The sequence below is a fragment of the Streptomyces diversicolor genome (genome assembly GCF_057537855.1).
Genome location: NZ_BAAJXA010000006.1, coordinates 225,723 through 326,931, shown reverse-complemented (window position 1 = coordinate 326,931; position 101,209 = coordinate 225,723). Strand labels below are relative to the sequence as shown.

General features: G+C 73.6%; 96 protein-coding genes and 1 pseudogene (1 of these 97 running past the window's edge). 43 read left to right on the top strand and 54 right to left on the bottom strand.

The window, feature by feature from the left end; translation table 11 throughout:
- Nucleotides 1–3: 3 nt before the first annotated feature.
- The 7 genes from AC27LF_RS09870 (at nt 4) to AC27LF_RS09840 (ending at nt 8,575) form a co-directional block, all read left to right on the top strand.
- Nucleotides 4–351 carry a UBP-type zinc finger domain-containing protein gene (locus AC27LF_RS09870; protein WP_479664040.1) on the top strand — a complete coding sequence of 116 codons (348 nt, stop codon included), beginning with the start codon at nt 4–6 and terminating at the stop codon, nt 349–351.
- Nucleotides 352–1,371: 1,020 nt separating this feature from the next.
- The gene (locus tag AC27LF_RS09865; RefSeq protein ID WP_479663986.1) at nt 1,372–2,592 is read left to right on the top strand and encodes a serine hydrolase domain-containing protein; all 1,221 of its coding nucleotides are present in this window, start codon (nt 1,372–1,374) and stop codon (nt 2,590–2,592) included.
- Nucleotides 2,593–2,677: 85 nt separating this feature from the next.
- A complete protein-coding gene (locus AC27LF_RS09860) occupies nt 2,678–4,219 on the top strand; it encodes a CAP domain-containing protein (protein ID WP_479663987.1) in 1,542 nt (513 codons plus the stop codon).
- Nucleotides 4,220–4,434: 215 nt separating this feature from the next.
- Nucleotides 4,435–5,112: an AIM24 family protein gene (locus tag AC27LF_RS09855; RefSeq protein ID WP_479663988.1), complete on the top strand. Its 678-nt coding sequence runs from the start codon at nt 4,435–4,437 to the stop codon at nt 5,110–5,112.
- Between the two features lie 149 nt (nt 5,113–5,261).
- Complete coding sequence (locus tag AC27LF_RS09850; RefSeq protein ID WP_479663989.1) at nt 5,262–6,221, top strand: threonine/serine dehydratase family protein; 960 nt, start codon at nt 5,262–5,264, stop codon at nt 6,219–6,221.
- Between the two features lie 199 nt (nt 6,222–6,420).
- Entirely contained in the window at nt 6,421–7,998 is a 1,578-nt protein-coding gene (locus AC27LF_RS09845; RefSeq protein ID WP_479663990.1) for a serine/threonine protein kinase, read from the top strand.
- Between the two features lie 151 nt (nt 7,999–8,149).
- Nucleotides 8,150–8,575: an SsgA family sporulation/cell division regulator gene (locus AC27LF_RS09840; RefSeq protein WP_479663991.1), complete on the top strand. Its 426-nt coding sequence runs from the start codon at nt 8,150–8,152 to the stop codon at nt 8,573–8,575.
- A 22-nt stretch (nt 8,576–8,597) separates the two neighbouring features.
- On the opposite strand, the gene AC27LF_RS09835 is transcribed toward AC27LF_RS09840, so the two are convergent.
- The 3 genes from AC27LF_RS09835 to AC27LF_RS09825 all read right to left on the bottom strand — a co-directional run bounded on the left by AC27LF_RS09835 (nt 8,598) and on the right by AC27LF_RS09825 (nt 10,956).
- The gene (locus AC27LF_RS09835) at nt 8,598–9,086 is read right to left on the bottom strand and encodes a DUF6328 family protein (protein WP_479663992.1); all 489 of its coding nucleotides are present in this window, start codon (nt 9,084–9,086) and stop codon (nt 8,598–8,600) included.
- A gap of 46 nt (nt 9,087–9,132) precedes the next feature.
- A complete protein-coding gene (locus AC27LF_RS09830) occupies nt 9,133–10,116 on the bottom strand; it encodes an aldo/keto reductase (protein ID WP_479663993.1) in 984 nt (327 codons plus the stop codon).
- A 147-nt stretch (nt 10,117–10,263) separates the two neighbouring features.
- Nucleotides 10,264–10,956: a ribonuclease H family protein gene (locus AC27LF_RS09825; protein WP_479663994.1), complete on the bottom strand. Its 693-nt coding sequence runs from the start codon at nt 10,954–10,956 to the stop codon at nt 10,264–10,266.
- Between the two features lie 215 nt (nt 10,957–11,171).
- Here AC27LF_RS09825 and AC27LF_RS09820 point away from each other — a divergent pair, with 215 nt between their 5' ends.
- Nucleotides 11,172–12,179 (top strand): zinc-binding alcohol dehydrogenase family protein, encoded by a 1,008-nt coding sequence (locus AC27LF_RS09820; protein WP_479664041.1) that lies wholly within the window; start codon nt 11,172–11,174, stop codon nt 12,177–12,179.
- Between the two features lie 137 nt (nt 12,180–12,316).
- Here the strand turns inward: AC27LF_RS09820 and AC27LF_RS09815 are convergent, their stop codons facing one another.
- On the bottom strand, nt 12,317–12,799 hold the full coding sequence (locus tag AC27LF_RS09815) for a VOC family protein (RefSeq protein ID WP_479663995.1): 483 nt from the start codon (nt 12,797–12,799) through the stop codon (nt 12,317–12,319).
- 229 nt (nt 12,800–13,028) lie between these two features.
- Entirely contained in the window at nt 13,029–13,406 is a 378-nt protein-coding gene (locus tag AC27LF_RS09810; protein WP_479663996.1) for a helix-turn-helix domain-containing protein, read from the bottom strand.
- 40 nt (nt 13,407–13,446) lie between these two features.
- Here AC27LF_RS09810 and AC27LF_RS09805 point away from each other — a divergent pair, with 40 nt between their 5' ends.
- Together AC27LF_RS09805 and AC27LF_RS09800 are read left to right on the top strand one after the other, a co-directional pair.
- The gene (locus AC27LF_RS09805; protein WP_479663997.1) at nt 13,447–14,169 is read left to right on the top strand and encodes a class I SAM-dependent methyltransferase; all 723 of its coding nucleotides are present in this window, start codon (nt 13,447–13,449) and stop codon (nt 14,167–14,169) included.
- The gene (locus tag AC27LF_RS09800; RefSeq protein ID WP_479663998.1) at nt 14,054–14,941 is read left to right on the top strand and encodes an RNA polymerase sigma factor SigF; all 888 of its coding nucleotides are present in this window, start codon (nt 14,054–14,056) and stop codon (nt 14,939–14,941) included. Before AC27LF_RS09805 ends, AC27LF_RS09800 begins: the two co-directional genes overlap by 116 nt.
- 212 nt (nt 14,942–15,153) lie before the next feature.
- Here the strand turns inward: AC27LF_RS09800 and AC27LF_RS09795 are convergent, their stop codons facing one another.
- Nucleotides 15,154–15,606, bottom strand: a complete 453-nt coding sequence (locus AC27LF_RS09795; RefSeq protein WP_479663999.1) for an ATP-binding protein — start codon at nt 15,604–15,606, stop codon at nt 15,154–15,156.
- A gap of 316 nt (nt 15,607–15,922) precedes the next feature.
- Here AC27LF_RS09795 and AC27LF_RS09790 point away from each other — a divergent pair, with 316 nt between their 5' ends.
- Complete coding sequence (locus AC27LF_RS09790; protein ID WP_479664000.1) at nt 15,923–17,206, top strand: streptophobe family protein; 1,284 nt, start codon at nt 15,923–15,925, stop codon at nt 17,204–17,206.
- A gap of 253 nt (nt 17,207–17,459) precedes the next feature.
- On the opposite strand, the gene AC27LF_RS09785 is transcribed toward AC27LF_RS09790, so the two are convergent.
- Both AC27LF_RS09785 and AC27LF_RS09780 read right to left on the bottom strand, forming a co-directional pair.
- Nucleotides 17,460–18,005 (bottom strand): SH3 domain-containing protein, encoded by a 546-nt coding sequence (locus AC27LF_RS09785; protein ID WP_479664001.1) that lies wholly within the window; start codon nt 18,003–18,005, stop codon nt 17,460–17,462.
- 257 nt (nt 18,006–18,262) lie between these two features.
- Nucleotides 18,263–18,673, bottom strand: a complete 411-nt coding sequence (locus tag AC27LF_RS09780; protein ID WP_479664002.1) for a hypothetical protein — start codon at nt 18,671–18,673, stop codon at nt 18,263–18,265.
- A 312-nt stretch (nt 18,674–18,985) separates the two neighbouring features.
- Here AC27LF_RS09780 and AC27LF_RS09775 point away from each other — a divergent pair, with 312 nt between their 5' ends.
- A complete protein-coding gene (locus AC27LF_RS09775) occupies nt 18,986–19,369 on the top strand; it encodes a nuclear transport factor 2 family protein (protein WP_479664003.1) in 384 nt (127 codons plus the stop codon).
- A 275-nt stretch (nt 19,370–19,644) separates the two neighbouring features.
- Here AC27LF_RS09775 and AC27LF_RS09770 read toward each other — a convergent pair whose 3' ends face one another.
- On the bottom strand, nt 19,645–20,637 hold the full coding sequence (locus AC27LF_RS09770; protein ID WP_479664004.1) for an aldo/keto reductase: 993 nt from the start codon (nt 20,635–20,637) through the stop codon (nt 19,645–19,647).
- A 108-nt stretch (nt 20,638–20,745) separates the two neighbouring features.
- Between AC27LF_RS09770 and AC27LF_RS09765 the strand changes: the two genes are divergently transcribed.
- Together AC27LF_RS09765 and AC27LF_RS09760 are read left to right on the top strand one after the other, a co-directional pair.
- On the top strand, nt 20,746–21,660 hold the full coding sequence (locus AC27LF_RS09765; RefSeq protein ID WP_479664005.1) for a LysR family transcriptional regulator: 915 nt from the start codon (nt 20,746–20,748) through the stop codon (nt 21,658–21,660).
- 219 nt (nt 21,661–21,879) lie between these two features.
- The gene (locus AC27LF_RS09760; RefSeq protein ID WP_479664006.1) at nt 21,880–22,395 is read left to right on the top strand and encodes a mycothiol transferase; all 516 of its coding nucleotides are present in this window, start codon (nt 21,880–21,882) and stop codon (nt 22,393–22,395) included.
- A gap of 72 nt (nt 22,396–22,467) precedes the next feature.
- Here AC27LF_RS09760 and AC27LF_RS09755 read toward each other — a convergent pair whose 3' ends face one another.
- From AC27LF_RS09755 to AC27LF_RS09735, 5 genes are all read right to left on the bottom strand, one after another.
- Complete coding sequence (locus tag AC27LF_RS09755) at nt 22,468–22,878, bottom strand: VOC family protein (RefSeq protein ID WP_479664007.1); 411 nt, start codon at nt 22,876–22,878, stop codon at nt 22,468–22,470.
- Between the two features lie 128 nt (nt 22,879–23,006).
- Nucleotides 23,007–23,936, bottom strand: a complete 930-nt coding sequence (locus tag AC27LF_RS09750) for a M48 family metalloprotease (protein WP_479664008.1) — start codon at nt 23,934–23,936, stop codon at nt 23,007–23,009.
- Entirely contained in the window at nt 23,933–24,304 is a 372-nt protein-coding gene (locus AC27LF_RS09745; protein ID WP_479664009.1) for a BlaI/MecI/CopY family transcriptional regulator, read from the bottom strand. Before AC27LF_RS09745 ends, AC27LF_RS09750 begins: the two co-directional genes overlap by 4 nt.
- A 46-nt stretch (nt 24,305–24,350) precedes the next feature.
- Nucleotides 24,351–24,665 (bottom strand): aldo/keto reductase, encoded by a 315-nt coding sequence (locus AC27LF_RS09740; protein ID WP_479664010.1) that lies wholly within the window; start codon nt 24,663–24,665, stop codon nt 24,351–24,353.
- A 178-nt stretch (nt 24,666–24,843) separates the two neighbouring features.
- A complete protein-coding gene (locus AC27LF_RS09735) occupies nt 24,844–25,554 on the bottom strand; it encodes a chitinase (protein ID WP_479664011.1) in 711 nt (236 codons plus the stop codon).
- Nucleotides 25,555–25,820: 266 nt separating this feature from the next.
- Here AC27LF_RS09735 and AC27LF_RS09730 point away from each other — a divergent pair, with 266 nt between their 5' ends.
- Together AC27LF_RS09730 and AC27LF_RS09725 are read left to right on the top strand one after the other, a co-directional pair.
- Nucleotides 25,821–26,861 (top strand): acyl-CoA dehydrogenase family protein, encoded by a 1,041-nt coding sequence (locus AC27LF_RS09730; protein WP_479664012.1) that lies wholly within the window; start codon nt 25,821–25,823, stop codon nt 26,859–26,861.
- A gap of 178 nt (nt 26,862–27,039) precedes the next feature.
- Entirely contained in the window at nt 27,040–27,936 is an 897-nt protein-coding gene (locus AC27LF_RS09725; RefSeq protein WP_479664013.1) for an aminoglycoside phosphotransferase family protein, read from the top strand.
- Nucleotides 27,937–28,098: 162 nt separating this feature from the next.
- On the opposite strand, the gene AC27LF_RS09720 is transcribed toward AC27LF_RS09725, so the two are convergent.
- The 4 genes and pseudogenes from AC27LF_RS09720 to AC27LF_RS09705 form a co-directional block, all read right to left on the bottom strand.
- The gene (locus AC27LF_RS09720; RefSeq protein ID WP_479664014.1) at nt 28,099–29,241 is read right to left on the bottom strand and encodes an LLM class flavin-dependent oxidoreductase; all 1,143 of its coding nucleotides are present in this window, start codon (nt 29,239–29,241) and stop codon (nt 28,099–28,101) included.
- Nucleotides 29,242–29,286: 45 nt separating this feature from the next.
- Nucleotides 29,287–29,568 (bottom strand): annotated as a pseudogene (locus tag AC27LF_RS09715) (SfnB family sulfur acquisition oxidoreductase); the annotation flags it as partial.
- A gap of 68 nt (nt 29,569–29,636) precedes the next feature.
- Nucleotides 29,637–30,191 (bottom strand): NADPH-dependent FMN reductase, encoded by a 555-nt coding sequence (gene ssuE, locus AC27LF_RS09710; protein ID WP_479664015.1) that lies wholly within the window; start codon nt 30,189–30,191, stop codon nt 29,637–29,639.
- A 247-nt stretch (nt 30,192–30,438) separates the two neighbouring features.
- The gene (locus AC27LF_RS09705; RefSeq protein WP_351405193.1) at nt 30,439–30,516 is read right to left on the bottom strand and encodes a putative leader peptide; all 78 of its coding nucleotides are present in this window, start codon (nt 30,514–30,516) and stop codon (nt 30,439–30,441) included.
- Nucleotides 30,517–30,773: 257 nt separating this feature from the next.
- Here AC27LF_RS09705 and AC27LF_RS09700 point away from each other — a divergent pair, with 257 nt between their 5' ends.
- From AC27LF_RS09700 to AC27LF_RS09690, 3 genes are all read left to right on the top strand, one after another.
- Entirely contained in the window at nt 30,774–31,214 is a 441-nt protein-coding gene (locus AC27LF_RS09700; protein ID WP_479664016.1) for an SPW repeat protein, read from the top strand.
- A gap of 299 nt (nt 31,215–31,513) precedes the next feature.
- Nucleotides 31,514–34,264 (top strand): glycoside hydrolase family 2 protein, encoded by a 2,751-nt coding sequence (locus AC27LF_RS09695; RefSeq protein ID WP_479664017.1) that lies wholly within the window; start codon nt 31,514–31,516, stop codon nt 34,262–34,264.
- 179 nt (nt 34,265–34,443) lie between these two features.
- Entirely contained in the window at nt 34,444–34,707 is a 264-nt protein-coding gene (locus AC27LF_RS09690) for a GlsB/YeaQ/YmgE family stress response membrane protein (RefSeq protein ID WP_479664018.1), read from the top strand.
- A gap of 59 nt (nt 34,708–34,766) precedes the next feature.
- On the opposite strand, the gene AC27LF_RS09685 is transcribed toward AC27LF_RS09690, so the two are convergent.
- Both AC27LF_RS09685 and AC27LF_RS09680 read right to left on the bottom strand, forming a co-directional pair.
- The gene (locus AC27LF_RS09685) at nt 34,767–35,552 is read right to left on the bottom strand and encodes a GNAT family N-acetyltransferase (RefSeq protein WP_479664019.1); all 786 of its coding nucleotides are present in this window, start codon (nt 35,550–35,552) and stop codon (nt 34,767–34,769) included.
- 375 nt (nt 35,553–35,927) lie between these two features.
- Nucleotides 35,928–36,662: a chaplin gene (locus AC27LF_RS09680; protein WP_479664020.1), complete on the bottom strand. Its 735-nt coding sequence runs from the start codon at nt 36,660–36,662 to the stop codon at nt 35,928–35,930.
- 238 nt (nt 36,663–36,900) lie between these two features.
- Here AC27LF_RS09680 and AC27LF_RS09675 point away from each other — a divergent pair, with 238 nt between their 5' ends.
- Entirely contained in the window at nt 36,901–38,469 is a 1,569-nt protein-coding gene (locus AC27LF_RS09675) for an alpha/beta hydrolase (protein WP_479664021.1), read from the top strand.
- Nucleotides 38,470–38,672: 203 nt separating this feature from the next.
- On the opposite strand, the gene asnB is transcribed toward AC27LF_RS09675, so the two are convergent.
- Complete coding sequence (gene asnB / locus AC27LF_RS09670; protein WP_479664022.1) at nt 38,673–40,514, bottom strand: asparagine synthase (glutamine-hydrolyzing); 1,842 nt, start codon at nt 40,512–40,514, stop codon at nt 38,673–38,675.
- Between the two features lie 789 nt (nt 40,515–41,303).
- Here asnB and AC27LF_RS09665 point away from each other — a divergent pair.
- Together AC27LF_RS09665 and AC27LF_RS09660 are read left to right on the top strand one after the other, a co-directional pair.
- On the top strand, nt 41,304–42,398 hold the full coding sequence (locus AC27LF_RS09665) for a baeRF3 domain-containing protein (RefSeq protein ID WP_479664023.1): 1,095 nt from the start codon (nt 41,304–41,306) through the stop codon (nt 42,396–42,398).
- A 78-nt stretch (nt 42,399–42,476) separates the two neighbouring features.
- Nucleotides 42,477–43,502, top strand: coding sequence for a Gfo/Idh/MocA family protein (locus AC27LF_RS09660; RefSeq protein ID WP_479664024.1), 1,026 nt, complete (start codon nt 42,477–42,479; stop codon nt 43,500–43,502).
- A gap of 87 nt (nt 43,503–43,589) precedes the next feature.
- Here the strand turns inward: AC27LF_RS09660 and AC27LF_RS09655 are convergent, their stop codons facing one another.
- Nucleotides 43,590–44,003 carry an SsgA family sporulation/cell division regulator gene (locus AC27LF_RS09655; protein ID WP_479664025.1) on the bottom strand — a complete coding sequence of 138 codons (414 nt, stop codon included), beginning with the start codon at nt 44,001–44,003 and terminating at the stop codon, nt 43,590–43,592.
- A gap of 363 nt (nt 44,004–44,366) precedes the next feature.
- On the opposite strand from AC27LF_RS09655, the gene AC27LF_RS09650 reads away from it, so the two are divergent.
- Nucleotides 44,367–45,806, top strand: a complete 1,440-nt coding sequence (locus AC27LF_RS09650; RefSeq protein ID WP_479664026.1) for a PP2C family protein-serine/threonine phosphatase — start codon at nt 44,367–44,369, stop codon at nt 45,804–45,806.
- 43 nt (nt 45,807–45,849) lie between these two features.
- On the opposite strand, the gene AC27LF_RS09645 is transcribed toward AC27LF_RS09650, so the two are convergent.
- A complete protein-coding gene (locus tag AC27LF_RS09645) occupies nt 45,850–47,343 on the bottom strand; it encodes a DNA-binding protein NsdB (RefSeq protein ID WP_479664027.1) in 1,494 nt (497 codons plus the stop codon).
- Nucleotides 47,344–47,596: 253 nt separating this feature from the next.
- On the opposite strand from AC27LF_RS09645, the gene AC27LF_RS09640 reads away from it, so the two are divergent.
- Nucleotides 47,597–48,736, top strand: coding sequence for an aminoglycoside phosphotransferase family protein (locus tag AC27LF_RS09640; RefSeq protein ID WP_479664028.1), 1,140 nt, complete (start codon nt 47,597–47,599; stop codon nt 48,734–48,736).
- Between the two features lie 451 nt (nt 48,737–49,187).
- The gene (locus tag AC27LF_RS09635; RefSeq protein WP_479664029.1) at nt 49,188–51,152 is read left to right on the top strand and encodes an N-acetylmuramoyl-L-alanine amidase; all 1,965 of its coding nucleotides are present in this window, start codon (nt 49,188–49,190) and stop codon (nt 51,150–51,152) included.
- A 35-nt stretch (nt 51,153–51,187) separates the two neighbouring features.
- Here AC27LF_RS09635 and AC27LF_RS09630 read toward each other — a convergent pair whose 3' ends face one another.
- The 7 genes from AC27LF_RS09630 to AC27LF_RS09600 all read right to left on the bottom strand — a co-directional run bounded on the left by AC27LF_RS09630 (nt 51,188) and on the right by AC27LF_RS09600 (nt 57,339).
- Entirely contained in the window at nt 51,188–51,685 is a 498-nt protein-coding gene (locus tag AC27LF_RS09630; RefSeq protein ID WP_351740368.1) for a hypothetical protein, read from the bottom strand.
- A gap of 226 nt (nt 51,686–51,911) precedes the next feature.
- Nucleotides 51,912–52,874, bottom strand: a complete 963-nt coding sequence (locus AC27LF_RS09625; protein WP_479664030.1) for a universal stress protein — start codon at nt 52,872–52,874, stop codon at nt 51,912–51,914.
- A 125-nt stretch (nt 52,875–52,999) separates the two neighbouring features.
- Nucleotides 53,000–53,242, bottom strand: coding sequence for a DUF397 domain-containing protein (locus tag AC27LF_RS09620; protein WP_404026919.1), 243 nt, complete (start codon nt 53,240–53,242; stop codon nt 53,000–53,002).
- Between the two features lie 82 nt (nt 53,243–53,324).
- The gene (locus AC27LF_RS09615) at nt 53,325–54,491 is read right to left on the bottom strand and encodes a thiolase domain-containing protein (protein WP_479664031.1); all 1,167 of its coding nucleotides are present in this window, start codon (nt 54,489–54,491) and stop codon (nt 53,325–53,327) included.
- A complete protein-coding gene (locus tag AC27LF_RS09610) occupies nt 54,488–55,558 on the bottom strand; it encodes a thiolase domain-containing protein (RefSeq protein WP_479664032.1) in 1,071 nt (356 codons plus the stop codon). Before AC27LF_RS09610 ends, AC27LF_RS09615 begins: the two co-directional genes overlap by 4 nt.
- Complete coding sequence (locus AC27LF_RS09605; protein ID WP_479664033.1) at nt 55,555–56,496, bottom strand: Zn-ribbon domain-containing OB-fold protein; 942 nt, start codon at nt 56,494–56,496, stop codon at nt 55,555–55,557. The genes AC27LF_RS09610 and AC27LF_RS09605 overlap by 4 nt, the downstream gene beginning before the upstream one ends.
- 42 nt (nt 56,497–56,538) lie before the next feature.
- Nucleotides 56,539–57,339 (bottom strand): crotonase/enoyl-CoA hydratase family protein, encoded by an 801-nt coding sequence (locus AC27LF_RS09600; RefSeq protein ID WP_404026913.1) that lies wholly within the window; start codon nt 57,337–57,339, stop codon nt 56,539–56,541.
- Between the two features lie 175 nt (nt 57,340–57,514).
- On the opposite strand from AC27LF_RS09600, the gene AC27LF_RS09595 reads away from it, so the two are divergent.
- The gene (locus AC27LF_RS09595) at nt 57,515–59,134 is read left to right on the top strand and encodes an acyl-CoA synthetase (protein WP_479664034.1); all 1,620 of its coding nucleotides are present in this window, start codon (nt 57,515–57,517) and stop codon (nt 59,132–59,134) included.
- A 452-nt stretch (nt 59,135–59,586) separates the two neighbouring features.
- Nucleotides 59,587–60,882, top strand: a complete 1,296-nt coding sequence (paaK, locus tag AC27LF_RS09590) for a phenylacetate--CoA ligase PaaK (RefSeq protein ID WP_479664035.1) — start codon at nt 59,587–59,589, stop codon at nt 60,880–60,882.
- 290 nt (nt 60,883–61,172) lie between these two features.
- Here the strand turns inward: paaK and AC27LF_RS09585 are convergent, their stop codons facing one another.
- From AC27LF_RS09585 to AC27LF_RS09575, 3 genes are all read right to left on the bottom strand, one after another.
- Nucleotides 61,173–62,681, bottom strand: a complete 1,509-nt coding sequence (locus AC27LF_RS09585; protein ID WP_479664036.1) for an acyl-CoA synthetase — start codon at nt 62,679–62,681, stop codon at nt 61,173–61,175.
- A gap of 70 nt (nt 62,682–62,751) precedes the next feature.
- Entirely contained in the window at nt 62,752–64,302 is a 1,551-nt protein-coding gene (locus AC27LF_RS09580) for an acyl-CoA synthetase (protein ID WP_479664037.1), read from the bottom strand.
- Nucleotides 64,299–65,411 (bottom strand): nitronate monooxygenase, encoded by a 1,113-nt coding sequence (locus AC27LF_RS09575; protein ID WP_479664038.1) that lies wholly within the window; start codon nt 65,409–65,411, stop codon nt 64,299–64,301. Before AC27LF_RS09575 ends, AC27LF_RS09580 begins: the two co-directional genes overlap by 4 nt.
- A gap of 172 nt (nt 65,412–65,583) precedes the next feature.
- On the opposite strand from AC27LF_RS09575, the gene AC27LF_RS09570 reads away from it, so the two are divergent.
- A complete protein-coding gene (locus AC27LF_RS09570) occupies nt 65,584–67,368 on the top strand; it encodes a serine hydrolase domain-containing protein (RefSeq protein WP_479664039.1) in 1,785 nt (594 codons plus the stop codon).
- 81 nt (nt 67,369–67,449) lie between these two features.
- On the opposite strand, the gene AC27LF_RS09565 is transcribed toward AC27LF_RS09570, so the two are convergent.
- The 4 genes from AC27LF_RS09565 to AC27LF_RS09550 form a co-directional block, all read right to left on the bottom strand.
- Nucleotides 67,450–69,012 carry a phytoene desaturase family protein gene (locus AC27LF_RS09565; RefSeq protein ID WP_479663429.1) on the bottom strand — a complete coding sequence of 521 codons (1,563 nt, stop codon included), beginning with the start codon at nt 69,010–69,012 and terminating at the stop codon, nt 67,450–67,452.
- Between the two features lie 262 nt (nt 69,013–69,274).
- Nucleotides 69,275–70,336, bottom strand: a complete 1,062-nt coding sequence (locus tag AC27LF_RS09560) for a glycoside hydrolase family 25 protein (protein WP_479663428.1) — start codon at nt 70,334–70,336, stop codon at nt 69,275–69,277.
- A gap of 99 nt (nt 70,337–70,435) precedes the next feature.
- Entirely contained in the window at nt 70,436–71,614 is a 1,179-nt protein-coding gene (locus AC27LF_RS09555) for an acyl-CoA dehydrogenase family protein (RefSeq protein ID WP_479663427.1), read from the bottom strand.
- Nucleotides 71,615–71,879: 265 nt separating this feature from the next.
- Nucleotides 71,880–72,254 (bottom strand): four-helix bundle copper-binding protein, encoded by a 375-nt coding sequence (locus AC27LF_RS09550; RefSeq protein ID WP_479663426.1) that lies wholly within the window; start codon nt 72,252–72,254, stop codon nt 71,880–71,882.
- Nucleotides 72,255–72,429: 175 nt separating this feature from the next.
- Here AC27LF_RS09550 and AC27LF_RS09545 point away from each other — a divergent pair, with 175 nt between their 5' ends.
- A complete protein-coding gene (locus tag AC27LF_RS09545; RefSeq protein ID WP_479663425.1) occupies nt 72,430–72,795 on the top strand; it encodes a DUF6479 family protein in 366 nt (121 codons plus the stop codon).
- Between the two features lie 66 nt (nt 72,796–72,861).
- On the opposite strand, the gene AC27LF_RS09540 is transcribed toward AC27LF_RS09545, so the two are convergent.
- From AC27LF_RS09540 to AC27LF_RS09505, 8 genes are all read right to left on the bottom strand, one after another.
- Nucleotides 72,862–73,314, bottom strand: coding sequence for an RpiB/LacA/LacB family sugar-phosphate isomerase (locus tag AC27LF_RS09540; protein ID WP_479663424.1), 453 nt, complete (start codon nt 73,312–73,314; stop codon nt 72,862–72,864).
- A 184-nt stretch (nt 73,315–73,498) separates the two neighbouring features.
- Entirely contained in the window at nt 73,499–74,218 is a 720-nt protein-coding gene (locus tag AC27LF_RS09535; RefSeq protein WP_479663423.1) for a 3-keto-5-aminohexanoate cleavage protein, read from the bottom strand.
- 44 nt (nt 74,219–74,262) lie between these two features.
- Nucleotides 74,263–74,955, bottom strand: coding sequence for an RraA family protein (locus AC27LF_RS09530; protein WP_479663422.1), 693 nt, complete (start codon nt 74,953–74,955; stop codon nt 74,263–74,265).
- 5 nt (nt 74,956–74,960) lie between these two features.
- Nucleotides 74,961–75,752, bottom strand: a complete 792-nt coding sequence (locus AC27LF_RS09525; protein ID WP_404026880.1) for a carbon-nitrogen hydrolase family protein — start codon at nt 75,750–75,752, stop codon at nt 74,961–74,963.
- 52 nt (nt 75,753–75,804) lie between these two features.
- Entirely contained in the window at nt 75,805–76,899 is a 1,095-nt protein-coding gene (locus tag AC27LF_RS09520) for an ABC transporter ATP-binding protein (protein ID WP_479663421.1), read from the bottom strand.
- A gap of 1 nt (nt 76,900) precedes the next feature.
- Entirely contained in the window at nt 76,901–77,986 is a 1,086-nt protein-coding gene (locus AC27LF_RS09515) for an ABC transporter substrate-binding protein (RefSeq protein WP_479663420.1), read from the bottom strand.
- Between the two features lie 205 nt (nt 77,987–78,191).
- Entirely contained in the window at nt 78,192–79,007 is an 816-nt protein-coding gene (locus AC27LF_RS09510; RefSeq protein WP_479663419.1) for an ABC transporter permease, read from the bottom strand.
- Nucleotides 79,004–79,915 (bottom strand): ABC transporter permease, encoded by a 912-nt coding sequence (locus AC27LF_RS09505; RefSeq protein WP_479663418.1) that lies wholly within the window; start codon nt 79,913–79,915, stop codon nt 79,004–79,006. Before AC27LF_RS09505 ends, AC27LF_RS09510 begins: the two co-directional genes overlap by 4 nt.
- Before the next feature lie 251 nt (nt 79,916–80,166).
- On the opposite strand from AC27LF_RS09505, the gene AC27LF_RS09500 reads away from it, so the two are divergent.
- Complete coding sequence (locus AC27LF_RS09500; protein ID WP_479663417.1) at nt 80,167–80,652, top strand: Lrp/AsnC family transcriptional regulator; 486 nt, start codon at nt 80,167–80,169, stop codon at nt 80,650–80,652.
- A 26-nt stretch (nt 80,653–80,678) separates the two neighbouring features.
- Here the strand turns inward: AC27LF_RS09500 and AC27LF_RS09495 are convergent, their stop codons facing one another.
- Nucleotides 80,679–81,149, bottom strand: coding sequence for an Lrp/AsnC family transcriptional regulator (locus AC27LF_RS09495; protein ID WP_479663416.1), 471 nt, complete (start codon nt 81,147–81,149; stop codon nt 80,679–80,681).
- A 320-nt stretch (nt 81,150–81,469) separates the two neighbouring features.
- Nucleotides 81,470–82,393, bottom strand: coding sequence for an SDR family oxidoreductase (locus AC27LF_RS09490; protein ID WP_479663415.1), 924 nt, complete (start codon nt 82,391–82,393; stop codon nt 81,470–81,472).
- An 86-nt stretch (nt 82,394–82,479) separates the two neighbouring features.
- On the opposite strand from AC27LF_RS09490, the gene AC27LF_RS09485 reads away from it, so the two are divergent.
- From AC27LF_RS09485 to AC27LF_RS09470, 4 genes are all read left to right on the top strand, one after another.
- Nucleotides 82,480–83,085 (top strand): TetR/AcrR family transcriptional regulator, encoded by a 606-nt coding sequence (locus AC27LF_RS09485; protein ID WP_479663414.1) that lies wholly within the window; start codon nt 82,480–82,482, stop codon nt 83,083–83,085.
- 643 nt (nt 83,086–83,728) lie between these two features.
- The gene (dhaK, locus tag AC27LF_RS09480; RefSeq protein WP_479663413.1) at nt 83,729–84,721 is read left to right on the top strand and encodes a dihydroxyacetone kinase subunit DhaK; all 993 of its coding nucleotides are present in this window, start codon (nt 83,729–83,731) and stop codon (nt 84,719–84,721) included.
- Between the two features lie 46 nt (nt 84,722–84,767).
- A complete protein-coding gene (gene dhaL, locus AC27LF_RS09475; RefSeq protein WP_479663412.1) occupies nt 84,768–85,367 on the top strand; it encodes a dihydroxyacetone kinase subunit DhaL in 600 nt (199 codons plus the stop codon).
- Complete coding sequence (locus tag AC27LF_RS09470) at nt 85,360–85,770, top strand: PTS-dependent dihydroxyacetone kinase phosphotransferase subunit DhaM (RefSeq protein WP_479663411.1); 411 nt, start codon at nt 85,360–85,362, stop codon at nt 85,768–85,770. Before dhaL ends, AC27LF_RS09470 begins: the two co-directional genes overlap by 8 nt.
- A gap of 267 nt (nt 85,771–86,037) precedes the next feature.
- Here AC27LF_RS09470 and AC27LF_RS09465 read toward each other — a convergent pair whose 3' ends face one another.
- Nucleotides 86,038–86,676, bottom strand: coding sequence for a TetR/AcrR family transcriptional regulator (locus tag AC27LF_RS09465; RefSeq protein WP_479663410.1), 639 nt, complete (start codon nt 86,674–86,676; stop codon nt 86,038–86,040).
- Between the two features lie 152 nt (nt 86,677–86,828).
- On the opposite strand from AC27LF_RS09465, the gene AC27LF_RS09460 reads away from it, so the two are divergent.
- From AC27LF_RS09460 to AC27LF_RS09450, 3 genes are all read left to right on the top strand, one after another.
- Nucleotides 86,829–87,590, top strand: a complete 762-nt coding sequence (locus AC27LF_RS09460) for an SDR family NAD(P)-dependent oxidoreductase (protein ID WP_479663409.1) — start codon at nt 86,829–86,831, stop codon at nt 87,588–87,590.
- Between the two features lie 371 nt (nt 87,591–87,961).
- Nucleotides 87,962–88,954, top strand: coding sequence for a fibronectin type III domain-containing protein (locus tag AC27LF_RS09455; RefSeq protein WP_479663408.1), 993 nt, complete (start codon nt 87,962–87,964; stop codon nt 88,952–88,954).
- A gap of 224 nt (nt 88,955–89,178) precedes the next feature.
- Nucleotides 89,179–89,730, top strand: a complete 552-nt coding sequence (locus AC27LF_RS09450) for a hypothetical protein (RefSeq protein WP_479663407.1) — start codon at nt 89,179–89,181, stop codon at nt 89,728–89,730.
- A 151-nt stretch (nt 89,731–89,881) separates the two neighbouring features.
- Here the strand turns inward: AC27LF_RS09450 and AC27LF_RS09445 are convergent, their stop codons facing one another.
- Nucleotides 89,882–90,256: a hypothetical protein gene (locus AC27LF_RS09445; RefSeq protein ID WP_404026846.1), complete on the bottom strand. Its 375-nt coding sequence runs from the start codon at nt 90,254–90,256 to the stop codon at nt 89,882–89,884.
- A gap of 127 nt (nt 90,257–90,383) precedes the next feature.
- Entirely contained in the window at nt 90,384–91,265 is an 882-nt protein-coding gene (locus tag AC27LF_RS09440; protein WP_479663406.1) for a hypothetical protein, read from the bottom strand.
- A gap of 415 nt (nt 91,266–91,680) precedes the next feature.
- Here AC27LF_RS09440 and AC27LF_RS09435 point away from each other — a divergent pair, with 415 nt between their 5' ends.
- Entirely contained in the window at nt 91,681–93,756 is a 2,076-nt protein-coding gene (locus AC27LF_RS09435; protein ID WP_479663405.1) for a SpoIIE family protein phosphatase, read from the top strand.
- A 140-nt stretch (nt 93,757–93,896) separates the two neighbouring features.
- Here the strand turns inward: AC27LF_RS09435 and AC27LF_RS09430 are convergent, their stop codons facing one another.
- On the bottom strand, nt 93,897–94,673 hold the full coding sequence (locus AC27LF_RS09430) for a putative protein N(5)-glutamine methyltransferase (RefSeq protein WP_479663404.1): 777 nt from the start codon (nt 94,671–94,673) through the stop codon (nt 93,897–93,899).
- 485 nt (nt 94,674–95,158) lie between these two features.
- Here AC27LF_RS09430 and AC27LF_RS09425 point away from each other — a divergent pair, with 485 nt between their 5' ends.
- Nucleotides 95,159–95,560 (top strand): MarR family winged helix-turn-helix transcriptional regulator, encoded by a 402-nt coding sequence (locus AC27LF_RS09425; RefSeq protein WP_479663434.1) that lies wholly within the window; start codon nt 95,159–95,161, stop codon nt 95,558–95,560.
- Between the two features lie 11 nt (nt 95,561–95,571).
- Here AC27LF_RS09425 and AC27LF_RS09420 read toward each other — a convergent pair whose 3' ends face one another.
- Entirely contained in the window at nt 95,572–96,315 is a 744-nt protein-coding gene (locus AC27LF_RS09420) for a GNAT family N-acetyltransferase (RefSeq protein ID WP_479663403.1), read from the bottom strand.
- On the bottom strand, nt 96,312–97,235 hold the full coding sequence (locus tag AC27LF_RS09415) for an NADP-dependent oxidoreductase (RefSeq protein WP_479663402.1): 924 nt from the start codon (nt 97,233–97,235) through the stop codon (nt 96,312–96,314). Before AC27LF_RS09415 ends, AC27LF_RS09420 begins: the two co-directional genes overlap by 4 nt.
- 171 nt (nt 97,236–97,406) lie before the next feature.
- Here AC27LF_RS09415 and AC27LF_RS09410 point away from each other — a divergent pair, with 171 nt between their 5' ends.
- The 4 genes from AC27LF_RS09410 (at nt 97,407) to AC27LF_RS09395 (ending at nt 100,891) form a co-directional block, all read left to right on the top strand.
- Nucleotides 97,407–98,012 carry a sulfite oxidase-like oxidoreductase gene (locus tag AC27LF_RS09410; protein WP_479663401.1) on the top strand — a complete coding sequence of 202 codons (606 nt, stop codon included), beginning with the start codon at nt 97,407–97,409 and terminating at the stop codon, nt 98,010–98,012.
- Complete coding sequence (locus AC27LF_RS09405) at nt 98,005–98,760, top strand: ferredoxin reductase (protein WP_479663400.1); 756 nt, start codon at nt 98,005–98,007, stop codon at nt 98,758–98,760. The genes AC27LF_RS09410 and AC27LF_RS09405 overlap by 8 nt, the downstream gene beginning before the upstream one ends.
- A gap of 249 nt (nt 98,761–99,009) precedes the next feature.
- The gene (locus AC27LF_RS09400; RefSeq protein ID WP_479663399.1) at nt 99,010–99,594 is read left to right on the top strand and encodes an Rv1733c family protein; all 585 of its coding nucleotides are present in this window, start codon (nt 99,010–99,012) and stop codon (nt 99,592–99,594) included.
- A 328-nt stretch (nt 99,595–99,922) separates the two neighbouring features.
- Nucleotides 99,923–100,891 carry an acetylxylan esterase gene (locus AC27LF_RS09395; RefSeq protein WP_479663398.1) on the top strand — a complete coding sequence of 323 codons (969 nt, stop codon included), beginning with the start codon at nt 99,923–99,925 and terminating at the stop codon, nt 100,889–100,891.
- Between the two features lie 33 nt (nt 100,892–100,924).
- On the opposite strand, the gene AC27LF_RS09390 is transcribed toward AC27LF_RS09395, so the two are convergent.
- On the bottom strand, nt 100,925–101,209 hold the 3' portion of the coding sequence (locus AC27LF_RS09390; RefSeq protein ID WP_479663397.1) for a class I SAM-dependent methyltransferase. The gene runs 441 nt beyond the window's last position; 285 of the gene's 726 nt are visible here — the last part of the coding sequence; its start codon lies beyond the right edge, outside the window; it ends in the stop codon at nt 100,925–100,927.

The window sequence follows — 101,209 nt, the reverse complement described above, 5'->3', positions numbered from 1 at the left end:
AGCATGACCGACACCGCCATCGACCCCGCCGTCCCGCCGAGCGGCACCGGCTGCGTGGAGTGCGACGAGAGTGGCGGGTGGTGGTTCCACCTGCGGCGCTGCGCGGAGTGCGGGCACATCGGCTGCTGCGACGACTCGCCCTCCCGGCACGCCACCGCCCACTACGCGGCCACCGGCCACGCGGTGATCCGCAGCTTCGAGCCGGGCGAAGAGTGGTTCTGGAACTACGCCACGAACGAGCTGTACGAGAGCGGCCCCGAACTGGCGCCGCCGGCCGCCCACCCGGCCGACCAGCCCGTCCCCGGCCCCGCCGGCCGAGTCCCCGCCGACTGGGCCGAGACCCTGCGCTGACCCGGGCCCGCGCAGCCCCTGGGCGGCCTGCGTCCGGCCGTGTGCGTGGGGGCGGGCCCGGCCGCCACGACCGGTTCACCGAGGGGATCCGGGACTCTTCCGCCGCGGCGGTCTTCGGCTCCCTGACGCAGTGCGACGTACCGGCGGACCGGGCAAGGGCTGAGCCGCCCCGGCCCCGGGGGCAGGGCCCCTGCGGTCCCCCTCGTACTGCGTCCTGCCCGCACGCGGGCGCACAGCGGCCGTGGTCCACGCCCTCACCGCGGACCTCGCCACCGCCCTCGCGTCGGCACACGCCGCGCCGGCCACCGCCGCCCAGGCCACTTCCGCTCCTTGGGCCGCTCCCGCAGGGGCGGCCCCGGTCGGCGCGTCTTGCCGGCCGCCTTCACCGCACCCCCGGGCGCTGTGCCGTCCCACGCGGTGGTGCGCGCCCCGGCCCGGCCCATGCCCTTGGGGCGGGGCGGAGCAGACGTGCCTCGATCGCGATGCCGTGTCCGATGGCCTCGCCGGCCCGCGCGTAGACCTCACGGTCGCTGACGCCCTGGCGGGCGAGAGCGACGGCCCCCGCGGTACCGACCGCCGGACGGCCCGTCACCTCCCGCGTCCGGGCGCCGATCGCGACTGGCCGGCGATCGCCGCCACGCGGCCGCGGTTGTCCCAGTGGCACCCCGACCCAGCCGTGCCCGACGAGCCCGCAGCCGGTGCCGGTGGTCACCTCGGCGGAGTCGGACAGGCCCATCCCGGCACCGATCCTCCGCCCGGCGAGCGGCAGCGCACGGACGTCGGCCGGCTCCGCCGTCCATGAGGGAAACAGCGGCCGGCGAGCGGCAGTTGACGCGGTCTTCGGGCCGTCCGGCGACCTGGAACCCGGTGGGCCGCCGCGCCACCGGGTGAACGGCGGCCGACCGACTGTGTGTCAGCCGCGCGGAGGTGGCGGCGCGCGAGAAGGTGGCCTCGCCCGAACCCGGCGGCCCGAACCCGGGTGATTCACGCCGAACCGTCACAGAGGGGAGTGGAGATCGGATGATCTCAGCAACCGTGGGCAGGGGCGCGGTACTCGGAGCGGTGACGCTGTCGCTGCTCGGCGTGCCCGCACAGGCCGCGCCCGGCCAGGCCCGCGCCGAGCCGGCGGCCGCGCTGCCGACCCCGGACACCGCGGCGCTGCGCGAGGTGCTGCGCTCGGCGGTGGCGCAGGGTGCCCCCGGCGCCATGGCCCGCATCGACGACAGCGGAGCCCTGTACACGGCGGCGCGGGGCTACGCCGACCGGGCCGCCCAGCGGGCCATCGAGGCCACCGACCGCTTCCGCGTCGGCAGCGTCACCAAGACCTTCTCGGCCGTCGTGCTGCTGCAACTGATGGACGAGCGCAAGCTCAGCCTCGACGCGTCCGTCAACCGCTACCTGCCCGGCCTGCTGCCCGACGACCGGATCACGGTGCGGCACCTGCTGAGCCACCGCAGCGGCCTGTACGACTACACCAACGACCTGTTCGCGAGGACCGTCTCCGGCTTCGAGGCGGTGCGCAACAAGGTCTTCACCTACCGCCAGTTGGTGGACCTCTCCCTGAAGAAGCCGCGCACCGACGCGCCGGGCGCCGCCTACTCCTACTCGAACACCAACTTCGTGGTGGCCGGGATGCTGATCGAGAAGCTGACCGGGCACTCGGTGCGCTCCGCGTACGAGAACCGCATCTTCAAGCCGCTGAAGCTGAACGACACCTCGTACGTGCACCCCGACGTCAAGATCCCGGGCCGTTACGCCCGCGGCTATCTCACCCCCGACAGGGCCGGGGCCGCCCTGGTCGACTCGACCGAGCAGACCGCGTCCTGGGCGCAGAGCGCGGGCGCCATCATCTCCAGCCCCCGGGACCTCAACACCTTCCTGTCGGCGCTCGCCGGCGGCAAGCTGCTCTCGTCCGCCGCGCTCGCGGAGATGGAACGCTTCACGAAGGTGAACAGCACGACGGCGTACGGTCTTGGGCTGCGCCGCCGCGACCTGTCCTGCGGCGTCTCGGTCTACGGCCACACGGGTGTCGTCCAGGGCTACTACACGTACGCCTTCACCAGCGTGGACGGCCGGCGCAGCGTGACGGCGCTCGCCAACACCTCGAACAACACCACGGTGCTCAACACGATGGCGGGCACGCTGGAGTCGGCGTTCTGCGGCAAGCAGTCGAATCCGAAGCGGGTCAAGGCGGTCTTCGAGCGCACCGAGGACGTCGCTCCCGCGGTGGTGCGCCACTGAGCGACCCGGGAACCCTCGCGCGCCGTCCGGGCGTTGTCCCCAGGGACCCGCCGGGCCCGATCCTCCACTTCTCCTGGGCGGCGCGATGAGCGAGTTGGTACCCGGGGGCAATCTGCCCCTGCCGGGCGGCCCGCTGACCCTGCGGGTGCCCGGCCCCTTCGACGTGTCCGCCCTCGTCACCGGTGCGAGCGGGAAGGTCGGCGGCGACGCCGACTTCGTGTTCTACAACCAGCCGGCCGCCCCGGGCGTGCGGCTGCGCGGCGACACGCTGAGCGTGGACCCCGTCCGGCTGCGCGCGGGGGCGGTCCGGGTCACCGTGGCCGTCAGCGCCGCCGAGCCCGGCACGCCCCTCGGCCGGCTGCCCGCCGCCACCCTGCGGGTCAGCGACGGACAGGGCCGTACGCTCGCCCGGTTCGAGCCGCCGCGCCCCGGGCCCGAGACGGTGCTGCTGCTCGCCGAGCTGTACCGCCGGGGCGACGTCTGGAAGATCCGGGCGATCGGACAGGGGTACGCCGACGGACTGGCCGGACTCGCCCGGGACTTCGGAGTGGAGGTCGACGACGACACCCCACCCCCCGCCGCACCCGACCACACCACCTCCCGCACACCCGGCCCCGCCGTCTCCCGCACACCCGACCGCATCACCTCGCCCACACCCAGCTCCGCCGCCTCCCGCACTCCCGGCATCGGCCCCACACCCGTGTCCGGCCGCTCCCCCTCCCGCACACCCGACCCCGCCGCCTCCCGCACGCCCAGCTCCGCCGCCTCCCCCACACCCGGCATCGGCCCCACACCCGTGTCCGGCCGCTCCCCCTCCCGCACACCCGGCCCCGCCGTCTCCTCCGTGTCCGACCCGGAGGGCTATCTCGTCCTCGTCAATCCCGCTCGCGCCCGGGCCGGTGCGCCGCCCGTCGTCCTCGATGCCCGGCTGGCCGCCGCCGCGCACGCCCATGCGGTCTCGATGGCCGAGGCGGGCCGTCTCGGCACCGAGGGCCGGGACGGCACGTCGCTGCACCAGCGGATCACCGCGACCGGATTCGCGTACGCGACGGTCGGTGAGCACCTGGTCTCGGGACCGCGCACCCCCGCCGAGTTCGTCGCCTACTGCCTGCGCACCGAGCAGGCCCGGCGCACCCTCCAGGACCCGGCCCTCACCCACGCCGGACTCGCGTACGCCATCGGCCCTGGCACCGGCGACACCTACTGGACGGCGGTGTGGGCCAGGCCCCTCACCCCCGAGGACCTGGCGCGCACCCGGGCGGACGTGGTCGAGCTGACCAACCGCGCGCGCGGTCGGGCGGGGCTCGCGCCGCTGGCCGTGGACCGGTGGCTCACGGCCGCCGCGCAGGCGCACAGCGCGGACATGGTGGCCCGCGACTTCTATTCCCATACCTCGCCCGAGGGCACGCAGCCGTGGGACCGGGCCGCCGCCGCGGGCTCCCGGCGGCGCACGATCGGCGAGAACATCGCCTGCGGCCAGCGCTCCGCCGCCGAGGTGGTGGAGGGCTGGATGAACAGTCCGGGCCACCGTGCCAACATCCTGAAGCCGGACTTCACCCACATCGGCGTCGGCTTCGTCGGGGGCGGCCGTACGGGCACGTACTGGACGCAGCTCTTCGGCGCCTGAACGCTCCGCTGGAAATGCCGCGTCATGCCGTCGGTCGTCTGCGGCGCCGTCGTGGCTGGTCGCGCCCGCGCGGCGGAGCCGCATATCAATACAGCCCCGCGCCCCTTCGGGGCGCTGCAGTGGAATTCCCCGGATCTGCTACGCGCGACCGCGTAACCGTGCGGACACATTGCGCGACCTTGGCGGAACGGAGCCCTCCGGGACACCATGCGCGCATGAAGGGTGATCTCTTTTCCAGTGAGCACATGGTGCGCCCGGCCGTCGAGCCCGGCATGTCCGTCGAGAACGCCAAGTGCATCAGGTATGCGGTCCACGGCGAGATGCTGGCCCGTCAGGGCGCGATGATCGCGTACCGCGGCGGCCTCCAGTTCGAACGCAAGGGCCAGGGCGTGGGCGGCATGCTCAAGCGCGCGGTCACCGGGGAGGGACTGCCCCTGATGACGGTGCGCGGGCAGGGCGAGGCATGGTTCGCGCACGAGGCGCAGAACTGCTTCATCGTCGAAATCGAACCCGGCGACCAGTTCACCGTCAACGGCCGCAACGTACTGTGCTTCGACGCCTCGCTGTCCTACGAGATCAAGACCGTCAAGGGTGCGGGCATCACCGGGGGCGGCCTGTTCAACAGCGTCTTCAGCGGTCAGGGCCGGCTCGGCCTGGTCTGCGAGGGCACCCCGCTGGTCATCCCGGTCGCCCCGCAGTACCCGGTGTACGTGGACACGGACGCGGTGGTCGGCTGGACCGCCCGGCTGCAGACCTCGCTGCACCGGTCGCAGTCCATCGGCTCGATGCTGCGCGGCGGTTCCGGCGAGGCGGTGCAGCTGATGCTCCAGGGCGAGGGGTACGTCGTGGTGCGTCCGAGCGAGGCGACCCCGCAGAAGGCACAGCAGCACTGACGCGCCCGGCGCGGCGGGCCGCGCGGCCTGCGCCGGCCCCCTGGTGACCTTGATCCGTTCGAAGGGAGTTGACCCGCCCGGCGTCCCCGGGTGAGGGTGCCCATCGGCGCGGTTCTCCGCCCTCCACCGCGCCGGAAAGGGTGACAGCCTTGATCGGCATCCCGGACATCGAAGCCGCGGCGCGCGCCATCGCCCCGCATGTCGTACGCACCCCGACCGTGCCGAGTCCTGGTCTGTCCGCGCTGCTCGGCGCCCCGGTCACCGCGAAGCTCGAACTGCTCCAGCGCACCGGCTCGTTCAAGGCGCGCGGTGCCACGGCGAAGCTGCTGTCGCTGACCGAGGCCGAGCGCGCGGCCGGAGTGGTCGCGGTCAGCGGCGGCAACCACGGCGTGGCCCTCGCGGTGATGGCCGCCGCACTCGATGTGAAGGCGACGGTCGTCATGCCCAGGACGGCGCCCGCACGGTCGATCACGATCGCGCGGGAGGCCGGGGCGACGCTCCGGCTGACCGACGGCATGGACAGCGCGTTCGCGCTGGTGAAGGAGTTGCGGGACGAAGGTCTCACTCTGGTCCACCCGTTCGACGACCCCCTGGTGATCGCCGCGCAGGGCACGGTCGGGCTTGAGTTCGCGGACGACGCCGACGAGCTGACCGACGTGATCGTCAGCATCGGCGGCGGCGGGCTGATCGCCGGGGTGGCCGCGGCGCTGCGCGCCCGCCGGCCCGATGTGCGCGTGTGGGGCGTGGAGACCGAGGGCGCCCAGGCCATGTCCGAGGCGCTGGCCGCGGGCGGGCCGGTGCCGGTTCCGCTGTCCTCGGTGGTCACCACGCTGAGCGCCCCGTCGGTGTCGCGGCTGACCTACGACCATGTCGCCGCGCTGGTCGAGGAGGTCCTGGTGGTCCCCGACCGGGAGGCCGTGCGGGGCTGTCTCGACCTCGCCGAGCACGCCAAGGTGTGGGCCGAGCCGGCCGCCGGCTGCCTGCTGCCCGCGGCCCGGCAGGTGCTGGAGGGGGTGGGCGACGGCGCACGGCTCGGGCTGGTGGTGTGCGGCGGCAACACGACCCCCGGGGAACTCATGGCCCTGACGGAGCGGTTCGGGCTGCGCTGACGGGCGGCCCGACGCCGCGATCCCCGCCGCCTTCACCCGCCGGACAGCTCCCTGAAACCGCCCGTTCGACCGGAACGCGCCGACCACGTCGAGGGGTTGACCAAAGGACAGGAATCGCCCCCGAGTTGCGGCCGCGTTGAACACTCGGCGTCGCGCCCCGCGTACTCCTGGGAAAGACCACGCAGGGGTTCAGCGAGGGATGGCCATGGCCGAGACACACGTCCGCGCGCACGAGTGGCCGGACGGACGGTACCGGCTCGTGGAGGTCGTCCAGCGCGGCACCAACCGCGTCTGCTGGTACGCCGAGGACGTCGGGACGGGGCGGCCCCGCCTGGTGACCCGGGTGGAGCTCCCGGCGGACGGCACGGAGGAGACCGGGCGGCGGACCGCCGCCCGCGTCCTGCGCACCTGCGAGGTCATGGCGCGGCTGCGGCCCGGCCGGGTCGCCGCGGTCGTCGACGCGGTCGCGGAGGCGGGCGCGCTGTGGACGGTCGCCGAGTGGATCGACGGCACGCCCCTGGACGAACTCCTCGCTGGGCAGGGCGCGCTCCCCCACCCGCGGGCCGCCCGGATCGGCCTCGAACTGCTCGACGTGCTGGAGGCCGCGCACGACGCGGGCGTCACCCACGGTGAACTCAGCCCCGGCCAGGTCTTCGTCCGCGACGGGGGCCCGGTCGTGGTCACCGGGTTCGGCTGGGCGGGCACCACCCTCGCCCCCCGGGTCACCGCGCCGTCGTACGCCTCCCCCGAGCAGGCCCGCGACCAGCGGATCGGCCCCGCCGCCGACCTGTGGGCGCTCGGCGCCATCCTCTACACCATGACCGAGGGCCGGCCGCCGTTCCGCGACCGGGGCGGGCCCGAGGCCACGCTCAGGGGCGTGGACCGGCTGCCGCTGCGCACGCCGCTGCGCGCGGGCCCGCTGACGCCGGCGGTGCAGGGGCTGCTGCGCAAGGAGTCCTGGGAGCGGCTGCCGCGGACCCAGGTACGCGAGGTCCTGACCCGCGTGCTCGCCGAGGACGCGGGCGACGGTGGGCCGACCCGGCCGCGCGCCCGCCGGGGACTGGGCGGACGGGCCCTGGCCGCGGGGACCGCACTGGCCGTGGTCGCCGTGTCCGGCGCCGTCCTGTACGCCACCCGTGGCCTGCCGGCGACCGAGACGTCCGCGGCCGCCCCGCCGCCCGAGAAGTCCGCCGCGGCCAGCCCCACCGGCTCCTCCCCCGCGGCCACCCCCAGCCCGACCGCCCCGACCGTCCCGACCGTCCCGACCGCCTCCGCCGGCGCGCCCGCCCGTCCGGGACCGGGCGTCCTGCCGAACGGCTACCGCGGCCACACCGCCGCGGAGGGCTTCACCGTGGCCCTGCCCGACGGCTGGAAGCGGCTGCACACCACACGCGGCAGCGACCTCTCCTACCGCGTCACCTACGGACCGGGCGGCTCCGACCCGCGCACCCTGGCCGTCACCTACAGCCGGCGTCTCGGCCCGGACCCGGTCGCCGTCTGGCGGGACGACGTCCAGCCCGGCCTGGAGCGCACCGGTGGCTTCCGGCGGATCGGCGCCATCAGGGCGACCGTGTACCAGGGGTACGAGGCCGCCGACATGGAATGGCTCTCGGGTACCGGACGCGACCGGGTGCGCACCTTCGGCCGGGGCTTCCTGCTCGGCGACCACCACGGTTACTCCCTGCGCTTCACGACCGCGGCCGGCGCCTGGGACGCCGCGGACAGCCGGTCCGCCCTCGACACGTTCCTGCGCACGTTCCGCGCGCCGAAGCACTGAGCCGCCCCGCCGCGCCGCGTGAACACCCCTGGCAGGCGGCCGAGTCGGCGCGGGATGCGGGGCGCCGGGACATTCCGGCACCCGGCTGTGCAATGTGCGCTCCGCAGGGGTACCAGAAGGCACTACGTCGACCGTCCTGGGAGGTGCTGAGGTGAAACCCCGTGTGCACAAGACCCTGGTGGTGCACGTCAGGGCGGGCGGCACGGGCCGCTGTCCCGTGCTCGCCCATCTGACCTACGACGCCGGTGATCCGTTCGCCGTCACGGCGGTGTTCGCGCACGACGGCCATGTCCTCGCCCGCTGGCGGCTGGACCGCGAGATGCTGGCCGAGGGCCTGCGCGGGCCGGTCGGCATGGGCGACGTACGGCTGCGCCCGGTCGCCACCGGGGTGGGGCAGGAACTGCGCATCGACCTCCTCGGCGACGTCAGGTCCGACGGCGGCCGGCACCACGCGGTGGTGTTCGCGTGGGCGCCCACGCTCGCCGCGTTCCTGCGGGAGACCCGCGAGGTCGTGCCGCCCGGGCGGGAGGAGGTGCCGGTCGACGATGTCGTGGCGGAGATCCTGGCCGCGGGCTGAGCGGCGCGCCGCACGCGCGGGCTCAGCGCGAGGTGTGGTGGCGGCGCACCCACAGCGGCACCAGGTACCAGCACAGCACGTACCAGGCCACCACCGCGGCCACCAGCCACACCACGGCGGGGTGGTGCTTGGTGGCCACCCGCAGGATCAGCAGCAGCGAGGCGGACATGGTGGCCAGCAGCAGGAACAGGCCGACGAAGGTGAGCCGGGACGCCCAGTCGACCGCCCGGGGTTTGACGCGTCGCCCCGAGACGATGCGGTGCAGCGAGACCGGTCCGATGAGGGCGCCGGTGGCGCAGGCGCCGAGCACGACGGTCACCGTGTAGATGACCCGGTCGGCGTGGGCCAGGTGGTCGTACTTGCCGCTGAAGACAACGGTGAGCAGGAAGCCGAACAGGATCTGCACGCCCGTCTGGGCGACCCGGACCTCCTGGATGAGGTCGCCCCACATCCGGTCGGCCCGTTCCTCCGCGGTCTCGTCGCGCCCCGTCCGGCCACCCGCCTGCGTCATGCGATGCGGGTAACCGCACCGCCGGTCGTTCAAACGGCTGATGCCCCTACCAGCGGTCCTCCACCCGGGCCTTGATGCGGCGCTCGTACAGGGCCGTGATCGCCGCGAGGGTCTGCTCGGACAGGGGCGGCAGTTCGGCGGCGGCCGCGTTGGCACGGGCCTGCTCGGGCGTGCGGGCGCCCGGGATCACGGTGGTGACGCCGGGCTGTTCGACGATCCAGCGCAGGGCGAGCTGGGCCGGGGTGTATCCCTCGGGGGCGAGGGCGGCGAACTCGGCGGCGGCCTCGACGCCGGTGTCGTAGTCGACGCCGGAGAACGTCTCGCCCTGGTCGAAGGCTTCGCCGTGCCGGTTGAACGTGCGGTGGTCGTTGGCGGCGAAGACCGTGTCCTTGGTGTACTTGCCGGACAGCAGTCCGGAGGCCAGCGGCACCCGCGCGATGATGCCGACGCCGGCCTCCCGGGCGGCGGGGAGCACCTGGCGCAACGGCTTCATGCGGAACGGGTTGAGGATGATCTGCACGCTCGCCACGTTCGGCCGGGCGATCGCGGTCAGCGCCTCGGCGCAGGTCTCCACGCTGACGCCGTACGCGGCGATCCGCTCCTCGGCGACCAGGGTGTCCAGGGCGTCGAAGACCTCGTCGAAGGAGTACACGGGCGTCGGCGGGCAGTGCAGTTGCACCAGGTCGATGCGGTCGACGTCGAGGTTGCGCCGCGAACGGTCGTTCCACGCGCGGAAGTTGTCCAGGACGTAGTTCTGCGGGATCTGGTCGGCGCGGCGGCCCATCTTCGTGGCGACCAGCACGCGCAGGTCCGGCCTGCCGCGCAGGAAGCCGGCGATGGTCTGCTCGCTGCGTCCGTCCCCGTAGACGTCGGCCGTGTCGAAGAAGGTCACTTGCGACTCGGCCGCCGCCTCCAGCACGGCAAGGGCCTCCTTGTCGTCCACGTCGCCCCAGTCGGCGCCCAACTGCCATGTGCCGAGGCCGACGACCGATGCCCGCTGCCCCGACCTGCCGATTACGCGTTCGTCCATGCGGTCAGTCTGTCATCCGCCGCCGACCCGCACGGAACGGCCCGCTCCGCGACGCACCACGGCCGGCCGGCCAGGCGTGCGGTCACCCTGGCGCGGACCGTGGCGCGCAGTGGTCGCCGTTGCCGCCGGGCGGCTGCGTGCGGCCGGTCAGGCCCCGGTGGTGCGGCACTCCGGGTGGCCCCAGCCCTGGGGGTTCTTGGCGATGGGCTCGCCGGCCGCGTAGGGGCGGCCGCACACGCAGCGGCCGGCGAACTTGGCCTTGATGGTGCGGGCGGAGGAGCCGCCCCCGGACCGGCGGGGCGCCGCCTTGCGGCGGGGGGCCGCGGACGGGGTGTCGGGCGACGGCGGTGGCTGGGGCGAGCCGAGGTCGCTGCCCGCCGGCTCCTGGGCCAGGGCCGCCTGGCTGGCCGCACGGTCGGCGAAGTCGTTCAGCGGGTCGCCGTCGACCTGGTGGGCGGGTACGTAGCGGAACTCGACCACCCGGCCTTCCAGCAGCTCGTCGATGCGCACCACCAGGTCCTGGTTGGCGACGGGCTTGCCGGCCGCCGTACGCCAGCCGTTGCGCTTCCAGCCGGGCAGCCAGGTGGTGACGGCCTTCATCGCGTACTGCGAGTCCATCCGGACCTCAAGCGGGACGCCGGGGTCGGTCGCGGCCAGCAGGCGTTCCAGGGCGGTCAGTTCGGCGACGTTGTTGGTGGCCCTGCCGAGCCCTCCGGCCGCCCAGCGGGCCGGCGCCTCCGCCTCGTCGGACACCACCCAGGCCCAGCCGGCCGGGCCGGGGTTCCCCTTGCACGCCCCGTCGCACGCGGCCACCACACGTTCACGCATGGGCACGATCATGCCATGGCCGCGCGGGCGGTCCGTCCGGGCCCGGTCGCGGACGGCCGTGACCGGGCCGTAGGGAGCCCCGAGCCGCCCCTACGGTGGCCCGCGCGCCGAACCGGCCGGCCTGCCCGAGACTGGAAGCGGCGGGCGGGGAGCGGCGGGCCGCGACGGAACGGGGCGGGACGCGACGGGAGGGACACCGCATGACGGACTCGACGGCGGCAGGCACGATGCGGGCGTGGTCGGTGACCGCTCCGGGTCCGGTGGAGGGGGAACCCCTCCACCTCGTGACACGGCCCGTGCCGGTCCCCGGGGACGACGAGCTGCTGGTGCGGGTGCGTGCCTGCGGGGTGTGCCGCACCGACCTGCATGTCACCGAGGGTGACCTGCCGGTGCACCGGCCCGGCGTGACGCCCGGGCACGAGGTGGTCGGGGAGGTGGCCGGTACGGGCGCGGCCGTCCGGGGTTTCACCGTGGGCGACCGGGTCGGGGTGGCCTGGCTGCGGCGCACCGACGGCATCTGCGCCTACTGCCGGCGGGGCGCGGAGAACCTGTGCCCGCGGTCCGAGTACACCGGCTGGGACGCCGACGGCGGTTACGCCGAGTACACGACCGTGCCGGCCGCGTTCGCCTACCGGCTGCCGGGCGCCGTCGCGGACGTGGTGCTGGCGCCGCTGCTGTGCGCCGGGATCATCGGCTATCGCGCGCTGCGGCGGGCCGCGCTGCCACCGGACGGCCGGCTCGGGCTGTACGGCTTCGGGGGCAGCGCGCATCTGTGCGCGCAGGTGGCGCTCGCCGAGGGCGCCACGGTGCACGTCCTGACCCGCGGCGCGCGGTCCCGGCGGCTCGCCCTGGACCTGGGTGCCGCCTCGGCGCGCGACGCGTACGAGGCGCCGCCCGAGCCGCTGGACTCGGCCGTCCTGTTCGCGCCGGTGGGCGATCTGGTGCCGGTCGCCCTGCGGGCGCTCGACCGGGGCGGTGTGCTGTCCGTCGCGGGCATCCACCTCAGCGATGTGCCGGCGCTGCACTACGAGACCGACCTGTTCTACGAGAAGGAGTTGCGCAGCGTCACCTCCAACACCCGTGCGGACGGCCGGGAGTTCCTGGAGCTGGCCGCGCGGCACGCGGTCCACGCGACGACCCATCCCTATCCGCTCTCACGGGCCCCGCAGGCGCTCAGGGACCTCAAGGCCGGCCGCTTCGACGGCGCGGCGGTCCTGGTCAACGACTTCTCCTGAACCCGGACATCGGCCACGACCGCCGCGTTGGAGCCGCGGACGCGCGGGTCGTGCCCGGTCCGCTCCCCCGGCGTCCCGCGCCGCCGACGGGCGTCGGCGCGGGGCGCCCGGACCGGGCACGGGTGTGCGGGGGCGGGCTACTCGCCGGCGTGCACCTTCTTCAGCTCGGCGATGTCGAGCTTGCCCATCGCGTACATGGCCCGGGTGGTGCGGATCGCCTTCTCCTGGTCGGCGTCGTGCAGCATCTCGACGAGCCCGTCCGGGACGACCTGCCAGGAGACGCCGAACCTGTCCTTCAGCCAGCCGCAGGGGCCTGCCGAGCCGCCGTTCTCGGTGAGCCTGGCCCAGTAGTAGTCGATCTCCTCCTGGTCCGCGCAGAGGATCTGGAAGGAGACCGCCTCGTTGAAGGAGAACTCCGGGCCGCCGTTGAGCGCGACGAACTTCTGGCCGTTGGCCGTGAACTCCACGGTGACCACGGAGCCGGCCGGGCCGGGGCCGGCCTCGTTGTAGCGGCCGATCCGGCCGATGCTGGAGTTCTTGAAGACGGACACGTAGTGGTGGGCGGCCTCCTCGGCCTGCCCGTCGAACCAGAGACAGGTGGTGAATCCGTCGGCGGTCATGGGTACCTCCTGGGGCGTGGAACACGGTCACCCATACCGACCGTCCCGCCCCGCGAAACTCATCGGCCTGCGGCCCGGCCGCCCCCGAAGGGGCCGCGGGGCCGTGACACCACGCGGCTCCGCCGCGACGGGGTCCCCTGTTCGAGCCAAGCCGAGAACGCGGGGGAGCGACCCGCCACGACGGCGCCGCAGCCGGCCGACGACGCGTCCCGGCCCTTCCCGCGGGGCGTCAGGCGGCCAGGCACAGCCCCCGGGTGGGCGCGGCGGACGGGCGCCGGCCCGCGGCGGTCTGCCGGGCCAGCTCGCTGTGGGCCCGGGACAGCAGGTCACCGAGGCCCAGCCCGAGGGCCCGGGCCGCCGCCGCAAGGACCTCGGAGGACGCCTCCTTGCGGCCGCGTTCGACCTCGGAGAGGTACGGCACGGAGATCCGGGCCGTGTCGGCGACGTCCTTGAGCGTGCGCTCCTGCGCCCGGCGCTCGCGGCGCAGAACGTCCCCGACCAGGTCGCGCCACAGGGGCTCGCCGGGCGCGGGGGCCGGGGTGTCGGGGCGTCCGGCCCTGGGACGCAGGGGGACGACTCGGGCATCGTTCGGCATGTGGCTGCTCATTCGATCAGCTTAGAGTTCCCGGGGCGCCGGACAGGACCCGGTGTTGCGCCCTGGGCGGAATCGTGGACGGAAAGGGGTCGGAGAAAAGCTCACCGTCGACCTGGCCGAGTCGGGCTGCCGGATCACCGCCGTGGAACTGGGCCCTGCGCTCGCCGCCGACGCCCGGCACCGGCTGCGGGCCCACCCGACCGCGCGGGTCGTGATGGCCGGTTTCGAGCGGTGGGAGCTGCCGGCCGAGCCGTTCGACGCGGTGGTGTGCGCGACCGCGTTCCAGTGGATCGACCCGGCGCTGCGCGTGGTGAAGGCGGCTCGGGCGCCGCGCCCCGGCGGGTGTCTCGCCCTGGTCACGACCCACCATGTGGCGGGCGGCACCCAGGAGTTCTTCGAGCGGGCGCAGCGGTGCCACGAGCGCCGGGGCCCGACCGACCGGCCGGGCACCGGCGTGGCCTTCGGTGCGGCACCCATTTTGCGCCACGCCGTCGCACGGGGCGCATGCCCCGATGGGCCTCGGGTAGGCGAGTCGCGAACGAGGAGTGGCGGGCCGGCGAACGGGTACCGGAACCGGCACGACAGGGCACTTGGACCGCGGTCGCGGCGCACGCGCCGCGGATCCGGACAACGCACGCGACGTTCGTGGGGAGAGGGCAATGGACACCGCCGGGATCCGGTCGGAAGCAGTCGTCGTCGAGAAGACCGCCGAGGACGGAGCGGGCGAGCGGCCACTGCCGGGGATCGACGATCCGAAGTCGGTGGCGCCGCGTGACGCTCGGGAACTGTCACGCCAGTTCTTCCAGCGGCTGACGGAGCTGGAGGAGGGCACGCCGGAGTACCAGTACGCGCGCAACACGCTCATCGAGATGAACATGTCCCTGGTGCGGTTCGCGGCCGGCCGGTTCCGGGGCCGCGGCGACGACATGGAGGACATCGTCCAGACCGGGATGATCGGTCTGATCAAGGCGATCGACCGGTTCGAACTCTCCCGTGAGGTGGAGTTCACCTCGTTCGCGGTCCCGTACATCGTCGGCGAGATCAAGCGGTTCTTCCGCGACACCACCTGGGCGGTGCACGTACCGCGGCGGCTGCAGGAGCTGCGGGTCGAACTCGCCAAGGCCCGTGAGGAGTTGTCCAGCCGCCTGGACCGCGATCCGACGACCGCGGAGCTGGCCGCTCTGATGAACATCTCCGAGGACGAGGTGGTCGAGGGTCAACTGGCCGCCAACGGGTACAACTCCGCGTCCCTGGACGCGGCGCTCACCGGTGACGGTCCGGAGGACGGCGAGGCGGTCCTCGCCGACTTCATCGGCATCGAGGAGGAGGGGCTGCGGCTGGTCGAGGACTTCCAGTCCCTGGCCCCGCTGATCGAGGACCTCGGCGAACGCGACCGGCAGATCCTTCATCTGCGGTTCGTGGAGGAGGCCACCCAGGCGGAGATCGGCGAGCGGCTCGGGTGCTCGCAGATGCATGTCTCACGCCTGATCAAACGCGTCATCGCCCGGCTGCGCCGGGGCATGCTGGGCGAACTCGACTACGTCTGAGGCCGGGGCGCGGCGCCGCCGAGGCACGTGGCGGCGCCGCTGAAAGCCGGGACCGGCGCCGCTGAAGCCGGGACGGGCGCAGGGAAGCCGACGCCATTGAAGCCAAGACGAAGCCGAGACCGGACCGCTGACGCCGGGACCGGTGCCACTGAGGCCGGGACCGGCACGGCGCCCCGGCGGGCCGGTGTCCGCGCCACGGCGGGTTCGTGGGCTCAGCGGGCCAGGGTGAGCAGGGCGCGTACCCGTTTGCCGACGGGGACCCGTTCCGCGGTCACCTCGGCGGCCAGGGCGTGCACGATCTCCAGGCCGTGCCGCCCGACGCGTTCGGGGTCGCGCGGGTAGCGCCGGGGCAGTGCCACGCTGCTGTCGTACACGGAGACCGTGACCGCCGCGTCGGTGCCCTCCAGCTCCAGGATGTACGGACCGTTGCTGTGCCGGTCGGCGTTGGTGACCAACTCGCTGACCACCAGGAGCAGTTCCTCATCGGCACGGTCGTCGATGGTGTCCCGGCAGGCGGTCCTGAGCTGTCGGAGGAAGAGCGCGGCGAAGGACCGTGCCGCTGCGATGCATCCCGGCTCGCCGGTGTAGTGCGCCGCCCACCGAAGCGGTTCCACGGGCACGTCGAAACCAGTCGGTATCACTGCCCCGTCCAGGTGCTCGAACATCTGTGTCTCTTTCGGAGGCCGATCTGGCCGGTCGCTGCTGCTCCAGTGCTCGTACCCCGAGCGGGACGCCGCAGTCCCCGTCGCGCGTTCGCCCACCGCGCACAGCGGACCTCACGACGGCACTTCGGGAACACCTGGAGAGTATCCGGTCCGGGCGGACGGACCGGGCCCACCGGGAAACCCCGGCGCGATCCGGTCAGGCGGGGCCGCCGACCGGGCCGGGCGGGCCCTGGCCCGACGCCGCGGCACGGACGGCGCACCCCGCGGACGGACCACCGAGCGGGCGGCCGGCCCGGGTGCTGCTTAGCGTGGCAGCGTGCGCCCCACAACCGTCACCGACCGGGCCGTGAGCCGCCACGGCTGGGTCCAGGCCGTGGCCGCGGTGCTGGCGGGGCTTGCCGCCATGCTGGGGGTGGCGGCGCTGGGCCTGTGGGCGGCCGGGGCCACGCGGCTTCCGGACGGCGCGTTCGCCCGGGTCGTCGTGGCGACCGTGGTGACGGCGGTCGGCGGCAGCATCGAGCTGTCCGGGAACGCCGGGGTGTTCGCGCGGACCCGGGCGGGGCTCGCGGTGCTTCCGCTGTCGGTCACCCTGACCGGGGTGCTCGTGATCGCCCGGGCGTTTCTGCGTCCGCTGCGGCACCGGACACTCGCCGGCGCCGGGCAGCTGGCCGGGTGGGCCGCCCGGATCGCGGTGCTGTGGCTGTTCGCGCTGATCGCCCTGGCCCTGGCCGCCCGTCACACCTTCGCCGTCGACGTCCACAGCGGCACGCTCAGCGATCTCACCGGCCTGTTCGGCGTGACGCCGACGCTCGGGTTCACCACGAACGTGCCGCTGACGGTGCTGTTCGGTCTGCTGTGGCTGGCCGGTGTGCTGCTGCTGGCGCTGCTGGTGTCGCGGGCGCCGCCGCTGCCCGGCGGGCCGGCGCGGTTCCAGGAAGCGGCGCGCCCCGCCGGGTCCGCCGCCGTCGCGCTGCTGCTCGCGTACGTCGTGCTGGGTGCGGTGGCCGCCTTGGTGACGGCAGCCACGCGCGGGCACGCCGCGCAGACCTTCGCGGTGCTTGTGCTCGGTCTTCCGAACCTGGCCTGGCTCGCGCTGACCCTCGGTCTGGGTGCCACCTGGCACGGCCGGGTGGACGGCCCGTTCGGGCTGCCCCTGCCGCACGTCCTGGACGAGGTGCTGCGCACCCCCGACGTCTCCACGCTGAACCTGCGCACGCTCGCCGAGCACGACGGCAGGGCGTGGTGGCTGCTGGTCGCGGCCGTCGTGCTGGTGCCGGCCGCCGCGTTCGTGACGGCGGTGCGGTCACCGTTCGGCACCCCGCTGCGGCACGCGCTGTCCTTCGCCGTGGCGCTCGCCGCCGCGGTGTTGATGATCGGTCTCGTCGGCCGGATCTCGGCGCACTACGGCCTGTCGGTGCTGGGCATCGGCGATCTGGGCGGCGGGCTGTCCGGAGAACTGCTGCTGCGGCCCGAACTGGGGCCGGCGGTGGGCATCGCGGCGCTGTGGGGGCTGGCCGCCGGCTTCCTCGGCGCACTGCTGGCGCAACCGGTACGACGACGAACCGAAACCGCACGCAAGCCCGGCAGGCACGCGCGGTGACAGGGATCGGCGGGCGGCAGTGCCACGCGAACGCGAAGACCCGGACCAGCCGGGAGACAGCACCGCACGCGAGCGGGGGAACCACCCGGACCAGCACAGCGAGAGCACCGCGCGCGGACACGGTGGCCCGAACCGACCGCGCGACAGCACCACACGCGCACACGCTCAAACAGATTGCCCGGGCGGCGGGGCCGCACGCTCGCATGGTGTCCCCGGACCGGGCGGGCGCGGGGCGGCGGACGGTTTGGGGGGCTCATGTGGCGTCGTCGGGGGCCGCCGGACCGGGCGGGTCGTGGCCGGCCGGCGGGTGGTCCGGGTCGTCGCGGTCGGTGGCGTAGGTGCTCAGCCGCCTGCCGTCGCCGTACAGCCACTTGCCCTGGCCGGCGTCGTACAGCCACATCGACTCCCCGTCGATCACCACGCCGATCCGCAGGCCGCGGGTGCGCTCACGGAACGTCTCGCCGTCCAGGACACCGCCCGCGAGATCCGCGACGGCCGCCCGGTAGTCGGCGAGGGCCCGTTCGGCGCGGGCGAGCAGCGGGCGCGGGTCGGCCGTGTCGCCGGGCGGGCCGCCCTCGTCCGGCGGATCCTTCGGCAGGGCGAGGAGATGGCGGCCGTCGACCCAGGCGATCCAGTCGTTGGCGCACCGGATGTGCGCCCAGTCGCCGCGCCGTTCGACGAGCTGTACCGGCAGCAGCGGGTCGAGGAGCACCGTGGGCCGGGTGGGGTCGGGCGTCTCCCAGGCGGGGAGCCCGGAGCGGGGGACGACATGCGTCGGCCTGAAGCCGGAGCCGGTCATCGCGCACCGCCCGCGTCCCTGCCACGGCGGGCCCGTGCCACTGCCCGGTCACGGAACCGGGGACCCGCCCACCGCCCGCCCGGCCGCGGTACGCGCGCACACCTCGGCACGGGGCCCGGGTCGGTCTCCGGGACCGGTCCGGGCGCCGAAGGGGCGACCAGCCGCTCCGCCATGCCCCGAATTCTACCGATGCACCTGTATGCGCGTATATACGCGCCCGCTCGGTCGGGGCGGACGGGCCGGCTGCGCAGCTCGCGTCAGGCGACGGGCAGGACGAGCCCCGGCACGGTGCGCTGCATCCGCAGGGCGTCGACGGACTCGGCGAGCAGTTCGTACTCCGTGGTGTCGTCGCTCGCGGCGATCCGCACCAGCCGCCCGCCCGCCAACTCGTCGGCCACCAGCGCCTGTCGGACGTCGTCGGCACACCAGGCGCGGAGCAGCCCGGGCACGTCGGGCACGCTGTCCGCCACCGGGACGAGCGCGCCGGGCGGCACGTTGGGGTTCTCGGGGCTCGGGTCGAGGCGTTCGGCGATCCAGGAGGCCCGGTCGCGCAGCCACCACAGGGCGAGGGCCAGAGTGGGCGCACGGTAGGTGCCCAGGGGTACGCCGATGCGCTGTCCGTCGCACATCCCGTACGCCGTGACATGGCACAGGAATTCGTCGTGCACGCTCACTCCCCCGTCGCCTCGCTGGTCGTGCCGGCCGGTCCTCGCCTTCCGTGCGGCCCGAATGCGGTGAAGTGCCCCTGACCTTCGAGTATCTTCACTACTGAAACACTGTCACCATGGCTTTCCGGCCACTCTCCTGCCGTATTCGCGCTCTCGCCTGGCCGGAATACGCTCCCTGACGCGGTGCCCTCGTCATGACCCGAGAGGTAATCGACCCGGCCCGCGGCGGCGGGCAGGGTGGTCCCACCGGGTCGGCACTCCGTGATCCGGCTCCTGACCAGCAGGGACGACCTCGATGGAGGCTGATTCGCCATGTCCGTGAACACCGAACGTCACCGCGCCGCCGCCGCTCGCTACTTCGAGGCGTGGAACGCCACCGATCCCGAGGCCCGCGCGAAGGCGGTCGCGGCGGCCTGGGCCGTGCAGGGCGGCTACACCGATCCGCTCGCCGACGTCCGGGGGCACGAGGGGATCGCGGCCGTGATCGCGGCGGCGCAGGAGCGGTTCCCCGGCTTCGTCTTCCGCCCGCTGGGCGCCGTGGACGGACACCACGACACGGCGCGTTTCTCCTGGGAGCTGGTGAACGAGGCGGACGGCTCGGCCCCGGTGGCCGGCTCCGACGTGGTCACCCTGGACGAGGAGGGGCGGATCATCCGGGTCCTGGGTTTCCTGGACCGGGTGCCCGCCGGGGCCTGACGGGCCGGCCCGCGGGACGCACCCCCGTACGACGGCTCCACTCGTCGGCTCCACTCGACGGCTCCAGGCGACGGCTCCACGCGACGGTGGAGTCGGGAACCGGCGCTCGTCCGGCCGGGACGGATGAGCGCCGGGGACGCGGGTCAGGGCACTGTCCGCCGCCGGCGGCGGGCCGGCGGACGTACCGCCCGCGGCGGGGGCGGCGGCCGCATGTGCCGGAGCCCCGTCGGCCCGGCCGGCGCCGCACGGGGGTGGGCGCCGGCCGCACAGGGACCCTACGCGGTGACGAGCGCGTCGATCCGGGCCAGTTCCTCCGCGTCGAAGTCCAGGTTGCCGATGGTCGCGACGCTGTCCTCGATCTGCCGCGGGCTGCTCGCGCCGACGAGGGCCGAGGTCACCCGGCCGCCGCGCAGCACCCAGGCGAGGGCGAGCTGGGCGAGAGTCTGGCCGCGGCCCTTGGCGATCTCGTCCAGGGCACGCAGCTTGCCGACCAGTTCCTCGGTCACCGATTCGGCCGTCAGGAAGGGGCTGTCGCCGGCCGCCCGTGAGCCCTCGGGGATGCCGTCGAGGTAACGGGCGGTGAGCAGGCCCTGCTCCAGCGGCGAGTAGACGATCGAGCCGACCTCCAGCTCGTCCAGGGCGTCCAGCAGTCCCTCGTCCTCGGGACGGCGGTCGAGCATCGAGTACCGCGGCTGGTGGATGAGCAGCGGGGTGCCCAGCTCGCCCAGGATCCGGGCGGCCTCGCGGGTCTGCTCGGCCGAGTAGTTGGAGACGCCGACGTACAGGGCCTTGCCCTGCTGGACCGCCGAGTGCAGCGCGCCCAGCGTCTCCTCCAGCGGAGTCTCCGGGTCGAAGCGGTGCGAGTAGAAGATGTCGACGTACTCCAGGCCCATCCGCGCAAGGCTCTGGTCGAGCGAGGAGAGCAGGTATTTGCGCGAGCCCCACTCGCCGTACGGGCCGGGCCACATCAGATAGCCGGCCTTGGTGGAGATGACGAGTTCGTCGCGGTACGGCCGGAAATCCGCCGCCAGCGCCTCCCCGAGGGCCGACTCGGCGGCGCCGGCCGGCGGACCGTAGTTGTTCGCCAGGTCGAAGTGGGTGACGCCGAGGTCGAAGGCGCGGCGCAGGATGGCACGCTGGGTCTGCGCCGGACGGTCGGGGCCGAAGTTGTGCCACAGGCCGAGGGACAGGGCGGGGAGCTTCAGGCCGCTGCGTCCGGCGCGCCGGTGGGGCATGTCGGCGTAGCGGTCGGGATGTGCGGTGTACAACGCGACTCCAGAGGGGGTTGGCACACGGTCGCTCCCACTCTTGCCCGGCCCGCGGGCAGCGGTCCAACAGGCGAATCCGATGGAATTCAGCGACTAGGCTTCTCAGTCATGGAACTGCGTCATCTCCGGCACTTCGTCGCGGTCGCCGAGGACCAGCACTTCACCCGCGCCGCGGAGCGGCTGATGGTCTCCCAGTCGGGTCTTTCGGCGTCGGTACGGGCGCTGGAGCGGGAACTGCGGGCGCCGCTGTTCGTGCGCACCACCCGAAGGGTGACGCTGACCGAGGCGGGGCGCGCGCTGCTGGCCGAGGCGGAACGGATCCTGGCCCAGGTCAAGGCCGCGCACGAGGCGGTCGCCGCCGTACAGGGCGTGCTGCGCGGGACGCTGGCGCTGGGCACCGAGCAGTGCATCGCCGGGGTGCATGTGGCAGGTCTGCTGGCCGCGTTCCGGCGGCGCCACCCGGACGTGGAGATCCTGCTGCGGCAGGCGGGCTCCGGCGCGCTGGCCGAGGAGGTCGCGGCCGGCCGGCTCGACCTGGCCTTCGCCTACCGCACCCAGGACGACACGGACCAGTTGCGCTCGGTGGCGCTCACCAGCGAGCCGATGACCGTACTGTGCCATCCCGGGCACCGGCTGGCCACGACCGGTGCGGTGCTGGTCCCGGCCGACGTCGGCGGCGAGGTCTTCGTCGACTTCCACCCGGACTGGGGGCCGCGTCGCACCACCGACCAGGTGTTCGCCGCGGCCGGAGTGCGTCGTACGGTGTCGCTGGAGGTCAACGACGTGCACAGCCTCCTCGACCTGGTCGACGAGAACCTGGGGATCGCCGCCGTGCCCCGCCACTTCCGGCACAAGCGTCCCGCGCTCACGGCGCTGCCGCTGAAGGGCACCGGCGAGGCGGAGTACGAGACGGTCGCGCTGCTGCCGACGGAGCGGGCCACCAGTCCCGCGGCCCGGGCGCTGATGACCCTGCTGGAGGCGGGGCACCCGGCGGCGCGCGAGGGCGCGGCCCGCCCCTGCTGACCGTGCCGCCCTCCGCGGCGGCCTCCCCGTCCGTCCCGTACCACCACCACGGCCGGCACCGCGGACGATGACGGAACACACCCGCCGCACCGCACTGTTCGGCACGGGCGGCGGGTCCGCTCACCCAGGCGACGGACCGTCCGCCGAGGCGGGCCGCCGGGGCGCCGCGGAAGCCGGATTCCGGACGCAGGACTGCCGGCGATGCGCGATGGTGGACGTATGCATGCCAGGGACATCCTCATCGACGGCTACGGCCGCATCCAGGAAGAAGTCCACGCCGTCCTCGACGGCCTCGGACCGGACGGGCTGAACGCCCGCCCGGCCCCCGACGCCAACTCGGTCGCCTGGCTGGTCTGGCACCTCACCCGGGTCCAGGACGACCATGTCGCCGACGCCTTCGACCTCGACCAGGTGTGGCAGGACCAGGGCTGGGAGAAGCGTTTCGGCCTGGGCCTGCCGCGCCATGACACGGGCTACGGCCACAGCGCGGCGAAGGCCGCCAAGGTGCGCGTCGACGCGGCCGATCTGCTGACCGGGTACTACGACGCCGTGCACGAGCAGACCCTGGGGGTGCTGCGCGGGCTGCCCGCGGGGGACCTCGAACGGATCGTGGACGAGCGCTGGGACCCGCCGGTCACCCTGGGCGTCCGGCTGGTCAGCGTCCTGTCCGACGACCTCCAGCACGTCGGGCAGGCCGCCTATGTGCGGGGACTGCTGCGCGGCACCGCGGCGTGACCCGGCGGGACGACGCCTCCATGAGCGCCCTGCGGTGCGGGCGCGGGGTGTCCGTGCCGGCGTAGGCGACGCTCATGCCGGCGGGCTGGGCCGTGCGGCGGGCTGGAGCAGGTCCCAGCGGTTGCCGTACCGGTCCTGGAAGACGGCGACGGTGCCGTAGGGCTCGGTGCGCGGCTCCTCCAGGAAGGTCACGCCGCCGGCGCGCATCCGGGCGTGGTCGCGGGCGAAGTCGTCGGTGTGCAGGAAGAAGCCGACCCGGCCGCCGGTCTGGTCCCCGATCCGGGCGCGCTGCTGTGCGTCCTTCGCCCGGGCCAGCAGCAGGCCGGTGCCGTGCTGCTCCGGGCCCGGCGCGACGACGACCCAGCGCGAGCCGTCGGGCCGTGGGGTGTCCTCGACGAGCCGGAAGCCGAGGGCCCCGGTGTAGAAGCCGATCGCCTCGTCGTAGTCGTCGACGACGAGGGTGACCAGGGCGATATGTCTCATCGGGGCCTCTCGGTGGGGTGGAAGGCCGCCGAGGTTATACGTAAAACTGGAGGGGCGCCAGTCGTTCCCGGCCGCTCCGGCAGGGAGACCGGGCCGGGGCCGGGTCAGCGGCACCGGGCCGGGGCGGTTCAGCGGCCCTCCTCGCCCTGGGCGACCTCCACCCGGTGATGGAAGTCGATCATTCCGGTCCCCGCGGCGACGCAGGAGACGGCGGCGCAGCCGGCCAGCAGGACGGCGATCAAGGGGACGGCCCGGCGCGCGGCGTGCGGCGCGGACAGGAGGGCCTGGACGCGCCGCGGCACGGGCCCGGTCGTCGCGGCGGGCGCGAAGTCCGGGCGGGCGGAGCGGACGTCCTGGCCGGCGAGGGCGGCCCGGGCGATGGCGCGGGCGGTCAGCCGCCGGTCGCCGACGGCGCCGGCCGCGGCCTCGTCGGCGGCCCGTTCGGCCGCGAGCCGGATGCTCTCGCGGACCGGGCGCAGCGCGGGGTGGCAGTGCGCGGCGAGTTCGGCGGCGGCCAGGAAGAAGTGGTGGCCGGCCGCGTTGTGCGCCCGTTCGTGGGCGAACAGCGCCTCGCGTTCGGCGGCGTCCAGGCTGCGCAGCATGGCGGTCGTGACGACGATCCGGTGCGGCCTGCCGGGCAGCGCGTAGGCGTCCGGCCGCGGGGAGTCGACCACGCACAGGTCACCCGCGGCGGGCCCGTGCGCGGCCTCGGTGCGGGCGGTCCGGAAGGCGCGCGACTGGCGCAGCACCGAGCGCGCCAGCGTCCACGCGCACACGGCGAGCACACCGACCGAGGTCGCGGCGAGCGGCAAGACGAGGAGGTCGGAGGCGGTGCGCAGGGGGTGGACCAGCTCGCCGAGCGCGGCGAAGAGGGGCAGTTTGAGCAGTCCGGTCAGGACGAACGCGCCGAGGGCGGTGAGGGAACAGCCCGCGAGGACGACCGTCGGGACCGTGATCACCCAGAGCGCCACGGCGGGCGCGAGCCGGTCGAGGGCACGGCGGGCCAGCGCCGGCACGGCGAACGGCAGCAGCAACGGAAGCAGCAGCGCCTCGGTCATCGCTCACCGGGTTCGAGCAGGTCGCGCAGGACGCGCTCGTCGTCGGGGCTGAGCTGGGCGACGAAGCGGGCCAGCACCGTCTCCCGGTCGCTGTCGCGGTCGAGTTCGGTGTGCATACGGCGGGCGGTCAGGCCCTGCGCGTCCTGGACCGGGACGTACGCGTAGCCGCGGCCCTGGCGGTGCCGGTCCACGACGCCCTTCTCGTGCAGCCGGGACAGGATCGTCGTCACGGTGGTGCGGGCCAGGTCCGTGCCGAGGCTCCGCTGCACCTGGCCGGGCGTCTGCGGTCCGTCGGCGGCCCACAGGGCGGCCATGACGCTCGCTTCGAGCTCACCGGCCGGCCGGCGTTCGTCCTTCGAGTCGCCCATGGGAACGCCCCTCACCTCCGTCTTCGCCCACCGTCCAGCAGAACGTCTACACGATTGTAGTAAGCGGGCTTCCATGGTACGGCCGTGCCCGCGCGCCCATGACGACAGGCTCCGCGGCCGGGACGACGCAGCGCCCGGCCGGTCGGCCGGCCGCGCGGACCGCGTCCAGCCGCGCCAGTTCCCCCTCGGCCGGCCGCAGCGCGCCCGCGGCGACGTTCTCGACGAGATGGCCCGCGTCGCCGGTGCCGGGGACGGCGAGCACGTGCGGGCCCCGGCGCAGCGTCCAGGCGATGCGCACCTGTGCCGGGCTCACGCCGTGCGCCCGGGCGACGGCGCGCACCTCCTCGTGATGCGTCCCCACGGCACCACGCTCGCCGCCCGCTCCGGCCAGGCTGTGGAAGGGGACGAACGCGATGCCTCTCACCGCCGGCCCGCAGCAGCTTGTCGGCGGCCGGGCCGGGCCGGTCGGTGCGGAGGGCATCGGTGAGGTTTGGCACATGCCCCCGAGGCGGGCGGAGCGCTCGCCTCGGGGGCCGGTGTCAGCAGTAGAGGTTGGCGCCGGGAGTGACGCCGAGGATCTGGGTGAAGCGCTGGTAGGCGTCGACGCGGCTCTGGACCTGGGCGGGGTTGCGGCCGTCGCATTCGAGGGAGCCGTTGATGGAGCGGATGGTCTGGCCGAAGCCGGCGCCGCCGACCATGGCGTTGTGCGGCGTCATGGTGCCGGGGCCCGACTGGGTGTTCCAGTACCACAGGCCGGTCTTCCAGGCGACGGAGGCGTTGTTCTCGACCTGCCAGGGGTTGTTCAGCAGGTCGATGCCGAGGGCGTCGCCCGCGGCCTTGTAGTTGAAGTTCCAGCTGAGCTGGATGGGGCCGCGGCCGTAGTAGGCGGCCTGGCCTGCGGGGCAGCCGTAGGGCTGGTTCCCGTCACAGTAGTGGGGGTAGTTGGCGGTGTTCTGCTCGACGATGTGGACGAGGCCGCCGGTCTCGTGGTTGACGTTGGCGAGGAAGGCCGCGGCCTCCTGCTTCCTGACGGTGTCGCTGCCGGTGTTCGCGAAGCCGGGGTAGGCGCCGAGCGCGGCGGTCAGCCCGCTGTAGGTGTAGAACGGGTTCCGGCTCGGGAACATCTGGTTGAACTGCGCCTCGCTGACCACGAATCCGGCGGCGGAGGCGGTGGGGGCCGACTGGAACACCAGCGCGGCGCCTCCGAGGGCGAGTGAGGCCAGCCATGCGGCGATACGGCGCCTGAACATGCGTCAACTCCTCTGCGGGAGCACGGCCGTACCGGGTGGGGCACGGCCGTGGTGGGGGGTTGGGGCACACTCAACCGCGTTGGTCTGTACCAGTCAAGGGTGTAGACCAATAAAGCGCGACCGGGCACCCGTCCGCTCCGCCTCCGCCGGCCGGTCGGCAGCCGGTCTTCCTGAAGTGCCGCCGGGCGTCGGGACCGTCATCTCCTACACGAACGGCAGACCCCCCGGATCGACGCCTCGCTCCCCCGGACCGGGAGAATCGCCGCATGACCATCGCAGCGCACCCGCTCGTCGCCCGCGCCCGCCGTATCGCGGACGAGTTGCTCATCCCCGCGGCGGAACGCGTCGACCAGGAGGGCGTGCCCGCGGGTCACATCGAGGCGATCAAGGAGTCGGGCCTGCTCGGGGTGGGCGCGCCGGTGGCGTACGGCGGCTCGGCGGCACCCGCGGCCGTCGTCCGGCGGACCGCGGAGATCCTGGCCGGGGCGTGCTGCTCGACGTGGTTCGTGCAGACCCAGCACCACACGCCGGTGCTCACCCTGGCGAAGAGCGAACATCCGGTGCGTGAGCGGCTGTTGGGCCCGCTCTCCCGCGGTGAGCTGCTGTCCGGGGTGGCCTACGCCCATCTGCGGGCCCATCCGCGCACCCCGGTACGGGTGACACGGGAGCGGGGCGGCTGGCGGTTCACGGGCACGGTCCCCTGGTACACCGGGTGGGGGCTCAACGACGTCATGCTGCTGGCCGGGGTGACCGACGCCGACGAGGCGCTGTTCGCCTTCGCCGAGGCGCGGGAGCAGGCGGGGCTGCGGGCCTCACCGCCGATGCGTCTTGCGGCGCTCACCGCGTCCCGCACGGTGTCGCTGGAGCTGACGGGTCTGTGGCTGCCGGAGGAGTCGGTGGCGCTGCGGATGCCGTACCCGCGGTGGGCGGCGACCGACCGGCCGAAGACGCTGAACACCAGTCCGGCGGTGTTCGGCCTCGCTCAGGCGGCGCTCGCCCTGCTGGACGAACCCACCGCGGGGCCGCTGCGGGCCCGGCTCTCCGAGGTCCGCGGCCGGGCCTACGCCCTCGCTGACCGGCCCGTCGCGCACGGGGAGCCGAGGGAGCGGCTGGCGGTGCGCGCCGAGGCGTACGAGGTGCTGCGCACGGCCACCACCGCGGCGGTCGTCGCCGGCGGCGGCCGTGCGATGTCGCTCGCCTCACCCGCCCAACGACTCGCCCGCGAGGCCCTGTTCCTCCTGGTCCAGGGCCAGACGGCGGAATCCCGCCGAGCCCACCTGGACACCCTCACCACGACAACACCCTGACCCCGACCGCACGCCCCCGCGTCCCGACGTTCCTGTGGTCGCGCGCCCGGCGCGGCCCACCCAGGGGCGCGGGGAACCGCGCGCCCGGTCACCCGACCCACCCGCACCAATCCCCCACCGCACGGGCACGGCTCCCTTCTGTGAACGTTGCCGGTCTGTCTCAGTAGGGTGGCTTCGCATGACCGACACCGAGATCGAGATCACCGCAGACCTGGTCCGCGACCTGCTGCGGGAGCAACATCCAGACCTTGCGGGGCTGGCCATCCGCGAAGTGGCGGGCGGCTGGGGCAACCAGATGTGGCGTCTCGGGGACGAGTTGGCCGTGCGCATGCAGCGCATGGACCCCACGCCGGAGCTCCAGCTCAAGGAGCGGCGATGGCTCCCCGTGCTGGCTCCGCGCCTTCCGCTCCCGGTGCCGACGCCGGTGCGGTTCGGCGAACCGTCCGAGCGCTTCCCCAAGCACTGGACCGTGATGACGTGGGTTCCCGGCGAGCCGCTGGACCACGGCTCGATCAGCCGCGGCGCCCACGCGGCCGACACGCTGGCGGGCTTCCTCCGGGCACTCCATGGGGAGGCGCCCGCCGAGGCGCCGAGCGCTACGGACCGCGGTGGCCATCCCAAGAACTGCACGGAGGGCTTCGAGGCCCTTTTCCAGGCCGTTGTCCCCGACGACATCGCTGAAGATGTCCGGGCCGTCTGGGACGATGCCGTTGCGGCCCACGCGTGGGAGGGCCCGCGGGTGTGGGTGCATGGCGACCTCCATCCCGCGAACGTCGTCGTCTCGGACGGAACGCTGTCCGGCGTCGTCGACTTCGGTGCCATGTTCGCCGGCGATCCGGCGTGGGACCTCGCCGCCGCATGGGTGCTGCTGCCCGCGGGCACGGCATCTCGGTTCTTCGACATGTACGAGCGCGCAGACGAGGCGGCGGTCCGGCGTGCCCGCGGGCTGGCCGCCATGAAGAGCCTCTTCCTGATGCTCATGGGACAGAACGGAGTTCGGGGCCTTCCCGGCGGCAAGCCGCACTGGGGACCTCCAGGCCGGGCGGCACTCGATCGTGTTCTGACGGGCGTTTGACACACGCCGGAGCGGACAGCGAACGCGTCGACCGGCTCCACCACGGCCCCGTCCACGTCCAGCAGCACATACGGTCGGTCAACGGGACAATGACGCGGGAAACGGCACACCCCGACGGCGCCCCTCGTCGCCGCGCTGGCGCAGCCACCCAGCGGTGCGGGCTCAGCTCGCGAAGGGGGCCTGGAGCGGCGGGTCCGCGGGCTGGTGCGCCGGGTGGCGCCACAGGCCGCGGGCGGCCACGCGGGGAAGGACGCCCTCGCCGAACCAGTACGCCTCCTCCAGGTGCGGATAGCCGGACAGCACGAACTCGTCGATGCCGAGCGCGTGGTACTCCTCGATCCGGTCGGCGACCTCCTCGTGGCTGCCGACCAGAGCCGTGCCCGCCCCGCCCCGCACCAGCCCGATCCCGGCCCACAGGTTGGGGTGGATCTCCAGTCCGCCGCGGTCGCCGCCGTGCAGCGCGAGCATGCGCCGCTGGCCTTCGGACTCGCTGCGGGCGAGACCGGCCTGCACGGACCGCACGGTCTGTGGATCGAAGCCGGCGAGCAGCCGGTCCGCCTCGGCCCAGGCCAGCGCGGAGGTGTCCCGGGTGATCACATGCAGCCGGATACCGAAGCGGAGCGTGCGGCCCTCGGCGGCCGCAAGACCCCGGATCCAGTCGATCTTCTCGGCGACCTGACCGGGCGGCTCGCCCCACGTCAGATACACGTCGGCGTGCCGGGCCGCGACCTCGCCGGCAACCGGCGAGGACCCGCCGAAGTACACCTCGGGCACGGGGTCGGGCAGCCGGGCCAGCCGGGCGTCCTCGACCCGCAGGTGCTCACCGTGCAGGTCGACGGTTCTGCCCTGCCACAACTCCCGGACGATCCGCAGGAATTCGTCGGTACGGCGGTAGCGTGCGTCCTTGTCGAGGAAGTCGCCGTACGCCCGCTGCTCATGGCTCTCGCCGCCGGTGACGACGTTCAGCAGCAGCCGTCCGCCGGACTGCCGCTGGAAGGTGGACGCCATCTGCGCGGCGAGCGTCGGCGAGACGAACCCCGGCCGGAAGGCCACCAGGAACTTCAGCCGCTCGGTGTGCCGGCTGACCATCGCGGTGGTCAGCCATGCGTCCTCGCACCAGGCGCCGGTCGGGGTGAGCGCGCCGACGAAACCGAGGTCCTCGGCGGCGCGGGCGATCTGGCTCAGATAGGCGACCGTCGGCGGCCGGTCCCGGCCGGAGGCGGTGGCCGGGGTGCCGTGGCCGCCGCCGACGACATGCCGGCTGTCGCCGTTGGTGGGCAGGAACCAGTGGAAGGTGAGGGGCACTTGGGGGTCTCCGATCGCGAGGGGCCGTCAGAGCAGGCCGTGCCGGGGGACGTACGCCGCGTGCGGTCGGTCGTCCTCGGCGCGGGCCGGCACCGGGATCCAGTCGGCGAACAGCGCGCCGGTGCGGTGGTGCCCCACGCCGTCGGGGACGTACGAGCCGTCCGGCCCGGGCCGCAGCCGGGTGCGGATGTGCTGGACGTGCCGGGTGCCCGCCTCGGGCTGGGCGTTGCCGAAGCGGCGCCCGGCGAGCAGTTCGGCGAGGAAGAACTTCCGTCGGTCCGCGCTTCCCTGACGGTGTATCACCTGTAGGTACGCGAAGTGGCTATCCTCGGCCGGCGACGCGGCGACCGCGGCGGCCTCCGTGTCGTCGGCGATCACCTGGGCGGTCACCGTGCTCAGCTCGCGGCGGCCAGCAGCGGGGTGGGGCCGAGGGCGGCCGAGAACCGGTCGACCGCCTGTCCCAGGGCCTCGGCGGCGGCCGGTGCGACGGTCAGTGAGCCGTCCTCGTGCACGGTGATGTCCTTGTCGAGGGTGAACCAGCCCTGGACTATATGGTCGGCGCCCATGGAGGTCAGGACGGGGCGGAGCGCGTAGTCGATGGCCAGGACATGGGCGGTGGTGCCGCCGGTGGCGAGCGGCAGCACGGTCTTGCCGGCCAGCGCGTACTGCGGCAGCAGGTCCAGGAACGCCTTGAGGACGCCGGAGTACGCCGCCTTGTAGACGGGCGTGCCGACGACGACCCCGTCGACGCGGGCGAACAGCCCGGTGGCCGCGGCCAGGGCCGGGTGGCGCAGATCGGCGCCGAGCAGGGCCTCGGCGGGGAGGGTGCGGACGTCGAGCGGGATCACCTCGTGGCCGTGGGCGATCAGCCGCTGGTCGAGGTGGCGCAGCAGACGGCCGGTGCGGGAGGAGGCGGACGGGCTGCCGGAGACGGACAGAACGGTGGCCATGGGGTCCCTCTTTCTGGGGCCGGGCGCCCGCGCGGGACGGGCCTGCCGGGCGGGCGCGGTCAGGAGTACCAGGTGGTTTCCGGCAGTTCGCCGTCCGGGACCCGGCGGCCGGCCTTGCGCAGGGGTGTCGGGACGCCGGTCCGGCGGGCGGGAGACACGGGAGTTCAGGCGTGCGGTGCGGGCACGGCGCGGCGCCGCCGGCTAGGCCGGTGCGGTGCGGGAGACGTGCGGCGGATCGGTACGGGGATCAGGCCGCGGCGCGACAGGAGGCGCTGGAGACGCGCGCGAGGTCGACATGGCGTCGCCGCGTGAGGTCCAGTCGCATCTGCATGCCGTCGATCGTGACAGCCGCCCGCGAGGGCAGTCAAGGAATACCCGACCGGTCTCGCATCGCGGACCAGGGCTTCCGCACTGCGGGCTCGTCCCCTGCGTTCCGGCGCGTATCTGACGCCCAGTCGTACGGACCGCAGGGGACCGGCCACTACACATAAAGGAAAAATAAGAGCAGAATACAGATAAGCGGCTCTTACCGCATACCGCACAGGAAGCGGTCCAGCCTGCAAGTCAAGAAGGAGACGAGTCATGGCCGATGTCTCGCGCACCAGAGGTGACATGACGGGTCACCCTGATGTCTCCGAAATGCGGGAACGCTACGCCCGCATGCTCGGCGGTCGCGATGTGGCACTCGTGGACGGACCGGTGTTCCTGCTCGGTCTGTACTGCGCGGCGTCCCCGTGGATCCTGCACTACACGACCAGCCAGCCCGCGCTCATGGTGCACAACCTGATCATGGGCATCGCGATAGGGCTGCTGGCCCTGGGGTTCACCAGGGCACCGGAGCGGATGTACGGGCTCAGCTGGGCCATGTGCGCCCTGGGTGTCTGGATGATCATCGCGCCGTGGATCGTCGGCACCAGCCCCGACGCCGGCGTCATCGCCAGCAACGTCGTCATCGGCGCGCTGGCCCTGGTCCTCGGGCTGATCTGCGCCGGTACGGCGGCCAGGAGCAAACCCAAGCTGTAGCGGCACCGAAGCTCTCTTCCGAAGGGAGGACGCGGTGCCGGTCCGGGGCGGCCGGACCGGCACCGCCGGGCTGTTCACCGGCCCGGCACCGGCGGGCCCCCGCGGCAGCGGACTGCCGGTCCCGATCAGGGACTTGAGGTGGGACAGCACCACGGGCCGGCCGGCGGACACATCGCTCGGCTCACCCGCCCCGGTCCGGGGCGGCGGACACGGTCCGGACGGTGATTGACACCCCCGGCGGCGGACCCTAGCTTGACCGAATTAGTAAGGTTTCCTAACTTTGCGAGGCTGGAGACGCTGTGTCCCCTCTCCCCGCCCTCCCCGCTCTCCCCGCCCTCCCCGCCGCCCGGCACCGTCTCGCCGCCTCCGCCGTGGCCCTCGGCCTGCTCTGCCCGCTCGCCTCCGGTGCCTGGGCCGGGCCCCACGATGCGACGGCGGCGGCGCGGCACCGCCCGCCGGTGACCCGCCTCCCGGCGGCGGCGGGCACGGACACCCCGCTGTCCGGCTATGCGATCCAGTCGGCCGCGAAGGTGTCCGACTCCCCGGCGGCCGTGTCCTCCCCCGGCTATCACACGGCCGGCTGGTACCCCGCGGGCCCCCGCTCGACCGTGCTCGCCGCGCTGCTCGCCGCCGGCGTGTACGCCGACCCGTTCTTCTCCACCAACCAGCGGAAGATCCCCGCGGCGGACTTCCGCGTCCCGTGGTGGTACCGCACGGACTTCACGGTCACCGACACCTCCCGGCGCACCTACCTCGACTTCAGCGGCGTGATCTCGGCGGCCGACGTCTATGTGAACGGGCACCGGGTCGCCGCGGCGAAGGATGTCGCCGGCGCCTACACCCGCCATGAGCTGGACATCACCGCACTGGTGCGCACCGGCACCAACACGGTCGCCTTCCGCGTCCTGCCCAACGATCCGACCCGGCAGCTCACCATGGGCTGGCTGGACTGGCTGCAGCCGCCGCCGGACGCCAACATGGGCATCGTGCGCGACGTCCGGCTGCGCCGCGGCGGCCCGGTCGCGCTGCGCGACGCCCATGTGCTGACCCGGCTGGACGTGCCCTCGCTGGCCACCGCCGACCTCACCGTCGAGGCGCGGGTCCGCAACGACTCCGACGCGCCCGTCACCGCCGAGATCACCGGCAGCGTCGCGGGGATCACCCTGCGCAAGACCGTACAGCTCGCCCCGCACGAGACGACGACCCTCGCCCTCACCCCCGCGGACGTCCCCGGTCTGCACCTGGCCTCGCCCCGGGTGTGGTGGCCGGCCGGCCTCGGCGGTCAGCCCCTGTACGACCTCGATCTGACCGCGTCCGTCCTGGGCACCGTCTCGGACACCGCGCACGAGAGGTTCGGGATCCGTGACGTCCGCGCGCCCCTGAACGCCGACGGCGCCCGCGCGTACCGGATCAACGGGCGCGGGCTGCTCATCAAGGGCGGCGGCTGGTCGCCGGACGAGTTCCTGCGCTGGGACCGCACCTACGCCGAGGACCGCCTGAAGTACGCCCTCGACCTGGGACTGAACACCATCCGCCTGGAAGGCCACATCGAGCCCGACGAGTTCTTCGACCTCGCCGACCGGCACGGTCTGCTCACCCTGCCCGGCTGGGAGTGCTGCGACAAGTGGGAGGGGCAGGTCAACGGCGGCGAGCTGGGCGAGCGGTGGAACGCCGCCGACTACCCGGTCGCCAGGGCGTCGATGGCCGCCGAGGCCGCCCGGCTGCGCAACCACCCGAGCGTGCTCTCCTTCCTCATCGGCAGCGACTTCCCGCCCGACGCCACGATCGAGCGGATCTACCTGGACGCCCTCACGGCCGCCGACTGGCCGACCCCGGTGGTGCCCGCCGCCTCCGACAAGTCCTCCCCGTTGCTCGGCCGTTCGGGTATGAAGATGACCGGGCCCTACGACTGGGTGCCGCCGGCGTACTGGTACGCCAAGCGCGAGGGCGGGGCCACCGGCTTCAACTCCGAGACCAGCGCGGGCCCGGACATCCCCACCCTCGACACCCTGCGCCGGATGCTGACCCCCGCCGAACTGGACACCCTCTGGAAGGACCCCCGAGCCCGGCAGTACCACCGCTCCCCCTCGGCGACATTCGGCACGCTCGGCATCCACAACGCCGCACTCGCCGGCCGCTACGGTGCCCCGAGGGACCTCGCCGACTACGTGCGCAAGGCCCAGCTCCTGCAGTACGAGAACGTACGGGCCCAGTTCGAGGCGTACGGGCGGGCCGCCACGGACGCCTCGAAGCCCGCCACCGGGCTGGTCTACTGGATGCTCAACAGCGGCTGGACGTCCCTGCACTGGCAACTGACGGACCGTTACCTCGACCAGGGCGGCGCCTACTTCGGGGCAAAGAAGGCGAACGAACCGCTGCATGTGCAGTACTCGTACGACGACCGCTCGGTGGTCGTCGTCAACAACCGCCGCTCGACGGCCGGTCCGCTCACCGCGCGGGCCACGCTGTTCACCACCGACGGCACCCCGAGGTACGACCGGACCGTGTCCGGGGTGCGCGTACCCGGCGGCGGGGCGCACTCCTCGGTGCTCGCCCTGCCCGCTTCGGTGGACAAGCTGACGCCGACGTATCTGGCCCGGCTGGTCCTGTCCGACGCGACGGGCCGTGAGGTGAGCCGCAATGTGTACTGGCTCTCCACCCGGCCCGACACCCTCGACTGGGCCCGCACCGACTGGTACCACACGCCGACCACGAGCCACGCCGATCTGACCGGGCTCGGCCGGATGGCCCGGGTCCCGGTGGCGGCGACGGCGGCCACGGTGTCGGCGAACGGCACGTCGACGACGACGGTGACGCTGCGCAACGAGGGGCGCGGGCGGACGCCGTCGCTGCTGACGGACGTCCATGTCGTCGATGCCGCGGGTGTACCGGTGCTGCCGGTGCGCTGGTCGGACAACCAGGTCACGCTGTGGCCGGGCGAGACGGCGACGCTGACGGCCGTCTACCGGACGGCCGATCTGCGCGGCTCGGCGCCGCGGGTGCGGGTCTCGGGCTGGAACACGCCCGCGCGGACCGTGCCCGCGCGCTGACCGCGCGGCACACCCGGCGTCGCGCGGGGGAAGTCGCGTGGGGGAAAGCCCCTGGGGGAAAGGGTGCGGGGCGCGTCCGGCGGACGAACGGATGGCCGGGTCGTGAGCGGGGCGGACTGTCCGCGGATCCAGCGGGCACATTGCACAGCAGCGGGGGAACGCGACGAAGAGGGGTGGAGATGGAGATCTCAGGCATCATCAGTGCCATCGTCATCGGTGTCATCATCGGTGTGCTGGGACGGCTGGTGGTCCCGGGCCGGCAGCGCATCGGCGTCGTGCTGACGATCGTCGTCGGCATCGTGGCCGCGCTGCTGGGCTCGGCGATCGCCGCGGCGTTCGGGGTCGCCGACACCAAGGGGCCCGACTGGATCGAGTGGTTCATCCAGATCGGCCTCGCCGCGGTCGGCGTGGCGGCACTGGACCGGACGCGGGCGCGCCGCTGAACACCGGCGCCGGTGCCCGCGTACGGCCGTGACCTGGTCCGGCCCGGCGGCCGGGGGCGCTATCCCCCGTACGCGTAGGGCGTCGTGGTGGTCAGGGCGTGGAAGCCGAGGCGTTCGAGGACACGTCGGCTCGTCGGCAGGGCGTCGACCTGGAGAAAACGGTGGCCGCGGGCCTCGGCGGCCCGGGCGCGGTGGGCGACCAGGGTGCGGTAGAGGCCGCGGCCCCGCCAGTGTTCGAGGGTGCCGCCGCCCCACAGCCCGGCGAACGACGTCCCGGGCACCGGCTCCAGCCGGGCGGCGCTCACGGGTTCGTCCCCGGCGAGGGCGACGACCATGACGAGCGAGCCGGGGTCGGCGGCGAGCCGGGTCAGCAGCCGGTGGCGCAGCCCGCCGCCGTCCGCGCCGAACACCTTCTGGTGCACCTCGGCCATGAGCTCGACGCCGGCCGCGTCGTCGGCCGGCAGGATGCGGATGCCCTCGGGCGGTGCGGCGTCGGCGGTCAGCGCCACCACTTCGGCGGTCTCCGCGACCATCAGTGTCTCCTCGGGTTCGGGCGTGAACCCGGCGGACAGGAGCCGGGATCCGAGGTCGGCGGGGAGGTCGTGGCCGTACAGCTTCCACTCGAACGGGCGGCCCAGCGCGCCGTAGTACGCGATCTGCTCGGCGATCGCCGCGTCGGCGTCCGTCCCGTCAAGGCCGGACCACAGGATGCCGTTCCAGCCGTGGGCCGGGGCGATCTGCCGGACCACGGCCGCGGTGCGCTCGATCCGGGCGCCCGGTCCGTCGGGCCGTGCGTCCCTGCGCAGGTGCTGGTCGTATCGGGCGAGTACCGCGGCATGGTCCATGCGCCCACTTCAACATCCAAGCTGCCGGCACGGCAACGGAATTGATCGCGGTCAGCGTCCGGCGTGGGCGTCCGTCCGGGGGCGGACCGCCGCCGACGCGCTGGTCGCGGTGTCGTCCTCGTACGGCGGCGCGTGCCGGGGTCGGGCCCGGCCGGATCGGCTGTGCGGCGTCGTCCGGGCAAGTGGTCGGCCGACTGCCGCGGTTCCACGGGGCCGGGGCCTGACCGGCGTGTCGGCCGTGAGGACGCCGACCGGCTCGCGCCGGGTCCGGAAGGGCCGTGGGCCATGTCCTGACCCACCAGGTCCCGCCCTGCGCGGTGGTGGCCGGGGCCTCCGCCGGTCGGCGTCCGGCGGAGGCGGCGGTCCCGGTGCGGGTCAGCGCCGTGCGCCCGGGCGGTAGCGGCGGTACAGAGCGACGCCCGAGAGCAGCAGCGCCCCGCTCGCCGCGAGCGCGGGGGCGGTCAGGTCCGTGCCCGTGTGGGCGAGGGCGACGTCGGCCGTCTGGGCGGCGGCGCGGGGCTCCGGCGCGACGGAGTGGTGCGCCCGGGGCGGGACCGTCGTGGGCGGCTCGGCGGGCGGCTGCGGGGCGGGCTTCGCCGGGTGCCCGTTCACGGACTCGTTGCCGACGGCCGGGTTGCCGACGCCGACCACGTTCACGGTGTTGCCGCTGACGTTGACCGGGACGTGGACCGGCAGCTGGACGCTGTTGCCGGACAGCAGGCCCGGCGAGTCCGAGGCCCCGCCGTGGGCGCTCGCCCCGCCCGAGGAGGCCGCCCTGTCCGGGGAGGACCCCTTGTCCGAGGATGCCGCACGGCCGGACGTGCCCGCCGCGCCCGATCGGGTCGCCCCGCCGCTCTTCGCGCCGGTGCCGCCCTCGTTGGCGCACGTGTTGCCCGCGGCCGGGTTGAGGAGCCCCGCCACGTTCACGGTGTTCCCGCACACGTTCGCCGGGACGTGCACCGGGAGCTGGATGGTGTTGCCGGAGATCACGCCGGGCGAGCCGACCGCGGCGCCGTCCGCCGCGGAGTCCGCGTGCGCCGGCATCGTCACGGCCATCGCGCCGGAGGCGGCGGCGACGGCGATCACACCGTTTCGGGTAAGCCGTTTCATCGGCTCCCTGCCTTCCTGACATGGTCACGGGCGCTCGCCCGCATCGGATTAAACGCGGGTGAGCCATCCGAGTTATGGCTTGTCGGCCTTTCACCCCATCGAGCGACAGGGTTGTCGAACCCTTCGTGAAGCCCTCGAATGGGCCGTCCGCAGCGTCCGGAGGCGAGCGTTCCGCGGGCCGCCTATGGTGATCGGGAGCGCTGCCCCGGTCCGCAGCGGGGCACCCTTGGAGGCATCGATGCTGGCCAAGCTGTCCACGCGGCCCACGGTCCGCAGCTGTGCGGGTGCCGGAGCCGTCGCGCTCGCGCTGCTCGGCGCGGGGCTGCCCACGGGGACCACCGCCCCGCCCCAGCCCGACCTGACCCGGTTCTACCGTCAGAAAGTCACCTGGTCGGCCTGCGGGGGCACCGCGGGCACCAAGGGCCTGCGGTGCGCAAAGGTGACGGTCCCGCTCGACTACGCGCGGCCCGGCGCGGGCACGCTCGACCTGGCGCTGGCCCGCCGCCCGGCGACCGGCAGGTCGCAGGGCTCCCTGGTGCTGAACTTCGGCGGCCCGGGCGGCGCGGGCGTCAGCACGCTCGCCGCCTCCGGCAAGGACTACCTGGCCCTGACCGACGGCTACGACGTGGTCACCTTCGACCCGCGCGGCGTCGGCCGGTCCTCGCCCGTCAGCTGCGGCGACGGCACCGGTGAGGCCGCGTCCGCGGCGGGGAGCGGCGCCGGCCGGAGCGATCCCCAGGCGCTGCTCACGCTGCTGCGCAAGGCCGCGGCCGAGTGCGCCCGCTACTCCGGCCCCGTCCTGCCCCACATAGGCACCGTCAACGTCTCCCGGGACCTGGACGTCATCCGCCAGGCCCTCGGCGACGACAAGCTCAACTACCTCGGCTTCTCCTACGGCACCCGGATCGGCACGGTCTACGCCGCCCAGTTCCCGGACAAGGTGGGCCGGATGGCGCTGGACGGCGTGGACACCCTCACCGAACCCCTGTCCGAGCAGGGACTGGCGGGCGCCGAAGGACAGCAGACCGCGCTGGACGACTTCCTGGACTGGTGTGTGAAGGACCGCGGCTGCCCCTTCGGCAGGGACCGGCGCAGGGCCGGGGAGCAGGTCGTGAAGCTGGTGCGCTCGCTCGACGCGCGTCCGGTGCCGACCGGCTTCGGCGGCCGGTTCTCCGGCCAGGATCTGGTGGGCGCCCTGGGTCAGGGCCTGTACGGCAAGGAGCTGTGGCCCGCGCTCGAACGCGCCCTGCTCTCCCTGGTCGACAACGGCGACACGCGTGGGGTGCAGACCTTCGCGGCCGGCGGGGCGGCGCCCGTGCACCGTGCCGGCGGCGGACTCGTGGACGAGGCGGACGTCCCCGTGGACAACCTGTCCGCCGCGCTGATGGCCGTGAACTGCGCGGACGACCCGGACCGCCCCGGCGCCGGGCAGATCACCAAGGACATCGCGCGGCTGCGCGCCGACTACGAGAAGGCGTCACCGGTCTTCGGCCGGCACCGGCTGGCGGAGCTGCTGATGTGCTACGGGCGGCCCAAGGGCACGGACTTCATACGCGACCGGGTCAAGGACGTCGACACGCCGAAGATGCTCCTGGTGGGCACCCGCGGCGACCCGGCCACGCCGTACCGCTGGACTGTGGAGACCGCCCATAGGCTCGGCGCGTCGGCAGTGGTGCTCGACAACAAGGGCGAGGGCCACACCGGTTACTCGTCCTCCAAGTGCGTCCACCGCAAGGTCGACGACTTCCTGCTGTACGGCTCCCTGCCCGCCGACGGGAGTTCCTGCCCGGCGGACCGGGCCGAGTGACACGGCGCCCGGCGCCGGCCCGCGGTGACCCGGGCGGGTGACGGGCGCACGGTCCACCACCGCCTCCGGGCCAGCGGGCGGGTGCGACCCGTCCGTCGTGGCATCGCCTGCGGCACGGTCGTGGCTGGTCGCGCGATTCCCCACGCCGCTTCGGGGCGCTGTCGAACCGCGGCGTACTTCATCGGACCGCCGGGCGGGCGGGTTCAGCTGAGCGTCAGCTCGGGCGCGTACATGTCCAGCCAGAGCGCCAGGTCGAGGGTGCGCTCCAGGCCGCGCCGGGCCGCCTGGGAGCCCGCGGGCAGCTCCCGGTGGGCGGCCTGGTCGGCCTTGTCCCGGTCGACCAGTTCGAAGACCGGGTGGTCGGGCCGGGCCACCAGGTCCTTGGCCTGTTCCTGGAGGGCGAGGCCGTACTGGGGGTCCTGGGTGGACGGGTAGGGGCTCTTGACCCGCTCGTACACGGACCGCGGGATGACGTCGGCGCTCGCCTCCCGCAGCAGGCTCTTCTCGCGGCCGTCGAAGGACTTCAGGGACCAGGGCGTGTTGTAGACGTACTCGACGAGCCGGTGGTCGCAGAAGGGCACCCTGACCTCCAGGCCGACGGCCATGCTCATCCGGTCCTTCCGGTCGAGCAGGGCGCGTACGAAGCGGGTCAGGTGCAGATGGCAGACGCGGCGCATCCGGTACTCGAAGTCGCTCTCGCCGTCGAGGCGGCCGATGCCGGCGACGGCGGTGCGGTAGGCGTCGGCGATGTAGGTGTCCAGGTCCAGGTTCCGGGCCAGGTCGGAGCGCAGGACGTCGGTGTCCCGGCCGAAGTGCCGGTTCGTCATGGCCAGCCAGGGGAAGGTGTCGGCGTTGCGCGCCTCCTCGTCGAAGAACTGCTGGTAGCCGCCGAAGACCTCGTCGGCGGACTCACCGGACAGGGCGACCGTGGACTGGTCGCGGACGGCCCGGAAGAGCAGGTAGAGCGAGGAGTCCATGTCGCCGAAGCCCGCGGGCAGATCACGGGCGCGCAGCACCTTGGCCCGTACGGCGGGATCGGCCAGGGCCTCGGCGTCGAGGACGATGTCGTGGTGGTCGGTGCCGGCGAGGCGGGCCACGTCGTGCACGAACGGGGTGTCCGGGGTGGCGCGCAGTCCGTCGGGCACGAAGTGGTCGGTCTGTCCGACGAAGTCGACGGCGAAGCTGCGTACCTTCTCGCCCTGTTCGGCTAGTCGGCGTGCGGCGAGCGCGGTCATGGCGGAGGAGTCGAGGCCGCCCGAGAGCAGGGTGCAGCGCGGCACGTCGGCCACCAGCTGGCGGCGCACGATGTCGTCGAGGAGGTCGCGGACGTGGGCCACGGTGGCGGCCCGGTCGTCGGTGTGCGGCCGGGTCTCAAGCCGCCAGTAGGCGCGGGTGTGCAGTCCGGTGCGGTCGACGGTGACGACCGTGCCCGGCTCCACCTCGCGCATGCCCTCCCACACGGCGTGTCCGGGCGTCCTGACCATGGTGAACAGCTCGCGCAGCCCGTCCAAGCCGACCCGGGGCCTGACCAGCGGGTTGGCGAGGATCGCCTTGGGTTCGGAGCCGAACAGGACGCCGTCGGGGGTGGGGTGGCAGTAGAAGGGCTTGATGCCCATGCGGTCGCGGATCATGACGAGCTTGTCGTGGCGGCCGTCCCAGACGGCGAAGGCGAACATGCCGTTGAGCCGTTCGGCGAGTGAGTCGCCCCATTCGAGGTAGCCGCGCAGGACGACCTCGGTGTCGGAGTCGGTGCTGAAGCGGTGCCCGCGTCCGGCCAGTTGCCGCCGCAGTTCGGTGTAGTTGTACGCCTCACCCGAGTAGACCAGCGCCACGGTTCCCTCGGGTGTGGTGGCCTTCATGGGCTGCCGTCCGCCGGGCAGATCGATGATGGCGAGCCTGCGGTGGCCCAGGGCGGCGGGGCCGTCGATCCAGGTGCCGCGGTCGTCCGGGCCGCGGCAGGCCATCGTCTCGGTCATCGCATCCAATGTCGCGGCCTCGGTCTGCAGGTCGCGGTCGAAGGAAACCCAGCCGGTGATGCCGCACATGCCTTTCCTCCTGCCTCCGGACCGGCGTCGGCACCTCGCTCACCTGCGTTTTCGTAGGCGGGTTCCGTCGACCACCGAACCAGTTGTACGTAGCATCTATGTTACGAGCGTGGGTCCGCGGGGCCCGGTCGGTCAACGCGGCCGTAACATGCGCGGGCGCGTCGGGGCCGCGCTTTCGGACGCGGTTTACCCGGGCGAGGCCCGCGTTCGGGGGCCCTGCCGGGCCCGGCCCACCGGGAACCGGCCACAAGCAAAAACTTCCCCAAACCGCCCGGCACCCCCGCCCGGCACCCCATTGTTCGCCGATTCCGGTGACGCTGGGTTTCCACCTGGATGCGCCCGGTTCCGCTGCGGGCGCGCGGCGGTTTCGGCCGGGCGATCGCATCGCCCACGGCCTTGGGGGGACGCCACTCGCCCGTACGGAAGCGGCCGGGCCATCGGCGGAAGCGGGCAGGCCGCGCCGCGCGCGCCGCCGGTCGGGTTCGACCCTCGCGTCGTACACCGCCGCCGACAGATACCGGACCGCCCGCCCGCGCGCGCCGGGCCGGCAGCCGCTCCGGTTCACCGAGGGGGACGACCAGGCCCCGGCCGTCGAGGCCCGGCCGCGCCCTGCGTCCGACGCTTCGGCTGACGCAGGGCCCGCGACCGTCTTCCCGCTCGCGTTCCCCTCCCGATCGACCCGCGTCCGTCGGCCGTGCCGGACCGGCCGGACACGACGCGACGGGCACACCAGGCATGCCCATGAATACCCCAAATGCCCGAACCGGGAATCCGCCCTATCGTGCTCTTATGGAGCACGCACTCAGCCCCGCGATCCTCGCCGAACTGCGGCGTCCGCGCCCGTATCCGGCCGTGTCCGTGCTGACGCCGACGCACCGTCGCGAACCCGACAACACCCAGGATCCGGTCCGGCTGCGCAATGTGCTGGCCGAGGCCAAGAAGCAGCTGGAGTCGGACCCGGCGGTGACCCGGGAACGGCGTGCCGACGTCGTGGACCAGCTCGACCGGGCCCTCACCGAGATCGACCTGGCGCACTCCGAGGACGGCCTGGTGATCTTCGCCGCGCCGGGCGAGCACCAGGTGTGGTCGCTGGCCCGCAGCGTCCCGGAGCGGGTGGTGCTCTCGGACACCTTCCTGACCCGCAACCTCGTCTCGGCGCGCGCGGCCGAGCGGCCGTTCTGGGTGCTGTCCGTCTCCGCCGACCACGTCACGCTGTGGAACGGCGCGGGCGACCGGGTCGTAGAGGCCCGGTCCTGCGGTTTTCCGCTGTCCCGCGACCGGGAGAACTTCGACGCCGAACGCCAGGAGCGGATCGGCGACTTCCCGAGCACCTTCCGCGACGAGGACACCCGGCATTTCCTGCGGGAGGCCGACATCGCGATGACCGCGGTGCTGCGCGAGCACCCGAGGCCGCTGTACGTCACCGGCGAGCAGGCAGCGCTGTCCCTGCTGGACGAGGTGGGCGGCGTCGCGCGGGAGGCCGTGCACATCGCGCACGGCGGGCTGGCGAACAACACCCCCGAAGCCGTGTGGCAGGCGATCCGGCCGGTGGTCGACGCCGAGGCCGCGAAGGCCGCCGACCGCGTGGCGCGGGAGCTGGACGCGGCCCGGGGCCGCAAGGAATTCGCGGCCGGGGTCGACGAGGTCTGGCAGAACGCGCGCGAGGGCCGGGTCCGGCTGCTCGCCGTCGAGGAGAACTACCGGGTGACCGTCCGCGACGACGGCGACCATCTGATCCCCGCCGAGAGCGGCGACCTCGACGCCCGCGAGGACGTCGTGGACGAGATCGTCGAGCAGTGCCTGGAGACCGGCGCCGATGTGCGCTTCGTGCCGGACGGCACGCTGGACGACGCGCGGGGCATCGCGGGGGTGCTGCGCTACTGACGGCACGCCGCGGCCCTGCCGGCGGGCTCCCCTGCACGTACGCTACGGCGTGATCGTCGGCCGGGAGAGAGGGCGGGCATGGCTGAGGTGCTGGGCGTCGCGGTACTGGGTGCCGGACACATGGGGGCCGACCATATACGTCGTCTAGCTCACGTGGTGAGCGGCGCCAGGGTGGCCGCCGTGGCCGATCCCGACACCGGGCGGGCGACGGAGGCGGTGGCGGGCCTGGACGGCGTCTCGGTGCACGCGGAGGCGGTGGCCGCGCTGGACGCGCCCGGCGTGGACGCGGTCCTGATCGCCTCGCCCGGACCCGCGCACGAGGAGGCCCTGCTCGCCGCCTTCGACCGCGGGCTGCCGGTCCTGTGCGAGAAGCCCATGGTGCCCGACTCCACAGGGGCGCTGCGGGTGGTGGAGGCGGAGGCTGGGCTCGGCCGGCGGCTGGCGCAGATCGGGTTCATGCGGCGCTACGACGCGGAGTACCAGCGCCTGAAGTCCGTGCTGGACGGCGGCGGTCTGGGTCGTCCGCTGATGCTGCACTGCACCCACCGCAACGTCTCCTCGCCGCCCGGCTTCACCAGTGCCATGCTGATCGACAGCTCCGTGTCGCACGAGATCGACGCGGCCCGCTGGCTGCTCGGACAGGAGCTGACCGCGGTGACCGTGCTGCGTCCCGCGTCCTCCTCCGGTGCCCCCCAGGGTCTGGCCGACCCTCAGTTCGTGGTCTTCGAGAGCGAGCGGGGCGCCCTCGTGGACGTGGAGGTGTTCGTGAACTGCGGCTTCGGCTATCAGGTGCGCTGCGAGGCCGTCTGCGAGGCGGGCAGCGCCCGGATCGGCGAGGAGCACACCATGGTGGTCACCGCCCGGGGCGGCGCCCGCGAGGACGTGGCGCAGGACTACATCGTGCGGTTCGCCGACGCCTACGACCGTGAGCTGCTGGCCTGGGTCGACGCCACCCGCCGGGGACGGGTCACGGGCCCGAGCGCGTGGGACGGCTACGCCGCCTCCGCCGTCGCCGAGGCCGGGGTCCGGGCGCTGGAGACGGGCCGCCGCACGACCGTCGAACTCGCCCCACGACCCGGCCTGTACACCAACCCCCCTCACTGACCCCACGCCCCCGCCCGCCCGCGGCCGGGGGCAGGCCGTCACCTCGCGCCGCAGACCTCGGGCAACCGGTCGCGGGGCGACGTGTCGTCATACGCCGTCGAACAGCGTGCCGAGGCCGCGTTCGACGGCCGTCAGGACGTCCTCCTCCCCCGCCGCCACCACGGCGTAGCTGCGCCGCAAGAAGCGGCGCAGCGCGCCGGTGCCGAAGCGGAGCAGGGCGACGCCGTGCGGCGAGTGGAACTCCAGCAGCGTGCACGTGGCTCCGCACGGCCGCACCCGCACGTCCCCGTCCCCGGCGGGCGCGGCCAGCCCCGCGTCGAGCAGGGAACGGGCGAAGGTCCAGGTGACGCCTTCGCCGTCGAGGGCCGCCTCAGGCGGGAAGTCGACGAACACCGCGAGCGGGTCCTGCACGGTGTACCGCAGCGTGGCGGACACGGGAACCACCCGGTCCTCGGCCGTGATCAGTCGCGCGCGGGCGGGCTGCCGGATGCTGGTGTCCATGTAGGTACGAGCCCGACGGACCCGGCCGTATGACACGTTGCGGGGCAGCATGCGACGTGACGTGCATCACTGTGCGAAACAGGCATGAGCGCGACGGAAGGCTCCCAGGTCGAACACGTGGCCGGACGCCGCGCCGACACCCCCGAGGATCCGTCAACGCGCGTAGTCGGCCTACGACATGCCGCGCACCTTCGGGTACGCCGATGACACCGGCCGACCACGACATGAAGACTCTGGCATATGCCAGAAGCACCACCGTATCGTGTGTTGCCAAATCCCTTACAGGGCGTCGCGGGCTGTGCAACAGTCGTAACCGGTCCCCCGGCCCTCCTCGGCCGTACCGTCCCCGCATCGGAGTGCGTCATGCCGTCCCACCTCTCTGCGGACCGCCCAGCCGCCCAGCCGCCGGGGCGCGGCTCGGTCGAGGCGCTGATATCGCAGGCGCGGCGCCTGAAGGGCGAGGTGGACGCCGTACGCAGAGACACGCACGGCGACGGCACGGACCCGCATGAGCGCTGGCAGCGCGCGCTGTGCGACCTGGCGCTGCACCAACTCGACGACCTGGACGTGCACTTGGCGCAGTTGCGGGACGGCCCGCCGCCGGTGCCGCCCGCCCCCGCCGAGCCCGCGGCCCACCCCGCCGAACCGGCGGCGCCCGCCCAGGAGCCGACCGGCTCGCTGCTCAGCCGGGTCGGCAGCGCCGAGTGGAACCTGCTGACGGACGAGGTCAGTTGGTCCGAGGAGCTGTACCGGATCCTCGGCCGCGCCCCGTCCACGCCCGCGCCCACCCTGGACGAGCTGCCGTCCCTGGTCCTCGAAGAGGACCGGCCGAAGCTCACGGCGATGGTCACCGACTGCCTCGTCGACGCCAAGCCGATCGACGGGGAGTTCCGCGTCGTACGGCCCGACGGGTCCGAGCGGACCGTGCACATGATGGGCGAGCCCGTGCTGGACGCCGACGGCGGTACCACCTCGATGTGGGCCGTGGTGCGCGATGTCAGCGAACTGCGCCGCAGCCAGCGGACGGTGCGCGAGAGCCGGGACTCGTTGCAGCGCCACCGTCAGCGGGCGCGGACCGAGCACCGGCTCGCGGCCGAGTTGCAGGAGGCTGTGCTGCCCCCGTGGGAGGGCCTGCCGGGACCCGCGCGCCGAGGGCCGGGTTCCCTGGACGTCGCGGCCCGCCGGCTGCCCGCCGCGGCGACCGCGCCCACCGGCGGCGACTGGTACGACGCGCTCCGACTGCCGGACGGCGACACCGTGCTGGGCGTCGGCGACCTCACCGGACACGGCGTCACCGTCGGCTCGGGAAAGGCGATGCTGATGGGCGCCGTGCGCGGGATGGCGATGGCGGGCACCCGGCCGGGCCCGCTGATGAGCTGGCTGAACCAGTTGCTGGAGGCCACCGCGCAACCCGCGCTGGGCAGCGCCGTCTGCTGCCGCTACCGGCCCGCCGACCGCACCCTGGAATGGGCGCAGGCAGGACACCCCGCCCCGCTGCTGTACCGCGACGGGACGGGATGCCTGCTGGAGGCGCCCGAGGGAGTCCTGCTCGGCGCGACACCGACGGCCGCCTACGGACAGGCCGTCACGACCCTCGAACCGGGCGACCTGCTCCTGCTGCGGACCGACGGTCTGACCGGTGGGCACGGCGGAACGGACACCGTGGACCGCCTTCTCGGCCTGGCCCCGCGTCTCACCGCGGCGCCCACCGCACAAGACTGCGTACGGGTGGTCGTGGAGGAGTTGGGCGTGGCCGACCGCGAGGACGACGCCTGCCTGCTCATCGCCAAACTGTCTTCCTAGGCGAGAGCCGGCCGGAACGCCGCCGCGCGCGGGTGTCACATCCTCAGGCCTGCGCGCTGGTGCCACCTTTGTTCTTCTGCTTCGGCAGGGCCAGTCGGATCTCCTCCCGCAGTTGATCGATCTTCGGATAGTCGGCGTACTCGGCGGTCAGGCGGTACATCTGGCGCAGCCGGTCCCACGTGCGATGGGAGGAGTTGGCCCCCATCGACATCAGGGCCAACCTGGCGTAACGATCCGCCTGTTCGGGGTCGTCCGCGATGAAGCACGCGGACGCCATGGACAGGAAATCGAAGATCTTCGACCGCTGCCGGCCGTCGACCCGCAGGGCCAGGGCCTTCTCCGCGAAGTGCTGGGCATGCACGGCCGCGCCCGGCTCGAACTCGGCCAGGGTGCGGTAGGCCAGGGCCTGCATGCCGTACAGATCCTCCTCCTTGAACGTCTGCATCCAGCTCGGCGACGGCACATCGCCTCGGTCCGAGACGAAGAGGTCCTCCGCCTGGCCGAGGGTGCGGCGCATCGCCTGCCCCTTGCCCATCGACGCCTGTGCCCATGCCTCGATGGTGTGGAGCATGGCCCGGGTGCGCGGCAGCACCTCGGGGCCCGAGCCGGACCGGGCGAGCTTCATCAGATCGAGCGCGTCGTCGGGCCGGCCCAGATGCACCATCTGGCGAGCCGCTCGGGAGAGCGCCTCCCCGGCGCGGGGCCGGTCGCCGCCCTCCCGGGCCGCGTGGGCGGCGATGACGAAGTACTTCTGCGCCGTGGGCTCCAGGCCGACGTCGTGCGACATCCAGCCCGCGAGGACGGCGAGATTGGCGGCGACGCCCCACAGGCGCCGCTGGAGATGGTCGGGGTGGCGGTAGGCGAGCATGCCGCCCACCTCGTTGAGCTGGCCCACCACCGCCTTGCGTTGCAGCCCGCCGCCGCGGGCCGCGTCCCACGCCCGGAACACCTCGACCGAACGCTCCAGTTCCTCGATCTCCTGCGACCCGATGGGGGCGGCCTCGTAACGGTCGAACCCAGCGGGGTCGGCGTGCAGGGAGTCGTCGAAAGCAGGGGCGTCGGCCCTGAGTGTGGGGTCGGTGTGCAGCCAGTCGTGCATGGCACTGCTGAGTGCGGATCCCGCGGCGAGCGCTGCACCCGCGCCCACCAAGCCGCGTCGGTTGAGCATGAGGTCCATTCCCGTGAATTCGGTGAGGACCGCGGCAGTCCGTTCGGGCGCCCACGGCACACCGTCGGGATGTTGTGCCTTCCCGCCGTCGGGCCGTTTCCCCGTACGCCCGTGCCGCACCAGACCGAGGTCCTCGATGGTCACGACACGGCCGAGACGCTCGGTGAACAGGGCAGCCAGCACCCGCGGCACCGGATCGCGCGGGATCTCCCCCGTGTCGATCCACCGCCGCACCCGGGAGGTGTCGGTCGCCAGCTGGGGGTGGCCCATGGCCGCCGCCTGCCGGTTGACCAGCCTCGCGAGTTCGCCCTTGGACCAGCCGGCCAGGCCGAACAGGTCCGCGAGCCGGGTGTTGGGTTGTCCGCTCACGTCAAGCCCCCAGGTTCTCGGCTGAGTTGACAGTAGCCCGCGTGGGGTTGCCGGGCGACTATTCGCCAGGGTTCGCCAGGGTGCGCCAGATGGTGTGCCACAGGGCAGCGGGTGTCGGGTAGGAACGCGCCACCCCGACCCGGTGGCCGCTCGGCTGAAGGGGCGCATTCCCCAGGATGCGCCCGGGCGACCGGGCCGGGTGGCGCACGCACCAGGCAGACACCGCAGGTACACGAAGGGATCTGTATCGCCCATGTACGCAGCATCGTCCTCCGTGTCCGCCCCGCCCCGGCCACCGCGCCCCCGCCCGGCGGGCGGCGGCCCCTACCTCGCTCCCGCGCATCCGGGGGCCGCCGTACCGGGCATGGGGCGGCCACCGCGCGCCCCGGGCCCGGCCGGCCAACCGCTCAGCGGGAGACTCGACCTGTCCGGCCCCCAGGGCGCGCAGTTGCGCACGGCGATCGCCTCGGTGCACCGGATCTGCCCGGAGTTCGCTCCGGTGCAGGTGCTGCGCCGCAGTGGGCGGTCCGTGCTCCTCGTCGGCACGACGGGGCGCAGCACGGCCGTCGCCAAGTGTCTGCTGGACCACTCGCCGGCCTGGGCGGAGCGCACCCGCCATGAAATAGCGGCATACCGCTCGTTCGTCCGGCACCGGCCGCCGGTCCGGGTGCCCAGGCTGATCGCGGCGGACCCGGACAACTGCACCCTGGTGATCGAGCGGATGCCGGGCCGGGTGGCGGCGCTGCAACGGCATCCCGCTCAGGCCCCGCCCCGGGCCGACATCCGCGCGGCGCTCGGCGCGATCTGCCGGCTCAACGCCTGGCGGCCCCCGGCGGGCACGTTCGACGCGCCCCTCGACTACGCGGCCCGTATCTCCCGTGACCACGAGCTGGGGCTGCTCACCGACCGGGACCTGGGCGACCTGCAGAAGCTGCTGCACGGCATCGCGCAGGCGGCGGGCCGGCAGGGCATGGGCCAGTTCTGCCACGGCGACGCCCTGCTCTCCAACATCCTGCTGTCGCCCGCGGGTCCCGTGCTGGTGGACTGGGAGCACGCGGGCTGGTACCTGCCGGGGTACGACCTGGCCGTGCTCTGGTCGGTGCTCGGTGACGCCCCGGCGGCCCGGCGGCAGATCAGCCAGATCGCCCAGTCGGCGGGCCCCGTCTCGCGGGACGCGTTCCTGGTGAACCTGATGCTCGTGCTGACCCGGGAGATCCGTACGTACGAGACGGCCGTGCAGCGCTCGATCAACGACGCGGCCCCGGTGCCGGCGGGCCCGGCCCAGCCCGGTGGCACCCCGTGCGGCGAGGAACAGCGGCTGCTCCTGCGGAGACTGCACGACGACTGCCAGATGGCCCGCCGGGCCGTGCGCGCGGCGGTCGGCACCCGCTGACGCGGCAGGGGTACGCGGACGGCATCGACGGACGGGGGCCGCCGCGGCGGGCGAACTCGGGCCGCCCGGCGTGCGGTTCCGCAAGGCCGTGGGCTGGAGGCCGTGGGCCGAGCCGACCGTGTGCGTCGGTTCGGCCCGCGGCGTCCGATGCCGTGCGTCGCGGGGCCAGAGGGCCGTCCCGGGCACCGGACGTACCGTGGCGGGCCCGCCGACGCGACGCGAGGTGCGTCGGGCGGCGCGGGCCTTCCCGCCGTGCGGGGCCGGGTCATTGGTGTATGCCACTGACGCCCAGCAGGCCCGCGCACCACCGACACGAAAGTCCCGCGCGCCCCGTCTGACGTGGGAATTCGCGCCTTCCTGGGCATCATTGACGGATCGTCGGCAAGCCGGTACCACTGAGCAACGCTCAGCCCCGCACGCCCCACGCGCTCGACCGTCCTTGGAGGCCGCATTGCGAGGATCCACCACCGACCCCACGTCCGTGCCCGGCAGCAGACGCACGCGCAGGGCGGCCGGAGGCATCGCCGCAGCGGCGCTGCTGCTGCCGCTGCTCGGCGCCGCCCCGCCCCCGGCCGGCTCCGCCACGGACGGACTCCAGCGCGCCTTCGCCTCGGCCGCCGCCGAGTACCACGTCCCGCAGAGCGTCCTGCTGGCCGTCTCCTACCTCCAGTCCCGCTGGGACACGCACGCCGGGGCGCCGAGCGTGACCGGCGGCTACGGCCCGATGCACCTCACCGACGCGCGCACCGCGCTCACCGCCGTGAGCCACCACAGCGAGGGCACCGAGGACGCCCGCGGCGACAGCGCCCGCCCCGCCCGGCACCCGGAGGCGGGCCTGCCCGACGCGTCCGCGCTTCCGGCCCGTCTCGAAACGCTGCCGCGTGCGGCCCGGCTGACCGGGCTCCCGGCGGCCGAGCTGCGCGGCGACCCGGCCGCCAACGTGGCCGGCGGCGCCGCGCTGCTCGCCGCCGCCCAGCAGGAGCTGCACCGGCCCCTCAGCCCGGACCCGGCCGACTGGTACGGTGCGGTGGCCCGGTTCTCCGGCGCCGACGACACCGCGACCGCCGCGGCGTACGCGAACGACGTGTACGACGTGCTGCGCGCCGGCGCGCGGCGCACCACGGACGACGGGCAGACGGTCTCGCTGACCGCGCGGCCGGGCCTGGCCGCGGACACCGGGCAGCTGGAGCGGGCCGGTCTGGCCCCGGCCGCCGAGGACGGCACGGAGTGCCCCGCGTCGGTGTCCTGCACCTGGGTGCCGGCGCCGTACGAGGAGTTCGGGGACGACGACTACGGCAACCACGACCTGGGGGACCGGCCGGCCTCGCAGAGCATCAAGTACATCGTCATCCATGACACCGAGGGCGCCTGGGACGGCGTCCTCGACCTGATCAAGGACCCGACCTATGTGTCGTGGAACTACACCATCCGCTCCACGGACGGGCTGATCGCCCAGCACGTCAAGGCCAAGGACGTGGCGTGGCACGCGGGCAACTGGTACGTCAACGCCAAGTCGATCGGCATCGAGCACGAGGGGTTCCTCGCCTCGCCGGACGCCTGGTACACGGAGGCGATGTACCGGTCCTCGGCCCGGCTGGTGGGGTACCTCGCCGCGCGGTACGGCATCCCGCTGGACCGGCAGCACATCCTCGGCCATGACAACGTGCCCGGTCCCACCGCCTCCACCGTGCCGGGCATGCACACGGACCCGGGTCCGTACTGGGACTGGCGGCACTACTTCGAGCTGCTGGACCGGCCGTTCAAGCGCACGGCCGGCTCCAAGGGCGGTCTCGTCACGATCCTGCCCGACTACGCGCGCAACCGGCCCGTGTACACGGGCTGCGCCACCGCGGGCACGCCCTGCGCGGCGCACGGGTCCAGCGAGGTGCGGCTGTACTCCGACCACACCGAGAACTCCCCGCTGATCAGGGACATCGGGCTCGGTACGGCGCCGACCACCGATGTGAACGACCTGTCCTCGCGGGTCTCGACCGGGCAGCAGTACGCGGTGGCCGGCCGCTGGGGCGAGTGGACGGCGATCTGGTACCTGGGTCAGAAGGCGTGGTTCAGGAACCCGGCCGGGCAGCCTACGGCCGTGGCCGCCGGCGGACGTGTGATCACGCCGAGGGCGGGGCTCGCGAGCGTTCCGGTGTACGGCAGGGCGTACCCGGAGAAGGACGCCTATCCGGCGGAGGTGCCCGCGCAGGCGGTGTCCCCGTTGCCGTACACGATCCCGGCGGGCCAGAGGTACGTCGTCGGTGACGAACTGCCCGGCGAGTACTACTACGCGGTCACGTTCACCGCCGACTCGCACCGGGTCGTGGCCGGCAAGGACATGTACTACCAGATCCAGTACGGCCACCGGGTGGCGTATGTGCGGGCCGCCGACGTGGAGGTGCGGTCGTCGGCCGGATAGCGGCTCCGCGGGCCGGGGCCGCTCGTCAGCCCTGCTCAGCCCTGCTGGAAAAGCTCCGCCGGGAGCGGCTTCAGCAGGGCGTACAGGTCGTCGGTGATGGGGCGGTCCCAGGCGGCGATGGTGACCAGGACGCCGTCGCTGCGGTCGAACTGGACGCACGAGATGCGGGTCTCGGACAGCTTCAGCCGGCGCACGATCAGCAGGTTGTCGCCCTGGAGCACCGGCATGTCCTCGCTGCCGGTGACGGTGACCTCCTCGTCGTTCTCCAGCGCCAGCAGCAGCTGGGCGACCTCGAAGGGGATCTCCCCGTCGGCGGTGTCGCGGGCCGGTGAGCCCTCCGGGAGATTGCCGATGATCATGGCGGGGCCGCGGCCGCCGAACAGGTCGTAGCGCAGGAAGACGCCCTGGCAGGTGCCGTCGGGGGCGGGCAGCAGGCCCGCGCCCAGATTGCCGGGCCAGTCGCCCGGGTCCATGGCCAGCACGTCGAAGTCGGGCCCGGCGGGAGTGGCGCTGCGGCGGCGGAGGAACGACATGCCGCCATGGTACGTGCCCGGCCCCGGTCGACGGCGCCCGGGCGGCGTCCCCTCAGGGGAGCCGAGCCCTCAGCGAACCGGCCCGGCCGACGCCCGACCGGGCGGACGGGACGCGGGCCCGGGTCACTCCTGCGGTGGGGGCGCGTTCTCCTGCGGAGACGGTGCACATGACCGCGGCCCAGCGCCTCCCGAGCCACGGCAAGGCGGCGCCCGACCGGGCGGGGGGTCACTCCTCCGGTGGGGGTGTGTTCTCCTGTTGGGTCGGTGCCACGACCGCGATCGGGCAGGCCGCGTGCAACAGCACCGCATGCGTCACCGAACCCATCATCCGAGCCGGCGCCAGCAACCGCCGCCGATGCCGCCCCACAACCACCAGCCCAGCACCTCCGGACGCCGTGACGAGGTTGCCCGCGGCGTCTCCGGGCAGTGCCTGGGCCTCGGCGCGGACGTCCGGGTGCCGGGCGCGGTGCGGGGCGAGGAATCCCTCGGCGAGGGCCCGGGTCTCGTTCTCCACGGCGTTCTGGTCGATGACGGGCGGCACGAGTTCGCCGGGCGCCATCAGCGGTTGTGCGGGCCACCGGTAGGCGGCGATCACCTGGAGGAGCGCACCGCGCAGACCGGCCTCGGTGAAGGCGAACGCGAGCGTGACGTCGTCGGGGTTGTCGACGTCCACGCCGACGACCACCCGGGACCCCGGCCCGGCCGGCGGCTCACCGAGGTCTCCCGCTGCCGCGGCGGCCTGGGAGGTGTCCCGGCCGCGGCCGGGCCGGGGCACGACGACGACCGGGCACGCCGCGTCGCGTGCGGCGGCCATGCCGTTGGAGCCGAGCAGCAGGCTGGCGAAGCCGCCCCGGCCCCGGGAGCCGAGCACCAGCAGTTGTGCCTCGGCGCCCTGCGCGGGCAGCACCGCGGCGGGCGCGCCCCGCAGGGTGGCGTACTCGACGGGCTGTGCCGCCGCGGGCCCGCGCAGCCGGGTGCGCACCTCGTCGAGGACCCGGTCGTCGTCCGGTTCGGGCGGGCCCGCGGCCGGGGCCTCGGGCCGGCCCCACGGCGCGTACTGCCGCACGTGCACCACGCGCAGGGGTGCCGCGCGCCGCCGGGCGGCGTCGAGGGCCCAGTCCAGGGCGCGCAGGCTGTCCTGCGAGCCGTCGACCGCGGCGATGACCGGCTGGGTGTTCGTCGTCCTCACCTCCGGGATGCGACCTTGCCTTCCGGGGTCAGCCTCGCTCAGGCCCCGGTCCCGGAAGGGTCCTGTCGGTCGCGTGTCCGCGAATCGGCGCGGAACACCCCCGGATCGGCTCGCCGCCGCGCGGCTCAGGTCAGGTCGAACTCGCCTTCCCGCGCGCCGGACACGAAGGCCCCCCACTCGGCGGGCGTGAAGATCAGGGAAGGGCTCCCGGGGCGGCCGCTGTTGCGCATCGCGATGAACCCCTCGACGAAGGCGATCTGGACATCGCCGAGACCTCGGCTGCTGGACTGCCACTGCGCCTTGCTGAGGTCCAGTTCCGGCTTGTCCCAGCCCATGCGCGGCTGCTGCTGGATGGTGCTCTCGGCCACGTCCGTGCTCCTCCCGGTTCGTCGTCCGCGGCCAGCCTAGCGACCGGTTCCGACCGCCAACAGGCCACGTCCGGGGGACCTTTCAGGAGTCGGGGGGCCGCGACCCCACGAGCCACATGGAGAAGAACTGCGAGCCGCCGCCGTAGGCGTGTCCGAGCACTCTCCTGGCCCGCTCCACCTGGTGTTCGCCGGCCTGTCCGCGTACCTGGAGCGCGGCCTCGGCGAAGCGGATCATGCCGGAGGCGCCGATCGGGTTGGTGGACAGCACACCGCCCGACATGTTGACGGGCAGATCGCCGTCGAGTCCGGTCACGCCGGACTCGGTGAGCTTCCAGCCCTCGCCCTCCTCGGCGAAGCCCAGGTTCTCCAGCCACATGGGCTCGTACCAGGAGAACGGCACGTACATCTCGACGGCGTCGATGTCCCGGCGCGGGTCGGCGATGCCGGCCTGCCGGTAGACGTCGGCGGCGCAGTCCTTGCCGGCCCGCGGGGAGACGAAGTCCTTGCCGGCGAAGAGGGTGGGTTCGCTGCGCATGGCGCCGCCGAGCATCCAGGCGGGCGGCCGGGGCGCGCGGGCCGCTCCGGCCCGGTCGGTGAGGACCATCGCGCAGGCGCCGTCGGAGGAGGGGCAGGTCTCCGAGTAGCGGATGGGGTCCCACAGCATCGGGGACGCCTGGACCTTCTCCAGGGTGATGTCGTGTTCGTGCAGATGCGCGTAGGGGTTCTTCAGCGCGTTGCGCCGGTCCTTGTAGGCGACCAGGGAGCCGACGGTGTCGGGGGCGCCGGTGCGCCGCATGTAGGCGCGTACGTGCGGGGCGAAGAAGCCGCCCGCGCCGGCCAGCAGCGGCTGCTGGAAGGGGATCGGCAGGGACAGGCCCCACATGGCGTTGGACTCGGACTGTTTCTCGAAGGCGAGGGTGAGCACGGTGGTGTGCACGCGTGCGGCGACGAGGCCGGCCGCGACCAGGGCGGTGGAGCCGCCGACGGAGCCCGCGGTGTGCACCCGCAGCAGCGGCTTGCCCACGGCGCCGAGCGCGTCGGCCAGGTACAGCTCGGGCATCATCACGCCCTCGAAGAAGTCCGGCGCCTTGCCGATGACCACGGCGTCGATGTCGGACCAGGTCAGTTCGGCGTCGTCCAGGGCGCGGCGGGCCGCCTCGCGGACCAGTCCGGCGATGGACACGTCCCGGCGGGCCGCCACGTGCTTGGTCTGGCCGATCCCTACGACGGCCACGGGCTCCTTGCTCATCGGGGATCCCCTTCGAGGACGGCGACCAGGTTCTGTTGCAGGCAGGGGCCGGACGTGGCGTGGGCGAGCGCACGGTCGGACGCCCCGCGCCCGATGCGGTCGGCGGCTTCGCCGATGCGGATGAGCCCGGCGGCCATGACGGAGTTGGCGGCGAGCGCCCCGCCGGACGGGTTGACGCACACGTCGTCGCCGAGTCGCAGCGCCTTGCGCAGCACGACCTCCTGCGCGCTGAACGGTGCGTGCAACTCGGCGGTGTCGACGGGCCGTTCGAAGGCTCCGGCGCGCTCGGCGGCGAGCCGGGCGGACGGCGAGTCGGTCAGGTCGCGCAGGCCGAGCGCGTGGGCCTCGACGCGGTGGTCGATGCCCCGGATCCAGGCGGGCCGCGGGCACAGCCGGCGGGCCGCCTCGCCCGCGGCGAGGATCACGGCGGCGGCGCCGTCCGTGACGGGCGGGCAGTCGCCGGTGCGCAGCGGCTGTACGACGTAGTCGCCGTGGGGCACGGAACCCCGTAGCCTGGCGTGCGGGTTGGCGGTGGCGGCGGCCCGGTTGCGGGCGGCGATCGCGGCCAGCGCCTCCTCGTCCGTCTCGCCAGCGTCGATGAGCGCCTGTGCCTGGAGCGCGGCGAGGGCCACGGCGTCCGGCCACAGCGGGGCGAGGTAGTACGGGTCGAGCTGGCGGGTCAGTACGTCCCGGACGGAGCCGGGCGAGGACTTCCCGTAGGAGTAGACGAGGGCGGTGTCGGCCTCGCCGGTGAGCAGTTTGGTCCATGCCTCGTACAGCGCCCAGGCGCCGTCCGTCTCGACGTGCGACTCGGAGATCGGCGGCCAGGCGCCGACGCCGTCCAGGGCGAGGGTGAAGGAGAAGGCGCGGCCGGCCAGGTAGTCGCTGGATCCGGAGCAGGTGAAGCCGATGTCGGCGGTTTTCAGGCCGGTGCGGTCCAGCACCTCGTGCAGTACCGGCATGAGCATTTCCACCTCGGAGTTCTCCTCGTCGGCGGCGCGGTGGTCGGTCTGGGCGAAGGCGACGACGGCGATCCGGCCGGGGTCCGGCAGGTGTGCGCGGGTCACAGCAGCTCCTTGTAGGTGTCGTAGTCCGCGTCGGGTTCGCCGGTCGGCCGGTAGTGGTCGGGGTGGCGGGCGCCCTCGGTCCACACCGGTTCGACGCGCAGGCCCATGCGCACCTGGTCGTAGGGGATGCCGCCGATGCGGCCGTGCAGGGCGAGGCCGGCGCCGTCGAGGGCGATGTGCGCGTACACATAGGGCACGTCGATGTCGAGGTTCTTGGCCTTGATGTTGACGATGCAGAAGGTGGTGACCGTGCCCCGGGGCCCCACCTCGACCTGTTCGGCGGTGGCCACGCCGCAGGTGGGGCAGGCGCCGCGGGGCGGCACGTACACCATGTGGCAGGACGGGCAGCGTTCGCCGACGGTGCGTCGTTCGGCGAGCGCCCGGAGGTGGGCGGACTGGGCGCGGCCGGGCGTGTAGGTGTAGTCGAGGCGGGCGGGCGCGACGATGCCGGTGACGGGGTCGGCGAACGCGCCGCTGTGCCCGGCTGCTTCGGCGGCGGGGCCGTCGTACGGTTCGAAGCAGGCGATGTCCGTGATGGCGCCGGTGCGTTCGTCCGCCCAGCGGATGCGGACCCGCAGGCCGGTGTGCACGGCATCGGGGCCGGGCACGTCCAGGGCGTGCAGCAGGGCGGTGTCGGCGCCGTCGAGGCGGACCAGGGCCCAGGCGAAGGGGGTACGAAGGGGCTGGCCGGGCCGGGGCCGGTGGTTGTAGGCCCAGGTGGTGACCGTGCCGGTGGGGGCGACCTCGACGAGGTCGCGGATCTCCTCGGCGGTCACGGGGTCGTACTCGACGGGCGGGACGAGGACACGGCCGTCGTCGGTGCGCACCCCGAGCACGACGCGGTCGCGCAGGCCGGTCAGGAAGGCGCTCTGGACGGGGCCGAGGGAGCGGGTGAAGGGGAACTCCAGGACGAGGGGAGCCTTGAGGACGTCGGGCATCGGCGGCTGTCTCCTTCGCGGGTCGGGCGGGCCGGCACAAGGTCAGGCGCGCTTGTAGACGGGGGGCCGTTTCTCGGCGAAGGCGCGGGCGCCCTCCTTGGCGTCGGCGGTCTCGAAGAGCGGCCGGCCGCGTTCGAGTTCGGCGGCGAGTCCGTCGGTCTCGGTCATCTCGGCGGTCTCGTACACGGACGCCTTGACGGCCTCGACGGCGAGCGGTCCGCAGGCGTTGATGCGTTCGGCGATCTCCAGGGCGCGGGCGAGCGCGGTGCCGTCGGGGACGACATGTCCGACGAGCCCGATGCCGGCGGCCTCGCGGGCGCTGTAGGGCCGTCCGGTGAGCAGCATCTCCAGGGCGTGGGTGCGCGGGATCTGGCGTTGCAGCCGCACGGTGGAGCCGCCGATGGGGAACAGGGCGCGCCTGACCTCGAACAGTCCGAAGGTCGCGGACTCGCCTGCCACCCGGATGTCGGTGCCCTGGAGGATCTCCGTGCCGCCGGCGACGCAGTGTCCCTCGACGGCGGCGATCACCGGTTTGCGCGGCCGGTGATGGCGCAGCATCGCCTTCCAGTGCAGATCGGGGTCGGCCTTGAGCCGGTCCCGGTAGTGCTCCCCCGCCATGCCCCGGCCGGCCAGGGCCTTGAGGTCCATTCCGGCGCAGAAGGCGCCGCCGGCCCCGGTGAGCACGATCGAGCGGACGGTGTCGTCGGCGTCGGCCTGGAGCCAGCCGTCGTACAGGCCGACGAGCATCGGCAGCGAGAGCGCGTTCTTCGCCTCGGGCCGGTTGAGCGTGAGCACCAGCGTGGCGCCTTCGCGCCGCACGGTGAGGTGTTCCGTGCCAGCCATGACCCATCTCCCCTCTGACGGAACGAGAACAGGTTGCAGTAGGCGGGAGGGCACTTCAAGGGTTTTCTGACAGTCAGTCAGATTTCTTCGCGCGAAGCCTTCACAGTTGCGGCGCCCTTTGCTCTGATGACCGGCGAACCGTCGGATGCCAGGTACGCCCGGGTCAGGAGGAACCGTGGAGTACAACCTTGCCGACCTGTTCGAGTCGGTCGTCGACACGGTCGCCGACCGCGAGGCGCTCGTGTACGTCGACCATCCGGGCACGGGCGCGGAGCGCCGTCTGACGTACGCGGAACTGGACGCGGCGGCGAACCGCATCGGGCACCATCTGCTCGACAGCGGGATACGTCCGGGCGAGCATCTGGGCCTGCACCTCTACAACGGCGTCGAATACCTCCAGACGGTGCTCGGCTGCCTGAAGGCCCGGATCGTCCCGGTCAACGTCAACTACCGTTACATCGAGGATGAGTTGGTCTATCTCTACCGGGACGCCGACCTGGTGGCGCTGGTCTTCGACTCGGAGTTCACGGGCCGGGTGGCGGCGGCGCTGCCCCGGGCCGCGGGGCTGCGGCATCTGGTGCGGGTGGGCGAGCCGGCGCCGGGCAGCGCCGACGTGCCCGCCGTCGCGTTCGCGGACGCGGAGGCCGCCGGTTCCCCGGAGCGCGGCTTTACGGCGCGCTCGGGCGACGACCAGTTCATCATCTACACGGGCGGCACGACGGGGATGCCCAAAGGTGTGATGTGGCGTCAGGAGGACCTGTTCTTCGCGGGTCTTGGGGGTGGCGCGCCGACCGGGGAGCCGGTGGGGGCACCGGAGGAACTGGCGCGGCGGGTCGCGGCCGGCGGTGCGGGGATCACTTTCTTCCCCACTCCCCCGCTGATGCACGGCACCTCCACCCTCACGGCGTTCATCGGCTTCAACTTCGGGCAGCGGGTGGTGATCCACCGCAAGTTCGTGCCCGAGGAGGTGCTGCGGACCATCGAGCGGGAGAAGGTCACCAGCGTGTCGCTGGTCGGGGACGCGATGCTGCGGCCGTTGATCGACGCGTTGCGGGGCCCCATGAAGGGCACGGACTGCTCCTCGGTGTTCAGCGTCTCCTCGTCGGGGGCGATCATGTCGGAGACGGTGCGCCGGCAGTTCTGCGAACTCGTCCCGAACGCCGTGCTGTTGAACAACTTCGGGTCCTCCGAGTCCGGGTTCAACGGCACGGCGACCGAGGACTCGGGTCAGCGGCGCGGGTTTCGCATCCAGGTCAACTCCCGTACCCGGGTGGTGGATCCGGCGACGCATGAGCCGGTGGCTGCCGGTGCCGTGGGGCGGGTGGCGCAGTGCGGACACGTACCGCTCGGCTACTACAACGACCCGGTGAAAACCGCCGAGACCTTCTTCGAGAGGGACGGTGTGCGCTGGGTGCTGCTGGGCGACATGGCGACCGTGGACGAGGACGGCGTCGTCACCGTGCTCGGCCGCGGCTCGCAGTGCATCAACACGGGCGGCGAGAAGGTCTACCCGGAGGAGGTCGAGCAGGCGCTCAAGTCGCATCCCGACGTGTACGACGTGCTCGTGGCCGGGGTGCCGGACGCCACCTGGGGCAACCATGTGGCGGCGGTGGTGCAGCTGCGGGAGGGCGCCGACGCGTTGTCCCTGGCGGATGTGCAGCGGCACTGCCGTGCCCAGCTGGCCGGCTACAAGATCCCCCGCCAGCTCGTGCTCACGGAGGCCATCCAGCGGTCCCCGAGCGGCAAGGCGGACTACCGCTGGGCCCGGCAGGTGGCCACGACCGCGAACCAGTAGCCGACACCGAGGCCCACACCGCCGCGACAGCCGCCGGCGGCGCAGACCGGTGAACCGGCACGCGAACGCCCGGAGCGCGACAGCCGCCGGCGGCGCAGCACCACGGCCCGGCCGCGGGCGGCCGGGCCGCCGAGGACCGCCTGTCGGCGGCGGCCCACAGGCCGACGGGTAGGCGGTGCCCGGCGCGAGCCGCCACACCCGGTGCGGACACCGGGCCGCGCACAGCCCGGCAGTCTCCCGCCCACCGCGCGCGCACCCAGAGCCATGGGTGCGGGCCCCATGTGGTCCCGCAACACCTCCACATCGCCGACCGTCCGGTCGCGTCCGAGGGCGTGAGAAAACGCCGGCAGACCTCTTGTCGGGGGTCGGGGTGGGCTGACTTACTGATCTCGGACTCGGCAACCGAATGATCGGTCGTCCGGATCGGTGTGATCGGTGAGCGGGAGGTCCCCATGACGGAGGCGAGGGAGCTGTTCGACGCGGGGGAACGGCTCGACGCGACGGCCCTGCGGGCGCTTCAGCTGGAGCGGCTGCGGACCACACTGCGGCGCGCCTACGACAACGTGCCCTTCTACCGCCGGGCCTTCGACAAGGCCGGCGTCCGCCCGGAGGACTGCCGGTCCCTGGCCGACCTGGCCCGCTTCCCCCTCACCACCAAGGCGGACCTGCGCGAGAACTACCCGTACGGGATGTTCGCCGTGCCGCGCGACCGGATCCGCCGGATCCATGCGTCGAGCGGCACCACCGGACGCCCCACGGTGGTCGGCTATACCGACAACGATCTTTCCCTGTGGGCCGACATGGTGGCCCGTGCCATCCGTGCGGCCGGCGGCCGGCCCGGGGACACGATCCATGTGGCGTACGGCTACGGTCTGTTCACCGGCGGTCTCGGCGCCCACTACGGCGCGGAGCGGCTGGGGTGCACGGTCGTCCCCGCCTCCGGCGGGATGACCGCACGGCAGGTCCAGCTGATCCGGGACCTGGAGCCGCGGATCATCATGGTCACGCCCTCGTACATGCTCACCCTGCTCGACGAGTTCGAACGGCAGGGTGTGGACCCGCGCGGCACGTCGCTCCGGGTCGGCATCTTCGGTGCCGAGCCGTGGACGGAGCGGATGCGCGGGGAGATCGAGGAGCGCTTCGGGATCGACGCCGTCGACATCTACGGGCTGTCCGAGGTGATCGGACCGGGCGTCGCCCAGGAGTGCGTGGAGACCAAGGACGGCCTGCACATCTGGGAGGACCACTTCTATCCCGAGGTCGTCGACCCCCTCACCGGGGAGGTGCTGCCCGAGGGCGCGGAGGGCGAGCTGGTCTTCACCTCGCTCACCAAGGAGGCCATGCCGGTGATCCGGTACCGGACCCGTGATCTGACCCGGCTGCTGCCGGGCACCGCCCGGGTGTTCCGGCGGATGCAGAAGATCACCGGCCGCAGCGACGACATGGTGATCCTGCGCGGGGTCAATCTGTTCCCGACGCAGGTTGAGGAGATCGTGCTGCGCACCCCGGGCGTCGCCCCGCACTTCCAGCTCCGCCTCACCCGCGAGGGCCGCCTCGACGCCCTCACCGTGCGGGCCGAGGCGCGGCCCGGCGCGACGCCCGAGGCGCGCCGTGAGGCGGCCCGGGTCATCGCGGCGGCCGTCAAGGACGGCATCGGCGTGTCGGTCGCCGTGGAGATCGTCGAACCGGAATCGCTGGAGCGGTCGGTGGGCAAGATCCGCCGGATCGTGGACCTGCGCCCGCGCTGACCGCTGCGCCGGCCCGGCCGTGCCGCGCCGTCGGGCGCCCGCGGCGGCACCGTGGCCGGCCACGCCGCTCCCCACGCCCCTGCGGGGCGCTGCCGGGCGATGGCGGACCGCGCCCGGCCCGGGGCCCGTCGTCGGACTCCCTCCTTCAGCCGCCGGCTCGGGAGGTGCCCCCGGCCCCGCGCCGCCATGCACGATCCCCCAGGCGCTCGGCCCCGCTCGACCAGGGGGACGACCCCACGACGCCGCAGGGCCCGCCCTGCGGGCGAACAACGCGAGTGTGACGACAGGACCTAGCCCGGCTGCCCGTCGCCGAACCGCTCCCGCAGCTCCCGCTTGAGGATCTTGCCGCTGGCGTTGCGCGGCAGTCGGGTCACGAACAGCACCCGCTTCGGCGCCTTGAAGGGGGTGAGCCTGGTGCGGACGTGGGCGATCAGTTCGGCCTCGGTGACCTCGCCGCGCGGCACGACCACCGCCGTGACGGCCTCGACCCAGCGCTCGTCGGGCAGCCCGATCACGGCGGCCTCGGCGACCGCCTCGTGGGTGTACAGGGCGTCCTCGACCTGCCGCGAAGCGATCAGCACACCACCGGAGTCGATGACGTCCTTCAGCCGGTCGACGATCGTGAGGTATCCGTCGGCGTCCCGCACCGCGAGGTCGCCGGAGTGGAACCAGCCGTCGCGGAAGGCCGCGGCGGTCTCCTCGGGCTTGTCCCAGTAGCCCTCGCACAACTGCGGCGAGCGGTAGACGATCTCGCCGGGCGTGCCGTCGGGCACGTCCGCGCCGTCCTCGTCCACGACGCGCGCGTCCACGAACAGCACGCTGCGGCCGCAGGAGTCGAGCCTGCCCTTGTGTTCGTCCGGGCCGAGCACGGTGGCGAGGGGGCCGATCTCGCTCTGCCCGAAGCAGTTGTAGAAGGCGAGGTCCGGCAGCCGTTCGCGCAGCCGCTCCAGGACCGGCACGGGCATGATCGACGCCCCGTAGTACGCCTTGCGCAGACCGCCGAGGTCCCGGGTCGCGAAGTCGGGCCGGTTCGCCAGCGCGATCCACACGGTGGGCGGCGCGAACAGGCTGTCCACGCGGCCCGCCTCGATCAGGTCGAAGAGGGTGTCGCCGTCGGGCTCGTCGAGGACGATGCCGCTCGCGCCGACCGCGAGGTAGGGCAGCAGGAAGACATGCAGCTGGGCCGAGTGGTAGAGCGGCAGGGCGTGCACGGGCCGGTCGCCGGCGCTCAGGTCGAGGGCGGTGATCGCGCTCAGGTAGGCGTGGACCAGGGCCCGGTGGGTCATCATCGCGCCCTTGGGCAGGGCGGTGGTGCCGGAGGTGTACAGCAGTTGCACCAGGTCCTCGGCGCGCGGTTCGGGGCCGTCGTACGGGGGTGCCGTCGCGAGCGAGGCGAGGAGCGAGTCGTCGGTGTCGCGCAGCGGCAGCGCGGGGACGCCGTCCGGGAGCCGTCCGGCCAGGGCCGGGTCGGCGAGCACCAGGGAACTGCCCGACTGACGGACGATGTAGGCGAGGTCGTCGCCGGTCAGATGGTGGTTGACCGGCACATGGACCAGTCCGGCGCGGGCGCAGGCGAGGAAGGCGATGACATAGGCGTCGGAGTTGTGGCCGTAGGCGCCGACCCGGTCGCCGGGGGCCAGGCCCCGGGCGCGCAGCAGGCCGGCGGCGCGGGAGACGGCGGCGTCGAGTTCCGCGTAGGTCCAGCGGCGCTCGCGGTACTCCACCGCGATCCGGGCGGGTGTGCGCCGGGCGCTGCGGCGCAGCACCCCGTCGACCGTGCTGCCGTGTCCCTGCGTCATGGCACCCGATCCTCGGGCCGGCGCGCGGGCAGGTCAAGAATCCGCGGCCCGCTGCCCGGGCCGCGCGTGGTCACACCGGGCGGCCCCGGCCCTGCCAGTAGGGGTCACGCAGCCGTCGCTTGTACAGCTTGCCGTTGGGGTCGCGGGGCAGTTCGGCGACGAAGTCGACGCTCTTCGGCCGTTTGTAGCCGGCGAGCCGTTCGGCGCAGTGGGCGAGCAGGGCGGCGGCCAGTTCCGGCCCCGGCTCGTGCCCGGGGGCCGGTTCCACCACGGCCTTGACCTCCTCGCCCCAGTCGTCGTGCGGGATGCCGAAGGCGGCGGCGTCGGCGACGGCGGGGTGGGCGAGCAGCACGGACTCGATCTCGGCCGGGTAGATGTTGACGCCGCCTGAGATGATCAGGTCGATCTTGCGGTCGCGCAGGAAGAGATAGCCGTCCGCGTCGAGGTGGCCGAGGTCGCCGACGGTGAAGAAGTCGCCGATGCGGTTCTTGCGGGTCTTGGCCTCGTCCTTGTGGTAGGCGAAGCCGCCGGTGTTCATCTTCATGTAGACGGTGCCGAGTTCGCCGGGCGGCAGCCGGTTGCCGTCGTCGTCGAAGATCGCGAGTTCGCTGATCGGCCAGGCCCGGCCGACCGTGCCGGGCTTCTTCAGCCAGTCCTCGGCGGTCGCGAAGGCGCCGCCGCCCTCGCTGGCCGCGTAGTACTCCTCGACGGCGTGCCCCCACCAGTCGATCATGGCCCGTTTCACATGGTCGGGGCAGGGTGCGGCGCCGTGGATGGCGTGCCGCATGGAGGAGACGTCGTACGACTGCCGTATGTGCTCGGGGAGCGACAGGAGGCGGTGGAACTGTGTGGGGACCATATGGGTGTGGGTGCACCGGTGGGTGTCGATGAGGCGCAGCATCTCCTCGGGTGTCCACTTGTCCATCAGCACCAGTTGGTGCCCTATGTGCAGGGACGCGCCGGCGAACTGGAGCACGGCCGTGTGGTAGAGCGGCGAGCAGACCAGGTGGACGTTGTCGTCGAACGGCTTGATGCCGAAGATGCCGAGGAACCCGCCGAGGTAGGCCGCCTCGGGGGGCTTGCCGACCAGCGGGCGCCGGATGCCGCGGGGCCGGCCCGTGGTGCCCGAGGTGTAGTTCATCACCCACCCGAGGGTGCGCTCGGCGGGCGGCGACTCGCTGTGTCCGTCGAGGAGTTCGGCGTACGGCCTGAAGCCCTCGACGGTGCCGACCGCGTACCGGTGGGTCGCCGGGAGGCCGGCCTCGTCGGCGGCGCGGCGGGCGGGTTCTGCGAACCGCTCGTGCGTGATGAGCACCTTGGCGCCCGAGTCGGCGACGATCCAGGCGATCTCGGGGCCGACGAGGTGGTGGTTGACGGGCACGAGGTAGAACCCGGCCTGGGTGGCGGCCAGATAGGCGGTGAGGAATTCGACGCCGTTGGGCAGCACGACGGCGAGGGCGTCGCCGCGCTCCAGGCCCGCGGCGCGCAGGCCGTGCACGAGCCGGTTGGCGGCGGCGTGCAGCCGTCCGGCCCGCCAGTGCTCGCCGTCGGGGGCGACGAGGACGGTGCGGTCGGGCTGCTGGGCGGCCTGGGCCCAGAAGCCGGTGGGGGGTGTGGTCACGACTGGCCGCTCCTTCCGGCGATGCGGTTGATGCGGTCGACGGCCCGCTCGAAGCCGCGGGTGAGGTCGTCGAGGACGGCCCGGACGTCGCGCCTTTCGGTCATCCGGCCGACGATCTGGCCGACGGGCGTGCCGAGCAGCGGCTCGACCTCGTACTTCTGGATGCGGGAGACCGCCTCGGCGACCAGCAGGCCCTGCAGCGGCATGGGCAGGGTGCCGGGCCCGTCCGCATCGTCCCAGGCGTCGGTCCACTCGGTGCGCAGCTGGCGTGCGGGTTTGCCGGTGAGGGCGCGCGAGCGGACGGTGTCGCCGGACCCGGCGGCGAGGAGCTTGCGGGTGAGGGCGGGGGATGGCAGCTCCGCCTCTGTGGTGGTCAGCCATATGGAGCCCAGCCATACTCCTTGGGCGCCCAGGCTCAGTGCCGCCGCCACCTGCTGGCCGCTGCCGATGCCGCCGGCCGCCAGCACGGGCAGCGGGTCGACGGCGTCGACCACTTCGGGGGTCAGCACCATGGAGGCGATCTCCCCGGTGTGACCGCCCGCCTCGTAGCCCTGTGCCACGACGATGTCGATGCCCGCGTCGCGGTGCTTGCGGGCGTGCCGGGCGCTGCCGGCGAGCGCGGCGACGAGCACGCCCCGGTCGTGGGCGCGGGCCACGACGTCGGCGGGCGGGGAGCCGAGGGCGTTGGCGAGGAGCCGGATCGGGTAGTCGAAGGCGACGTCGAGCTGGCTGCGGGCGACCTGTTCCATCCAGCCGGTGATGCGCCAGCCGGACGGCTCTCCCGCGGCGAGTTCGGGCACACCGTACTTGGCGAGGGTGTCCGCGACGAACCGGCGGTGTCCCTCGGGGATCATCGCCTCGACGTCGGCCTCGGTGACGCCCTCGACCTTCTTGGCGGGCATGACGACGTCGAGGCCGTAGGGCCGGCCGTCGGTGTGCGCCTCGATCCAGTCGAGGTCGCGTTTGAGGTCGTCGGGTGCGGTGTAGCGGACCGCGCCGAGCACGCCGAATCCGCCGGCCCGGCTGATGGCCGCGGCGACGGCGGGGAACGGCGTGAAGCCGAAGACGGCGTGCTCGACTCCCAGTTGCTTGCTCAGCTCCGTCTGCATGGGCGCAGGATGCCGCAGTCGCCGGTACGACGGAAGCCCTTTTCTGATACAGCGTCAGATTCTTCGGGGACCGCGCCGGAACGCGCGCACCGTTGACACACTCCGCGCCTGACAGGAAAGTTTCACCGCGCACAGCAAACCCCGAAAGATACTTTCAGACGGGAGGCCCCACATGACCGACGACGTGCCGGGCACAACGGCGGCCGGGCTGACCCGGCGCCGACTGGGCATCGGCGCCCTGACGCTGGGCGGCGCGCTCACGCTCGGCCCCTGGCCCGCGGGTCCGGCCGCCGCCGCCCCGGCGGCCGGCCACCCCACCCTGCGGTACGGCTCGGCCGAACGCGCCGGCCTGCTCGCCGAGCATCTGCGCCTGCTCGTCGCCGACGCCGAGACCTTCCTCGGTCCCTCCCCCGCGCACCCCTGGTACGCGGGCGCCGTCCTGCTCGCCGGGCGCGGCGGCACCGTGGCCCTGCACCGGCCGATCGGGACGGCCGTGCGCTACGCGGCCTACGACGAGAAGACCGACACCGGCGTCGAGTTCCCGGCCGGCCGGCAGATCCCGATGGCCAAGGACACGGTCTTCGACCTGGCCTCCGTCTCCAAGCTGTTCACCTCGCTGCTCGCCGTCCAGCAGTTGGAGCGGGGCACCATCGAGCTGGAGCGGCCCGTCGCCTCCTACCTCCCGGAGTTCGGCGCCGCCGGCAAACAGGAGGTGACGATACGTCAACTCCTCACGCACACCTCGGGGTTCCGTGCCTGGATCCCGCTGTACGACGCCCCCGCGTACGAGGACAAGCTCCGGCTCGTCTGGAACGAGGCGCCGGTCAGCCCGCCGGGCACCGCCTACCTCTACTCGGACCTGAACCTGATCTCCCTCCAGCTCGTCCTCGAACGCGTCACCGGCCGCCCGCTGGACGTCCTGCTGCGCGACGGGATCACCGCCCCGCTCGGACTGCGCCGCACCCGCTACAACCCGCCCGCCTCCTGGAGGCCGCGGATCGCGGCGACGGAGGACGCGCGCAGGCCGTGGTCCGGCCTGGACCGGGGGCTCGTATGGGGCGAGGTGCACGACGAGAACGCCTACAGCCTGGGCGGTGTCGCGGGCCACGCGGGGGTGTTCTCCTGCGCCTGGGACCTGGCGGTGCTCGCCCGCACGCTGCTCAACGGCGGCGCGTACGGGCGCACCCGCATCCTGCGGCCGCAGTCCGTGGAGCTGATGTTCACCGACTTCAACACCGGCTTCCCCGGCGACGAGCACGGCCTCGGCTTCGAGCTGTACCAGCACTGGTACATGGGCGCGATGGCCACTCCGCGCACCGCCGGGCACACCGGCTTCACCGGTACCTCCCTGGTGCTCGACCCGACCACCGACTCCTTCCTCGTGGTGCTCGGCAACTCGGTGCATCCCGTGCGCACCTGGCGGTCCGGTTCCGCTCCCCGGGTCGCCGCCGGCACGCATCTGGCGCGGGCCGTCCCGGTCCGCCCCGCCGAGGGCCGCACGGCCTGGTTCTCGGGCCTGGCGAACGCCACGACCGCCACGCTCACGCTGCCCCCGCTCGACACCTCCACGGGCGGGGCGCGGCTGCGCTGTGCCCTGTGGTGGGACACCGAGCCCCGCTCGGACACGCTGGTCCTGGAAGCCTCCGCGGACGGCGGCGGCTCCTGGCGGCCGGTGCCGTTCACCACGGGCCGGCGCGGCGAGGAGTCCCGGGAACACCCGGACGGTACGGCCACCGGCTGGTCGGGCCGCCTCTGGCACCGGCTGACCGCGGACCTCCCGGCCGACCGGCGGCTCGTGCTGCGCTGGCGCTACAGCACCGACCGGCTCTATGTGGGCCGCGGCGCCTACGTCGACGCGCTGCGCGTGGAGGCCGGCGGCGCCGTGGTCTTCGACGGCGCGCGCCCGGCGGACGCGGCCCGCGTCACGGCGGCGGGCTGGCGGCCGTCGGCCGACTGACGGTGCGGGCCGGGCCTCGTGGCCCGGCCCGCACCACCGTGTCCCGCCGTCTCCCGCCGCCTCCCGCCGCCTCCCGTCTTTTCAGACCCGCTCCAGCACCGCCATCGCCGCGTTGTGCCCCGGCACTCCGCTCACCCCGCCGCCGCGCACCGCTCCCGCCCCGCACAGCAGGACGTTGGCGTGCCGGGTCTCCACGCCCCAGCGGCCGGTGCCCTCCTGGGCGTAGGGCCAGGCCAGCGCGCGATGGAAGATGTTGCCGCCGGGCAGGCGCAGGTCACGCTCCAGGTCGAGCGGGGTCTTCGCCTCGACGCACGGGCGGCCGTCGGCGTCGGTCGCCAGGCAGTCGACCAGGGGCTCGGCGAGGTGGGCGTCGAGCTGCCCGAGCGTCGCCTTCAGCAGTTGGCGGCGTACGGCGTCGTTGTCGCCCGCGAACAGCCGGGCGGGGGTGTGCAGGCCGAACAGGGTGAGGGTCTGGTAGCCGCGGGCGACCAGGTCGGGGCCGAGGATCGAGGGGTCGGTCAGGGAGTGGCAGTAGATCTCGCTGGGCGGTGCGGCCGGCAGCCGGCCCGAGGCGGCCTCGGCGTGGGCGGCGGCCAACTGCTCGTAGCCCTCCGCGATGTGGAACGTGCCGGCGAACGCCTCCCGCGGGTCGACGGTGGGGTCGCGCAGCGCGGGCAGCCGCTTGAGCAGCATGTTGACCTTCAGCTGTGCGCCCTCGGCGGGGGCGGGCGGCGCCTCGCCGGTGAGGGCGGCGAGTTCCTGCGGCGAGGCGCCCACGAGGACGTGCCGGGCGGCGACGACGCCCTCGCCGTCGGCCGTGCGGTAGGCGACCTCGGCGCGGTGTCCGTCGGTGTCGACGCGGACGGCCTCGTGCCCGGTCGCGAGGGTCGCGCCCGCCGTGCGCGCGGCGGCGGCCAGCGCGTCGGTCAGGGCGCCCATGCCGCCGACGGGCACGTCCCAGGCGCCGGTGCCGCCCCCGATGACGTGGTAGAGGAAGCAGCGGTTCTGCGGCAGGGCGGGGTCGTGGGCATCGGCGAAGGTGCCGATGAGGGCGTCGGTGAGGACGACGCCCCGCACCAGGTCGTCCTCGAACTCCCGCTCGATCACGGCTCCGATGGGCTCCTCGAACAGGGCGCGCCAGGCGTCCTCGTCGTCGATGCGGCGGCGCAGCTCCTCGCGGCTGGGCAGCGGTTCGGTCAGGGTCGGGAAGACCCGCTGGGCGACCTTGCCGGTCATGCCGTAGAACCGCTGCCAGGCCAGGTACTCGCGCGCGCCGCCGGTCAGCCGGGCGAAGGACTCCCGGGTGCGCCGCTCGCCGCCGCCGACCAGCAGCCCGGTGGGGCGCCCGGCGCGCACCGCCGGGGTGTAGGAGGAGATGGTGCGGCCGCGGACACGGAAGGTGAGGCCCAGGTCCCGCACGATCTTCCGGGGCAGCAGGCTGACCAGGTAGGAGTAGCGGGACAGCCGGGCGTCGACACCGGTGAACGGGCGGGTCGACACGGCCGCGCCCCCGGTGCGGCCGAGCCGTTCCAGGACCAGCACGGACCGTCCGGCCCTGGCCAGATAGGCGGCCGCGACCAGCCCGTTGTGGCCGCCGCCGACGATGACGGCGTCGTACGCGCGGGATCCCTCGTGTGCAGGCATGGTTCTTCGTAACACGTGATGATCTACGTCGGCCAGAGGCGTGCCGGGACGCGACGGCTGACGGTGCCGGTGTCCCGGGCCGGCCGCATCGGGCCCAGCCGGCCCGCGACGCCGACGTGGCCCGCCGGGAGCCGGGGTTTCGGGTGCCCGCGCGCCGAGATCAGGCGTCGACCGGTGACGCCCGCGCGCCGGGGTCAGGCGTCGACCGGTGGCACGGCGGCGGCCCGGCCCGGCGCGCTTCGTGCCGCGACCGCGGCGCGGGTCAGCTTTCCTTCCACACGAGCAGTGTCAGTACGGCACTGCTGACGGTGACCGGGGAGGGGGACTGGTTGAGCAGCCGGACGCGCATGCCGCGTCCCTTCGCGAGCCGCTTCGTCAACGGGATCACGGCGAAGGTGCCGCCGGCGGTGCCGATGATCTCGTGGATGGGGTGGTCGGCCTCGTGCTTGTCGCCCTGGTACTCGGACATACGGGCCTGGACGACCGCGCCCGCCGGCAGCCCGGTGAGGTACAGGCTGACGCTGCCGGTGAAGCGGGCCGGGCCGCGCGCCCAGACACTGCCGTCGGTGGCGTGGTCGCCGGTCTCGTCCGACCACTCCTTGGTGAACTCGATGGAGTCCCAGGCACCAGGGCCCAGCTTGTAGGGCTTCGCGAGCCCGAGGTTCACGTACTGGGGCATCTCGTCCTCCTCGGAGGTGTCGCCCGCGGCCCAGGCGCGCAGGCCCGCCTCGGACAGATAGGCGATGGATCGGTCGACGGGCCGGCTGGTGAACTGCCAGATGAGCGGGGCCCGTCCGCTGGGCCGGGGCCGGGCCGCGGCCTCCGCCTTGCTGTACGGGGCGGCGCCCCAGGGGTAGGCCGGGTACCACAGGGGGACGCCGTCGGGCACACGGCCGGCGGCGAGGTCGTCGCCGCTGGTGTAGACGCCGACGCGCTGCCCGGGGAACGCGGCCCGTACGGCGGCGATCCAGGCGGCGGCCCAGGACTTGATCTGGGCGGCGCTGCGACCGCTGTAGTTGCGGCCGTCCGCGTAGCGTTCGAGGTCGAGCCAGTGGGTGAACCCCTTCTTCGCATGGGCCCGGACGGCGCCGATGTAGTTGGCGGCCTCCTCGTCGACGTCCTGGTTGGGCCAGGCGAAGTGGTAGGCGCCGGGCACCAGCCCGGCCTTGATGATCCCGGTGATGTGGCTGTCGAACTTCGCGTCCCGGGAGTGCCGGCCCTCGCTGGCCTTGGCGAAGGCGAACACGACGCCGTCGCCCTTGTGGGCGGCCCAGTTCTGGGTGCCCTGGTAGGCGGACACGTCCATGCCGCGGCAGGTGGCCATCGGCACCTCCTTCTGTGTCGGGCGCAGCGCGGACCCGACGCGTGCCGAACCACGCCCAGGCCACAACTGACGTGTCCGTGAGCCTACTTGAAACGATCCTCAGCGCCGCACCCGTGGCATCCCCAGGCCGATCCACGAGATGATCTCGCGCTGGATCTCGTTGTTGCCGCCGCCGAAGGTGAAGATCACCGCCGAGCGGTAGCCGCGTTCCAGCTCGCCGTGCAGGACCGCGCCGGCCGAGCCTTCCTTCAGCGGGCCCGCCGCCGAGACGACCTCCATGAGCCAGGCGTAGGCGTCGCGGCGGGCCTCGGATCCGTACACCTTGACCGCGGAGGCGTCCTGCGGGGTGAGGCTGCCGTCCTCGACGGCGTTCACCATGCGCCAGTTGAGCAGCTTCATCGCGTCCAGTCTGGTGTGGGTCCTGGCCAGCCGGTTGCGCACCCAGGAGAGGTCGATCACGCGGCGGCCGTCGGCGAGCTTGGTCCCTGACGCCCAGCGCTGGACGTCGTGCAGGGCGCGGATCGCCATCGTGCCGTGCGCGGCGAGGGTGACGCGTTCGTGGTTGAGCTGGTTGGTGATCAGCCGCCAGCCCTGGTTCTCGGCCCCGACCCGGCGGGAGACGGGGACGCGGACGTCCTCGTAGTAACTGGCCGTGGTGTCGTGCGAGGCGAGGGTGGTGATGACGGTGCAGGAGTAGCCGGGATCGGAGGTCGGCACCAGGAGCATGGTGATGCCCTTGTGCGGCGGGGCGCCCGGGTCGGTGCGCACGGCCAGCCACACCCAGTCCGCGGTGTCCCCGTTGGTGGTCCAGATCTTCTGCCCGTTGACGATGTACTCGTCGCCGTCGCGCACGGCGCGGGTCTTCAGGGACGCGAGGTCCGTGCCGGCGTCCGGCTCGCTGTAGCCGATGGCGAAGTCGATCTCGCCGGAGAGGATCCGCGGCAGGAAGTACGCCTTCTGTTCGTCGCTGCCGAACCGCATCAGGGTCGGGCCGACCGTGTTCAGCGCCATGAGCGGCAGCGGTACGCCGGCCTGCGCGGCCTCGTCGAAGAAGATGAACTGCTCCATCGCCGTCAGCCCGCGCCCGCCGTACTCCTCGGGCCAGCCCACGCCGAGCCAGCCGTCCGCGCCGAGCCGCCTGATCGTGTCACGGTAGAACCGCTTCTGCGCGGCCGGATCGGCGTAGCGGGCGTACGCGTTGTCCGGCACCAGGCCGGCGAAGTAGGCGCGCAGTTCGGTGCGCAGCCGCTGCTGCTCGGGCGTGTGGTCGAGATGCACGGCGCCTCCAGGTTCCCGTCGGCCGGTCCTGACGGCGCACACCGTAGAACGTGTTACAGAAATTGGGAATGGCGGCCCTCGGAGAAGTAAGGGCGGCCCTCGTTGAAGTCAGGGGGCATCCGGAGGGCGCACGAGATCGCCGAGGGGCGCGCTCCTCGCCGGGAGGCCGCGGGAAAGCGCGCCGGGCATGCCGAGACCGCGGGCCGGGGCGGGGGCGGGCTGCCGCGGATGCGGCGGTCTCGGCGGGACCGGGCGGTCCCGGAAGTCAGCCGAGTGCCGCCACGAAGTCGGCGCAGGCCCGGGCGCACGCCCGGCACGCCTCCGCCGCCGCCCGCGCGCCGGACCGCCCCTCGAAGGCCACGGCGCTGTCGAGGCAGACCGCGCGGCACCACTCCAACTGGATCCGCAGTCCCGCCTGGTCCTGGCAGTTCTGTTCGGACAGCATGCGGCAGGTGGTGTCGCACACCTCCGCACACAGGATGCCCTGCCGCCGCACCCGCTCCGGCTCGTCGGTCCCGTCCGGATCCAGGAGGCTCGCGCGCACCGCGCAGGCACGGGCGCACTCGGTGCACGCCTGCGCACACGCGAAGCGGTCCTCCAGGAAGCGGTACAGCTCCTGCTCGGAAGTCGTCGGTGTCACACGGGCCGGGTAGCCCGGTCGGGACGGGTCAAACCCGGGCCGGTGCGGGTTGCGCGGGTGCGGGTGGCTCTGCCCCGGGGCCCGTCGAAAGCGGTGCGGCAGCGTCACCGGGTGTAGGCGACGGGCCACGGAAAGCGTCCGGTTCACCCCGTTATGGCAGGGGTATTCCAGTGCTATGAGTACCGTATCCATGCAGATGGCCGCGCCGAGCGGCCTGCTGAGTCTCGGGCTCTTCGTGGTGGCTGTGGCCGTCCTCGCGCTGCTCGCCGGGGGCTTCTGGCTGGGCTCCCGTGTCAAGTACCGCGAATCGCCCCGGCCGCGCCCCGAAGAGCAGCCGCATCTGCCTCCGGGCGGTGCGGTGCGTGAGGTCCGGGAGAACCGGGAGTCCGAAGAGGTGCCGCGGACTCCCGAGGGCGGGCGTCCGCTCACCCCGTACGAGTTGAGCAATCAGCAGACCCGGCCCAGCGAGTCGAAGGACCGGCCGCGGTGGAGCAAGGGGTCAAGCGGCTCGTTCGGTGGGGGCGGGTTGGGGGCCCACTGACGCCCCACAGGGGCGCGGGGAGCTGCGCGCTCGACCCCAGCCGACCCGCCGTAGGCGGCGCCTGGGTCAGGGGTTTGGGTGGGTGTCCAGGTGGGTTATGCGGGTCATGTTGGTGCGGTCCTCGGGGGCCTCGCTGGGGGTGGTCGCGAACCAGGCGTCGAGGATTTCCTTGAGCACCGGCTCGGAGGTCAGCCGCAGACCCAGGGCCAGGACGTTGGCGTCGTTCCAGCGGCGGGCGCCCTCGGCGGTGTAGGCGTCCGTGCACAGCGCCGCCCGTACGCCGGGAACCTTGTTCGCGGCGATGGAGGCGCCGGTCCCGGTCCAGCAGCACACGACGGCCTGGTCCGCCGTCCCGGTGGCGACGTCCCGGGCCGCCGCCTCGGAGCAGACCGCCCACTGCGGGTCGGCCCCGGGCCGCAGCGCGCCGTGCACGCGCACCTCGTGCCCGCGCCGGCGCAGCTCCGCGACGACGAACCGGGCGACGGGTTCGTCCATGTCCGAGGAGACCGAGATCCGCATGCCGCTGAGCCTATGCGCTCCGCCGGACATGCCGCGATGCCGTCGGTCGTCCACGGCGCCGTTGTGGCTGGTCGCTCCCCCACTGCGCCCCTTCGGGGTGCCGTCGAACCGCAGCGGACTTCACTGGACTTGCTGGCCGGCCGGGGTGACCCGCCGCCCGGGCCGGACCGGGCGGCGGCCGGTGTCAGTGCGCGGCGAGGGCGCGGGCGGCCGTGACCAGGTCGGCGTTGCGCCCGGCCGGGGTGGCGTCCGGGAGGTGGATGCCGTCCTCGAAGCCGATGCGGATCTGGTGCCCGTCGTGGAGTGCGGCGCGCAGCACGGGCCAGGTGGTGGCCGCCTCTCCGTGGTAGAGCAGCGGGCAGCCGACCCCGGCGGCGCGGATGCGGGCGGCCATCTCGCGCGCGTGGGCGACCGCCGTGTCCGGGTCCTCGTCCATCGGCTCGATCAGGATGCGCGCGTTGTCCGCCAGCGTCGGCGAGGCGAGCAGCGCGGGCACGTCGTCCGTGCTCCACACGGCGCTCTCCAGCGTCATGCCCCGGGCGGTGACGAGCGCGGCGGTCTCCGCCGCGCCCTCCTCGCTGAAGGCCACCGAGGCGAAGTCCGGCAGTACCTCCCATGCCTTGACCAGGTCGTACCGCTCCTGGGGTCCGGAGCAGGTCCACAGTCCGGTGGTGGTGCCGACGACCGCGGCGGGCGCCGCGGAGCGGATGGCGCGCAGGACGTCGGCGAGGGCGCCGGGCTCGATCGTCTGGCCGCCGTCCGCGGTGCGGACGTGGAAGTGGACGACATCGGCGCCGGAGGAGAGCACCGCGGCGGTGTCCGCGGCGATCTCCTCGGGGGTCAGCGGCACGGCGGGGTGCTCGGTACGGGTACGCCCGCCGTTGATGGCTGCCTTGAGGAACATGGGTGCTTCCTTGCGAAGGGGTGGGTGGCCGGAAAAGGCCGTGGTCACGCTGGGGTGGCGGCGGGGTGCAGCAGGTTCTCGACGGTGCGGGTGGCCCCGGTGAGGGCTCCCAGCCGCTCTCCCCGGTGCAGCGCGGCGATGAGGTCCGGCTCCTCGGCGTCGTCGGCCAGCGCCTCGCCGACGACGGCGGCGAGCCGGGCGGCCGGCGCGACGAGCAGGCCGTTGTCGTCGCCGAGGACCAGGTCGCCGGCCCGCACCGGTACGCCGCCGCAGCTGACGGGCGCGTTCAGGGCGCCGTCGGCGATGCCGTGCAGCTTGGTGGTGAGCAGCGAGGTGCCGTACGCGTGGACGGGCAGGCCGATCTCGCGCAGGGCGCCGATGTCGGTGCAGACGCCGTCCACGACGGCGCCGGCCGCGCCGCGGGCCGCCAGGGCGTGCGCCACGACCTCGCCGAGCGGGGCGTGGCGGCGGTCGCCGCCGCAGTCCACGACCACGACGTCGCCCGGTCCGACGAGGGACGCCGCATGGTGCAGCAGGGTGGAGTCGGTGGCGGTGATCCGTACGGTGACGGCGCGGCCGACGAGCCTGCCGCTGCCGGTGAAGCGGCGCAGCGCCGGATCGCAGAAGCCCTCCTCCAGGTAGTGGCCGAGGGTGGGGAAGTCGACGTCGGCGAGGCGCGCCGCCAACTCGGCGTCCAGGGGCGGAATCTGAGCCAGATCGCGGATGTCCAGGGGCATGGTCGTCACCTCGGTCCGATGATGATGCGGCGGTTGCGCAGGACGGGCAGGATGGTGCGGGCCCGGTCGATGCGGTGCTTGTCCGCCTCGACCACGCACAGGGCGCGCTCCTCCTCACCGAGCGCGGCGCGCACGACCCCCAGCGGGTCGATGGCCATGCTCATGCCGATGCAGTCGGGCGTGGTGAGCGAGGCGGCCACGACCCAGCAGGTGTTCTCGATCGCGCGGGTGCGCAGCAGCGTCGTCCAGTGGTCCTCCTTCAGCGGGCCGCGCACCCAGGCCGCGGACACGGACAGCAGGTCGGCGCCCATCTCGACCAGGGTCCGGGTGAACTCGGGGAAGCGCAGGTCGTAGCAGTTGACCAGGCCCACGTTGAACTCCCCGATCCGCACCACGCAGGGTCCCTCGTCGCCGCGCTGCACCTGACGGGACTCGCGGTAGTCGAAGGCGTCGTAGAGGTGCATCTTGCGGTAGCGGCCGAGGAGTTCGCCGTCCGCGGAGACGGCGGCGATGGTGTTGTAGGGCAGGGAGTCGCCGCTCGGTTCGTAGCCGCCGGCGATCACGGCGATGCCGTGTGCGGCGGCGATCCGCGACAACTCGCCGAGGAAGAAGGGCCAATGGGCCTCGGCGGTCAGATGCAGTGGCCCGTCGGCGGCCTCCGCGGGGATCATCGCCTCCTCGGGGAAGACGACGAGTTCGGCGCCCGCGGCCACGGCTTCACCGGCCATGGTCTCGACGACCGCGAGGTTCCCCGCGATGTCGGCGGTGGGGGCGTACTGGGCGGCGGCGACCTTCACGGTCGTGTCTCCTTGCTGTGGTGGTGGTCGTGCGGGACCGGGAGCGGGGCGGTCATTCGGCGAGCACCCGGGAGGCGTCCGGGTTCCAGTGCGCCCACACCGGGCTGCCGGGCGCCGGATGGGCCGCCTCCGTGGGATGCGTCTCGGCGACGAACGCGCTGCCGTCGTCGAGGGTGAGGTGGTGGCGGACGGCGCTGCCGAGGTAGACCGACTGCCGCAGGGTGCCCCGCAGCGCGGCCCGGCCGGCCGGGATCCCGCTCTCCTCGCCGCAGACCCGGATGTGTTCGGGGCGCACCGCGAGGTGTGCCTCGCCCGTGCGGTCCGTGCGCGGCACCGGCAGGGTGCCGAGCCCCGGCACGGCGAGACGGGTGCCGTCCGCGGTGCCGGTGAGGAAGTTGGAGGTGCCGATGAAGGAGGCGACGAAGCGGGTGGCGGGCCGCTCGTAGACGCCCTCGGGGGTGTCGACCTGGACCACCCGGCCGCCGTTCATGACGGCGATCCGGTCGGACATGGTCAGCGCCTCCTCCTGGTCGTGGGTGACGGTCACGAAGGTGACCCCGACCTCGCGCTGGATCTTCTTCAGCTCCAGTTGCATCTCGGCGCGCAGCTTCTTGTCGAGGGCGCCGAGCGGCTCGTCGAGCAGCAGCAACGAGGGGCGGCCGATGAGCGCGCGGGCGATGGCGACGCGCTGTCGCTGGCCGCCCGAGAGCTGTGCGACGGCCCGGTCGCCGAAGCCCGTCAGCCGGACCAGGGCCAGGGCCTCGTCCACCGCGGCGGCGATCTGCGCCCTCGGCCGCAGCTTGCGCACCTTCAGTTCGAAGGCGACGTTGTCGGCGACGCTGAGGTGCGGGAAGAGGGCGTAGCTCTGGAAGAGCATGTTCAGGTCGCGTTTGTGTGCCGGAAGACCGGTCGCCGGGGTGCCGCCGAGTTCGATGCTGCCCTCGGTGGGCTCCTCGAAGCCGGTGATCATCCGCATCAGGGTGGTCTTCCCGCAGCCCGAAGGACCGAGGACGGAGAAGAACTCGTTGCGCCGGATGTCGAGGGTCACGTCGCGCACGGCGTGCGTGCCGCCGAAGACCTTTCCGACACCGAAGAGACGGACGGCCGCGGCCGTGGGGTCGGCGGACACAGAGTGGGGCGCTGCCATGTCAGGACGCCTTGACCTTGGTCCAGCCCTGCTGGAAGTACTGCATGGCGGTGCCCGGGTCGAGCAGGAAGTCCGCCTTGGCGATGGCCGCGTCGGGCGCGTAGATCGCGGTGTTCTCCAGGGCCGCCTTGTCCTTGATCAGCTTGCGGGCGGCCTGGTTGGCGCTTGCGGAGGAACCGTCGTCGGTGGCCTTCGCGGCGACCTCGGGGCGCAGCGCGTAGGTGATGAACTTGTACGCCGACGTCAGGTTCTTCGCGCCCTTGGGGATGGCGAGGCCGTCCGTCCAGATGGAGCCGCCCTCCTCCGGGATGGCGTAGTGCACATGGGGGTCGGAGGCCACGACCTTGGCCATGGCGGTGCCGCTCCACGCCTCGGCCGCGCACGCCTGGCCCGTGGACAGCAGTTGCGGGTAGTTGGTGGAGTTGTAGCCGGCGAGTATCTTCTTCTGCTTCTGCAGCGCCTCGGTGGCCTGGGCGATCTCGTCCTTGTCGGTGCTGGTGGCCCGGTGCCCGGTGACCTGGAGGCCGGCGATGTAGGCCGCGAGCATGTTGTCGAGCATGTACAGCTTGCCCTTGTACGTGCCGTCGAAGAGCGTCTTCCAGCTGGTCGCCGACTTGATGCAGGTGTCGTTGTAGGCGAAGCCGGTGGTGCCCCAGATCCACGGGACGCTGTACTTGTTGCCCGGGTCGTAGGACGCGGTGCGGAACTTGGGCGCCAGGTTGCCGAGGCCCTTGATCTTCGAGTGGTCCAGCTCCTGGATGAGGTTCTGTCCGATCAGCTGCTGCACCGTGTACTGGCTGGGTTCGACCAGGTCGTAACCGGAGGAGCCGGAGCCGAGCTTGGCGGTCATGGTCTCGTTGCTGTCGAAGGTGTCGATGGTGACCTTGATGCCGGTCTCCTTCTCGAAGCCCTTGACCACGGAGTCGGGGATCTCCCCGGCCCAGGCGTAGACGTGCAGTTCCTTGCCGCCGCCGGAGGAGGACGAGACGGCGTCGGAGCCGGAGCCGCCGCAGCCGGTGGCGAGCACGGCGGTGGCGGTGAGCACGCCGGTGGCGAGAAGGGTTCTCGGGACGGTGGTACGGGGCATGACGAGACCTTTCGGGAACGTGCCGGGGTGTACGAGGACATACGCGGACATACGGGGCGGGTGCGGGCACAGGAGGGGACGGGGAGGTGCGGGGCCGAGGCGGGATGGCGCGACGGGCGCGGAACGGGTGGGGCGGGACTGGGCGGGACCGCGCCGGCGCGGTCAGGAGCGGGGGCGCGGGAGGCGCGCGGGGTGCGGCGGCCCGTCAGGTGGGGTCGTCGACGAGGACGCGGCGCACCTGCCGCAGCCCGGCGGCGAGGATGATCAGGAAGGTGAACAGCACGAGGAGGGTGCCCAGCGCGTTGATCTCCGGGGTGAGGCCCGTCTTGAGCAGGGAGTACACCCGCAGCGGCAGGGTCGTGGTGCCGACACCGCCGGTGAAGGTGGACATCACGATGTTGCCGAAGGAGATCGTGAAGCACAGCAGCCAGGAGGCCAGCAGGGCGTGTTTCAGCAGCGGCAGGGTGATCAGGCGGAACCGCTGCCAGGCACCGCAGCCGAGATCGGCGGCGGCCTCGTCGAGGGACGGGTCGAGGGCGCGGTGCGCGCCGATCACGATCAGGGCCGCGTACGGCAGGGTCACCACCAGATGGCCGAGGACGAGCGAGGTCATGCCGAGGCTCGCCCGCAGGGTGCCGAACACGGACAGCAGGGCGACGCCGAGCACGATCTCCGGGATCACCAGCGGCAGGAACAGGCTGCCGGAGAACAGCGCACGCCCGCGCGGGCCCAGCCGGGCCATGCCCATCGCGGCGAACAGTCCGCCGAGGGTGGCGAGCGTCGCCGAGATCACCCCGGCCTCGGCGCTGACGCGCAGCGCGGCGAGCAGATCGGTGTCCGCCGCGAGCACGCCGTACCAGCGGGTGCTGAACCCGCCCCACTTGTAGGTGAGATCGGAGTCGTTGAACGAGAGCACCACGACGACGACGATCGGCACGTACAGGAAGACGATGACGCCCCGGGCGAGCCAGCCGGTCACGGCGTCGGGCAGGCGCCCGGTGCGGGCGGCGCGGCTTTTCATGACGCCTTCCTCCTCAGCCTGCGGGCCGCGGTGCCGAGGACCGCGACCGACACGGTCATCAGGGCGAGCAGTACGACGGAGGCCGCCGCGCCCATGGGCTGGTTGCGGAACTCGGTGTAGAGCGTGACGATCAGGTTGCCGACGAGCTGGTCCTTGCCGCCGCCGAGCAGGACCGGGATCACGAAGACACCGAGTGTCGGGATGAAGGTGAGCAGCGCCGCGGCGAGCAGACCGGGCCGTACGAGGGGCAGCAGCACCTTGGTGTGCACCCGCCACCAGCCGCAGCCCAGGTCCCGGGCGGCCTCGCCCAGCGACGGGTCGACGCCGCGCAGGGTGGCGTAGACGGGGAAGACGGCGGTGGGCAGGAAGGCGTAGACGAGTCCGATGAACGAGGCGCCCTGGCTGGGGATCCACTGGGCTGGTCCGTCGGTGAGGCCGGCCGCGTCGGTGAGCGTGTTGACCGGGCCGCCCGGGCTGAGCAGATTGATCCAGGCGAAGGTGCGTACCAGGAAGTCCGTCCAGAACGGCACGATGATCAGCAGGAGCAGGATGCCCTGCCGCCGCGCGGGACGGCCGGCCAGATAGGTGGACACCACATAGCCGAGGACCAGGCAGACGGCGGTGTTCAGGGCCGCCATGCCGAGGCTGTAGCCGAACACCTTCAGGTACACCGGGTCGATCAGCTCGCGGTAGTTGGCGAGGGTGAAGCCGCCCTGTACGCCGCCGTAGGCGTCCGGCGCGGCGAAGCTGTTGCGCACCACCAGGGCCAGCGGCAGGAGCACCAGTGCCACGACGGTGACCCCGGCGGGCGCCAGGAGGGCGAGGGTGGCCCCGTGGTACCGCAGGCGGCTGCGGGACGCCGGGGCGGTCGGCGGCGCGGTGGCGAGCGCCGGCGGCGCGGCGGTCACGGTCACCGCGTACGCCGCGCGGCGAACGGGGGTTCCTGCATGGGCTGTGTCTCCTCACGAGCGGTCCCGCACGGCCCAAGTGATCACCCGGCCGTGGTGTGCGCACCAGCTTCCGCCCGCTCGTGCGGCCCCGAACAGGGGCGCCGGCATCGAATCCAGTGGAAACGCAGCCTGAATTCCGCGCATCTCGCAATCGCCGCGCAACAACGCAGGGTGATGATGGCGGGAAGCACGGGAGTGGAGGTACCACGGTGATCGACGACCTGGACCGGCAGATCATCGACCAGTTGCGCGTCGACGGCCGGCGGTCCTTCGGGGAGATCGGCCGCTCGATAGGCCTGTCGGAGGCTTCGGTGCGGGCGCGCTTCCAGCGGCTGCAGCGGCGCGGCGCGATCCAGGTGGTGGGCATGACGGACGCCGTCCGGTTCGGGGAGGTGAAGGTGCACCTCGCGGTGCGGGTGCAGCACATCCCGGTGGCGCTGGTCGCCCGGGAGCTGTCGCGGATGCCGGAGGTGCGCTATGTCGCGGCCTGCGTGGGCCCCTACGATCTGATCACGGATGTCCGCTGCCGCGATCTGGCGCATCTGTCCGAGCTGCTGACCGAGCGGGTGCGGCGGGTGAACGGCGTCGCGCACGCGGAGGCGCTGACCGTGCTCGAAGTGGTGAAGGACAGCTATCTGTGGGCGGGCTTTCGTGATCTGCCCGCCTCGCCCGAACAGCGCATCCTGCCGCCGTGAACCGGGCGGCGGCGCCGGCGGGCCGTTCAGTCGCCGGCGACGGCCTGTCCGACGGCGCTGTCGAGCCCGTTCCAGGAGTAGTCCTTGAACAGCTCCAGAAGCAGCAGCACCTGTACCCGGGACACCCCGGGCAGCATCCTGATCTCGTCGAGCAGCTGCACCAGCTGGGCCTGGTCCCGGCAGGTCCCCTCCAGGAAGATGTCCTGACTGCCCGCGCAGAGCGCCACATGGTTGATCATCGGCATGTCGGCGAGGCTCTTGGCGACCGCGCGAGGGGTCAGGTCCCGCACCCGGATCATCAGCCGGACGGACTGGTGGCCCAGGGTGAGCGGGTTGCACAGCGCGACGATGCGCAGCGCGCCGCTGTCCTGGAGCCGCGACACCCGCTGACGCACCGTGGCCTCGGAGACGCCCAGCTCGCGGGCGAGCGTGGTGTAGGGCGTGCGTCCGTCGCGGGTGAGGGCCCGGACGATGTTCCGGTCGAGTTCGTCGATCAACGATGCCGCCTCCTTCCGGCGCGTCCCCTTCTTGCGCCCCCGGTTTCGCCGACCGTACGCGTATCGCCGCGAGCGCGGTAGGCGGGGGTCAGGAGAACGGCGGGGAAGCGGAAGCGCACGCCGGGAGGCCGGCTCCGGCCGCACGAGCGGGGACGGAGCCGGCCGCACGGCGGGCCGGGCGGGTGCCGCAGGGCTGGGGCGGGTGCCACCGGACGGCGCGGATGCCACCGGACGGCGCGGATGCCACCGGACGGCGCGGGGGCCACCGGAGGGCGCGGCACGGTGGCGGGCCGCCGGGGCGCGCGGCCCGGGCCCTGCGGTCAGGAGGCGGTGGCGGGGCTCTGGAAGTAGTGGCCCTTGTCGAGGTCTTCGAGCAGCCCGGGACCGGTGGGCCGCCAGTCCAGCAGCTCGCGGGTCAGGGCGTTCGACGCCGGGGCGTCGAGCTGGACGAAGCCGCCCAGCCAGGCGAAGTGCTCGGCCGCGGCCTGCGGGGCCACGGAGGTCACGGGCACATCGAGGTGGCGGCCGATCACCTCGGCGACGTCACGGATCGCGACGCCCTCCTCCGCGACGCCGTGCAGCACCGTCCCCGCGGGTGCCCGCTCGACGGCCAGGCGGAACAGCCGGGCGGCGTCGAGGCGGTGGACGGCGGGCCAGCGGTTGGCGCCGTCGCCGACGTAGCCGGAGACGCCCTTGGCGCGGGCGGTGGCGACCAGGGCCGCCATGAATCCGTTGTCCCCGTCGCCGTGGCAGGTCGGGGAGAGCCGCACCACGCTGGAGCGCACGCCCCGTGAGGCGAGGCCGAGCACCGCCGCGGCGGTGACCGCGCGCCGGGACACCGGCGAGCCGTCGACGGTGGGCACGTCCCGCTCGGTGGCCACCTGCCCCGGCTTCAGGCCGGCGAAGCCGGAGGCGAGGACGAAGGGGCGGTCGGTGCCCGCGAGGGCGTCGCCGAGTGCGTCCACGGCGCGGCGGTCGGCGTCGGCGGCGCCCTCGAAGTCGCCGCTGAAGGCGATGTCGTGCTTGAAGGCGAGATGGATCACCCCGTCCGACGCGGCGGCGGCGCCGGCCAGCACGTCGAGGTCGTCGAGGGTGCCGCGGACCGTTTCCGCCCCGGCGGCGGTGAGGGCGGCGGCGGAGGCGTCGGAGCGGGCGAGCCCGACGACCCGGTGGCCCGCGTCGATCAGGTCGGGAACGAGGGCGGAGCCGATCCAGCCGGACGCTCCGGTCACGAAGATGCGCATGGGTGAGACCCCAGAAGATTGACGTCAGTGACTGTCATCGACGGTAGCACGCGATGTCAGCCACTGCCATCACGTAGGATCCGGCCATGGGCAGATGGGAGCCGAACGCGCGCGGGCGCCTGGCACAGGCGGCGTTGGCGCTCTACAGCGAGCGGGGCTATGAGCAGACGACGGTGGCGGAGATCGCGGGGCGGGCCGGCCTCACCGAGCGGACCTTCTTCCGGCACTACGCCGACAAGCGCGAGGTGCTGTTCGACGGCTCGGGCGCGTTGCAGGAGCTGTTCGTGGACGCGGTCGTCGGGGCCGCGCCGTCCGCGGCGCCGATCGACGCGCTCGCGGCGGGGCTTGAGGCGGCCTGCGCGCTCTTCCACGACCGCCGCGAGCACGCCCGGCGGCGCCAGGCCGTGGTCATGGCGAACCCGGAACTGAGGGAGCGCGAGCTGATCAAGCTCGCGTCGCTGTCGGCCGCGCTCGCCGACGCCCTGCGCCGGCGCGGCGTCGCGGAGCCCGCCGCGAGCCTGACCGCCGAGGCGGGGGTGGCCGTCTTCAAGGTCGGCTTCGAGCGGTGGACCGCGGCGACCGAGGAGCGCGAACTGTCACAGGTGCTGCGCGAGTCGCTGGCCGCGTTCCGGGCCGTGGCCGCGGGCGACGGAACCGGTCCGGCGCTCCGGCCGAAGCCCACGCCCCACTGACCACCACCCCGCGCCGTCCCCCTCCGGCGAACCACCCGCCTCGCCCCGGCGGCTCGCCGGACCCGGCAACACACCGCGCACCCCCGAGCTGCCCCCCGACCCCCGCCGGACCGACGGTGACACAGCCGCCCCCAAAAGGGGCGCGGGGAACGGCGCGACCAGCCACGACGGCCCCGCACCCGACAACGCACCACGCACCCCCGACGCCGGCACCCGGCCCCCGCTGGACCGACGGTGACACAACCGCCCCCAAAAGGGGCGCGAGGAACGGCGCGACCAGCCACGACGGCCCCGCACCCGACAACACACCGCGCACCCCCGACGCCGGCACCCGCTTCGCGCCGGCGGGCCGCTGAGCGCCGCCCATGTCGCCCTCGGGGCCGTTGACCGCCACCCGTCTCGCCGCCCGCCGTGACCTTCGCTGCCCCAAGGCCGATACTGCCAGGGGAACACCTGCGCCAAGCCCGTACGTCCGACCCGACCACCTGACAGGCCATCACCACGACAGCACCGAGTCCGCCGGCACCGCCCGGGCCCGCTGCCGAGCGCCGCGGCCCGCCGCGCCGGCCACCGGGCCCACCCGTACCGACCAGCTGAAAATGCAGGTCAGAGGGCCATCTGTTAGCGTCAATTGGAGGTACCCATGAGGATGCTCATCAACGTCCCGGAGACCGTGGTGGCGGACGCGCTGCGGGGGATGGCGGCAGCCCATCCCGAGCTGACCGTGGACGTGGAGAACCGGGTGATCGTACGGCGGGACGCCCCGGTGGCCGGACAGGTCGCGCTCGTCTCCGGCGGCGGGTCCGGGCACGAGCCGCTGCACGGCGGCTTCGTGGGGCCCGGGATGCTGTCGGCCGCCTGCCCGGGCGAGGTGTTCACCTCCCCCGTGCCCGACCAGATGGCACGCGCCGCAGCGGCCGTGGACAGCGGGCAGGGTGTGCTGTTCGTCGTGAAGAACTACACGGGTGACGTCCTCAACTTCGACATGGCGGCCGAACTGGCCGAGGACGAGGGCATCCAGGTGGCGAGGGTACTCGTCAACGACGACGTGGCGGTCACCGACAGTCTCTACACGGCGGGGCGGCGCGGTACGGGAGCCACCCTGTTCGTGGAGAAGATCGCGGGCGCCGCGGCGGCCGAGGGGCAGCCGCTGGAGCGGGTCGAGTCCATCGCGCGGCAGGTCAACGAGAACGCCCGCAGCTTCGGCGTCGCCCTCAGCGCCGTCACCACCCCCGCCAAGGGCAGCCCCACCTTCGATCTGCCGCCCGGCGAGCTGGAGTTGGGCATCGGCATCCACGGCGAGCCGGGCCGCGAGCGGCGGGCCATGATGACCTCCGGTGAGATCGCCGACTTCGCGGTGGGCGCGATCCTGGACGACATGCCCCCGCGCAACCCGGTCCTCGTCCTGGTCAACGGCATGGGCTCGACCCCGCTGCTGGAGCTGTACGGCTTCAACGCCGAGGTGCAGCGGGTGCTAGGCGAGCGCGGTGTGGCGGTGGCCCGCACCCTCGTCGGCAACTACGTCACCTCCCTGGACATGGCGGGCGCCTCGGTCACCCTGTGCCAGGTCGACGAGGAACTGCTGCGTCTGTGGGACGCGCCGGTGCGGACGCCGGCCCTGCGCTGGGGGATGTGACCCGGCGTTCGCAGCGACCAACGTACCTACGACGCAAGGAGATCCCGTGCTCGACGCCGATTTCTTCCGCCGCTGGATGGCCGCCACCGCCGCGTCCGTCGACCGTGAGGCGGAACGGCTCACCGCGCTCGACTCGGCCATCGGGGACGCCGACCACGGCGCCAACATGCAACGCGGGTTCGCGGCCGTGACGGCCGCTCTGGAGAAGGCGGCGCCCAACACACCGGGCGACGTCCTGACGCTCGCCGGGCGGCAGCTCATCTCCACCGTCGGCGGCGCGTCCGGGCCGCTGTACGGAACGCTGCTGCGGCGCACGGGCAAGGCGCTCGGCGACGCGGCCGAGGTCAGCGAGGAACAGCTCGCCGACGCGCTGCGGGCGGGCGTGGAGGGGGTCATGACGCTCGGCGGGGCCGCGCCGGGCGACAAGACCATGATCGACGCGCTGCGGCCGGCCGTCGACGCGCTCGGCGACGGATTCGGCGCGGCGCGGGCCGCCGCGGAGGCGGGCGCCGTGGCCACGGTTCCGCTGCTGGCCCGCAAGGGCCGGGCGAGCTACCTCGGGGAGCGCAGCATCGGGCACCAGGACCCCGGGGCCACCTCGTCCGCGCTGCTGATCGCCGGGCTCGCGGAGGCCGCCGATGAGTGACGAGCGGCGGGTGGGCATCGTGCTGGTGTCGCACAGCGCCGAGGTGGCCGCCTCGGTCGGCGAGCTGGCCAAGGGCCTGGCGGGCGGCGCCGCCGAGGTGCCCGTCGCGTCGGCGGGCGGCACGGAGGGCGGCGGGCTCGGCACCAGCGCCGAGCTGATCTCCGCCGCCGCGGCGGCCGTGGACCGGGGCGCCGGTGTCGCCGTCCTCACGGACCTCGGCAGCGCGGTGCTGACGGTGAAGGCGCTGCTCGCGGAGGGCGACGAACTCCCCGCGGGTACGCGGCTCGTGGACGCCCCGTTCGTCGAGGGCGCCGTGGCGGCGGTCGTCACCGCGTCCGCGGGCGGCGACCTGGACGCGGTGGAGGCGGCGGCGCGGGAGGCGTACACGTACCGGAAAGTGTGAGCCTCGTCATCTCCTTCGCGGTCCGGCAGCAGGGCAGCCGGACCCCGGGGCGTCGCCGCCGGGGGCCGATGGCGAGACGGGGCCGGGGCAGGCCGGTCGCGGCCGGCCATGACGTCGCCGGCGTCGTCCCCGACGGCTCCGGTGACCGAGTCGGGGGCGAGTTCCCTCGCCAGGTGCTGCCCCGGCACCCACGAACCCGGAACCCCACGCACCGCTTGACGAAGGACCTGAGGGACATAGAAGCACCCCTCGCCTGGGGCGGGGCGCTCAGGCGAGTCCGGCCGCCACGAGGGCGAGGGCCGAGCGCAGGGTCGTGGTCAGCTCGGCCTCCGCCGTAGTGGCGTCGGCGGACTCCTCCTCGATGCGCCAGGCGTAGTGCTCGATCGCCGCGCGCAGCGCCGCGTTGAACATGGCGGCCTGGACGGTCGGCCCCAGCGCGTCGGCGGGGACCCCGGCGCGCTCGGCGAGGGCGCGGGCGAACGCCGGCTCGGCCTCGTCGTACGACTGGAGCCAGACCGCCCGCAGCCCCGGCTCGTCGCGGGTCAGCCGGACCAGTGCGCCGAGGGTGGCACGGTCGGGGCCCGTCACCAGGCGGCTGTCGGCGGGCACCGCGCGCACGAGGACGTCCTCCAGCGGCCGGCCGGGGCGCCAGGCGCGCAAAGTGGCGGCGATCTGCTCGATCCCGGCCTCGAACAGCGGCCGTACGCAGGACTCCTTGCTCGGGAAGTAGCGCCACACCGTGCGCGCGGAGACGCCGACGGCCCGCCCGATCTGCTCCCCCGTGGTCGCGGCGACGCCCTGTGCGACGAACAGGTCGACCGCGGCCCGCGCGATCTCCGACCGGATCTGCGCCTTGCGCTCCTCGGTCAGGGGTGGTCGTCCCGTGCGTCCGCCGGCTGCCGTCATACGTCCCTCCGGTTCGGGCTGCTGCTGCCAGGGAATTCTCCACCACTACTACTTTATGTCACTCACAGACAATAAGTCGTAGGGTGGGCGCGTGCGCCGGGCGCTCGGCCCGGCGCGTCACGCGAGAAGAACCAACCGATGGGGAGCGGATCATGACCAGCGGACTGGACGGCCGGAGCGTCGTCGTCACCGGCGCGGGGTCGGGGATCGGGCGAGCCGCGGCGCTGGCCTTCGCGGCGGAGGGCGCCCGGGTCGTGGTGGCGGACCTCGACGCCGAAGGCGCGGGCGCGGTCGTCGAGGAGATCACCCGGGCGGGTGGCACGGCCCTGGCCGTGACCGGCGACCTCAGCGAGCAGGCGGTGGTGGACCGGCTGGTTTCGACCGCCGCGGAGCGCTTCGGCGGGGTGGACGTCCTGGTGAACAACGCCGGGATCATGGACCGCATGTCGGCCCTCGCCGAGGTGAGCGACGCCGAGTGGGAGCGGGTCCTGCGGGTCAATCTGACCGCACCCTTCCTGCTCACCCGGGCGGTGCTGCCGCACATGCTGGCGGCGGGGCGGGGCGTCGTCGTGAACACGGCCTCCGAGGCCGGCCTGCGGGGCAGCGCGGCGGGCGCCGCGTACACGGCCTCGAAGCACGGGGTGATCGGCCTGACCAAGTCCCTCGCGGTGATGTACCGCAACCAGGGCATCCGCGCCAACGCGATCGCACCGGGCGGGACCAGGACCGCCATCACCGTGGACACGCAGGACGGGGCGCACGGACCGGCCGCCCTCGGCCCGTACTTCGGCAACGTCGGCCGCGCCAGCGAGCCGGAGGAGCAGGCGGCCGCGATCGTGTTCCTCGCCTCGGACGCGGCCAGCAACATCAACGGCGCGATCCTTCCGGTGGACAACGGCTGGTCGGCCGTCTGACCCCACCAGGGCCCATAGGCGCGAGCACTACGGCGCGGGGCACGGGAATATGTGCGCGCCCCATGGTTGGGCCCAACAGGGACCGGGGGGTGGCCGGGGCCGACAGGGGCCGGGGGCCGGGCCCGTGTCGGCCCCGGCCACCCCGACCACCCGCGCACGGCGCGGGACCAGCGACGACAGCTTTCCGCGCCACAGGCGCGAACTCCCCTGTGTTTCCGGAGAGTTCGGCCGTGAGGAGCTTCAGCATACGTAACGCATCCGGGTGGTCACCAACACGGCCCTGTTGAACACGCCCCTCTTGAAGAGGCCGTACCGGCCGTGCATATTGGTCCGGACCATTGCCGTGTTGCCGTCCCCGGGGAGGCACAGCCGTGCGACGTGTTCCCGTACCCCACGCACTGGCCCTGGCGGCACTGGCGCTGGTCACGGCCTGCGGTGGGGGCGGAGCGGCGGACGACGGGGGCGAACGGCCGCCCGGGGCGCCGACGGGTGTGACCGCGCAGGCCGGCAGCGCCACGAGCGTGCATGTCATGTGGAACGCGGTGTCGAGCGAACCGGGCGTCGACTCCTACGAGATCTATCGCGGCACCACGAAGGTCGGTGAAGTGCCTGGTTCCGAGCACATGGTGGACGTCACCAGGCTCAGGCCGTCCACCATGTATGTCTTCACCGTGCGGGCCCGGGACGGCGAGGGGCGGCTCGGGCCGAGCAGCCAGCAGGTGCGGGCGCGGACACCGGCCGCCGTCGCCGCGGACCGCTCCGCGCCCTCCCGCCCGGCGAAGCCGACGGGCCGGGCCGTCGGCAGCCGGGCGGTCCAGTTGTCCTGGGGGGCGGCGCGGGACGACCGCGCCGTGGTGTCGTACGACGTGTACCAGGCGACCGCGAAGGTGCACAGCGTCGGCGGCGGCCAGACCGCGACGGTGGTGACCGGGCTGCGTCCCGGCACCCGCTACACGTTCACGATCCGGGCCCGCGACGCGGCGGACAACGTCTCGCCCGCGAGCGCCGCCGTCCGGCTGACCACACCGGGCACCGACGACGGGGGCTACGCCGCGCCGACCGGCTTCCGCGCGCGGAGCCACCGCGCGGACGGTGCGTACTACCTCGATCTGTCCTGGGTCCCGCCGCGCACCGACGGCGTGGTCACGGAGTACCAGATCCAGCTCGACCGCGGGCAGCCGACCTCGCTGGTGTGGGGTGCCACCCCGCCCGAGGGCCGGGTCACGCACAGCTTCTACGTCGGCCGCGAGGCCGGGGCCGGGCACCGGGTGCGGATCCGGGCGAGGCTGCCGGACGGCACCTGGGGCGGGTACTCGGCGGAGCGGACGGTGACGACGGGCCCGGGCTCCGGCGCCGCTCCCTAGGTCATCCCTAGGTCCTGTCGTCAAACTCCCGTCGTTCGCCCGGAGGGCGGGCCCTGGACGCGCCGAAGGTGCCCCGGACGGAGCATCCGCTCACCCGGACGGTACCGGTCCGGCTGCGGGACGGCCCGGCGCCGCATGGGATGCCGGTGAGGCAGCACGGACGTTTCCCGACCCTCGGCGGCGCATGGGACGTTCCGCCAACCGTGCCGCCGGAGGGCAGCCCAATGCGCACTACTCGACTCCTCTCCCGCTCCGGTCCGGTCCTGGCCGCCGCCGCGGCGCTGCCGATCGGGCTCGCCGGGCCGTCCCCCGCGGCCTCCGGCATCTCGGTGAGCACCAACGGGTCCACCGTGTCGGTGGTCACCAGCGCCTGCACCCAGATCAACGGCAGTTGGGGCAATGCCTCCCTGCTCACCGGAGGCCAGGCGAACTTCGCCGAGGGGCGCCAGACGGCGCTCACCGGCACGACCGTCAGCCAGTCCGCGGCCTGGTCGAACGTCTCCCCGGGGACCTACACGGTCGTCGTGGTGTGCTCGAACGGCGGCACCGCCGGTTCCCAGTCCGTCATCGTCTCCTCCGCGAAGGCGCCGAACCCCTCGAAGGCACCCCAGGCCGCCGCGACTCCCGCCCCGCAGCGGGGCGTCGCGGGCGGCGAGGGCGGCACCGTGCACGACTACGGACCGCTCACCCTCGGCATCGGCGCGACCCTCGTGGGCGGCGGGGTGATCGCCGCGGCCTGGTACCTGCGGCGCCGGTCCAAGCCCCGCCGCCTGTGAGACCCACCCGGGCCAGGGACGCGGTCGGTGAGGTGACCCACCCGGGCCAGGGGCGCGGTCGGTCCCTCACCGACGGCGGCGACCGGGCGAGGACCCGGCGACGTACGGCGCCCCGGCCGGCGGCCGACCGGGGCGCGCGGGTGACGGGACGTCAGCGGCTCTCCAGCCGCAGGTGCAGGTCCCGTTCCTGGTCACCGGAGGCCGTGCAGGTCTCCTGGACGGAGAACAGGGAGCCCAGGGTGGTGCGGAACCGGTCGACGGCCCAGTAGCCGCCCTGGACGTCCGCGAGGACGGGCGACCTGAGCCGGGCGGGCGGTGCGGGCACCCCATGGGCGTCCGCCACGTCGTAGGTGCCGAGCCACACCATCGGACGCGTCTCGTGGAGCTGCTGCGGCACCTCGTCGGCACCGCGGTCGGACGTGAAGCAGGCCCTCAGGGCGTCGAACACGATCCGGGCGTCCTCCTTGGAGCACCCGCTGATCTCCACCGTGACGGATTCCGGGTGCGACCGCTGCGTGTTCTTCATGATCGCTCCTCTCGTGGCCGCGCTGCGGTGGAACGTGGGGTACCCCGCGCAACCGCGCCCATCCCTCAGCAAAGCACCCTCCGCCGCCGAGCACTACCGGTGCCCGGCGGCGCGCCGGCGCGCGGGTTCATCCGCGGGTGAACCGGTACGTCTTGCTGTCCGTGAGCACACAGAAGCCGGGCGAGACGACGATCACGCGCAGGGTGCCGGTGCGCCGGTCGTAGTCGACGCCCTCCGCCTCGAAGGTGCCGGAGCAGGCGCTGCGCAGCGGGAGTTGACGCAGCGCCGTGACATGTCCGGACACGTCCGACATGCCGTTCGGTTCGGCGGACAGGTCGATCTGCAGGAGCGGCTTGGTGACGCCGAAGAGGCTGCCCTCGGGATCGTCGGACGAGCACAGCAGGGTCGTGGGCCCGGAGAAGTCGCAGCCCTGGACGTCGCGCACGGCATGGTCCAGGGTGACGGTGGCGGCCCGCGGAAGGTTCGCGGAGGGCGACGTGCCCGGGTTGACGCCCGGGGTCGGGAAGACCAGGAGGCGGCTCATCGTGCCCCACTCGCCCGCGAGCATCCACTGCCCGCCCGGCGAGACGGCGACCCAGGAGTTGTTCAGCGCCTCGCCGGGATCGAGGGTGTGCACGTACTCGGACCAGGCACCGCCCGGCGCCTGGACGCGGAACATCTTGGTGGTGCCGGAGTCCCGCTGGTAGGGCTCGATGTAGTAGCCGTCGTAGGAGGCGTCGGGGTCGCCCACGTGGTTCCAGCCGCGGGTGGCGACGCCGACCGGGATGGTGCCGATGCCGGTGTACCGGTTGGGGCTGCCGGCCGGGACCTCGACGGAGGTCAGGCCCTGGCTCTCGGTGAGCGGGTCGGCGCGGTCGGAGCCGACCTCGGTCCAGGTGTCGGCGGCGGAGGCGGGCGGGGCGGCGGACACGGACACGACGACGGCGGTGGCGAGGGCGACGAGTCCGGTCAGGACTGCGTGACAACGTTGCCGGGCGGACACGGGCATGGATGCCGACTCCTCGGTGGTGGGGGGTGGCTGGCGCGTTCGGCGGACAGTCTGGCCCGAGTGCGATGAGCATGTACAGACCAATGGAGGAACGCGGGGGTGAACAGCCGCGTGGCGACCCGTGAACGCGCCGATCGACCGGACACCGGACAGCCGAGCGAGCGAACCGATGGCCGCCGGCGGCGCTGCGCGACCGGTGCCCTGGCCGACGATCCGGTGGCTGCCCGGTTCGCCGTACACCGGCTCCCGTGGTGAGGGATGGTGGAGATAGCGGACGGCGGCGTCGGAGAGTCGGGTGTGGGCGCGGAACACATGGACGCGGAACACATGGGCGCGGAACACATTGGGCCGGAACACATGGGGAGCCGGCACGGGCGGCGCTGTGCCGCAAGGACGGTCTGAGGCGGTGCGTGTGATGAGTGCAGCCGAGGCTCCCGTGGCCGAGGGCGGCGGCCCGGTCCGGCCGAGCGGGCTGCTCGACGTGCTGGGCGTGGCCTCGGTCGTGCTGGACGTCCAGGGGCGCATCGTGCTGTGGAGCCCCCAGGCGGAGGAGCTGTTCGGCTACTCGGCCCGGGAGGCCCTGGGCCAGTACGCGGCCCGCCTCATGGTGCACGAGGAGCACATCGCACTGGTCCGCAAGCTGTTCGCCGACGTGATGGCGACCGGCCGGAGCTGGGCCGGCGCGTTTCCCGTGCGGGCCAAGGACGGCGGCACGCGCCTGGTGGAGTTCCGCAACATGCGGCTGACCGACGACCGGGGCGACGTGTTCGCGCTGGGGCTCGCGGCCGACCGCTCCACGGTGCGCCGGCTCGAACAGGACGTGGCCCTGTCGGAACGGATGGTCAAGCAGTCACCGATCGGGCTGGCCGTGCTGGACACGGAACTGCGGTACGTCTCGGTCAACCCGGCGCTTTCCCGGATCAACGGCATCCCGGCCGATGAACTCCTCGGCCGGACCCCGCACGAGGTGCTGCCGCTGCTGGACTCCGACGCCCTGGAGAACGCGCTGCGCAGCGTCCTGGAGACCGGCTGCCCGCTGGTCGACCAAGCCACCGTGGGCCGGACGCCGGCCGACCCGGACCAGGAGCACGCCTGGTCCGTGTCGCTGTACCGGCTGGAGGACGCCATGGGCCGGGTGCTCGGCGTCGCGGCGTCGATCGTGGACATCACCGAGCAGTACCGGGCCCGTGTCGAGACGGAGGCCGCGCGGCGCAGGCTGGCCGTCGTCGCGGACGCCTCCGCGCGCATCGGCACCACCCTGGACCTGAACCGCACCGCCCGTGAACTGGCCGATGTCGCCGTGCCGGAACTGGCCGACATCGCCGCCGTCGATCTGCTCGACGCCGTCGTCGAGGGCCGTCGCAGCACCCTCGGCCCTGCCGAGTCCGCGGTGATCCGGCCCCTCGCGGTGCGTGCGGAGCGGGAGACGGACGCGCTGCGGGCCGCCGACCCGCCGGGAGAGCGCGTACGGTACGCCCCCGACCGGCTGGTCACCGCGTGCGTACGCACGGCGAGCCCGGTCGTCGTGCCGCGGGTGACGGACGGCGACCTCGAACGCATCGCCCGCTCCCCGGAGGCGGCCGAACTGCTGCGCCGGGCGGGCGTGCACTCCTATCTGGCGGTGCCGCTGATCGCACGCGGCGAGGTGCTGGGCGCCCTCGACCTCAAACGCGCGGACAATCCGCTGCCCTTCGGGGAGGACGACGTCCTGCTGGCCCGGGAGCTGGCCGCGCGCGCGGCGGTGCAGATCGACAACGCCCGCTGGTACCAGAACGCCCGGGACACCGCCCTCACCCTGCAGCGCAGCCTGCTGCCCGGCCGGCCGGCCGTGACGACCGGCCTTGAGGTCGCCTCCCGTTACCAGCCGGCGGGCGCCGCCGTCGAGGTCGGCGGGGACTGGTTCGATGTGATCCCGCTGGAGGGCGGCAGGACGGCGCTCGTCGTGGGGGACGTCATGGGCAGCGGCATCGGCGCCGCGGCCACCATGGGCCGGCTGCGCACCGCCACCACCACGCTCGCCTCGCTGGGCCTCGACCCGGCCGTGCTCCTGCGGCACCTCGACAAGATCACCCCGGGTCTCGACCACTCCATCGCGACCTGTGTGTACGCCGTCCACGACCCCGGGCTGCGCCAGTGCCGCATCGCCAACGCCGGACATCTGCCCCCGGTCCGGGTCCGCGCCGGGCAGCCGCCGGAACTGCTCGCGCTGCCGACCGGCGTGCCGCTCGGCGTCGGCGGCATCGACTTCAGCACCACCACGGTCGACTTCGCCCCCGGTGACCGGCTGGTCTTCTACACCGACGGGCTGGTGGAGACCCGCCAGCACTCGCTGGACGAGCGGCTGGCCGTGCTGCTGGCCCTGCTGGAGGGCCCGGACCGCCCGCTGGAGGACGTCTGCGATCTGCTGCTGCGGACCCTGCACCACCCCGACAACCACGACGACGTGGCACTCCTCATCGCCCGGTCCCTGGATCCCGGGACCGAGCGATGAGCGGTGAGCGGTGAGGTCCGTATTGAGGTGAGCGGCGCGCTTGACCCGTGAGCCGTGTGCCGTGAGCGGTGGCGCGCGGTCCCGCCGTCGAGCACCGCTCGCCCGGCCCCTGCGCCGGGCCCGGCCCCGGTACCGATCGTCTAGGGGCGGGCCCCGATCACCACGTGAGCGTGCCGTTCCTCGGAGACCGCGAGGGAGGTGGCAAGGCCGGCGCGGGCGAAGATCAGGGCGGCCTCCTGCGCCTGCTGTTCGCTGGTCTCGATCAGGAGGCAGCCACCCGGGGCGAGCCAGCCGGGCGCGGCGGTGGCGACGCGGCGCAGCACGTCCAGGCCGTCCGCGCCGCCGTCGAGGGCGCGCAGCGGCTCGTGCTCACGGGCCTCCGCGGGCAGCAGCCCGACCTCGCCGCTCGGGACGTACGGCACGTTCGCCGCGAGGATGTCGACGCGGCCCAGGAGCGTGCGGGGCAGCGGCTCGAACAGGTCGCCCGCATGGGCGTGTCCGCCGTACTCGGCGAGATTGCGGCGGGCGCAGCGCACCGCGGCCGGGTCGACGTCGGCGGCGTGCAGTTCGACCCGGCCGAGCGCCGCGGCCAGCGCGGCGCCGACGGCGCCGGAGCCGCAGCACAGGTCCACGACGACCCGGGCGCCCGGCGAGCGGGCGAGGGCCTGGTCGACAAGGAACTCGGTACGGCGGCGTGGCACGAAGACGCCGGGTTCGACGGCGATCCGCAGCCCGTGGAACCCGGCCCAGCCGAGGACGTGTTCGAGGGGCAGTCCGGCGGCGCGCCGGTCCACCATGGCGGTGACTTCGTCCGGGGTGCGGGCGGTGGCGACGATCAACTCCGCCTCGTCCTCGGCGAAGACGCAGCCGGCGGCGCGCAGCGCGGCGACGACGGCGGAGGGGATGAGCAGGGGCATGGAGGCCGAGAGCCTTTCGGTGACCTGGGGCCGAAGGGCGCTCCCGCGGGCACCGGCTACCGGTGACGCACGCCGCGGTGAGGGGTGAGCACCCGAGCTGACACAGCGGTAATGGGTCTCACCTCCTTCATGGCACGGCCGGGACGTTCCGCGGCCGGACGGCCACCCTACCCCAACGGTCGGACACCGACGGCCGCTTCGGGCCCACGGCGGTCCCGTCCGCCTCCTCGCCGCCGCTCCCTCCGCGTCGCCCGGACCGCGCCCCCGGCACCGGCCGGAGCACGGCCGGATCACGGGCGGACGGCGGGCGGACCGCAGGCAGACGGCGAGCGGACCGCGGCCGGATCAAGTTGTACGGTGCAACCAGAGGGGCGGAGTCCCGGGACGGACAGCGACGGGCGGAGGCGACCGGGGACGCCCGGGGGCGCACAGGAGGGATCGCCGTGACGACAGCGGAGACGGCCATCGAGACCATCCAGCGCGAGATGACGGTCTTCGCCCGCCGGGCCCGGGCCTCGGCCGGACGCATGCACCCCGAGCTGTCCCTGGTGTCGTACACGCTGCTCGGCCACCTGGAGGAGAGCGACGGCTGCCGGGCCACGGACCTGGCGGCGCACTACGCCCTGGACAAGTCCACGGTCAGCCGCCAGGTGGCCGCCCTGCAGCGGGCCGGGCTCGTCGAGCGCCGGCTGGACCCGGGGGACCACCGGGTCCAGCTGCTGCATCTGACGCCGGCAGGCCAGGAGATCCTCGCCCAGGTCACCCGGCGCCGCCGGGCCGCCTTCCGCAGGCGGCTCGCGGACTGGCCCGAGGAGGATCTGACGCGGTTCGCCGGCTATCTGGAGCGCTACAACGCGGCGGCCTCAGATCCCGCCGCCCCGAACTGACCGGGTCCCGGTCAGACCGGCAGCGCTTCCCGGCCGTCCGCCAGGCGCTGTGGCACCCGGACCGCGAGGAACACGGTTCGGCGCCGCAGCCGGAAGCCCAGCGACTCATAGAGCCGGACGGCGTTGGAGTTCTCCGCGCTCGCGTGCAGGAACGGCGTCTCGCCGCGCTCCCGGATGCCGTGCGCCACGGCGAGGATCAGCCGGGTCGCCAGGCCCTCGCCGCGGAAGAGCGGATCGGTGCAGACCGCGCTGATCTCGGTCCAGCCGGGCGGGTGCAGCCGCTCCCCCGCCATGGCGACCAGGGCCCCGCCGCGGCGGATGCCGAGATAGGTGCCGAGTTCGACGGTGCGCGGCAGGAACGGGCCCGGCTTGGTGCGTTCGACCAGGTCGGTCATCTCGGGGACGTCGGCGGGCCCGAGGCGGACCGCCTCCGCGTCCGGGGCGGCGGCGAGCGAGTCGTCGACCAACTGGACGCCCGCCGTCCGGAAGGTGACCTCCCATCCCCGCGGCACCTGTCCGCGGAAGCCGGCCAGCGGCACCTCGGCGCCCGGTCCTGCGAGCGCCGCGAGGTCCGCCCAGTCGTCGGCGCCGGGATCGTCGGGCAGCGCGAGCCACGGGGACACGTCGAGCGGGTAGCGCAGCACCCGGCCGCGGCGCTCGGCGAAGCGGGCGTGCGGGCCGGTCAGCGAGGCCAGGGCCGGGTTGTCGAGGACGTGTTCGCTGCCGGCGCCGACCGACCGGTTCGGTGCGCTCACCGGGCGACCTCGATCACGATCTTGCCGCGGGTGTGGCCGTCCTCGACGGCGCGCAGTGCCGCCGCGGCCTGTTCCAGCGGGAACGTCCGGGTGACGTGCGGGTCGAGCACGCCGGTCAGCACGAGCCGGGCCACGGCGTCGAGGACGGCCGAGGTGCGGGCCCGGGCGACCCGGGCGCCGCCGAGCGCCGCGACGGTCTCGGCCGGGGCGCCCGCGGTGATCAGCCGGGTCCGGTCGGTGAGCAGGGCGGCCGTCTCGGTCAGCACCTCGCCGCCGACCAGGTCGTAGACGGCGTCGATCCCGTCGGGCGCGGCGGCCCTGACCCGGTCGGCCAGGTCCGGGCCGGAGGGCACGTGCACGGCGCCCAGCGACTCCACGAAGTCCTTCTTGCCCTCGCTCGCCACGCCCACCACGCGCACCCCGAGGGACCGGGCGATCTGCACGGCCGCCGCGCCGACACCGCCGCCCGCCCCGGTGACCAGCAGCGTCGCTGAGGCGGGCAGGTCGAGCTGGCGGATGCCGTCGTAGGCGGTGGCCGCGGCGACCGGCAGGGTCGCCGCGTCGGTGAAGGACAGCCCGGCGGGCTTGTGCGCGGTGACCGCGGCGGGCAGCAGCGCGTACTCGGCGTACCCACCGGCGACGGTGTTGCCGAACACCTCGTCCCCCACGGCGATCCCGGTCACGCCGTCGCCGACCTCCGCCACGACGCCGGAGACCTCGCTGCCGAACACGGCCGGGAAGGCGCGGTCCGCGTCGCCGGGGCGGCGCAGGCCCTCGCGCAGCTTCCAGTCGACCGGGTTCACCCCGGCCGCGCGCACCTCGACCAGCACCTCGCCGGTGCCGGGCCGGGGCCGGGCGACGTCCGTGAACGCCTCGGTCTCCGGCCCCCCGTACCGTGTGAAGACGTACGCCTTGGGCATCTGCTTCCTCGCTCTCCTTGCGCTGTCACCGGCGTACCGGTGCCGGCACTCAGCGCCAAGGACGGGCGTGCGGCGGCTATTCCCCGTCCGGCGAGCCGTTCACGCGACCGCAATGTTCGAGGGGACTGACCTGGGACGGAGCACGGCGGGCGGCGGCGTTACGGTTGCCTCATGAACGTCACCCGAGGCTTCACCGGGCGCCCGCGCGTCCTCGATCCCGGACTGCCGCCCGGCCAGTACGACGCGAAGGACGACTGGCCCGTGCTCTCCGCGGAGGTCACCCCGGACCTGGCGCCCGCCGACTGGTCGTTCCGCGTGGACGGGCTGGTGGCCGAGCCGCACACCTGGGACTGGGACGCGGCACACACGCTGCCCGCGTCCGTGTACGAGGGTGACATCCACTGTGTGACCGGCTGGTCGAAGTTCGGGGTGCGGTTCGGCGGCGTGTCACTGGACCGCTTCCTCAGTGTGGTCCGGCCCCATGAGTCCGCCACCCATGCCGTCGCGTACTCGCACACCGGCTACACCACGAACCTGCCGCTCGCCGACCTCACCGGCGGGCGGGCCTGGATCGTCTGGGAGTACGACGGCACGCCGCTGGCGCCGGAGCACGGTGGCCCGGCGCGGCTGCTGGTGCCGCACCTGTACTTCTGGAAGAGCGCCAAGTGGATCGCCGGCCTCACCCTCCTCGACCACGACGAGCCCGGTTTCTGGGAGGGCAACGGTTACCACGCGCGCGGCAACCCCTGGGAGGAGCAGCGGTACTCCGGTGACTGAGACCTTCGCTCCCCGCACCCGCTTCGCGGTGCCCGGGCGCATCGTCGTCGGCCATCAGGCGGCCTCGGTGTGGCAGACGGCCACCGTCACCGAGGTGCGGCGCGAGACCCCGCGCGCGGCCACCTTCCGGCTCGCGGTGCCGCACTGGGCGGGACATCTGCCCGGCCAGCATCTGATGCTGCGGCTCACGGCCGACGACGGCTATGTGGCGCAGCGCCACTATTCGATCGCGTCGGCGCCGGACGACTCCGGGCACATCGAGCTGACCCTGGACCACATCGAGGGCGGCGAGGTGTCCGGCTGGTTCCACACGGTGGCAAGGCCCGGGGACACGGTCGAGGTGCGCGGCCCGCTGAGCGGCTTCTTCGCCTGGCCTGGCGACCGTCCGGCGCTGCTGATCGGCGCCGGGTCCGGGGTCGTACCGCTGATGTCGATGGTCCGGCACCACCGGGCGCGCGGGCTCGCCGTGCCGCTGCGGCTGCTGGTGTCCGCGCGCCGCCCCGAGGAGCTGATCTACGCGCGGGAGCTGGGCGCCGAGACCACCCCTGTCTTCACCCGGAGCGCACCGCGGGGTGTGCCGGTCGGACGGCTGGCGGCCACACATGTGGTGCCGCTCCTGGCCGAGCAGCCGCCTGGTGGGTGGGAAGCCTATGTGTGCGGCTCCAACGGGTTCGCCGAGCATGCCTCGCGGCTGCTCGTCGAGGCCGGTCAGCCGGTGGACCGCATCCGCATCGAGCGCTTCGGCTGAGCCGGGGACCACTGCTCCTCGGACGGGATCTGCTCCCGCGGACCGGTTCGGGGGCGCGTCCGCGGGTGTCGGGCGCCGTGGCGGGCTCCCTCGCCACGACCGCACCGTCCCCGGGTGTGCGCGAGGTGAGCGAGCCGCGCCGAACGGGGTACGAGAGCGGTGTGGACGCTCGCAGGTGTGCGCGGTGCGCGGGCAGCGGCGGCGGGGTGCCGTGCGCCGGCCGGCGCCGCTGACGGCGAGGAGGTCGGCATGCGGGTCCTGGTGCGCGGCCGGCACCGGCGCGGCAATCCGCTGCGGCGCCGGTCGGACGTCGTGGAGGCGTGGACGGCGCTGGGCGTCGCCGTGCTGCTGGCCGTGGGCGTGCCCCTGGTCGGGGTGTGGGCGGGCCGGTGGGCGCACGACCAGGCGGCGGCCACCGCCGCGGCGCAGCGGGCCGACCGGCACCTCGTGCGCGCACGGGTGGTCGGGGGCACGGCCCTGCCGCTGCCCGGGACCGCGGACGGCCGGGCGGGCGCCCGCCGGGCCCTGGTGCGCTGGGCGGAGCCCGGCGCCCGGGAGCGCACGGCCGTGGCCCGCGTCCCGGCGGGCGCCCGCAGCGGGCAGGTGGTGGACGTCTGGTTCGACTCCCGCGGACGCGGCGTCGGCGCGCCGCCCGACGACACCGCGGTCCGGCAGCACGGCGTGGTGGTCGGCATGTGCACGGCGGGCGGGGCGGCGGCGGTGATCCTCCTCGCGCACGGGGCCGCGCGCCGTGTGGCGCTGCGCCACCGGCTGCTGGAGTGGGAACGGGACTGGGCCCGCACCGGCCCGGACTGGAGCAGCGACCGGCCCTGAATCCGCGGGCCGCACCGCCCGCGGGCCGGGCACCCACCCGCAAGGCCAGAGGCACCCACCCGCAAGGCTGGTCGACCCGCCTGCGGGGCCGTCGACCCGGCTGCGCGACCGGTTGCTCGCCCGCGCGCGGACAGCCCCAGCCGTCCGCCCCGGTCACCGGCTCTCCCGGGCAGTCGGTTGTCGGTCGTAGCAAGCGGTTCCTGCGTCTTGACCAGCGGTTGGACGGGCGGTCTCGGGGCCGGTGGCGCGCGCACGGCTCTGGCGATCGCCGCGGCCACCGACGTACGGTGTGATCACCCGCACTCACCCTTCACAAAGGCGGCTGCTGATGGCCCTGTTCGACCTACCGCTCGACGAACTCCGTGAGTACCGCAGCGCGTCCGTGAAGCCCGAGGACTTCGACGCCTTCTGGTCCAAGACGCTTCAGGAGGCGCGGGAGCACGATCTGGACGCCCGCTTCGAACCGGTCGACACGGGTCTGTCCACGGTGCGGGTCCACGACGTGACGTTCGCCGGGTACGGCGGCCATCCGGTCAAGGGCTGGCTGGTGCTGCCGGCCGACGCCGCCGAACCCCTGCCGCTGGTCGTGCAGTTCGTCGGCTACGGCGGCGGTCGTGGACTGCCGTACGAGCATCTGCTGTGGGCGTCGACGGGCCGTGCGCACTTCGTGATGGACACCCGCGGGCAGGGCAGCGGCTGGGGCGGCGGGGGCGGCACCGCCGATCCGGTGGGCGCGGAGCCCGCGTACCCGGGGTTCATGACCCGGGGCGTGGACGCACCCGAGAACTACTACTACCGGCGGGTGTTCACGGACGCCGTGCGCGCGATCGAGGCGGCCCGTTCGCATCCGCTGACGGACGCGTCCCGGACCGTGGCCGTCGGCGGCAGCCAGGGCGGCGGCATCACGCTCGCCGTGGGCGGACTGGTGCCCGACCTGGTGGCCGTCGCCCCGGACGTGCCGTTCCTGTGCGACTTCCCGCGTGCGACGAAGCTGACGGACCGTCACCCGTACCGTGAGATCGGCCTCTACCTCAAGACGCACCGCGGGCGCTCCGCGGACGTGCTGCGCACCCTGTCCTACTTCGACGGCGTGCACTTCGCGGCCCGCGGCCGGGCCCCCGCCCTGTTCTCGGCGGCGCTTGAGGACCAGACCTGCCCGCCGTCCACGGTGTTCGCCGCGTACAACGCCTGGGCGCACGACGACAAGTCGATCGAGGTGTACGAGTTCAACGACCATGAGGGCGGCGGCCCGTTCCAGGACGCGGCGAAGGTGCGCTGGCTGCGCTCGTACGTCTGAGCGCGGGGCGCCGCGCCGAGGTGTCCGGGCCGCTCAGGGCAGCCGCCGGGCCATGACAAGCCGGGCGCGGGGGCTGCCGTCGGCGCGCCGGCCGAACTCGGGCAGGGCGTACAGCCGCGTGCCGAAGCCGGCTCGCTCCAACTCGTCGAGCACGGTGCCGAGTCGGAAGGCCCGGTAGTACATGACGAACGGCGGGCGCCACACGGCGTTGCGCACCCGCATCACCGTGTCGAAGCCCAGCAGGATCCAGAACCAGGCGCTCGCGGGGCGGGGCGGGGCGGGCACCGGGAACGCGAAGCCGCCGCCCGGCCGCAGCAC

What these genes read in the sequence shown, in the direction of transcription:
- AC27LF_RS09870 (WP_479664040.1), top strand. Translation starts at nt 4, where the DNA reads ATGACCGACACCGCCATCGACCCCGCCGTCCCGCCGAGCGGCACCGGC.
- AC27LF_RS09865 (WP_479663986.1), top strand. Translation starts at nt 1,372, where the DNA reads ATGATCTCAGCAACCGTGGGCAGGGGCGCGGTACTCGGAGCGGTGACG.
- AC27LF_RS09860 (WP_479663987.1), top strand. Translation starts at nt 2,678, where the DNA reads ATGAGCGAGTTGGTACCCGGGGGCAATCTGCCCCTGCCGGGCGGCCCG.
- AC27LF_RS09855 (WP_479663988.1), top strand. Translation starts at nt 4,435, where the DNA reads ATGAAGGGTGATCTCTTTTCCAGTGAGCACATGGTGCGCCCGGCCGTC.
- AC27LF_RS09845 (WP_479663990.1), top strand. Translation starts at nt 6,421, where the DNA reads ATGGCCATGGCCGAGACACACGTCCGCGCGCACGAGTGGCCGGACGGA.
- AC27LF_RS09835 (WP_479663992.1), bottom strand. Translation starts at nt 9,086, where the DNA reads ATGACGCAGGCGGGTGGCCGGACGGGGCGCGACGAGACCGCGGAGGAA.
- AC27LF_RS09830 (WP_479663993.1), bottom strand. Translation starts at nt 10,116, where the DNA reads ATGGACGAACGCGTAATCGGCAGGTCGGGGCAGCGGGCATCGGTCGTC.
- AC27LF_RS09825 (WP_479663994.1), bottom strand. Translation starts at nt 10,956, where the DNA reads ATGATCGTGCCCATGCGTGAACGTGTGGTGGCCGCGTGCGACGGGGCG.
- AC27LF_RS09820 (WP_479664041.1), top strand. Translation starts at nt 11,172, where the DNA reads ATGCGGGCGTGGTCGGTGACCGCTCCGGGTCCGGTGGAGGGGGAACCC.
- AC27LF_RS09815 (WP_479663995.1), bottom strand. Translation starts at nt 12,799, where the DNA reads ATGACCGCCGACGGATTCACCACCTGTCTCTGGTTCGACGGGCAGGCC.
- AC27LF_RS09810 (WP_479663996.1), bottom strand. Translation starts at nt 13,406, where the DNA reads ATGAGCAGCCACATGCCGAACGATGCCCGAGTCGTCCCCCTGCGTCCC.
- AC27LF_RS09800 (WP_479663998.1), top strand. Translation starts at nt 14,054, where the DNA reads ATGGACACCGCCGGGATCCGGTCGGAAGCAGTCGTCGTCGAGAAGACC.
- AC27LF_RS09795 (WP_479663999.1), bottom strand. Translation starts at nt 15,606, where the DNA reads ATGTTCGAGCACCTGGACGGGGCAGTGATACCGACTGGTTTCGACGTG.
- AC27LF_RS09785 (WP_479664001.1), bottom strand. Translation starts at nt 18,005, where the DNA reads ATGACCGGCTCCGGCTTCAGGCCGACGCATGTCGTCCCCCGCTCCGGG.
- AC27LF_RS09775 (WP_479664003.1), top strand. Translation starts at nt 18,986, where the DNA reads ATGTCCGTGAACACCGAACGTCACCGCGCCGCCGCCGCTCGCTACTTC.
- AC27LF_RS09765 (WP_479664005.1), top strand. Translation starts at nt 20,746, where the DNA reads ATGGAACTGCGTCATCTCCGGCACTTCGTCGCGGTCGCCGAGGACCAG.
- AC27LF_RS09760 (WP_479664006.1), top strand. Translation starts at nt 21,880, where the DNA reads ATGCATGCCAGGGACATCCTCATCGACGGCTACGGCCGCATCCAGGAA.
- AC27LF_RS09755 (WP_479664007.1), bottom strand. Translation starts at nt 22,878, where the DNA reads ATGAGACATATCGCCCTGGTCACCCTCGTCGTCGACGACTACGACGAG.
- AC27LF_RS09750 (WP_479664008.1), bottom strand. Translation starts at nt 23,936, where the DNA reads ATGACCGAGGCGCTGCTGCTTCCGTTGCTGCTGCCGTTCGCCGTGCCG.
- AC27LF_RS09745 (WP_479664009.1), bottom strand. Translation starts at nt 24,304, where the DNA reads ATGGGCGACTCGAAGGACGAACGCCGGCCGGCCGGTGAGCTCGAAGCG.
- AC27LF_RS09735 (WP_479664011.1), bottom strand. Translation starts at nt 25,554, where the DNA reads ATGTTCAGGCGCCGTATCGCCGCATGGCTGGCCTCACTCGCCCTCGGA.
- AC27LF_RS09730 (WP_479664012.1), top strand. Translation starts at nt 25,821, where the DNA reads ATGACCATCGCAGCGCACCCGCTCGTCGCCCGCGCCCGCCGTATCGCG.
- AC27LF_RS09725 (WP_479664013.1), top strand. Translation starts at nt 27,040, where the DNA reads ATGACCGACACCGAGATCGAGATCACCGCAGACCTGGTCCGCGACCTG.
- ssuE (WP_479664015.1), bottom strand. Translation starts at nt 30,191, where the DNA reads ATGGCCACCGTTCTGTCCGTCTCCGGCAGCCCGTCCGCCTCCTCCCGC.
- AC27LF_RS09705 (WP_351405193.1), bottom strand. Translation starts at nt 30,516, where the DNA reads ATGCGACTGGACCTCACGCGGCGACGCCATGTCGACCTCGCGCGCGTC.
- AC27LF_RS09700 (WP_479664016.1), top strand. Translation starts at nt 30,774, where the DNA reads ATGGCCGATGTCTCGCGCACCAGAGGTGACATGACGGGTCACCCTGAT.
- AC27LF_RS09690 (WP_479664018.1), top strand. Translation starts at nt 34,444, where the DNA reads ATGGAGATCTCAGGCATCATCAGTGCCATCGTCATCGGTGTCATCATC.
- AC27LF_RS09685 (WP_479664019.1), bottom strand. Translation starts at nt 35,552, where the DNA reads ATGGACCATGCCGCGGTACTCGCCCGATACGACCAGCACCTGCGCAGG.
- AC27LF_RS09680 (WP_479664020.1), bottom strand. Translation starts at nt 36,662, where the DNA reads ATGAAACGGCTTACCCGAAACGGTGTGATCGCCGTCGCCGCCGCCTCC.
- AC27LF_RS09675 (WP_479664021.1), top strand. Translation starts at nt 36,901, where the DNA reads ATGCTGGCCAAGCTGTCCACGCGGCCCACGGTCCGCAGCTGTGCGGGT.
- asnB (WP_479664022.1), bottom strand. Translation starts at nt 40,514, where the DNA reads ATGTGCGGCATCACCGGCTGGGTTTCCTTCGACCGCGACCTGCAGACC.
- AC27LF_RS09665 (WP_479664023.1), top strand. Translation starts at nt 41,304, where the DNA reads ATGGAGCACGCACTCAGCCCCGCGATCCTCGCCGAACTGCGGCGTCCG.
- AC27LF_RS09660 (WP_479664024.1), top strand. Translation starts at nt 42,477, where the DNA reads ATGGCTGAGGTGCTGGGCGTCGCGGTACTGGGTGCCGGACACATGGGG.
- AC27LF_RS09655 (WP_479664025.1), bottom strand. Translation starts at nt 44,003, where the DNA reads ATGGACACCAGCATCCGGCAGCCCGCCCGCGCGCGACTGATCACGGCC.
- AC27LF_RS09650 (WP_479664026.1), top strand. Translation starts at nt 44,367, where the DNA reads ATGCCGTCCCACCTCTCTGCGGACCGCCCAGCCGCCCAGCCGCCGGGG.
- AC27LF_RS09640 (WP_479664028.1), top strand. Translation starts at nt 47,597, where the DNA reads ATGTACGCAGCATCGTCCTCCGTGTCCGCCCCGCCCCGGCCACCGCGC.
- AC27LF_RS09630 (WP_351740368.1), bottom strand. Translation starts at nt 51,685, where the DNA reads ATGTCGTTCCTCCGCCGCCGCAGCGCCACTCCCGCCGGGCCCGACTTC.
- AC27LF_RS09615 (WP_479664031.1), bottom strand. Translation starts at nt 54,491, where the DNA reads ATGAGCAAGGAGCCCGTGGCCGTCGTAGGGATCGGCCAGACCAAGCAC.
- AC27LF_RS09605 (WP_479664033.1), bottom strand. Translation starts at nt 56,496, where the DNA reads ATGCCCGACGTCCTCAAGGCTCCCCTCGTCCTGGAGTTCCCCTTCACC.
- AC27LF_RS09600 (WP_404026913.1), bottom strand. Translation starts at nt 57,339, where the DNA reads ATGGCTGGCACGGAACACCTCACCGTGCGGCGCGAAGGCGCCACGCTG.
- paaK (WP_479664035.1), top strand. Translation starts at nt 59,587, where the DNA reads ATGACGGAGGCGAGGGAGCTGTTCGACGCGGGGGAACGGCTCGACGCG.
- AC27LF_RS09585 (WP_479664036.1), bottom strand. Translation starts at nt 62,681, where the DNA reads ATGACGCAGGGACACGGCAGCACGGTCGACGGGGTGCTGCGCCGCAGC.
- AC27LF_RS09575 (WP_479664038.1), bottom strand. Translation starts at nt 65,411, where the DNA reads ATGCAGACGGAGCTGAGCAAGCAACTGGGAGTCGAGCACGCCGTCTTC.
- AC27LF_RS09570 (WP_479664039.1), top strand. Translation starts at nt 65,584, where the DNA reads ATGACCGACGACGTGCCGGGCACAACGGCGGCCGGGCTGACCCGGCGC.
- AC27LF_RS09565 (WP_479663429.1), bottom strand. Translation starts at nt 69,012, where the DNA reads ATGCCTGCACACGAGGGATCCCGCGCGTACGACGCCGTCATCGTCGGC.
- AC27LF_RS09560 (WP_479663428.1), bottom strand. Translation starts at nt 70,336, where the DNA reads ATGGCCACCTGCCGCGGCATGGACGTGTCCGCCTACCAGGGCACCCAG.
- AC27LF_RS09545 (WP_479663425.1), top strand. Translation starts at nt 72,430, where the DNA reads ATGAGTACCGTATCCATGCAGATGGCCGCGCCGAGCGGCCTGCTGAGT.
- AC27LF_RS09540 (WP_479663424.1), bottom strand. Translation starts at nt 73,314, where the DNA reads ATGCGGATCTCGGTCTCCTCGGACATGGACGAACCCGTCGCCCGGTTC.
- AC27LF_RS09535 (WP_479663423.1), bottom strand. Translation starts at nt 74,218, where the DNA reads ATGTTCCTCAAGGCAGCCATCAACGGCGGGCGTACCCGTACCGAGCAC.
- AC27LF_RS09530 (WP_479663422.1), bottom strand. Translation starts at nt 74,955, where the DNA reads ATGCCCCTGGACATCCGCGATCTGGCTCAGATTCCGCCCCTGGACGCC.
- AC27LF_RS09520 (WP_479663421.1), bottom strand. Translation starts at nt 76,899, where the DNA reads ATGGCAGCGCCCCACTCTGTGTCCGCCGACCCCACGGCCGCGGCCGTC.
- AC27LF_RS09515 (WP_479663420.1), bottom strand. Translation starts at nt 77,986, where the DNA reads ATGCCCCGTACCACCGTCCCGAGAACCCTTCTCGCCACCGGCGTGCTC.
- AC27LF_RS09510 (WP_479663419.1), bottom strand. Translation starts at nt 79,007, where the DNA reads ATGAAAAGCCGCGCCGCCCGCACCGGGCGCCTGCCCGACGCCGTGACC.
- AC27LF_RS09490 (WP_479663415.1), bottom strand. Translation starts at nt 82,393, where the DNA reads ATGCGCATCTTCGTGACCGGAGCGTCCGGCTGGATCGGCTCCGCCCTC.
- AC27LF_RS09485 (WP_479663414.1), top strand. Translation starts at nt 82,480, where the DNA reads ATGGGCAGATGGGAGCCGAACGCGCGCGGGCGCCTGGCACAGGCGGCG.
- dhaK (WP_479663413.1), top strand. Translation starts at nt 83,729, where the DNA reads ATGAGGATGCTCATCAACGTCCCGGAGACCGTGGTGGCGGACGCGCTG.
- AC27LF_RS09470 (WP_479663411.1), top strand. Translation starts at nt 85,360, where the DNA reads ATGAGTGACGAGCGGCGGGTGGGCATCGTGCTGGTGTCGCACAGCGCC.
- AC27LF_RS09465 (WP_479663410.1), bottom strand. Translation starts at nt 86,676, where the DNA reads ATGACGGCAGCCGGCGGACGCACGGGACGACCACCCCTGACCGAGGAG.
- AC27LF_RS09460 (WP_479663409.1), top strand. Translation starts at nt 86,829, where the DNA reads ATGACCAGCGGACTGGACGGCCGGAGCGTCGTCGTCACCGGCGCGGGG.
- AC27LF_RS09450 (WP_479663407.1), top strand. Translation starts at nt 89,179, where the DNA reads ATGCGCACTACTCGACTCCTCTCCCGCTCCGGTCCGGTCCTGGCCGCC.
- AC27LF_RS09445 (WP_404026846.1), bottom strand. Translation starts at nt 90,256, where the DNA reads ATGAAGAACACGCAGCGGTCGCACCCGGAATCCGTCACGGTGGAGATC.
- AC27LF_RS09440 (WP_479663406.1), bottom strand. Translation starts at nt 91,265, where the DNA reads ATGCCCGTGTCCGCCCGGCAACGTTGTCACGCAGTCCTGACCGGACTC.
- AC27LF_RS09435 (WP_479663405.1), top strand. Translation starts at nt 91,681, where the DNA reads ATGAGTGCAGCCGAGGCTCCCGTGGCCGAGGGCGGCGGCCCGGTCCGG.
- AC27LF_RS09430 (WP_479663404.1), bottom strand. Translation starts at nt 94,673, where the DNA reads ATGCCCCTGCTCATCCCCTCCGCCGTCGTCGCCGCGCTGCGCGCCGCC.
- AC27LF_RS09425 (WP_479663434.1), top strand. Translation starts at nt 95,159, where the DNA reads ATGACGGTCTTCGCCCGCCGGGCCCGGGCCTCGGCCGGACGCATGCAC.
- AC27LF_RS09415 (WP_479663402.1), bottom strand. Translation starts at nt 97,235, where the DNA reads ATGCCCAAGGCGTACGTCTTCACACGGTACGGGGGGCCGGAGACCGAG.
- AC27LF_RS09410 (WP_479663401.1), top strand. Translation starts at nt 97,407, where the DNA reads ATGAACGTCACCCGAGGCTTCACCGGGCGCCCGCGCGTCCTCGATCCC.
- AC27LF_RS09400 (WP_479663399.1), top strand. Translation starts at nt 99,010, where the DNA reads ATGCGGGTCCTGGTGCGCGGCCGGCACCGGCGCGGCAATCCGCTGCGG.
- AC27LF_RS09395 (WP_479663398.1), top strand. Translation starts at nt 99,923, where the DNA reads ATGGCCCTGTTCGACCTACCGCTCGACGAACTCCGTGAGTACCGCAGC.